Source organism: Rhodococcus sp. WB9 (assembly GCF_007558985.1).
Taxonomy (GTDB): Bacteria; Actinomycetota; Actinomycetes; order Mycobacteriales; family Mycobacteriaceae; genus Rhodococcus_F; species Rhodococcus_F opacus.
Window position 1 is genome coordinate 1 of sequence record NZ_CP041769.1, and the last position, 115,343, is coordinate 115,343.

General features: G+C 67.9%; 98 protein-coding genes and 7 pseudogenes (1 of these 105 running past the window's edge). 53 read left to right on the plus strand and 52 right to left on the minus strand.

Annotated elements, in window-relative coordinates; all coding sequences use genetic code 11:
* The 3 genes from FND50_RS00005 to FND50_RS00015 are packed head-to-tail and all read left to right on the plus strand — an operon-like array spanning window position 1 to window position 3,940.
* Entirely contained in the window at window positions 1-1,458 is a 1,458-nt protein-coding gene (locus tag FND50_RS00005) for an amino acid permease (RefSeq protein ID WP_144284330.1), read from the plus strand.
* Window positions 1,455-2,255 (plus strand): carbon-nitrogen hydrolase family protein, encoded by an 801-nt coding sequence (locus tag FND50_RS00010; RefSeq protein WP_144284331.1) that lies wholly within the window; start codon window positions 1,455-1,457, stop codon window positions 2,253-2,255. The genes FND50_RS00005 and FND50_RS00010 overlap by 4 nt, the downstream gene beginning before the upstream one ends.
* Window positions 2,252-3,940 (plus strand): NAD(P)/FAD-dependent oxidoreductase, encoded by a 1,689-nt coding sequence (locus FND50_RS00015; protein ID WP_144284332.1) that lies wholly within the window; start codon window positions 2,252-2,254, stop codon window positions 3,938-3,940. The genes FND50_RS00010 and FND50_RS00015 overlap by 4 nt, the downstream gene beginning before the upstream one ends.
* A 52-nt stretch (window positions 3,941-3,992) precedes the next feature.
* Here FND50_RS00015 and FND50_RS00020 read toward each other — a convergent pair whose 3' ends face one another.
* The 3 genes from FND50_RS00020 to FND50_RS00030 are packed head-to-tail and all read right to left on the minus strand — an operon-like array spanning window position 3,993 to window position 7,624.
* On the minus strand, window positions 3,993-5,330 hold the full coding sequence (locus FND50_RS00020; protein WP_005249245.1) for an amylo-alpha-1,6-glucosidase: 1,338 nt from the start codon (window positions 5,328-5,330) through the stop codon (window positions 3,993-3,995).
* A 46-nt stretch (window positions 5,331-5,376) separates the two neighbouring features.
* Window positions 5,377-6,204, minus strand: coding sequence for a class I SAM-dependent methyltransferase (locus FND50_RS00025; RefSeq protein WP_144284333.1), 828 nt, complete (start codon window positions 6,202-6,204; stop codon window positions 5,377-5,379).
* Window positions 6,197-7,624, minus strand: a complete 1,428-nt coding sequence (locus tag FND50_RS00030; RefSeq protein ID WP_144284334.1) for an amino acid permease — start codon at window positions 7,622-7,624, stop codon at window positions 6,197-6,199. Before FND50_RS00030 ends, FND50_RS00025 begins: the two co-directional genes overlap by 8 nt.
* Window positions 7,625-7,798: 174 nt before the next feature.
* On the opposite strand from FND50_RS00030, the gene FND50_RS00035 reads away from it, so the two are divergent.
* The 5 genes from FND50_RS00035 to FND50_RS00055 are packed head-to-tail and all read left to right on the plus strand — an operon-like array spanning window position 7,799 to window position 13,642.
* Window positions 7,799-8,011, plus strand: coding sequence for a heavy-metal-associated domain-containing protein (locus FND50_RS00035; protein ID WP_144284335.1), 213 nt, complete (start codon window positions 7,799-7,801; stop codon window positions 8,009-8,011).
* A 29-nt stretch (window positions 8,012-8,040) separates the two neighbouring features.
* On the plus strand, window positions 8,041-8,931 hold the full coding sequence (locus FND50_RS00040) for a hypothetical protein (protein WP_144284336.1): 891 nt from the start codon (window positions 8,041-8,043) through the stop codon (window positions 8,929-8,931).
* Window positions 8,931-11,201 carry a cation-translocating P-type ATPase gene (locus FND50_RS00045; RefSeq protein WP_144284337.1) on the plus strand — a complete coding sequence of 757 codons (2,271 nt, stop codon included), beginning with the start codon at window positions 8,931-8,933 and terminating at the stop codon, window positions 11,199-11,201. The genes FND50_RS00040 and FND50_RS00045 overlap by 1 nt, the downstream gene beginning before the upstream one ends.
* Window positions 11,198-11,518 carry a metal-sensitive transcriptional regulator gene (locus tag FND50_RS00050; RefSeq protein ID WP_005254339.1) on the plus strand — a complete coding sequence of 107 codons (321 nt, stop codon included), beginning with the start codon at window positions 11,198-11,200 and terminating at the stop codon, window positions 11,516-11,518. The genes FND50_RS00045 and FND50_RS00050 overlap by 4 nt, the downstream gene beginning before the upstream one ends.
* A 36-nt stretch (window positions 11,519-11,554) precedes the next feature.
* Entirely contained in the window at window positions 11,555-13,642 is a 2,088-nt protein-coding gene (locus FND50_RS00055; protein WP_144284338.1) for a heavy metal translocating P-type ATPase, read from the plus strand.
* On the opposite strand, the gene FND50_RS00060 is transcribed toward FND50_RS00055, so the two are convergent.
* From FND50_RS00060 to FND50_RS00095, 7 genes are all read right to left on the minus strand, one after another.
* Window positions 13,584-15,248 carry an FAD-dependent monooxygenase gene (locus FND50_RS00060; protein WP_144284339.1) on the minus strand — a complete coding sequence of 555 codons (1,665 nt, stop codon included), beginning with the start codon at window positions 15,246-15,248 and terminating at the stop codon, window positions 13,584-13,586. The two genes, FND50_RS00055 and FND50_RS00060, sit on opposite strands and share 59 nt — an antisense overlap.
* 36 nt (window positions 15,249-15,284) lie before the next feature.
* Window positions 15,285-16,247 (minus strand): MBL fold metallo-hydrolase, encoded by a 963-nt coding sequence (locus FND50_RS00065; protein WP_005249229.1) that lies wholly within the window; start codon window positions 16,245-16,247, stop codon window positions 15,285-15,287.
* Between the two features lie 399 nt (window positions 16,248-16,646).
* A complete protein-coding gene (locus FND50_RS00075; RefSeq protein ID WP_144284340.1) occupies window positions 16,647-17,222 on the minus strand; it encodes a dihydrofolate reductase family protein in 576 nt (191 codons plus the stop codon).
* Between the two features lie 206 nt (window positions 17,223-17,428).
* Complete coding sequence (locus tag FND50_RS00080) at window positions 17,429-17,914, minus strand: SRPBCC domain-containing protein (protein ID WP_144284341.1); 486 nt, start codon at window positions 17,912-17,914, stop codon at window positions 17,429-17,431.
* Window positions 17,915-17,935: 21 nt separating this feature from the next.
* Window positions 17,936-18,259, minus strand: a complete 324-nt coding sequence (locus FND50_RS00085; protein ID WP_186301209.1) for a helix-turn-helix transcriptional regulator — start codon at window positions 18,257-18,259, stop codon at window positions 17,936-17,938.
* 125 nt (window positions 18,260-18,384) lie between these two features.
* Window positions 18,385-18,900, minus strand: a complete 516-nt coding sequence (locus tag FND50_RS00090) for a putative immunity protein (protein ID WP_144284342.1) — start codon at window positions 18,898-18,900, stop codon at window positions 18,385-18,387.
* A gap of 110 nt (window positions 18,901-19,010) precedes the next feature.
* The gene (locus FND50_RS00095; protein ID WP_005254325.1) at window positions 19,011-19,277 is read right to left on the minus strand and encodes a helix-turn-helix domain-containing protein; all 267 of its coding nucleotides are present in this window, start codon (window positions 19,275-19,277) and stop codon (window positions 19,011-19,013) included.
* Window positions 19,278-19,373: 96 nt separating this feature from the next.
* Between FND50_RS00095 and map the strand changes: the two genes are divergently transcribed.
* Window positions 19,374-20,162, plus strand: coding sequence for a type I methionyl aminopeptidase (gene map, locus FND50_RS00100; protein ID WP_007301202.1), 789 nt, complete (start codon window positions 19,374-19,376; stop codon window positions 20,160-20,162).
* Window positions 20,163-20,285: 123 nt separating this feature from the next.
* Here the strand turns inward: map and FND50_RS00105 are convergent, their stop codons facing one another.
* On the minus strand, window positions 20,286-21,338 hold the full coding sequence (locus tag FND50_RS00105) for a YeiH family protein (protein WP_144284343.1): 1,053 nt from the start codon (window positions 21,336-21,338) through the stop codon (window positions 20,286-20,288).
* Between the two features lie 101 nt (window positions 21,339-21,439).
* Here FND50_RS00105 and FND50_RS00110 point away from each other — a divergent pair, with 101 nt between their 5' ends.
* A complete protein-coding gene (locus FND50_RS00110) occupies window positions 21,440-22,345 on the plus strand; it encodes a LysR family transcriptional regulator (protein WP_144284344.1) in 906 nt (301 codons plus the stop codon).
* Between the two features lie 7 nt (window positions 22,346-22,352).
* Here FND50_RS00110 and FND50_RS00115 read toward each other — a convergent pair whose 3' ends face one another.
* From FND50_RS00115 to FND50_RS00125, 3 genes are all read right to left on the minus strand, one after another.
* The gene (locus tag FND50_RS00115) at window positions 22,353-23,084 is read right to left on the minus strand and encodes a sulfite exporter TauE/SafE family protein (RefSeq protein WP_005254322.1); all 732 of its coding nucleotides are present in this window, start codon (window positions 23,082-23,084) and stop codon (window positions 22,353-22,355) included.
* Between the two features lie 49 nt (window positions 23,085-23,133).
* Window positions 23,134-24,162 (minus strand): phosphotransacetylase, encoded by a 1,029-nt coding sequence (locus FND50_RS00120; protein WP_144284345.1) that lies wholly within the window; start codon window positions 24,160-24,162, stop codon window positions 23,134-23,136.
* Between the two features lie 90 nt (window positions 24,163-24,252).
* Window positions 24,253-25,623 (minus strand): aspartate aminotransferase family protein, encoded by a 1,371-nt coding sequence (locus FND50_RS00125; protein ID WP_186301210.1) that lies wholly within the window; start codon window positions 25,621-25,623, stop codon window positions 24,253-24,255.
* 225 nt (window positions 25,624-25,848) lie between these two features.
* Here FND50_RS00125 and ald point away from each other — a divergent pair, with 225 nt between their 5' ends.
* From ald to FND50_RS00145, 3 genes are all read left to right on the plus strand, one after another.
* A complete protein-coding gene (ald, locus tag FND50_RS00135) occupies window positions 25,849-26,970 on the plus strand; it encodes an alanine dehydrogenase (protein WP_005561841.1) in 1,122 nt (373 codons plus the stop codon).
* A gap of 103 nt (window positions 26,971-27,073) precedes the next feature.
* Window positions 27,074-28,543: a PLP-dependent aminotransferase family protein gene (locus FND50_RS00140; RefSeq protein WP_061043647.1), complete on the plus strand. Its 1,470-nt coding sequence runs from the start codon at window positions 27,074-27,076 to the stop codon at window positions 28,541-28,543.
* A gap of 147 nt (window positions 28,544-28,690) precedes the next feature.
* Entirely contained in the window at window positions 28,691-29,083 is a 393-nt protein-coding gene (locus FND50_RS00145) for a hypothetical protein (protein WP_260850856.1), read from the plus strand.
* Between the two features lie 93 nt (window positions 29,084-29,176).
* Here the strand turns inward: FND50_RS00145 and FND50_RS00150 are convergent, their stop codons facing one another.
* Window positions 29,177-30,610: an IS1380 family transposase gene (locus FND50_RS00150; RefSeq protein ID WP_144284347.1), complete on the minus strand. Its 1,434-nt coding sequence runs from the start codon at window positions 30,608-30,610 to the stop codon at window positions 29,177-29,179.
* Window positions 30,611-30,728: 118 nt separating this feature from the next.
* Between FND50_RS00150 and FND50_RS00155 the strand changes: the two are divergent.
* The 6 genes and pseudogenes from FND50_RS00155 to FND50_RS00180 all read left to right on the plus strand — a co-directional run.
* Window positions 30,729-31,499 (plus strand): annotated as a pseudogene (locus FND50_RS00155) (hypothetical protein); the annotation flags it as partial.
* Window positions 31,500-31,603: 104 nt separating this feature from the next.
* A pseudogene (locus FND50_RS00160) lies at window positions 31,604-32,195 on the plus strand (dihydrofolate reductase family protein).
* Between the two features lie 531 nt (window positions 32,196-32,726).
* A complete protein-coding gene (locus FND50_RS00165) occupies window positions 32,727-33,623 on the plus strand; it encodes a universal stress protein (RefSeq protein ID WP_144288938.1) in 897 nt (298 codons plus the stop codon).
* A 224-nt stretch (window positions 33,624-33,847) separates the two neighbouring features.
* On the plus strand, window positions 33,848-35,206 hold the full coding sequence (locus FND50_RS00170) for a hemolysin family protein (protein WP_144284348.1): 1,359 nt from the start codon (window positions 33,848-33,850) through the stop codon (window positions 35,204-35,206).
* Window positions 35,207-35,808: 602 nt separating this feature from the next.
* Window positions 35,809-36,525 (plus strand): universal stress protein, encoded by a 717-nt coding sequence (locus FND50_RS00175; protein WP_144284349.1) that lies wholly within the window; start codon window positions 35,809-35,811, stop codon window positions 36,523-36,525.
* Between the two features lie 101 nt (window positions 36,526-36,626).
* Window positions 36,627-39,329 (plus strand): cation-transporting P-type ATPase, encoded by a 2,703-nt coding sequence (locus FND50_RS00180; RefSeq protein WP_260851086.1) that lies wholly within the window; start codon window positions 36,627-36,629, stop codon window positions 39,327-39,329.
* Window positions 39,330-39,390: 61 nt separating this feature from the next.
* On the opposite strand, the pseudogene FND50_RS37700 reads toward FND50_RS00180, so the two are convergent.
* A pseudogene (locus tag FND50_RS37700) lies at window positions 39,391-40,491 on the minus strand (PQQ-dependent sugar dehydrogenase).
* A gap of 744 nt (window positions 40,492-41,235) precedes the next feature.
* On the opposite strand from FND50_RS37700, the gene FND50_RS00190 reads away from it, so the two are divergent.
* The 3 genes and pseudogenes from FND50_RS00190 to FND50_RS00200 all read left to right on the plus strand — a co-directional run bounded on the left by FND50_RS00190 (window position 41,236) and on the right by FND50_RS00200 (window position 47,344).
* Window positions 41,236-44,292 (plus strand): UPF0182 family protein, encoded by a 3,057-nt coding sequence (locus FND50_RS00190; RefSeq protein ID WP_144284351.1) that lies wholly within the window; start codon window positions 41,236-41,238, stop codon window positions 44,290-44,292.
* 64 nt (window positions 44,293-44,356) lie between these two features.
* Window positions 44,357-46,021, plus strand: a complete 1,665-nt coding sequence (locus tag FND50_RS00195) for a cation:proton antiporter (RefSeq protein WP_144284352.1) — start codon at window positions 44,357-44,359, stop codon at window positions 46,019-46,021.
* A 300-nt stretch (window positions 46,022-46,321) separates the two neighbouring features.
* Window positions 46,322-47,344: pseudogene (locus FND50_RS00200) on the plus strand (calcium:proton antiporter).
* Window positions 47,345-47,579: 235 nt separating this feature from the next.
* Here the strand turns inward: FND50_RS00200 and nhaA are convergent.
* The 5 genes from nhaA to FND50_RS00225 form a co-directional block, all read right to left on the minus strand.
* Window positions 47,580-48,893, minus strand: a complete 1,314-nt coding sequence (gene nhaA / locus FND50_RS00205) for a Na+/H+ antiporter NhaA (protein WP_144284353.1) — start codon at window positions 48,891-48,893, stop codon at window positions 47,580-47,582.
* Entirely contained in the window at window positions 48,890-49,795 is a 906-nt protein-coding gene (locus tag FND50_RS00210; RefSeq protein ID WP_144284354.1) for an alpha/beta fold hydrolase, read from the minus strand. The genes nhaA and FND50_RS00210 overlap by 4 nt, the downstream gene beginning before the upstream one ends.
* Before the next feature lie 184 nt (window positions 49,796-49,979).
* Window positions 49,980-51,998: an acyltransferase family protein gene (locus FND50_RS00215; protein ID WP_260851087.1), complete on the minus strand. Its 2,019-nt coding sequence runs from the start codon at window positions 51,996-51,998 to the stop codon at window positions 49,980-49,982.
* A gap of 260 nt (window positions 51,999-52,258) precedes the next feature.
* Window positions 52,259-53,494 (minus strand): glycosyltransferase family 87 protein, encoded by a 1,236-nt coding sequence (locus tag FND50_RS00220; protein ID WP_144284355.1) that lies wholly within the window; start codon window positions 53,492-53,494, stop codon window positions 52,259-52,261.
* 544 nt (window positions 53,495-54,038) lie between these two features.
* The gene (locus FND50_RS00225; protein ID WP_144284356.1) at window positions 54,039-55,193 is read right to left on the minus strand and encodes a sorbosone dehydrogenase family protein; all 1,155 of its coding nucleotides are present in this window, start codon (window positions 55,191-55,193) and stop codon (window positions 54,039-54,041) included.
* Between the two features lie 810 nt (window positions 55,194-56,003).
* On the opposite strand from FND50_RS00225, the pseudogene FND50_RS00230 reads away from it, so the two are divergent.
* Window positions 56,004-56,994, plus strand: a pseudogene (locus tag FND50_RS00230) (IS3 family transposase); the annotation flags it as partial.
* Window positions 56,995-57,332: 338 nt separating this feature from the next.
* Here the strand turns inward: FND50_RS00230 and FND50_RS00235 are convergent.
* From FND50_RS00235 to FND50_RS00250, 4 genes are all read right to left on the minus strand, one after another.
* Window positions 57,333-57,761, minus strand: a complete 429-nt coding sequence (locus FND50_RS00235) for a hypothetical protein (RefSeq protein WP_260850857.1) — start codon at window positions 57,759-57,761, stop codon at window positions 57,333-57,335.
* A 153-nt stretch (window positions 57,762-57,914) separates the two neighbouring features.
* Window positions 57,915-59,519, minus strand: a complete 1,605-nt coding sequence (locus FND50_RS00240; RefSeq protein WP_144284358.1) for an amidohydrolase — start codon at window positions 59,517-59,519, stop codon at window positions 57,915-57,917.
* Entirely contained in the window at window positions 59,519-61,015 is a 1,497-nt protein-coding gene (locus FND50_RS00245) for a sodium:solute symporter (protein WP_005249208.1), read from the minus strand. Before FND50_RS00245 ends, FND50_RS00240 begins: the two co-directional genes overlap by 1 nt.
* Window positions 61,012-61,269 carry a DUF3311 domain-containing protein gene (locus tag FND50_RS00250; protein WP_144284359.1) on the minus strand — a complete coding sequence of 86 codons (258 nt, stop codon included), beginning with the start codon at window positions 61,267-61,269 and terminating at the stop codon, window positions 61,012-61,014. Before FND50_RS00250 ends, FND50_RS00245 begins: the two co-directional genes overlap by 4 nt.
* Window positions 61,270-61,448: 179 nt before the next feature.
* Here FND50_RS00250 and FND50_RS00255 point away from each other — a divergent pair, with 179 nt between their 5' ends.
* Window positions 61,449-62,675, plus strand: coding sequence for a CdaR family transcriptional regulator (locus FND50_RS00255; RefSeq protein ID WP_144284360.1), 1,227 nt, complete (start codon window positions 61,449-61,451; stop codon window positions 62,673-62,675).
* On the opposite strand, the gene FND50_RS00260 is transcribed toward FND50_RS00255, so the two are convergent.
* Both FND50_RS00260 and xsc read right to left on the minus strand, forming a co-directional pair.
* Window positions 62,625-63,380, minus strand: coding sequence for a sulfite exporter TauE/SafE family protein (locus tag FND50_RS00260; RefSeq protein ID WP_005254313.1), 756 nt, complete (start codon window positions 63,378-63,380; stop codon window positions 62,625-62,627). The two genes, FND50_RS00255 and FND50_RS00260, sit on opposite strands and share 51 nt — an antisense overlap.
* A gap of 162 nt (window positions 63,381-63,542) precedes the next feature.
* The gene (gene xsc, locus FND50_RS00265) at window positions 63,543-65,351 is read right to left on the minus strand and encodes a sulfoacetaldehyde acetyltransferase (protein ID WP_144284361.1); all 1,809 of its coding nucleotides are present in this window, start codon (window positions 65,349-65,351) and stop codon (window positions 63,543-63,545) included.
* Window positions 65,352-65,550: 199 nt separating this feature from the next.
* Between xsc and FND50_RS00270 the strand changes: the two genes are divergently transcribed.
* Genes FND50_RS00270 through FND50_RS00285 form a run of 4 tightly spaced genes read left to right on the plus strand, consistent with a single transcriptional unit; the run spans window position 65,551 to window position 69,806 of the window.
* Complete coding sequence (locus FND50_RS00270) at window positions 65,551-66,384, plus strand: IclR family transcriptional regulator (RefSeq protein WP_005265605.1); 834 nt, start codon at window positions 65,551-65,553, stop codon at window positions 66,382-66,384.
* Window positions 66,385-66,394: 10 nt separating this feature from the next.
* Window positions 66,395-67,363 carry an AAA family ATPase gene (locus FND50_RS00275; protein WP_039951914.1) on the plus strand — a complete coding sequence of 323 codons (969 nt, stop codon included), beginning with the start codon at window positions 66,395-66,397 and terminating at the stop codon, window positions 67,361-67,363.
* A 10-nt stretch (window positions 67,364-67,373) separates the two neighbouring features.
* Window positions 67,374-69,080, plus strand: a complete 1,707-nt coding sequence (locus FND50_RS00280) for a cobaltochelatase CobT-related protein (RefSeq protein WP_144284362.1) — start codon at window positions 67,374-67,376, stop codon at window positions 69,078-69,080.
* A gap of 42 nt (window positions 69,081-69,122) precedes the next feature.
* Window positions 69,123-69,806, plus strand: a complete 684-nt coding sequence (locus FND50_RS00285) for a phosphonatase-like hydrolase (protein WP_144284363.1) — start codon at window positions 69,123-69,125, stop codon at window positions 69,804-69,806.
* Window positions 69,807-69,884: 78 nt separating this feature from the next.
* On the opposite strand, the gene pdxS is transcribed toward FND50_RS00285, so the two are convergent.
* Window positions 69,885-70,733: a pyridoxal 5'-phosphate synthase lyase subunit PdxS gene (gene pdxS, locus FND50_RS00290; protein ID WP_260851088.1), complete on the minus strand. Its 849-nt coding sequence runs from the start codon at window positions 70,731-70,733 to the stop codon at window positions 69,885-69,887.
* A gap of 38 nt (window positions 70,734-70,771) precedes the next feature.
* Entirely contained in the window at window positions 70,772-72,319 is a 1,548-nt protein-coding gene (locus tag FND50_RS00295) for an amino acid permease (protein WP_005564656.1), read from the minus strand.
* 648 nt (window positions 72,320-72,967) lie between these two features.
* Between FND50_RS00295 and FND50_RS00300 the strand changes: the two genes are divergently transcribed.
* The 4 genes from FND50_RS00300 to FND50_RS00315 all read left to right on the plus strand — a co-directional run bounded on the left by FND50_RS00300 (window position 72,968) and on the right by FND50_RS00315 (window position 79,074).
* The gene (locus tag FND50_RS00300; RefSeq protein ID WP_260851089.1) at window positions 72,968-74,371 is read left to right on the plus strand and encodes an amino acid permease; all 1,404 of its coding nucleotides are present in this window, start codon (window positions 72,968-72,970) and stop codon (window positions 74,369-74,371) included.
* Between the two features lie 141 nt (window positions 74,372-74,512).
* Entirely contained in the window at window positions 74,513-75,859 is a 1,347-nt protein-coding gene (locus FND50_RS00305; protein ID WP_144284366.1) for a hypothetical protein, read from the plus strand.
* Complete coding sequence (locus FND50_RS00310; RefSeq protein ID WP_144284367.1) at window positions 75,859-76,869, plus strand: glutamate ABC transporter substrate-binding protein; 1,011 nt, start codon at window positions 75,859-75,861, stop codon at window positions 76,867-76,869. The genes FND50_RS00305 and FND50_RS00310 overlap by 1 nt, the downstream gene beginning before the upstream one ends.
* Before the next feature lie 39 nt (window positions 76,870-76,908).
* On the plus strand, window positions 76,909-79,074 hold the full coding sequence (locus tag FND50_RS00315) for a serine/threonine-protein kinase (RefSeq protein WP_144288940.1): 2,166 nt from the start codon (window positions 76,909-76,911) through the stop codon (window positions 79,072-79,074).
* Window positions 79,075-79,088: 14 nt separating this feature from the next.
* On the opposite strand, the gene FND50_RS00320 is transcribed toward FND50_RS00315, so the two are convergent.
* On the minus strand, window positions 79,089-79,304 hold the full coding sequence (locus FND50_RS00320; protein ID WP_144284368.1) for a hypothetical protein: 216 nt from the start codon (window positions 79,302-79,304) through the stop codon (window positions 79,089-79,091).
* A 212-nt stretch (window positions 79,305-79,516) separates the two neighbouring features.
* Between FND50_RS00320 and FND50_RS00325 the strand changes: the two genes are divergently transcribed.
* Together FND50_RS00325 and FND50_RS00330 are read left to right on the plus strand one after the other, a co-directional pair.
* Window positions 79,517-80,284 carry a thiazole synthase gene (locus tag FND50_RS00325; RefSeq protein WP_005262373.1) on the plus strand — a complete coding sequence of 256 codons (768 nt, stop codon included), beginning with the start codon at window positions 79,517-79,519 and terminating at the stop codon, window positions 80,282-80,284.
* Between the two features lie 41 nt (window positions 80,285-80,325).
* Window positions 80,326-81,135, plus strand: a complete 810-nt coding sequence (locus FND50_RS00330; protein ID WP_144284369.1) for an MBL fold metallo-hydrolase — start codon at window positions 80,326-80,328, stop codon at window positions 81,133-81,135.
* Window positions 81,136-81,191: 56 nt separating this feature from the next.
* Here the strand turns inward: FND50_RS00330 and FND50_RS00335 are convergent, their stop codons facing one another.
* Window positions 81,192-82,190 carry a PHP domain-containing protein gene (locus FND50_RS00335; RefSeq protein ID WP_144288941.1) on the minus strand — a complete coding sequence of 333 codons (999 nt, stop codon included), beginning with the start codon at window positions 82,188-82,190 and terminating at the stop codon, window positions 81,192-81,194.
* A 45-nt stretch (window positions 82,191-82,235) separates the two neighbouring features.
* The gene (locus FND50_RS00340) at window positions 82,236-83,111 is read right to left on the minus strand and encodes a LysR family transcriptional regulator ArgP (RefSeq protein WP_144284370.1); all 876 of its coding nucleotides are present in this window, start codon (window positions 83,109-83,111) and stop codon (window positions 82,236-82,238) included.
* Between the two features lie 73 nt (window positions 83,112-83,184).
* Here FND50_RS00340 and FND50_RS00345 point away from each other — a divergent pair, with 73 nt between their 5' ends.
* The 5 genes from FND50_RS00345 (at window position 83,185) to FND50_RS00365 (ending at window position 86,068) form a co-directional block, all read left to right on the plus strand.
* Window positions 83,185-83,805 carry a LysE/ArgO family amino acid transporter gene (locus tag FND50_RS00345; RefSeq protein ID WP_186301212.1) on the plus strand — a complete coding sequence of 207 codons (621 nt, stop codon included), beginning with the start codon at window positions 83,185-83,187 and terminating at the stop codon, window positions 83,803-83,805.
* A 58-nt stretch (window positions 83,806-83,863) separates the two neighbouring features.
* A complete protein-coding gene (locus FND50_RS00350; RefSeq protein ID WP_064080315.1) occupies window positions 83,864-84,445 on the plus strand; it encodes a hypothetical protein in 582 nt (193 codons plus the stop codon).
* The gene (locus FND50_RS00355; protein ID WP_005262382.1) at window positions 84,445-84,849 is read left to right on the plus strand and encodes a TIGR03668 family PPOX class F420-dependent oxidoreductase; all 405 of its coding nucleotides are present in this window, start codon (window positions 84,445-84,447) and stop codon (window positions 84,847-84,849) included. Before FND50_RS00350 ends, FND50_RS00355 begins: the two co-directional genes overlap by 1 nt.
* A gap of 55 nt (window positions 84,850-84,904) precedes the next feature.
* Entirely contained in the window at window positions 84,905-85,573 is a 669-nt protein-coding gene (locus FND50_RS00360; RefSeq protein WP_144284372.1) for an SDR family oxidoreductase, read from the plus strand.
* Between the two features lie 153 nt (window positions 85,574-85,726).
* Window positions 85,727-86,068: a hypothetical protein gene (locus tag FND50_RS00365; protein ID WP_005249180.1), complete on the plus strand. Its 342-nt coding sequence runs from the start codon at window positions 85,727-85,729 to the stop codon at window positions 86,066-86,068.
* Between the two features lie 3 nt (window positions 86,069-86,071).
* Here the strand turns inward: FND50_RS00365 and FND50_RS00370 are convergent, their stop codons facing one another.
* Entirely contained in the window at window positions 86,072-86,722 is a 651-nt protein-coding gene (locus tag FND50_RS00370; RefSeq protein ID WP_144284373.1) for a maleylpyruvate isomerase family mycothiol-dependent enzyme, read from the minus strand.
* A 251-nt stretch (window positions 86,723-86,973) separates the two neighbouring features.
* Here FND50_RS00370 and FND50_RS00375 point away from each other — a divergent pair.
* From FND50_RS00375 to FND50_RS00385, 3 genes and pseudogenes are all read left to right on the plus strand, one after another.
* Window positions 86,974-87,552 (plus strand): annotated as a pseudogene (locus FND50_RS00375) (TIGR04222 domain-containing membrane protein); the annotation flags it as partial.
* Window positions 87,553-87,760: 208 nt separating this feature from the next.
* A pseudogene (locus FND50_RS00380) lies at window positions 87,761-88,588 on the plus strand (DUF692 domain-containing protein).
* Window positions 88,585-88,914: a hypothetical protein gene (locus FND50_RS00385; protein WP_260850858.1), complete on the plus strand. Its 330-nt coding sequence runs from the start codon at window positions 88,585-88,587 to the stop codon at window positions 88,912-88,914. The pseudogene FND50_RS00380 and the gene FND50_RS00385 overlap by 4 nt, the downstream one beginning before the upstream one ends.
* Here FND50_RS00385 and FND50_RS00390 read toward each other — a convergent pair.
* Window positions 88,832-89,857: an alpha/beta fold hydrolase gene (locus tag FND50_RS00390; RefSeq protein WP_144284375.1), complete on the minus strand. Its 1,026-nt coding sequence runs from the start codon at window positions 89,855-89,857 to the stop codon at window positions 88,832-88,834. The two genes, FND50_RS00385 and FND50_RS00390, sit on opposite strands and share 83 nt — an antisense overlap.
* Before the next feature lie 121 nt (window positions 89,858-89,978).
* Here FND50_RS00390 and FND50_RS00395 point away from each other — a divergent pair, with 121 nt between their 5' ends.
* Window positions 89,979-90,734, plus strand: a complete 756-nt coding sequence (locus FND50_RS00395; protein ID WP_144284376.1) for a GntR family transcriptional regulator — start codon at window positions 89,979-89,981, stop codon at window positions 90,732-90,734.
* A 13-nt stretch (window positions 90,735-90,747) separates the two neighbouring features.
* On the opposite strand, the gene FND50_RS00400 is transcribed toward FND50_RS00395, so the two are convergent.
* Together FND50_RS00400 and FND50_RS00405 are read right to left on the minus strand one after the other, a co-directional pair.
* Window positions 90,748-91,449, minus strand: a complete 702-nt coding sequence (locus FND50_RS00400; protein ID WP_144284377.1) for a phosphonatase-like hydrolase — start codon at window positions 91,447-91,449, stop codon at window positions 90,748-90,750.
* A 41-nt stretch (window positions 91,450-91,490) separates the two neighbouring features.
* Complete coding sequence (locus tag FND50_RS00405; RefSeq protein ID WP_144284378.1) at window positions 91,491-92,636, minus strand: TIGR03364 family FAD-dependent oxidoreductase; 1,146 nt, start codon at window positions 92,634-92,636, stop codon at window positions 91,491-91,493.
* A 186-nt stretch (window positions 92,637-92,822) separates the two neighbouring features.
* Between FND50_RS00405 and FND50_RS00410 the strand changes: the two genes are divergently transcribed.
* Complete coding sequence (locus FND50_RS00410; protein ID WP_144284379.1) at window positions 92,823-93,632, plus strand: CPBP family intramembrane glutamic endopeptidase; 810 nt, start codon at window positions 92,823-92,825, stop codon at window positions 93,630-93,632.
* Window positions 93,633-93,647: 15 nt separating this feature from the next.
* Here the strand turns inward: FND50_RS00410 and FND50_RS00415 are convergent, their stop codons facing one another.
* On the minus strand, window positions 93,648-94,736 hold the full coding sequence (locus FND50_RS00415; RefSeq protein ID WP_144284380.1) for a DUF6777 domain-containing protein: 1,089 nt from the start codon (window positions 94,734-94,736) through the stop codon (window positions 93,648-93,650).
* A gap of 70 nt (window positions 94,737-94,806) precedes the next feature.
* Window positions 94,807-95,181: a nuclear transport factor 2 family protein gene (locus tag FND50_RS00420; RefSeq protein ID WP_144284381.1), complete on the minus strand. Its 375-nt coding sequence runs from the start codon at window positions 95,179-95,181 to the stop codon at window positions 94,807-94,809.
* 263 nt (window positions 95,182-95,444) lie between these two features.
* On the opposite strand from FND50_RS00420, the gene FND50_RS00425 reads away from it, so the two are divergent.
* A complete protein-coding gene (locus FND50_RS00425; protein ID WP_260850859.1) occupies window positions 95,445-95,831 on the plus strand; it encodes a hypothetical protein in 387 nt (128 codons plus the stop codon).
* A gap of 190 nt (window positions 95,832-96,021) precedes the next feature.
* Here the strand turns inward: FND50_RS00425 and FND50_RS00430 are convergent, their stop codons facing one another.
* From FND50_RS00430 to leuS, 4 genes are all read right to left on the minus strand, one after another.
* On the minus strand, window positions 96,022-96,480 hold the full coding sequence (locus tag FND50_RS00430; protein WP_144284382.1) for a DUF5994 family protein: 459 nt from the start codon (window positions 96,478-96,480) through the stop codon (window positions 96,022-96,024).
* A complete protein-coding gene (locus FND50_RS00435; protein WP_222105602.1) occupies window positions 96,477-96,995 on the minus strand; it encodes a DUF5994 family protein in 519 nt (172 codons plus the stop codon). The genes FND50_RS00430 and FND50_RS00435 overlap by 4 nt, the downstream gene beginning before the upstream one ends.
* 124 nt (window positions 96,996-97,119) lie before the next feature.
* Window positions 97,120-97,569 carry a DUF5990 family protein gene (locus FND50_RS00440; RefSeq protein ID WP_186301213.1) on the minus strand — a complete coding sequence of 150 codons (450 nt, stop codon included), beginning with the start codon at window positions 97,567-97,569 and terminating at the stop codon, window positions 97,120-97,122.
* Window positions 97,570-97,634: 65 nt separating this feature from the next.
* Window positions 97,635-100,499, minus strand: a complete 2,865-nt coding sequence (gene leuS, locus FND50_RS00445) for a leucine--tRNA ligase (RefSeq protein WP_144284383.1) — start codon at window positions 100,497-100,499, stop codon at window positions 97,635-97,637.
* A 115-nt stretch (window positions 100,500-100,614) separates the two neighbouring features.
* Between leuS and FND50_RS00450 the strand changes: the two genes are divergently transcribed.
* Together FND50_RS00450 and FND50_RS00455 are read left to right on the plus strand one after the other, a co-directional pair.
* Entirely contained in the window at window positions 100,615-101,016 is a 402-nt protein-coding gene (locus FND50_RS00450; protein WP_005249154.1) for an SdpI family protein, read from the plus strand.
* Window positions 101,017-101,038: 22 nt separating this feature from the next.
* Window positions 101,039-102,010, plus strand: coding sequence for a DUF1648 domain-containing protein (locus FND50_RS00455; RefSeq protein WP_144284384.1), 972 nt, complete (start codon window positions 101,039-101,041; stop codon window positions 102,008-102,010).
* Between the two features lie 32 nt (window positions 102,011-102,042).
* On the opposite strand, the gene FND50_RS00460 is transcribed toward FND50_RS00455, so the two are convergent.
* On the minus strand, window positions 102,043-102,720 hold the full coding sequence (locus FND50_RS00460) for a FadR/GntR family transcriptional regulator (protein WP_005574062.1): 678 nt from the start codon (window positions 102,718-102,720) through the stop codon (window positions 102,043-102,045).
* 68 nt (window positions 102,721-102,788) lie between these two features.
* On the opposite strand from FND50_RS00460, the gene FND50_RS00465 reads away from it, so the two are divergent.
* Genes FND50_RS00465 through FND50_RS00475 form a run of 3 tightly spaced genes read left to right on the plus strand, consistent with a single transcriptional unit; the run spans window position 102,789 to window position 105,856 of the window.
* Window positions 102,789-104,075: an MFS transporter gene (locus FND50_RS00465; protein WP_144284385.1), complete on the plus strand. Its 1,287-nt coding sequence runs from the start codon at window positions 102,789-102,791 to the stop codon at window positions 104,073-104,075.
* Window positions 104,072-105,064 (plus strand): bile acid:sodium symporter family protein, encoded by a 993-nt coding sequence (locus FND50_RS00470; protein ID WP_144284386.1) that lies wholly within the window; start codon window positions 104,072-104,074, stop codon window positions 105,062-105,064. The genes FND50_RS00465 and FND50_RS00470 overlap by 4 nt, the downstream gene beginning before the upstream one ends.
* Before the next feature lie 9 nt (window positions 105,065-105,073).
* Window positions 105,074-105,856, plus strand: a complete 783-nt coding sequence (locus FND50_RS00475; RefSeq protein WP_144284387.1) for a Mut7-C RNAse domain-containing protein — start codon at window positions 105,074-105,076, stop codon at window positions 105,854-105,856.
* On the opposite strand, the gene FND50_RS00480 is transcribed toward FND50_RS00475, so the two are convergent.
* From FND50_RS00480 to FND50_RS00490, 3 genes are all read right to left on the minus strand, one after another.
* Entirely contained in the window at window positions 105,844-106,020 is a 177-nt protein-coding gene (locus FND50_RS00480) for a hypothetical protein (RefSeq protein ID WP_005263530.1), read from the minus strand. The genes FND50_RS00475 and FND50_RS00480 overlap by 13 nt on opposite strands.
* Before the next feature lie 82 nt (window positions 106,021-106,102).
* Window positions 106,103-106,708: a YqgE/AlgH family protein gene (locus FND50_RS00485; protein ID WP_005249144.1), complete on the minus strand. Its 606-nt coding sequence runs from the start codon at window positions 106,706-106,708 to the stop codon at window positions 106,103-106,105.
* Between the two features lie 67 nt (window positions 106,709-106,775).
* Complete coding sequence (locus tag FND50_RS00490; RefSeq protein WP_144284388.1) at window positions 106,776-107,471, minus strand: TetR/AcrR family transcriptional regulator; 696 nt, start codon at window positions 107,469-107,471, stop codon at window positions 106,776-106,778.
* Between the two features lie 143 nt (window positions 107,472-107,614).
* On the opposite strand from FND50_RS00490, the gene FND50_RS00495 reads away from it, so the two are divergent.
* The gene (locus FND50_RS00495) at window positions 107,615-108,556 is read left to right on the plus strand and encodes an NAD-dependent epimerase/dehydratase family protein (protein ID WP_144284389.1); all 942 of its coding nucleotides are present in this window, start codon (window positions 107,615-107,617) and stop codon (window positions 108,554-108,556) included.
* A 10-nt stretch (window positions 108,557-108,566) separates the two neighbouring features.
* Window positions 108,567-109,865 carry an MFS transporter gene (locus FND50_RS00500; protein ID WP_144284390.1) on the plus strand — a complete coding sequence of 433 codons (1,299 nt, stop codon included), beginning with the start codon at window positions 108,567-108,569 and terminating at the stop codon, window positions 109,863-109,865.
* 8 nt (window positions 109,866-109,873) lie between these two features.
* Here the strand turns inward: FND50_RS00500 and FND50_RS00505 are convergent, their stop codons facing one another.
* Window positions 109,874-110,284 carry a PaaI family thioesterase gene (locus tag FND50_RS00505; RefSeq protein ID WP_144284391.1) on the minus strand — a complete coding sequence of 137 codons (411 nt, stop codon included), beginning with the start codon at window positions 110,282-110,284 and terminating at the stop codon, window positions 109,874-109,876.
* Window positions 110,281-110,697 carry a hypothetical protein gene (locus tag FND50_RS37705; RefSeq protein ID WP_005574074.1) on the minus strand — a complete coding sequence of 139 codons (417 nt, stop codon included), beginning with the start codon at window positions 110,695-110,697 and terminating at the stop codon, window positions 110,281-110,283. Before FND50_RS37705 ends, FND50_RS00505 begins: the two co-directional genes overlap by 4 nt.
* Before the next feature lie 214 nt (window positions 110,698-110,911).
* Here FND50_RS37705 and FND50_RS00515 point away from each other — a divergent pair, with 214 nt between their 5' ends.
* Window positions 110,912-112,465 carry a DUF4185 domain-containing protein gene (locus tag FND50_RS00515; protein ID WP_120660052.1) on the plus strand — a complete coding sequence of 518 codons (1,554 nt, stop codon included), beginning with the start codon at window positions 110,912-110,914 and terminating at the stop codon, window positions 112,463-112,465.
* Window positions 112,466-112,486: 21 nt separating this feature from the next.
* On the opposite strand, the gene FND50_RS00520 is transcribed toward FND50_RS00515, so the two are convergent.
* The 4 genes in view from FND50_RS00520 to FND50_RS00535 are tightly spaced (each overlapping or abutting the next) and all read right to left on the minus strand, a layout consistent with a single transcriptional unit that may run on beyond the window.
* Window positions 112,487-113,566, minus strand: coding sequence for a sulfate/molybdate ABC transporter ATP-binding protein (locus FND50_RS00520; protein WP_007301444.1), 1,080 nt, complete (start codon window positions 113,564-113,566; stop codon window positions 112,487-112,489).
* Entirely contained in the window at window positions 113,563-114,369 is an 807-nt protein-coding gene (locus FND50_RS00525) for an ABC transporter permease (protein ID WP_005572812.1), read from the minus strand. Before FND50_RS00525 ends, FND50_RS00520 begins: the two co-directional genes overlap by 4 nt.
* On the minus strand, window positions 114,366-115,175 hold the full coding sequence (modA, locus tag FND50_RS00530; protein ID WP_144284392.1) for a molybdate ABC transporter substrate-binding protein: 810 nt from the start codon (window positions 115,173-115,175) through the stop codon (window positions 114,366-114,368). Before modA ends, FND50_RS00525 begins: the two co-directional genes overlap by 4 nt.
* Window positions 115,172-115,343, minus strand: partial view of a molybdopterin-binding protein gene (locus FND50_RS00535; protein ID WP_144284393.1) — the final stretch only. Its footprint extends 233 nt past the window's final position; 172 of the gene's 405 nt are visible here — the last part of the coding sequence; its start codon lies beyond the right edge, outside the window; it ends in the stop codon at window positions 115,172-115,174. The genes modA and FND50_RS00535 overlap by 4 nt, the downstream gene beginning before the upstream one ends.

Below are 115,343 nucleotides of genomic sequence, written 5' to 3' on the forward strand. Positions count from 1 at the left end.
TTGGACATCACCAAGATTTCTCCGCGCCCGCCGGGACTGGCCGGCGCACTCCGCGCCCGCAAATCGGTCGAGGCGATCGTGGCGCGCAACGACCAGGAACCCGGTCACGGCCTCAAGCGGTCGATGGGCCTGGTGCACCTCACCGCACTGAGCATCGGTGCGTCGCTGGGAACGGGCATCTTCGTCATCCTCGGCGAGGCGACACCCAAGGCCGGCCCCGCCGTCGTCCTCGCCTTCGTGCTCGCGGCGTTCACGGCTCTCTTCTCCGCTCTCTCCTACGCGGAACTGGCAGGCAGCATCCCCGTCTCCGGCAGCTCCTACTCGTACACCTACGCGACGATGGGCGAACTCTTCGCGTGGATCTGCGGCTGGTGCCTGATGCTCGAGTACGGCGTGTCGGTCGCGGCCGTCGCCGTCGGCTGGGGCGAGTACATCAACGAACTACTCCACGGCATGTTCGGCATCGCACTACCCGCCGCGATCAGCGAATCACCGGGCGCGGGCGGCATCGTCAACGTGCCCGCCATCGTCATCGTGCTCGTCGCGGTGGCACTGCTGACCCGGGGAGCGTCCGAGAGCGCCCTGGTGAACACGGTCATGGTCGCACTGAAGATCGTCGTGCTCGTGTTCTTCTGCGCTGTCGCGTTCACCGCGTTCCGCGCCGGAAACTTCACGCCGTTCATCCCCCTCGGCGCGGCAGGCGTGACCGCCGCGGCATCCCAGGTGTTCTTCGCCTACATCGGGTTCGACGCCGCCTCGACCGCAGGCGACGAGGCGAAGAACGCGAAACGCGATCTTCCCCGCGCAATCATCCTCTCGCTCCTGATCGTCACGATCCTCTACTGCCTGGTCGCGATCGCCGCCGTCGGCGCGATGCCCTGGCAGGACATCGCGGGTGAGGGCGCCGCACTCGCGACCATCCTGAATGCCGCGACCACCAGCACCTGGCCCGCCATCCTCCTGTCGGCGGGCGCGGTGATCGCCATCGCCAGCGTCGTCCTCGCGGTGATGTACGGGCAGACCCGGATCCTGTACGCGATGTCGCTCGACGGTCTCGTTCCGCGGGTCTTCTCCCGCGTCAACCCGCGCACCCGGGTACCCGTCGTCAACATCGTCGTCGTCGGCGGTGTCGTCTCCGCGCTCGCGGGATTCGTGCCGCTGGGCGAACTGGCCGACGCGACGAGCATCGGCTCGCTGTTCGCGTTCATGCTCGTCAACATCGCCGTGATCATCCTGCGCCGACGCCATCCCGACCTGCACCGCAGCTTCCGGACCCCGCTCTTCCCGCTGATGCCGGTCCTCGGCGTCGTGTTCTGTGCGCTGCTGCTGTTCGGTCTCGGCGTCTCGACGTGGGTGGCGTTCGCTCTGTGGATGGCAGTCGGGCTCGCGATCTATTTCGCCTACGGAGTCCGCAAGTCCGAACTCCGCAACAGTCCGGAAAGGGTGCCGGCACCATGAGGGCAGCACTGTTCCAAGGTCCCGAACTCTCCTTCGACGTCGCCGCGAACCTCTCCGCTATCGCATCGGCCGCGCAGACGGCGGCGGCGTCCGGGGCATCGATCCTGGTCTGCCCGGAGATGGCGGCCACCGGGTACAACATCGGATCCCTGATCGCGGAGCGGGCCGAACCCGCCGACGGACCGATCGCGGCCCGGATCGCAGAGATCGCACGCGAGTCCGGGATCGCCGTCGTCTACGGATACCCCGAGGCGGACGCAGGCGTCGTCTACAACAGCGTGCAGGTGTTCGACCCGTCCGGGACGTCACTCGCGAACTACCGCAAGACCCACCTCTTCGGCGAGCTCGACCGGTCGCACTTCGCCGCGGGCGACGAACTGGTGGTCCAGTTCGACCACGCCGGAATCCGGTGCGGACTTCTGATCTGCTACGACGTCGAGTTCCCGGAAGCCGTTCGCGCGCATGCCGACCGGGGAACACAGTGGCTCGTCGTCCCCACCGGCCTGATGAGCCCGTACGAATTCATCGCGGAGAGCGTCGTCCCGACCCGTGCGTACGAGAGTCAGCTGTTCGTCACGTACGTCAACCGGTGCGGCACCGAGGGCGACCTCGACTACTGCGGGTCCAGTTGTGCGATCGCGCCCGACGGCACCGAACTCGCCCGCGCAGGCCGCCACGAAGAGCTGGCGATCGTCGACCTCGAACTCGACGCCCTCCACCGATCCCGCCGTGAGAACACCCACCTCGACGACCGACGCGTCGACCTCTACCCCTTCATGCAGGAGAAGACTTCATGACGATCCCCGTCACCCCGGACAGCACCGCCGCGGACACCGATCCCCGGCCGCTCACCATGTTCGGTCCCGACTTCCCGTTCGCCTACGACGACTACATCGCGCACCGCTCGGGTCTCGGCGCGGTGCCCGCCGATCGCCACGGCACCGAGGTGGCGGTCATCGGCGGCGGACTGTCGGGGATGGTCACGGCGTACGAGCTGATGAAACTCGGGCTGAAACCGATTGTCTACGAGGCCGATCAGATCGGTGGCCGGATGCGGTCGCAGCCGTTCGACGGGCACCCCGAGGTGGTCGCCGAGATGGGCGCGATGCGGTTCCCACCGTCGTCGACCACCCTGTTCCACTACCTCGACGCCATGGGACTGCGGACCGAGGCGTTCCCGAACCCGCTCGCCGACAGCACCCCCAGCACGGTCATCGACCTCAAGGGCGAAAGCTACTACGCGCAGCACCTCGACGACCTGCCGCCCGTGTTCCGGGAGGTGTCGGATGCGTGGCAGCGCACGCTCGAGGACCACGCCGAGCTGATTCCGCTCCAGCAAGCGATCCGCGACCGTGACACCGCCGAACTCAAGCGCATCTGGAACGACCTGGTGGTCCGGCTGGACGATCAGACGTTCTACGGCTTCCTCGCCTCGTCCAAGCACTTCGCGTCGTTCCGGCATCGGGAAGTGTTCGGGCAGGTCGGTTTCGGAACGGGCGGCTGGGACACCGACTTCCCCAACTCGATCCTCGAGATCCTGCGCGTCGTCATCACCGCCGCCGACGACCACCACCGCGGCATCGTCGGCGGGTCACAGCAGCTGCCCCTACGGCTGTGGACCGACACCCCGTCGGGGATGGCGCACTGGCCGGACGGCACGTCGGTGCGCGCGCTGAACAGCGGAGCCACCCGTCCCCGGGTCACCGAGGTCCGGAGGACCGCACCGCACCAGGTGACGGTCACCGACTCGGCCGGGGAGATCCGCACGTACCCGGCGGCCGTCTTCACGGCGCAGAGCTGGATGCTGCTCAACAACATTCACTGCGACGACGACCTGTTCCCGATCGACCATTGGACCGCGATCGAACGCACCCACTACATGGGGTCGACGAAGGTGTTCGCCCTCGTGGATCGTCCGTTCTGGAAGGACAAGGATCCGGTCACCGGCCGCGACCTCGTCAGCATGACCCTGACGGACCGGATGAGCCGAGGCACCTACCTCCTCGACCACGGCGACGACAAGCCCGGCCTGATCTGCCTGTCCTACACGTGGTCCGACGATTCGCTCAAGCTGCTGCCGCTCGACGCGACGGAGCGGATGAACCTCATGATCAAGTCCCTCGAGGAGATCTACCCGGGAGTCGACTTCCGCAGTCACATCATCTCGACTCCGGTCACGCTGTCCTGGGAGACCGAACGCGACTTCATGGGTGCGTTCAAGGCGAACCTCCCCGGCCACTACCGCTACCAGGAGCGGCTGTTCAGCCATTTCGTCCAGGACGAACTCGACCCGCGGCACCGCGGCATCTTCCTTGCCGGCGACGACATCTCGTGGACCGCGGGCTGGGCTGAGGGTGCCGTGCAGACCGCGCTCAACGCCGTCTGGGGCGTGATGCACCATCTGGGCGGCGCCACCCCGGCCGACAACCCCGGCCCGGGCGACCGATACGCAGACCTCGGCCCGATCCGGCTCTGCGACTAGCGCCCGTGAGTACTTATTAACGTCCCGCGGTTAATAAGTACTCACGGGGGCGTCAGCCCAACCAGTCGAGGACCGCGGCGGCCGTCCACGACTGCTGCATGCTGCCGAGGGGCTGACCGGTGAATGGTTCGTAGTATTCGGCGAAGCTGCCGTCGCTCGCCTGCCGCAGCCCCTCGGACCGCAGCAGGTGGGCGCGCTCGGCCCACCCGCGCCGGGCGAACGCCCAGGAGAACAGCCACGTCATCACCGGCCACACCGGACCGCGCCAGTACTCGCGCGGGCGGAAGTCGCCCGACACCGGTGACGTCGACGGCGGCACGGCGTATCGGAGGTCGGGGTGGCCGCAGAATTTCGGTCCCTCGAACGTGCGGAGCAGGGCGCGTTCGGCGTCACGGCTCAGGCCGCCGCACAGCAGGGGAGAGAACATCGCGAGGGTTTCGGTGGAAATCCACCGGCCGCTGCGCAGATCGAAATCGCGTGCCGCCCCGGACCGTTGGTCGGTGGTGGTGAGGACGCCCTGCCGGAACCGGGCCGCCCACCCGTGCAGTTCCCGGACGTCGGAGTTCGGCATCGAGTGTTCCTCTCCGATGGTCGCGAGCACCTCGCACGCCATCGAGAACACGGCGCTGACGAACACGTCCTCCACCGCGAAGCTCATGGCGGTGGCCAGTTCCGCGTCGTCGTAGCGGACGGTCTTCATCTCCTCGAGCAGCCACAGGTAGCGGTCGTATTCGCCGTTGGACGGCCGTTGTCCGGTGTCGGCGACGTGGGACAGATCCTCACGCAGATATGTGGGCATCACCCCGGCCACGACGTTGGCGTACGAGTGGTCCCAGCGCGGCGAGTTGTCCATGCCGGACTCCCAGCCGTGGTACAGCGCGATCCGGCCGTTGCCGTCGAGGTCGCGGGCATTGGCCAGCCAGCGGTGCCAGCGCACGAGGTCGGGCCAGCGCCGGTCGAGGAACTCCTCGGCGACGGCGCGGGTGCTGCGACCGTGCCTGCGCGAGTGGTCGAGGATGCGCTGCACCGCGATGGCGTGCACGGGCGGCTGGGTGATCCCCGACGTCTGCGTGCCGCTCGGCGCGTGCGCCGCGAGGGTCCCGCACTCCCAGCGCCCGGGGCCGGGGAAGTACCCGTCGACGCCGTTCGCGAACACGATGTGCGGGATCATCCCGTTCTTCCACTGCGCCGACAGCAGGGTGTCGAGTTCGACGACGGCCCGCTCCACGCTCAGGGGCGCCAGGCCGACCGCGACGAACGCCGCGTCCCAACTCCACATGTGTGGGTACAGGCGCGGCGCGGCACTCGTCATCGTGCCGAGGTCGTTGCCGCGAAGCAGGTACGCGGCACGTGCCGCGAGCTGTGTCGGGGTGAATCCGCGGTCCGCCATTGCACCATTCTGCTGCGGGTCGGCCCACATCGCTCGTCGGACGGGTTCAGCCGGCGAATCCGCAGAGGGTCAGCGTCGGACGCGAGTTGCGCAGCGGCCGCAGTTCCGACACCTTGCGGAGCAGGGTCGACCCCCACAGGCCCCGGCCGAGGGGCAGCGTCACCTCACGGGTGAACGCGAGGTCCGGCACCTGTCCGGGCAGGTCCGCCGCGTCGCCGGCGGAGAGGTGGAACGGCATCGGCGGGACGGTGTAGTCGCCGTGAATTCGCATTCCCTTCTGCGTCTTGCGGCTCAACCATTTCGGTACCGAGTCGAACATCATCCGGCCGCCGGGGAAACGCCGGGCGCAGTCGCCGATCAGGGACAGCGACTCATCGGCGGGCAGATACATCAGCAGGCCCTCCGCCGACACGAACACGGCCCGGCGGGTGTCGACGTCGTCCATCCACGAGCGGTCCAGCGCGGACACCGCGAGTGTGGTGACGTTCGGCTCGTCCGGCAGCAGTTGCCTGCGTAGCGCGACCACCTCGGGCAGGTCGATCGACACCCACCGGACGTCGGGATCACCGATCCGCCAGTAGCTGGTCTGCAATCCTTCACCGAGAGCGACGACCGTTCCGCCGGGGTGGTCGGCGAGGAACGCCCGTATCTCGTCGTCGAAGGCCCGAGCGCGCAGGGCGTGGGATTGGCTCGGTTTCCCGAAGTTCTCGTACGGATAGTCGAGGGTCTCGTAGAGCGTCACGGCGAGCGGGTCGACCAGCGTGCCGTCGGGACGCGACGCCTCGACGGCACGGTTGCGGAGGGTCCACATCATCGTCGCGGGAACACCGGTCAGGGTGGTCGCGTCCACCGGTTTCCGGTTTTCGTCAGCCACGCGGCACCGGCTCTGCCACTTCGAGCTTGGAGTGCTTGCGCGAGTAGACGAAGTACACGATCAGGCCGAGGATCAGCCAGATCCCGAACCGCAGCCAGGTCTCCCACGGCAGCGACAGGATGAGCCAGCCGGAGAACACGACGCCGATGATCGGGATGACCGGCATGAACGGAAGCGTGAACGTGCGGGGGACCTCGGGGCGGGTCCGCCGGAGCACCGCGACCGCGATGCAGACGACGATGAACGCCGACAGGATTCCGATGTTGGTGAGTTCCGCGACGGTGTTGATCGGGAAGAACCCGGCCAGCAGCGCCGAACCGATCCCCACGATCCACGTCACCCGCGTCGGCACCTTGCGGACCGGGTGCGTCTTCGCGAACCATTCCGGGAGCAGGCCGTCCCGACTCATCGCGTACCACACGCGGGTCACACCGAGCATGAAGGTGAGCACGACGGTGATGATGCCGACGATGGCCCCGACCGCGATGATGTTTGCGACCCCGGGCATGCCGACCGACTCGAACGCGGTGGAGAAGCCGCTCTCGGGGCTGATCTCGGTGTACTTCTGCATTCCGGTCAGCACGAGGGTGACCAGGACGTACAGCGTCATCGCGATGCCTAGGGAATACAGGATTGCCTTCGGCAGGTGCTTGGTGGCGTCCTTCGATTCCTCGGCGGCGGTGCTCATCGCGTCGTATCCGAACACCGCGAAGAACACGGTGGCCGCGCCGGTGAAGACGGCGGCGGTGCCGAACGGGAAGTAGGGGGTGTAGTTGGCGCTGTCGATGTGGAAGACGCCCAGCGCGATGATGAGGACGACCAGCGCGACCTTGATCGCCACCGCGATCGTCTCGAATCGACCGACACTGCGGATTCCGCGCGAGAGCACCCAGGCGGTGCCGAGGCAGAACAGGGCCGCGAAGACGTCGAACACGTGCCCGTCACCGGTGCCCAGCGCGCCCATCATCCAGTCGGGCAGGCTTATGCCGACCTGTTCGAGGAGAAACCGGAAGTACCCGGACACACCGATGGCGACGACGGCCGCCACCGCGATGTATTCGAGCAGCAGGTCCCAGCCGATGAACCAGCCGACGATCTCGCCGAGCGCCACGTAACCGTAGGTGTAGGCCGATCCGGCCTTGGGGATCATTCCGGCGAACTCGGCGTAACACAGTGCGGCCGCGGCACTGGCGACACCCGCGATCAGGAAGGAGATCAGCACGGCCGGACCGGTGACGGAATGCGCGACCGAGCCGGCGAGTGAGAAGACGCCTGCGCCGATGATGCCGCCGACGCCGATCGCGGTGAGTTGCCACAGGCCGAGCGATTTGGTCAGACGCTCGTCGGGCGGAGTGTCCTCCTCGACCTCGGTGAGGGGTTTGCGGCGCAGCATTTGGGTGCGCAACTTGTCCATCGACATTGCCGGGCTCCGTTTCCCAGTGGGGTGAGATGCGGTATCTCACTCAATCACCTTCCCGGGCCCGCGTGGGACAGGAACACGGACTCGGTGGTCGCCCTCACCCTTGCGAAAATACGGTAGGGGGGTATGGTAGTTCTCAGACAGGACATCGATACCCCGAAGAGAGGTAGACCCGTGAGCACCTCGAGCGTCACCGTCACCGGCATGACCTGCAACCACTGCGTGTCCTCGGTTACCGAGGAGATCAGCGCACTCCCCGGCGTCACCAACGTGAACGTCGATCTGACCACCGGCAAGGTCGTCATCGACAGCACTACCGACCTCGATCCGAGCGCCGTCGCGGGCGCCGTCGAAGAAGCCGGATATTCAGTCGAACACGCCGGCTGAGCCGGCCACTCCACCACAGGAGCCCCATCATGAACGCAACCGGCAAGTTCGCCGGATTCACCGTCGGCCTCGTCGTGATCTTCGGCGCCGCGCTCGCTCTCGGGTCGGTTGCCGGCCCGGACGTCGCCGAGCCCGCCACACATACGGCCGAGGACGACGGACACGGAGCGGGAGGCCACGACGCCGCCGCCGACCCGACCCCGGGCGGACTGACGCCCACTGCCGACGGCTACACCCTCGAGCTCGCATCCGACCAGGTCACTGCCGGTGCCGCGGTCCCGGTGCAGTTCCGGATCACGAACCCCTCGGGGGTACCCGTGACGGACTACACCGTGGAGCACGAGAAACTGCTGCACCTGATCGTCGTCCGCCGGGACCTCGCCGGGTTCCAGCACGTCCACCCGACGCTCGACGCGACCGGAACGTGGAGCGTCCCCCTCGACCTCGCCCGCGGCGGCGACTACCGCGTGTTCGCGGACTTCACCCCGGCAGGCGGCGAAGGCGTCACCCTGGGCACGGACCTGCGCGTCGCGGGCACCTACGACCCGCAGGAACTGCCCGCTCCCGCAGCGATCGCCACCGTGGACGGGTACACCGTCACGCTCGACGGCGCGCTGCGACCGGGAGAGACGTCGAACGTGACCCTTTCGGTGAGCCGCGACGGTCGGCCCGTCACCGATCTGCAGCCGTACCTCGGCGCATACGGTCACCTGGTGGCGCTGCGCACCACCGACCTCGGATACCTGCACGTGCACCCGGACGGACATCCCGGCGACGGCGTCACCGCGGCGGGCCCCGGGATCGACTTCGCCGTCACCGCGCCCAGCGCGGGCGACTACCGGCTGTTCCTGGACTTCCAGCACGCCGGCGCCGTCCACACCGCGGAATTCACGGCCACCGCCGGACCGGAGGACAAGTGATGACCCCCTCGACCGACCTCGCGGCACCGCCCGATTCCCAGATCGAACTGGCCATCGGCGGAATGACCTGCGCGTCGTGCGCCAACCGCATCGAACGCAAGCTGAACAAACTGGACGGCGTCACCGCGACCGTCAACTATGCGACGGAGAAGGCCCGCGTCCATTACGACGCCGCCGATGTCTCGCCCGAAGACCTCGTCGCCACTGTGGAGCAGGCCGGGTACACGGCGCGACTGCCCGAGGTGAAGCCCCCGGCCCCGGAGGAAGAGGACCCGGCGGCGGAACTGCGGCAGCGGCTTCTCGTGTCGGCGGTGCTGACGGTTCCCGTCATCGCGATGGCGATGGTCCCGGCGCTGCAATTCACGAACTGGCAGTGGCTCTCGCTCACCCTCGCGGCCCCGGTCGTGGTCTGGGGTGCGTGGCCGTTCCACAAGGCTGCCTGGACGAACCTGCGGCACGGCACCGCGACCATGGACACCCTGGTGTCGATGGGCACGCTGGCCGCGTTCGGCTGGTCGCTGTACGCCCTGTTCTGGGGCACCGCCGGCATGCCGGGAATGACGCACCCGTTCGAGCTCACGATCGCGCGGGTCGACGGCACCGGCAACATCTATCTGGAGGCCGCCGCCGGCGTCACCACGTTCATCCTCGCCGGCCGTTTCTTCGAGGCCCGCGCGAAACGCCGGGCGGGAGCGGCACTGCGGGCGCTGCTCGAACTGGGTGCCAAAGAGGTTTCGGTGCTGCGTGACGGCACCGAACAGCTGATCGGCATCGACCAGCTCGAGGTCGGCGACCTGTTCGTGGTCCGTCCGGGCGAGAAGATCGCCACCGACGGCGTCGTCGTCGAAGGTTCGTCGGCGGTGGACGCGTCGATGCTGACCGGTGAATCCGTGCCGGTCGAGGTGTCACCCGACGCCGAGGTGGCCGGTGCGACGGTCAACGTCGGCGGCCGAATCGTGGTTCGCGCCAGCCGGATCGGAGCCGACACGCAGCTCGCGCAGATGGCGTGGATGGTCGAGGACGCGCAGACCGGCAAGGCCGAGGTGCAACGCCTGGCCGACCGGATCTCCGGCATCTTCGTCCCGATCGTCATCGCGTTGTCGGTCGCGACCCTCGGTTTCTGGATCGGCACCGGCGGCGGCATCGCCGCCGCGTTCACCGCCGCGGTCGCCGTCCTGATCATCGCGTGCCCGTGTGCGCTCGGACTCGCCACCCCGACCGCCCTCATGGTGGGCACCGGACGCGGGGCCCAGCTGGGCATCCTGATCAAGGGGCCCGAAGTTCTGGAATCGACGCGGCGGGTCGACACCGTGGTCGTCGACAAGACCGGCACCGTCACCACCGGCACGATGTCGCTGCACGACGTGGTCGCCGCGGACGGCCAGGACGCGGAGCAGGTTCTGCGGTTCGCCGGCGCCCTCGAGGACGCGTCCGAGCATCCCATCGCACGGGCGATCACCCGCGCGGCACGGGACCGGTTGACGACGCTGCCCGACGTCGAACAGTTCACCAACCTCGCCGGACTCGGCGTCCAGGGCATGATCGACGGACACGCGGTGGTCATCGGCCGCGCGAAACTGCTCCGCGACTGGTCGCTGCAGCTCACCACGGAACTCCAGCGCGCCGTCGACGCGGCGGAGTCGGAGGGCAAGACCGCCGTCGCGATCGGCTGGGACGGCCAGGCGCGCGGCGTGCTCGTGGTCGCCGACACCGTGAAGCCGACGTCGCGCGAGGCGCTGGCGCAGTTCCGCGAACTGGGTCTCACCCCGATCATGCTCACCGGCGACAACACATCCGCGGCCCGGGCGATCGCCGCCCAGGTCGGCATCGGCGACGTCGTCGCGGAGGTACTGCCCCAGGACAAGGTCGACGTGATCACGCGTCTGCAGGCCGAGGGCAAGGTGGTCGCGATGGTCGGCGACGGGGTCAACGACGCCGCCGCCCTCGCTCAGGCCGACCTCGGTCTCGCCATGGGAACCGGCACGGACGTGGCGATCGAGGCCAGCGACCTCACGCTGGTACGCGGCGACCTCCGGGCCGCGGCCGACGCGATCCGGTTGTCGCGCAAGACGTTGAGCACGATCAAGGGCAACCTATTCTGGGCCTTCGCCTACAACGTCGCGGCGTTGCCACTGGCGGCGGCGGGCCTGCTCAACCCCATGCTGGCCGGTGCCGCCATGGCATTCTCATCGGTGTTCGTCGTGAGCAACAGCCTGCGACTGCGCCGCTTCCAGCCCCTGACCACTCCCACCCGAGGGGAATCACAATGACCGAGCAACCGACCACCGACCACGACCACGCGGCCGGCCACGGGTACATCAGCGCCAAGGACGACTACCTCAAGCGCCTTCGTCGCATCGAGGGCCAGGCGCGGGGCCTCCAGCGGATGGTCGAGGACGAGAAGTACTGCATCGACATCCTCACCCAGGTCTCCGCGATGACCAAGGCGCTGCAGGCCGTGGCGCTGGGGCTGCTCGAAGACCACATCAGCCACTGCGTCGTCGACGCCGCCGTCGCCGGCGGCACCGAGGCCGACGCGAAGATCAAGGAAGCCACCGACGCCATCGCACGACTGGTGCGTTCCTGAAACCAGACCACGAGAGCAGCTTCCGAGGGAGCAGGCATGTCTCACGATCATCAGCAGCAGGAAGTGGAACAGGTCCGGCACACCGGACACGCCGGGCACGACGCACACGGTGACCACGTGGATCGGCACGCCGGTCACGGGGCGCACGGTGAGGTGTTCCGGCAGAAATTCTGGATCAGCCTCGCGCTGTCGGTGCCGGTGGTGGTGTTCAGCCACATGTTCGCCGACCTCCTCGGCTACGCCGTCCCCGACTTCCCCGGTGCGTCGTGGATTCCGCCGGTGGTCGGCACCGCGATCTTCTTCTACGGCGGCGCACCGTTCCTCACCGGCGCGTGGAGTGAGCTGAAGTCGCGGCGGCCCGGCATGATGCTGCTGATCGGCATGGCGATCACGGTTGCGTTCCTCGCGTCGTGGGTGACGACCCTGCAGATCGGCGGATTCAACCTCGACTTCTGGTGGGAGCTGGCACTTCTCATCGTCATCATGCTGCTCGGACACTGGTTGGAGATGCGGGCGCTGGGGTCGGCGTCCGGTGCCCTCGACGCGCTCGCCGCGCTGCTTCCCGACACCGCCGACAAGGTCACCGACGACGGCGTCACCGAAGTGCCCGTCTCCGAACTCGCCACCGGCGACCTCGTGCTGGTGCGGGCCGGAGGCCGCATCCCCGCCGACGGCATCGTCGAGGACGGCCGTGCGGAGGTCGACGAATCGATGATCACCGGCGAGTCCAACGCCGTCCCACGGTCGGTCGGCGACACCGTCGTCGCCGGCACCGTCGCCACCGACAGCGCGCTGCGCATCCAGGTAGGCGCCGTGGGGGAGGACACCGCCCTCGCCGGCATCCAGCGACTGGTCGCCGACGCGCAGTCGTCCTCGTCCCGGGCCCAGGCCCTCGCCGACCGCGCCGCGGCGTTCCTGTTCTACTTCGCCTCGATCGCAGGGCTTCTCACGTTCGTGGTGTGGTCGCTGCTCGGCAACGTGGACGAGGCCGTGGTGCGGACCGTCACCGTTCTGGTGATCGCCTGCCCGCACGCGCTCGGCCTGGCGATACCCCTCGTGATCGCTATTTCCACCGAACGCGCCGCGAAGGCCGGTGTCCTGGTGAAGGACCGGCTGGCGCTCGAACGCATGCGCAACGTCGACGTCGTCCTGTTCGACAAGACCGGCACCCTGACCCAGGGCAGGCACGCCGTCACCGGGGTGGTCACCACCGCGGGCGTCACCGAGACCGAACTGCTCGCGCTCGCCGCCGCCGTGGAGGCCGACAGCGAGCACCCGGTCGCGCGGGCCATCGTCGCCGAGGCGGCCGCGAACGTGCCCGCGGACGAGCGGCGCACCGCGTCCGACTTCCGGTCACTGCCCGGACGCGGGGTGCGTGCGCACGTCGACGGCGTGGAAGTGGCCGTCGGCGGACCGGCGATGCTCGCCGAACTGAACGTGACGGTTCCCGGTGACGTCGCGGCGCAGACGAAACGGTGGGTCGAGCGCGGCGCCTCCGTCCTCCACCTGGTCCGCGACGGGCGGGTGCTCGGCGCGGTGGCGCTCGAGGACGCCGTCCGCGAGGAGTCGCGGCAGGCGATCGACGCCCTGCACGAGCGGGGCGTGAAGGTCGCGATGATCACCGGAGACGCCCGTCAGGTGGCCGACGCCGTCGCCGCCGATCTCGGCATCGACGAAGCGTTCGCCGACGTGCTCCCGGAGAACAAGGACGCCGAGGTGGCCGCACTCCAGGCGCGCGGTCACCGGGTGGCGATGGTCGGCGACGGCGTCAACGACGCGCCCGCACTCGCCCGCGCGGACGTCGGCGTCGCGATCGGCGCCGGCACCGACGTCGCCATCGAATCGGCCGGTGTCGTACTCGCCGCCGACGACCCCCGTGCCGTCCTCTCGATCATCGACCTGTCGCAGGCGAGCTACCGCAAGATGTGGCAGAACCTGGTGTGGGCCACCGGATACAACGTCATTGCCGTCCCTCTGGCCGCCGGGGTCCTCGCGTTCGCCGGGGTCGCGATCTCACCCGCGGTGGCGGCGATCCTGATGTCCGTCTCCACCATCGTCGTCGCGCTCAACGCGCAGCTGCTGCGGCGGCTCGATCTGGATCCGGAACGGCTGGCGCGGAAGTGATCACGGAGGCGACGGGTTCGGTGATCCGGTGCAGCGCGGACACCAGCCCGTCGACTGTGTGGGTGACCGCCGCGATGTAGGCGTCGGGGCGGATGACCCACACCTCGCCGGGCTTCGCGTCCACCGCCGCGGTGAGGACGCCGGTGCTGTCGATTTCCGACAGCCGGACGAGGCGGATCGGTGTGTGCACCGCTGCGAGGGCCGCGCTGCGGATCTCGTCGACGTCCACACCGTCACCCACGAGGAGCAGGATTCCGTGCCGGGCGATGTCGCGGAGCCGGGTGCCGGCACCACCGCTCAGCGTCACCGGGGTGTCGGGCACGAGGATTCCCGGCGCCGCGGCCGGGGTGCAGCCACGCTCGGGGCGCCCGGCGAACGGCCGGCCCGGATCGATTGTGGTCAAGGGTGATTCGACGTACCAGAACGGCTCGGCGAGGCGACCGCTGTCGACCTGTGCCCGGGCCTGCGGATCGGTGACCGCCGCGGTGAGCACGTCGCACCGGTGCCGGCGCTGGTCCTCGGACTGCGGGACGAGGAAATCCATCGTCGCCGTGGTGACCGCGATGTTCTCGACGGCCGCCGCGTGCCGCTCGGTGTGGTACGTCTCGAGCAGCGACTCGTCGGCCCAGCCGCGCAGGACGAATGCGAGCTTCCACGCCGCGTTCTCGGCGTCGGCGACACCGGAATTCAGGCCGCGTGCCCCGAACGGCGACACGATATGTGCGGCGTCGCCGGCCAGCAGCACCCGGTCGACGCGCATCCGGTTCGCGACCCGGGAGTGGAAGCGGTACACCGATTTCCACACGATCCGGTAGTCGGTGTCGCCGATGATCTTCCGGATCCGTGCGTCCAGTGCACCCGACTTCTCCTCGGCCTCGAGGTCGTACTCGCCGGGCACCTGCCAGTCGATGCGGAACGTCGAGTCCGGGCACGGGTGGATGAGCACCTGCCTGCCCGGGTTCCACTCCGGGTCGAAGTAGAAGCGGCGTTCGTCGGCCCAGCCCGGGATGTCGGCGGCGATGTCGCAGATCAGGAACTTGTCGTCGAACGAGCGACCGTCGAACGTGACACCCAGCTGCCGCCGGATCGCACTGCCCCGCGACCCCACGGCCACCACCGCGTAGTCCGAGGTGACGGTCTCCTCGCCGGAGCCGGTGCGGCAGGTGATGGTCACGCCGGTCTCGTTCTGATCCACCGACGTGGCCTCGTATCCCCACCGGACGTCGATCGACGACGTGGCCGCGATCCGCTCGTCGAGCAGTTCCTCGGTCCGTGCCTGGGAGATGTTGACGAACGGCGGGAACGACGAGATGCCGCGGTCGACGAACGTCTGCGCGAACAGTTCGTGGTCGCGGTGGAACGTGCGGGCACACCCCCACGTCACGCCCTCGTCGGCCAGCTGCCTGCCGACGCCGATCGCGTCCCACACCTCGAGGACGTCCCGCTGCTGGCAGATGGCCTTCGATCCGATCGGGTCGCGTTCGGCCCGTGCGTCGAGCAACGTGACCGGGATGCCCCAGCGTGCCAGCAGCAACGCCGTCGTCTGCCCCACCGGGCCGTTGCCCACGACGGTGACCGTGCCGCCGCGGGTGTGTCGTCTTGCCATGATCCTCGCCTTGTCAGTGTGAAACGGTGACGGACTTCAGCCCTGCAACTGGTCCCAGACCTCGCGGTCACGCTCGGCGGTCCAGATCACGGGCCGTTCGATGCCCGACAGCTCGTCCCACACACGGGAGACGTCGAACGGGAGGCAGTGTTCGAAGATCGGCCAGTGCCCGTACTGCTCGTTCAGTGCGGCGTGGGTGGCTTCGAACGCCTCCTTCAGGGTGCCACCGCGCTGCTGCACCGCCCCGACCTCGGCCAGCATGACCTCGATGAAGTGGCGGGTCTGCTCGATGGCGGCGTCGACGGCCTCCCGCCCGTGGGAGACGGCGCCGCGTCCGCCGATCAGGACCTCCGCGCCGAGCGCCTTGATCCGGTCGAGGGTGCCGGTGGACCAGTCGCGGTGGAAGGCGTCGCCGGTGTAGAGCGCGGCCTGCGCCTCGACGAGGTCGCCGGCGAAGAGGATCTTCTGCTTCGGCAGCCACGCGGTGATGTCGCCTTCGGTGTGTCCGCGGCCGAAGTGCTGGAGCACGAGGTCGCCGCGTCCGCCGCCGAGGTCGATGGTGAGTTTGTCTGCGAACGTCAGGGTGGGCCAGGTCAGCCCGGGCACCGAGTCGGCGGCCTTGGCCAGCCTCGGCATGCGTCCGAATTCGCTTGCCCAGTCTTCCTTTCCACGCTCCTCGATGAGGGCGCGGGTGGTTTCGTGCGACACGATGGTCTCCGCGTCGAACGCGGACGCGCCGAGCACGCGGACTGCGTGGTAGTGCGAGAGCACCAGGTACCGGACCGGCTTGTCGGTGTGCTCGCGAAGCTTGCGCAGCCAGTCCTGGGCGGCCACCGGGGTGGCGAGCGCCTCGAAGCAGACGACGAAGTCCTCGCCCTCGATGGCACCGATGTTGGGATCCCCCTCGGCGGTGAGGGCGTACACGCCGTCGGCGAGGACCTCGAGGGTCTGCTCCTTCTCACCGAGGTCGGCCGACGAAGCGAAGCTTGTGGGGCTCATGCGATCCACCTAACTAATCAAAGGTTTGATTGATGGTGGACACAGTAACCCGGATCACAAAATAATGAAAGCCTTGATCAAAATTTGCCTGGGCACCCTGCGCCCCGGCCGACCGACCGGACGAACGGGACGCTCGTTCGATCCGACGCAACGAGCGTCCCGTTCGTCGCGAGGCATGAGCGTCGCGCCACGACGGAAGGTGAACACACGCATGGAGCGGCACGAGCCCTGTCGATACGCGGACGGGCGAGTGTCCGGATCGTCGACGGGGTGACCGAGGAATACCTGGCCAGCGCCAGGAAGACCATGGACGCCGAGTCGGCGGCCCAGGTGCTGGTCGAGCGGACCGGGGGATGACGGTGTGGCGCGGTTATCCGGCCGCGGGCAGGTGAGTGCAGGTCAATGGAGGGTAGGCCGGTAGATGAGTTCTTGGACGTGACCGTCGAGCGTCCGGTTCTCGAGCAGCTCCAGGTCGAAGTCGCCCCCACCCCGGAAGATCGGGTCCAGCCCGGTCTGCGCGGTGATGACAGGGAAGAGCGTCACCTGCACGCGGTCGACCAGGCCGGCGGCCATCAGCGCCCGATTCATCGACAGGCTGCCGTGCGAGCGCAACGGCACCTCGGACTCCTCCTTGAGCCTGGCGACGACGTCGACGGCGTCACCTCTCACGACGGTCGCGTCCGGCCAGTCGAGGGGTCCTTCCAATGTCGTCGACACCACCGTTGCCGGCAGGCTCCTCATCCGAGTGACCCATGGATCGCGCACGTCGGATTCCTCGGTGCTCGCGGCCAGCATTTGCGCGAACACCCGATACGTGTTGGCCCCGAATACCATCCGCTGCTCCACGCCGTACAGGTCGAGACGACGGTTGAGCAACTCGGGGCCTTGCTTGCCCCAGTAGCCGGTCCAGTCGCCGCCGGCGGCGCCGTAGCCGTCGAGGCTGGAAAAGACGTCGAAGGTGTAGGTCGCGGTCATGTCGTTCTCCTCGAGTGCGGTGTCGATCGGTGTAGGTACAGACTGGGCACCACTGCGAAACTCATCGGCGCCGGATTGACCACAGCGTTGTGCAGGCCTACGACGCGTGGTCGCAACAGAAGTGTCGCGACCTTCGTGCCTGCTCGCCGCCTAGCGCCCGTGGAGGGCGAGGCGGCGAGATGGCCCTGTGCGGTGAACCGACAGGCTCACGCGTTGATGAGGTCGTCAATCTGACCGATCGCCTGCGAGGCACCCTCCACCACGCCCATGTCGAGCACCTGCTGGAGGCCTTCGGCGGTCGCGTAGGTACTGACGTAGGTGGCGACGGTGCTGCCGTCCTTGTCCTGGAAGGAGAACTCGTTGGTGGACACTGGCGTCGATTCGATCGGGGTGAAATCCGCATCGGCGAATCCGTCGGTGAAGGTGAAGCCGGTCGGCTCGTCGACGGAGATGATGTTCCAGTAACCCGCATGCTTGTCGCCCTCGGGCCCGGTCATGTAGTAGGTGACCCGCCCGCCGGGGGCGAACTCATGGTCGACCACTGTCGCCGGGTACGTCGGTGGACCCCAGATCTTTTCGAGCTGACGAGGATCGGCATAGATCTGCCAGATCCGCGCTCGGGGGGCGGCGAACTCGGCAGTGATGGTCAGGGTCAATGCATCGATGTCGTGGCTGACATTGGTGACAGGCATCGTTCATTCCTTCCGGTGGAGTTACGTTGCGATCAATTCGTCGATGCGTGCGATACGCCCACGCCAGACCTGTTCCAGCTCGGCCAGCATGGACGACACTGCGCGAACTGCTTCCACATCGCCCGTGGCGAGTTGTTCACGGCCGCTGCGTCGTTTGACGAGTAGGCCGGACTTCTGGAGGACGGCGACGTGCTTCTGTACCGCAGCGAAACTCATGTCGTACTTCGCTGCCAGTGCCGAGACGGAATGCTCACCGGCCAGCACGCGACGCATGATGTCGCGCCTCGTCCGGTCGGACAACGCGTGGAACAGGGCATCGGCCTGATCCTCATCTATTTCTGACACACTCAGAACATACAACCTATTGGTTGTATATGCAAGGCTGCTTCGACTTTCAGGATGCGAGGGGGCGGCGGATGGCGCCTTCGACGATGCGGACTTGCGGGCGGTGCCGGCGCCGCGACGCGCCCTCAGCAGTCGAACACCGACCAGCAGATGTCGTTCCGCAACCGCTGGTCGTCGAGTACGAGCTCGCGAATCGCCTCAGGAAGCTGGTCACGCTGCCACCGGCACTCACGTCGTCCGGCTGCCTCGCCCGCACCCTCCGGCGCGGCAGCGCGTGCGGCTTTGATCGCGTAGGCGGCAGCACCGAGTTCGTGCGCTGCGACATGCGCGACGGCTCCGGCCTGCCCGGCAGCGTATGCAGCGTGCCGTGCGGCTCCGCGCAGGTCCCTGGCCGCGCCCATCGCATGACCGCCCGCCGCGCGGGCCTGCATCATCTCGACCTCGCCACGCACCCAAGCGCGGGCATGCTCGATCGCCTCACGCGGTCGTGTGTCCTCAGGCCGAGCCGACTCGAACAGGTTGAGGACGTGCTCCGCGCACGATGCCGCCCATAGGGCCAGAAGCTGATGATCCGAGTCGGTGAGCGTCCCACCGCGGCGGATCGTGACGAAGCGAGGGTCTCGGACCTTCGGGAGGATCATGGCTAGAACTTCTATCACTTGCATCCGGCCACAGCACCGAGGGCTGCGCATGCCACCCGCCTCGGATCTGAATCCTGTGTGCGGGCAGCGCTGGTCGAGCTGGAAAATTGTTACCCGGTTTGCCGGAGGCCGGTGTGGGCAAGGCAGATGTCGGCGAGCTCGTCGAGCGACAGGGGAAGCACCCGGGCGAGGGCCGCGACAGTCGTGAATGCGGGTGTCGCCATCCGCCCGGTCTCGATCTTCCGAAGAGTCTCCGGAGAGATCCCCGCCTCCTGCGCAACCTCGGCGAGGGTGCGATCACCCCGCGCCTGCCGTAGCTGATGACCGAGACGCTTACCTGCGGCCAGCTGTTCCGGGGTCAGGGGGAGACGCACCATGCGAGCAGTCTAACCCTGCAGCGGTATGAAAATCCCAGCCCGCGGTCTAGAGTGGTATTTTAATACCGAGTTTGTGCGTACGAAGAGGAGCAGTTGGTGCTGGAACTGAAAACACCCCGCGAGGTCGCCGCGATGGACGTCACCGGCACATTCATCGCCGAGTTGCTCGACGATCTCGAACACCGCGCCGAACCGGGCGTGAATCTGCTCGAGCTCGAAGACCGAGCCCGCCAGTTGATCGCCCAGCGCGGCGCCACGTCGTGCTACTGGGACTATGCGCCGTCATTCGGGCGCGGACCGTTCCGCAACGTCATCTGCCTGTCGGTCAACGACGCGGTACTACACGGCCTACCGCACGACTACGTGCTGCAGGACGGGGACCTGCTGAGCATGGACATCGCAGTGTCCATCGACGGGTGGGTCGCCGATTGTGCCCGCAGCATCATCGTCGGCAATCCACGACCCGAGGACGCGCGCCTCATCGCAGCCACCGAAAAGGCCCTGACAGCCGGAATCGCCGCCGCGTTACCCGGCAACCGGCTGGGCGATGTGTCTGCCGCGATCGGCGCGGTCGCCGCCGAGTACGGGTACCCGGTCAACACCGAGTTCGGTGGCCACGGGCTCGGGCGGACCATGCACGAAGATCCGCACGTATCGAACACAGGACGCGCGGGCCGAGGCCTCACACTGCGCCCGGGACTGACCCTCGCCCTCGAACCGTGGTTCGCCGCCGGCACGGACAAGATCGTCTACGACCCCGACGGGTGGACCATCCGCTCCGCCGATGGATCGCGCACCTCGCACAGTGAACACACCATCGCTATCACCGACGGCGCGCCGCTCGTGCTGACGCGCCGGGAACAGGTCGCTGCAACTGCACTGTGATTGTCAGGCCCCCGGACGACGGCCCCCGCCGAACGAACGGGACGCTCGTTCGATCTGACGCAACGAGCGTCCCGTTCGTCGCGGCGGGGGAGGCGACGGGGGCGAAGGGGGTGGGTAGCGGTATCACCCCGCGAGCAGGACCCCGACCAGGGCGATCGACGCGACCCAGACGGTGGAGATACCTGCGAGCACGAAGGGTCGTGCGCCGACCTTCTTGATCGTGGCGATCTGGACGCCGGCGCCGAGGGCGAACATCGCGGCGGTGAGGAGGGCAGTCTGCACGATCTTGGCCTCGGCGAGCAGGCCCGTGGGCAGCAGGCCGGACGACCGCAGGCCGACGCAGGCGAGGAAGGCGAGGACGAAGAGCGGGACGAGCGGCGGCCGCTTCACGTCGGCGTCGGTGCCGGCGAGCCTGCGCTGGCGCACGCTGAGGACGGCCATGACCGGGGCGAGCATGAGGACGCGGGCGAGTTTGACCACCGCAGCCACGCCCAATGCGGCACCACCGATCGCGCCGCCCGCGGCGACCACCTGGGCGACCTCGTGAATGGATCCGCCCGCCCACAGGCCGGCGTCGGTGTCGGAGAGTCCCAGCGCCCGCGACAGCAGTGGGATCGCGGGGATCATGAGCGTGCCGAAGATGACGACGAGCGCGACCGCGGTGATCACCTCTTCCTCGTCGGCGTCCACGACACCGTCCACCGCCGCCACCGCGGCCGCGCCGCAGATCGAGAATCCGCAGGCGATGAGCAGCCGCTGGGTCCAGCTGAGGCCGAGCAGCTTGCCCGCGAACATCGTTCCCACGATGCCCAGACAGACGATCGACACGACCACGACGATGACGCCCCAGCCCAGTCCGAGAATGTCGCTCAGCATCAACTGGAGTCCGAGGAGGGCGATGCCCACCCGCAACAGCTTCTTGGCAGAGAACTGCAGGCCGGGACGCAGGCGTTCGGGCAGGTGCACGACGTTCGACAGCACGGCGCCGAGCACGATGGCGATGAGCAGCGGGCTCACCGTCGGAAGGAACCGGCCGACACCCATGGCGACGGCGGTGGCGACGGCGCACAGCGCCAGACCCGGCAGGAGAGTGGCCGTGGCGGTCTGCAGTCGCGGCAGCGTTGCCGGGCCCTCGACGCGCTGTTCCTCGGACTTCTCGCTCAGTTGACTACTCATGGATCCACGGTCCGTCACGGCGGCCGTCTCCGGTAGCCGTCATCTCGACATGAACACATATCATTGTGATATGTCTTGCGCCAGGGTCATATACTCGATGCATGTCCCGCAGATGGCCCGAGTTCCCCGTTCTCGAGTTGCTCGTCGGCGTCGACGACCACGGAAGCCTCAGCGCTGCCGCCAGACTCGCCGGAATGGCGCAGCCGAATGCCAGTCGTGCCATCAAGCAACTCGAGCGCCAGTTCGGCATGACGCTGCTGCAGCGCAGCCCGACGGGCTCGATACTGACACCGCAGGGAACCGTGATCGCGCACTGGGCACGCCGGGTGCTCTCCGATACGCGCCGGCTGCTCGACGTGGCCGAGGGACTGCGCGCGGAACGCGCCGCCGAGTTGACGGTGGGTGCCAGCATGACGGTCGCGGAACACCTGATGCCAGGATGGCTGGGGCAGTTTCGCCGCTTGCACTCCGACGTGACCATTCACCTGCAGGTGCACAACTCGACTCAGGTGTTCGAGCGGATCAACAGCAGGATCTGCGACGTCGGGTTCGTCGAATCGCCGACGGTGCCGCGACCGTTGAAGAGTCTCACGGTGGCGCGTGACCGCCTGGTCGTCGTCGTTCACCCCACCCACCCGTGGGCCCGGCGACGGAAGGCGCTGACCGTCGCCGAATTGGCGCTGACACCGCTCCTGGTCCGCGAGCCGGGGTCCGGCACGCGAACCACCCTCGACGTGGCATTACAGGAATACGACAGGGCGGCACCACTTCTCGAGCTGGGCAGTTCCGCCGCGATTCGCACCAGCGTGCTGGCCGGAGTCGGCCCCGCGGTGATGAGTACCCTCGCGGTGGCGGAGCAGGTCGGCGCCGGAGAACTGAAGGTGATCGACGTCGACGGCCTCGAGCTCGACAGGGTGCTGCGCGCCGTGTGGCGGGGCGCGCGTCAGCTCGACGGTCCCGCGGGAGAACTGGTGCGTCTGGTCCGACGGGTCGGTGCCGAGCCCTGAGCGGTTGTCATCCGAGAAGGCAGGTCGCCGCACCGGCCGCGATCACCAGCACGATGACCGCGGAACGAAACACCCCCGGCGGAAGTCGGCGCGCGATCGCCAGTCCGGTGACGTTGCCGATCAGCGCGGCGATGACGAACACCGGGAGGCGCGGCCAGAACATCGACTCCGTGATCTCGTCGTGGAACCACAGGACAGCGAGAGCCATGACGTTCGCGACGATGAAATAACCTGCGAGATCGGCAATGAAAGCCAGCGGTGGCAACCGCGCTCGCATGAGCAACAGGACCGGTGGCGGTCCGTTGAGCGACGTCGTCGTTCCGAGGTAGCCACCCACCGATCCGGTGAGAACGTGCGCGGTCGTGGAGGGCACACGCGTGGCGTCCGCGCGGGTTGGCAGTGCCATCGCGAGCCCGCACAGCATCACCACGGCACCCGCTGCCGGCTTCAGATACTGCTCCGGCATCAGACCGAGAGTGACCGCGCCCAGCCAGGCGCCGGGCAGGCTACCGCCACCGAGCAGTGCCACCCGTCCCCAACTGATGTGTTCCCGCAACTGATATGCCGCGCCGATCCGCGTGATCAGTCCTGCCACCAAATTGACGAATACCACTTCGGGAACGGCGAATCCGACCATCAGCATCACCGGTGTCGCGATCAGTGCCGTCCCGAACCCGGTGGCGCCGCCGATGACGGACGCGATGCCGATGCACAGGGCACCGATGAGGAGCATCGTCATCGCGTCTCCCTTCTCGATCCGGCGGCACGTTCGCGTGCAGGTGTGAAGTTCAGGTGGCCAGGGATTGGACTGCGCTCACCAGAGCCATCAGTTCGATGTCGCTGCCGGTGCATCCTCGGGACAGGTCGTTCCACGGTGCGGCCAAGCCTTGCAGGATGGGACCCAAGGCTATTGCACCCCCGAGCCGCTGGGCAATCTTGTACCCGATGTTGCCTGCGTCGAGATTGGGGAAGACCAGCACATTGGCGCGGCCGGCGACCCGCGAACCGGGCGCCTTGGACGCGCCGATCTCGGCGACCAGCGCGGCATCGAATTGCAGGTCACCGTCCACGTGCAACTGTGGGTCCCGGACGCGCACCAGGTCCGCGGCCTCGCGGACCTTCTCCACTCGCGGGTGGCTGGCGCTGCCCTGGGTGCTGAACGACAGCATCGCCGCGATCGGAGTCTGCTCGGTGAGCTGGAAGTGGGTGGCGCTGGCAGCCAGCGCAATGTCGACCAGTTCCTCGACCGTGGGGTCGGGTACGACGGCGCAGTCGGAGAACGTCAACTGCCTGCCGTCCGACAGCAACATCAGAAACGAGCTCGACAGGATGCTCGAACCCGGCGCGAGCCCGACGATGCGCAGCCCGGCCCGCAGCACGTCGGACGTCGGCCTGCTCGCGCCCGCGACGCAGGCGTCGACCACTCCGGCGCGCAGTGCCGCCGCGGCGAGGCACACCGGGTCGGACAGCGCCGACTCGACCCGGTCGGGGTATTTGGCGAATCCCGATTCGACGGCGTCGCGGATCGCGGGGTCGGCAGCCGCCTCGGCGAGGTCGACGACGAGTTCCTCGGCAAGGGGGATATCCGCGGCCTCGGCGATGCGCCGGATGACGTCCCGCCGCCCGAACAGCCGCGGGGACACGACACATTTGTGGTGCAGATGGTGGGCGGCACGGATCGCGCGTTCGTCTTCTCCGTCCGCGAGACCGACGACGCGATTCTCCCCACGCAACGTGGCGATCCAGTGGTCGATCAGCGACGAATCATTCAGTCGTGCAGCGTCGGTGGGTGGTACAGCGGTGACGCCCGGGGCCATGGCCTCGCTCTCCCATCACTACGAAGAGGGGTGGCGGTCGTCGATCTCGACGACCGCCACCCGGTGGAAAATCGGGGAACGTATCGTTCCCTACGGCTGGATTGCCTTTTCGATGTCGGTGAGCATGCTGTCGATTCCGTGGAGCAGTTCCGAGAGCACCTCGTCGTCGGCGACGAGTGGCGGCGAGATCATCAGCATCGTGGCACCGCGGTCGTCGCCGCGGAGGATCACCTTGGTGCGGGCGAACGCCTCCGGCAGCACCTTGCGCAACACCGTCAGCGACTCCTGCTCGGTGAACTCGCGGCCGCTGTCGCTGTCGGCCATCAATTCGATCGCGTAGAAGAAGCCGGTGCCGCGCACGTCCTTGACGCAGCGGTGCGAGCTCATCAGCGAGTCGAGTGCCGACCGCAACTTCGGTCCGCGCGCGGAGACATTGCCCAGCACGTTCTCGTCGCGCATCGCGGTGACGTTCGCGACCGCCACCGCAGTCGACACCGGGTGTCCGCCCCACGTCGCGCCGTGCGTGAACACGCCGCCCTTGGGCGAGTCGTAGAGCTCGCGAACCAGCTGCTCACGCACGATCAGGCCGCCGAGCGGCGCGTATCCGGACGTGGAGCCCTTCGCGAACGTGATCATGTCGGGAACCACACCGGTCAGCCCGTGCCCGAACCAGTGTCCGAGGCGGCCGAACGAGCAGATCACCTCGTCGGAGACCAGCAGGATCCCGTGCTTGTCGCACAACGCGCGCAGCGCGGCCCAGTATCCGTCCGGCGGGACGAGGGCGCCGCGCCCGTTCTGAACGGGTTCGGCGAACACGGCGGCGATGGTCTCGGCGCCCTCTTCCTCGATGACGGCTTCGATCGCGGCGATGCAGTCGAGCTCGTTCGCCGGTCCGCAGTCGCCGAGGAATCCGAGGGTGTTGGGTACGGAGCGGACCCCGGGCAGCAGCGGTCCGAACGGGTCTTTGATCTTGGGCAGCTGTGTCACCGAGAGGGCGCCGAGAGTGGTTCCGTGATACGCCATCTCACGGCTGATGATCTTGGTGCGCTGCGGGTTGCCCTGGCTGCGGTGGTACTGCCGGGCGAACTTGACGGCCGTCTCCACGGCCTCGGAACCCGAGTTGACGAAGAAGGTCGTCCCGAGATCACCGGGCGCCAGGTCGGCGATGAGCGCGGACGCCTCGATCGCGGGAATGTGGGCGCTGCCCCAGTTGGAGGCGTACGCCAGCGTCCCGATCTGCTCGCTCGCCGCCTTGGCGATGTCGTCGCGGCCGTGACCGATGTTCACGCAGAACAGGCCTGCCAGACCGTCGAGGAAACGGTCCCCCTCGGTGTCGATCAGATAGCTTCCCTCGCCACGAACGAACACCGGGAAGTCGCTTTCCCAGGTGTCCTTACGGGTGAAATGAGGTCCGAGGTGCCGGCGGGCCCGTGCTCGCAATTCGGTGACGTCCACGACCATCTCCTTCGTTGTCGAATGGCTGTGATCCACAACATACCGACGGGGCAGACCGCAGGTCAGGGCCAGAAGAGCGGTATTCGATGGGTCCAGTCTGGTCCCCGTAGACGGCGCTCAACTGGTCCTTCTGGTCCCATGCCAGAGTGATCCAGACTTCGGTATCGAATCGCTCGGGCACCACGACATGTGGTCGGAGCGGCGAACAGCCCCAGCTAACGGAGGTCTCAGATGAGGATCGGTATCCCCAAGGAAGTCAAGAACCACGAGTACCGGGTGGCGGCCACTCCCGCCGGTGTCCACGAAATGGTCGCCCACGGGCACGACGTGTTCGTGGAACGCGGTGCGGGGGAGGGCTCGTCGATCGGTGACGACGCCTACGGTGCCGCCGGCGCGAAGATCCTCGACTCCGCCGACGCGGTGTGGCAGAGCGCGGAACTGCTGCTCAAGGTCAAGGAGCCCATCGCCGAGGAATACCACCGGATGCGTTCGGACCTCACGTTGTTCACCTACCTGCACCTTGCTGCGGGTGAAGAGTGCACCCGGGCACTGCTCGCCGCCGGCACCAATTCCGTTGCGTACGAGACCGTTCAGCTTCCCGACGGTTCGCTGCCCCTGCTGTTCCCGATGAGTGAGGTCGCCGGCCGGCTCGCACCGCTCGTCGGTGCGCAGGCACTCATGCGACCGGAGGGTGGCCGCGGCGTACTGATCGGCGGTGTGTCCGGTGTGTTGCCGGCTCGCGTCGTCGTGATCGGTGCAGGCGTATCGGGGATGAACGCCGTCGCCGTCGCCGCAGGCACGTGGGCCGATGTCGTCCTGTTCGACAAGAACGTCGACAAGCTGCGCGCCGCCGACCGGATGTACCAGGGCCGGATCCGCACCCTCGCCGCGAACTCCTACTCGATCGAGCAGGAGGTCATGCAGGCCGACCTCGTCATCGGTGCCGTCCTCGTCCCGGGCGCCAAGGCACCGAAGATCATCTCGAACTCGCTGGTCTCACGGATGAAGCCGGGCAGCGTCCTCGTCGACATCGCGATCGACCAGGGTGGTTGCTTCGAGGATTCGCGTCCCACCACCCACGCGGAGCCCACGTTCAAGGTTCACGACTCGGTGTTCTACTGCGTGGCGAACATGCCGGGAGCGGTGCCCCACACGTCGACGTACGCACTCACCAACGTGACCTTGCCGTACACCCTGCAGATCGCCGAGAAGGGCCTCGCCCGCGCGGCCAGGGAGAATGCCGCGCTCCGCGCCGGTGTCAGCACCGTCGCCGGGCGCCTGACGAACGATGCCGTCGGTGAGGCGCTCGGGATCGAGTCGGTCAGCGTCGACGACGCGCTCAACCTGGTTTGATTTCGCCGCCGGCCCGGCATACTGAGAAGTGCTCGTTCGAGAACTTCTCGGCGTGCCGGGTCGGCCTACCTCTGGCCACTCTTGGATCCACAGGAGGCGATGCGTGCCGAGAACACTGATCGAGGTCGACCGCAATTCCGCCGAACCGCTCTACCGCCAGGTTCGACGGGCGATCGAGCACGGCATCGCCAACGGGCTGTTCGATCCACGACACCGCCTTCCGAGTTCGCGTGAACTCGCCGTCGATCTCGCGATCTCCCGGAACACGATCAACCTGGCGTATCAGGAACTGATCGCCGAGGGACTCGTTCAAAGCCACCAGCGCTCGGGCATGTTCGTGAATCCCGACATGATCGAGACGCTCGCAACGGACGCCCGCGCGACCATCCCGCGCATCGACTGGTCGTCCCGCATCCGGCGCTACCCCGACGCCGACGTCCCGCACATCGAGAAGAACGTCGACTGGCACAGCTACCCGTACCCGTTCCTGGCCGGGCAGATCGACATCCGCAGCTTCCCCGCCCGGGCGTGGGTGCGCTGTCTCCGCGACGCGCTGTATCAACCCCACGCCTACGCGAGCCTCCAGGACAGCGTCGGTGCGGACGACCCGATGCTGATCGACATGATCCGCCAGCATCTGCTGCCCTCGCGCGGCATCGAGGCGAGCGCGGACGAGGTTCTGGTGACCGTCGGTTCCCAGCAGGGCCTGGATCTCGTCGGCCGGGTGCTGCTCGGACCCGAACATCGGGTTGCCATCGAGAATCCCGGCTATCTCGATGCGCGACACATCTTCCTGCGCACCGGTGCCCAGGTGTACGGCATCGACGTCGACGACCACGGCCTGCGGCCGCCGGAGACGCTGCGCGGCACGGACCTGATGTATCTGACACCGAGCCATCACCATCCGACCAACGCGACGCTCGGCATCGACCGTCGTCAGCGCCTGCTGCAGCTCGCCGCGGAGTCCGGCACCGTGATCGTCGAGGACGACTACGACAGCGAGTTCCGCTACCACGGCAGCCCCAGCCCGGCGCTCAAGGCGCTCGATTCCAGCGGCGACGCCGTGTACCTCGGTACGTTCTCGAAGTTCCTGGCCCCCGGTCTGCGTCTGGGCTACCTCGTCGGACCTGCGGACCTGGTGCGCGAATTGCGGAAGGCCCGACGGTACGTGCTCCGTCATCCCCCGGGTCACCAGCAACGGGCCCTGGCCATGCTCATCGACAGCGGGGAGTACCACCGAGCGCTGCGCCATCACCGCACCCAGATGAAACACAAATGGGAGCGTCTGTGTGCGGCCGTCGACAAATATCTCCCGTGGCCGCAGGAACCCTATCCGCCCGGTGGCGTCAGCTTGTGGATGACCGGCCCGGAGAACCTCGACTGCCGGGTGCTCGTGCGCGAGGCGGAAGCCCGCGGTGTGCTCATCGAACGGGGCGACATCTTCTTCACGCAGCCGGTCCCGCCCCGCAACCACTTCCGCATCGGCTACGGCGCGATCCCACTGCGCTCCATCGAAGAAGGGATCGCCCTTCTCGGCCAGGCGTGCCAGGCAAGTTTCCGCTTTGGCAGGTAGACCCCGACTACACCCGCGCCTGCGCGCATACTGCCGCCCAGACGGCGGCCTGTTCGGCCGGCTTCCTCGCGGCCGCAGTGGCCCACGGCCCGCGGTCAGAACATTTTTGGAGGCGCGTCGGCTCGGGGACTCTAGGGTGGTCAGCACATGACTACCGCAGAATCCTTGTTGGCCGGCCCACGTGGGCGTCGGATGCTCCTCGCCTACGCGAGGGACGCCGAACGAACTCTGCACTCCGACTTCCGCAGTGATTCGTTCGATCACGCCGTGTTTCTGGCGTCGTATCACCTCGAGTCCGGTCGAGAAGGCGCACGCGTGTTGTTCGGGCCCGGCGCTGAAGAGGCTCAGCGGACCGTCCTCACTGCAGACGATGTGGCGCACCGCCTGTCCCAGGTGCCGCTTCCCGAGGTGACGGCGGTTGCGCTCCGTTCGGCCCTCGCCGACGCGGTGGACGCGGCGTGCTACTGGCAGGACCCGGACGGTGAAGCCCAAATTCACCGATCGACTGATGTGCCGGTGCTGAGTTTCGTTGTGCGGTAGCGAGTAGGTTACGGGCGTGGGTGATCGTCCGACCTGTGGGTCGGGTTGTTCCACTGGGTCTTTCGCGTCGAGGCTGGGCAGGTGGGGTGGCTGTTAGGCGATGATCGGCTGCGTGCGACCGAAGGTGTTGTCGAACAGAGTTATCCATGCTGTTTCCCAGGGCCAGTGGGTTGGTAGGTGCAGCGTCAGGCGTCGGGCGGAGGAGGCGATGCGTGCGGGGACCGAGACGAGGGTGCGCCGGATGGTGCCGGTGGTCGCCTTCGTCAGCTTGGGATCGCCGGTGAGGGTGGCGGCGGCGCGGGTGAGGTTGAAGGCCATCACCGCGGCGACGAGCCAGGCGGCGTTCGCCTGAAACGAGTTCGACGGGAGATGCGCGAGGGCGGAGTTCTTCAGGTCCGCGTGGACCTGCTCGATGACGGCATGCCCGCGGTGGGTTTTGTCGGCGGCTACGGTGTCGAGGTCGGTGGGGTCGGTTGTGGTGAAGAAGGCGTGGAACCGCCAGATGTCGAACAACGTGCCCTGGCCCTGGTCCTTGGGTGGTCGCAGGTCGGGGATGCGGCGTACGACCAGCCGCCCGGGGATCTGGTGGGCCTTCTTTTGGGAGGCGAACGCGGTGAACGGTACCTCGGCGACCTCCGCCCGCGAGATCCAGGTATCGGTGTCCTCGTCGTAGACGGCGTCGGTGTACTCGATCGGCGTCCACGCGGACTCGTCCACGTCGATGGAGGCGATCGCCCGTTTGATGGTGGAGGTCAGGCGCACCGTGACCGAGACGTCCGCGCCCGCGCGGATCGCGGCACCGACGGTGGGATGGCCGTAGAACGCCGAATCGCACCGCATCAGGACTTTCGGCGCCCCATCTCCACCCGCCCCGCCGGCCTGGGAACGCAGCCGGTCGACGGTGGTCAGGGCGTCGGCGACCATGCGGGCCGCGCCACGTGCGGAGCCGCAGGCTCCTCGGCGTAGGCGTTGGGTGAGGATCACCGGCGCAGCGGTCTGCGTGGTGACAGTGGCGAGCAGTGCGTTCAGCCCGCGCACCCCGGAGTAGCCGTACCCGGACCCTTGCTTGCCGTGGCCGTGGACCTCGATGATCGTGTCGTCGATATCGACCAGCACTCGCCCGGCGTCGATCCCGGCCACCACCGGTGTCCGGTCGGCAAGGCCGATCAGCACGCGGGATGCCACGGCATCGAGCTGGCGGACGTGCCCGAACGTGAACTCCCTCAGAAACGAGCCCAACGTCGACGGGGCATAGGGGCGGTCGAAGACGGTCCCCATCGCCCCGTGCCGCAGGATGCCCAGGTCGGCGATGCTGTCGGCGCCCGCGACCATCCCGCCGACCAGGGACCCGATCTTGCGGCCGGCGTTGGCGCCTTTGTCGGTCGGCACGCTCAGGTGCTCGTCGGCGAGGGTGAGCAGGCCGCTGGCCTGCGCCAACGCAATCACCGGGACCAGCCCCGCGGTCGCCACGAGATTGGGGTCGTCGAACCTGGCCGCAGCGACGGGTCGGGTGTGAGATAATTCCATCTACGAGATGCCCTTCGGTGTGGCTGAATCTGACCCTAGAGAAGTCTTATTCTTCCACTACGACAGGGTATTTCGACGTTATGACACTCTCAGGCGCTCATTCGAATCGGTGCATCGAGGTGAAGACATCCTCGTCGAGGCCGAGCCTGTGCGCCGTGAGCTTCGACGGGTCGCCGAGCACATCGCACGATCCCCGCATGCGCAGTGGTGGACGACGCCCGCTGCGACCGATCAGTGGTCGGTGGGCTGGAGTGAGGACGATACGGATCCCGTTGACTCGACTACCACAGAACTGTTGCGTGACTACCGTGATCGGACTGCCGCGGAGGAAGTGCGAGCAGAACGCGATCGTCCGGCGGATCCGTCGGCGAACTGGTCCGGCTGGTGGTGGTCGTCTCCACCTACACGGTGTTCGACCCGGCGGCTGTTCGACGGGACCCCGGCCGGCTTGTGGTTCGTCGAGGACAGCATGGGATGGGAGCGCGCCATCACGCGACGAATGAACATCCCCGTCGGCGCTCGCGTGTACGAGGTCGACGGTGCGCAGGCCTGGGCAGAACTCTGCAGACAGTTTCCCGTCGAGGTCACCGCGCAGAAACGACGCGATTGGTACCGCACCACCGGACGATCAGGACGATGGGTCATTCCCGACTGGCCGCGGCTCTTCGAACGGTACGAGGGCGTGCATCTCACCGTGGCGGGATACCTCGCCGCGGCGGGCACCGCGATCGCCGTCGACGCCGACACCGCGAGTGTCATCGCGGGATGGGCGCCCGACGACGCCTACTGGCTCACCGACACCGTCAACCTCGACAGCGACGATTCCCGGACCTGGGTGTGCGACACCAGTGGAAGACATCCTTCCTGGGTCGGCGAAACGCACCGCTGAGGACTGCTGTCCTTGAGCTGCAAGCGGATCCGCGAACGCGATGCCGACGGGAATCGGCACGCGACACGCTAAATTTGGGGCACCCCTATGTAGAGGAGAGCCCCATGGGCAAGGTGGTCATGTACAGCTCGGTGTCGGTGGACGGCTTCATCGCGGACGAGAATGACCGGCCCGGACCGCTGTTCGACTGGTTGTCCGGCGGTGACGTCCCGTTGGACGAGAGCGGCGAGGTGAAGGTGTCGCAGACGTCCTACGACTACACCCGGCCGTACTGGGACCAGATCGGGGCGACACTCGTCGGCCGCCACGTCTTCGACATGACGGACGGCTGGGACGGAAAACCTCCGAGCGGGATCGACCACGTGGTCGTCGTGACGCACCGGCCGGAACCCGAGGGCTGGGACCCCGAGACGCCGTTTCACTTCGTCGACGGCGTCAGAGGCAGCCGTGGCCAAGGCGCAGGAGCTTGCGGGCGACCGCATCGTCGAGGTCGCCGCTGGCGACGTCGGTGGCCAGGTGCTTGCCGCAGACCTGGTCGACGAGGTGCGCATGGACGTCGTACCCGTCGTGTTCGGGTCCGGCAAGCGCTACTTCGGGTCGGTCCACGCGCAGCACCTGTTGGAGGATCCTGACGTGGTGATTCAGAGCAACCGGGTGCTTCACCTGCGCTATCGGGTGCGCCGTCGACCGATCTGAGCGGAGGCGAACGGTGACACAAGGTCGGCCTCAGGCGGCGTTTGCGCATCGCTGCCCCTGGTCGGGCAGCCGACGCCGATCCGCCCCCGCACCTCACCTGCGGCAAGTTCAACTCGATATCACTGGTTGCCGGTTTCCGTCGTATCTTGGCCAACCCCCGCTAGGTTTGTGCGGATCGGGTTCGTCAGACGACCTGACGAATCGGCAGGTTATGGGGAAACTTTCATTGAAGCCGTCAGACGAAGCAGCCATCCGTGCAAGTCAGGCCAGGGGCTCCTGATCAACGCCCAATCAGACTCGACCACGGTACCCAGACAAATCCAACGGTGTCGCCCCTGGGTCAGTCAGGTCCGGATCGCTTTGCACATCAGGCCAACTTCGGGAGTCCGGAGCCTAGCCGGCCGGACGCGGTAACAGCTGACGGAGTGGCTGACGCGGACACAGTCGATGGAACGTGACGGATGTCGTCGGAAGCGTTCAGGGACCTGGACGTCCGAGTGTCCGTCCCAACAAGTCAGCAGAGGAGTTCCCCTGCGCGCCGACGCCCCCATTGTTGTCGGAGTCGACGGCTCGGCGCCGGCCCTCGACGCGGTTCGGTGGGCCGCACGCGAGGCAGCGCTCCGCACCGTCCCGCTGCTGTTGGCGTCCTCGGTCATCGCCCGGCCGGGCACTTTCGGCGACGCGATCAATCTGTCCGCGGGGTCCTTCACGGACCTTGAAGCCATGGGAAAGCAGCGCCTCGATACCGCAGCAGAATTCGCCTCGAAAGTCACCTCCGACATTCCTTTGACGGTCCGCACGACGTTGCTCCAGGGTGCCCCGGCCGCGGTATTGCTCGAGTTGGCGGAGACAGCCCGCATGCTCGTCGTCGGGTCGCGCGGACTCGGCGAGTTCACCGGTGGCCTCATCGGCTCGGTGAGCACGGCAGTGGCCACTCATGCACCGTGTCCGGTCGTGGTGGTCCGGGGGACGCCTCCGATCGACGCCGGTCCTGTCGTCGTGGGAGTCGACGGTTCCCCGCGGAGCGAAGCGGCGATAGGCGCAGCGTTAGAGGAAGCCCGGATACGGCACACGGACCTCGTTGCGGTGCACGTATGGAGCGATTTCGACCTCACCACAGTCTTCACAACCGATCTGAGCGACCACGATCTCGGTTGGGCCGAAATCGCCACCGCGGAGGAGGCGGTGCTGTCCGAGAGCCTGGCCGGATGGCACGAGAGGTACCCCGACGTGGCTGTGCGGAAGGTCGTCGTTCGTGATCGTCCGGTACACCACCTCGTCGAGCTGTCCCATCACGCGCAGCTGGTTGTCACCGGCAGCCGCGGCCGAGGAGGATTCACCGCACTCCTTCTCGGGTCAACCAGCCGAGCTCTGCTCCACGCATCCCACTGCCCGCTGATGGTTGTCCGCGTTGATCCGACCTCCTGAAGAGCGACAAGGACTGTGCTCATCGCGCACGCCCAGCGGCCGGGGCCCGCCACCAGGTGCTTCGAACCCGCAAGAGGGAGGGGGTACGACTGTGCAATGTCCGTTTTGTCCGATTTGTTCGTTTTCGCCTATACTGAGCCCCACTCCGCGATCGACGAACTCTCCAGGAGAAAGGGCATGGGTCACCGTCACAGACCCCGGCCGCCCCGATCTGGGCGGCGGCGATGAACGACACCGTGGTCAATGCCTCACTGGTGCTGATCTTCGTGCTGGTCGGTGGCGTGTTCGCCGCCACCGAGATTGCGCTGGTGTCCTTGCGGGAGGGGCAGATCCGGCACCTGCAGCGTCGTGGGAGCCGCGGCGCCCGCACCGCCGCGCTGGCCCGCAACCCCAACCGGTTCCTCTCCGCGGTGCAGATCGGTGTGACCGTGGCCGGATTCCTCTCCGCCGCCTACGGCGCCTCCACCATCGCCCCCGCCCTGGTGCCCACCCTCGAATCGTGGGGCCTGCCGACCGGGGCCGCCGCCGCGACCGCCCTGATCGGGACCACCCTGATGATCGCGTACCTGTCCCTGATCCTGGGCGAGCTGGTGCCCAAACGTATTGCGCTGCAACGCGCCACCGGCGTCTCCCTGCTGACCGCGCCGACCCTGGACCGGTTCGCCACCGTGATGCGCCCGGTGATCTGGCTGCTCTCGGTCTCCACCGACCTGCTGGTGCGCCTGCTCGGTGGGGACCCGAAGGCGACCAACGAAGCGATCACCCACGAAGAACTCCGCGATCTCGTCCTCGGGCACACCGCGATCGCCGAGAACGAGCGCCGCATCCTCTCGGAGGTCTTCGACGCCGGTCACCGCTCCCTGATCGAGGTGATGCGCCCGCGCACCGACGTCGACTTCCTGCCCGCCGATACCCCCCTCGCCCGGGCCCGGCAGCAGGCCCTGGCGTCCGGGCACAGCCGGTACCCGGTCGTCGGCGACTCGTTCGACGACATCGTCGGATTCGTCCACCTGCGCGATCTGCTGCTCGCCGACGACAACCAGGTGACCACGGCGGCGGCGCTCAGCCGGCCGGTCCTGCAACTGCCCGCCTCCAAACCGGCCCTGGCGGCGCTGGCGGACATGCGCCGCGACAACCAGCAGATCGCCATCGTCGTCGACGAATACGGCGGCACCGCCGGCATCGTCACCCTCGAGGACATCGTGGAGGAGATCGTCGGCGAAATCGGCGACGAGTACGACGATCCCTCCCCGCCGGTGGGTGCCGACGGCGCATCGCGGCGGCCGACCCACCAGAACGTGGCCGGGCTCTTGATCATCGAGGACTTCGACACCGCCACCGGCATCACCCTCCACGATGGCCCGTACGAAACGGTGGCCGGTTTCCTGCTGCACCGACTCCAACGCGTCCCGCAACTCGGTGACAGCATCACCTTCGACGCCGCCACGCTCACCGTCAGCGCCCTCGACGGCCGCCGCATCTCCCGCGTCCGTGTCACCCACCCAGCCCCACACGCTCCGGGCACCGGCACACAACCGAAAGCTATACCTCATCGATCGAACCGGAAGTCCGACCACATATGACCGGCACATATGATCTGTCCTCGGCAGCGACACCGAGAGTCACCACCGTCGTTTGTGCCCACGGTATGCAGCGAGTGCGAACTTCACGGCTTTCTGGAGACGATTCGGATGACAGGATTCGACGGTCCTCGGTCAAGTCCTCGCCGGACCGACCGTGTGAGCGTTCCGCGATGAGGCTGGCCCGACACAGCCTGTGCGCGGTGATGATCCGGTGTGGTGTGCCGGCCCGGATGCTGATCATCGTCCCGTGGACGTCGGGTGGAGGTAATCGACTGGAAGAATCTCGAGACGAGCAGCAGGTGTCATCGGTCGTTCGAGTGGTAGCCGCGGCGTTCGCGCAGTCGGCACCGAACGTGATCAGCCCTGTGCAGCACGGGTGTGGTCGGTCGGTATTCGCCCCCCGTCTGGCGAGGTGGACCGGCGGGAGCCCGTCCGCAGCACTGTATTCCCGATTCGTGCGTGGCCGGTGCGCCTGCCGGGAACTGCCGCGGAATCCAAGTGCTCGGTCCTTTCACCGGGTGTGAGCCCCCCTTTCGAAGGTCATTCGAGAAGGTGCCGTTCGCCACTAGCGGCCTGGGTGGCCTGCCGACGATTGTGAGGAAATGAACTCGATCGTCGTGGTGGTGTTCGTCTTCGGGTGGATCCTCATCGGCCTGGTCACCGGATGGTGGATGGCCCGGCGCGGCCACTCCCCGCTGTGGACGGGCATCGCGGTGGCGTTGGGGCCGTTGTTCGTGCCGATCGCTTTCGAACGGGTCGAGCGCCGCCCGCTGCTGGCTGCCTCGGGTCCGGGCGATACGGGAGCTGCGGAGTCGGCCGATCCGCGTAAGCCGCGGATGCTGATCGGACTGGACGGCTCGGCCGAGGCGGAGCGCGCCCTGAACGCCGCGCTCGCTCTGATGGGTGACCGATGCGGGGCCCTCGTGCTCGCGGAGGTGGTCTCCTACGACGACGCGGTCGACGGCGATGCAACGAGACCGGTCGCGGCGGCGACGGAGCGGTTGGCGAGTGCAGCGTCCCGCATTGTCGGTGTTCGGACCACCTACGAGGTACTGGCCGGGCCCCCTGGTGAGACGTTGCGCCGGTTCGCCGACGAGCAGGACATGGACCTACTGGTCGTCGGCAGGCGCGGTCGTGGCCGCACGCCTCGGCTGTTGGGCAGCGTGTCCGCCGATTTGGTGCAGCACGCCAGGGTGCCGGTACTGGTTGTCGAGCCCTCGCCGGTCGGACCGGTGGGCCCGGGGGCCGATGTTCCCGACGCCGTCCGGCGGGAATCACCCCGTGACTCGGCTCCGGGTGCCGCGGGTGATCGTCGGTGAACCGGGTGTCGACCTCCCGTGGAGGCGAGGACACCGGCGGATCGAGAAGCGCCGACACCGACTCGGCGTGGCGGACGGGCGGGCGCAACACGCACCACAGTATTGCAGCGCACGAGGTGGTGCTGTTGCTCGAAACCGACCCGCACCGCGGTCTGTCCAGCGACGAGGCCGCGCGGCGACTGGAATCGTTCGGCCCGAACACGCTGCCCGCCGTCGCCGGCCCCGGGGTCGTGATGCGGATGCTGACACAGTTCCACAATCCGCTGATCTACGTGCTCCTCGTCGCGGGAGCGATCACCGCTGTGCTGGGTGAGTACGTCGACTCGGCGGTCATCTTCGCGGTGGTCGTGGCCAACGCGGTGATCGGATTCATCCAGGAATCGAAGGCAGAGTCGGCACTCGACAGTCTCCGGTCGATGGTGCACACGACGGCCAGAGTCGTCCGCGACGGCCAGGGACAGACCATTGCGTCCGAGGCGCTCGTGCCGGGCGATCTGGTGAACGTGGAGGCCGGTGACAAGGTCCCGGCCGACCTGCGGTTGATCCGGGTGGCGCAGTTGCGGGCGGACGAATCGCCGCTGACCGGAGAGTCCGCCCCGGTCACCAAGGACGAGGTGATCGTGCCCCGGCCGGCCCCGGTGGCCGACCGGCGGAACATGGCGTACTCGGGCACCTTGATCACCGCCGGTACCGGCACCGGAGTGACGGTGGCGACCGGCGCGGAGACCGAGTTCGGCGAAATCCACCGGCTGGTCGGAGCCGCGGAGTCGCTGGCCACACCACTGACGACGAAACTCACCGAGTTCAGCAAGATTCTGACTGTTGCCATCCTCGCCTTGGCCGCGGCGACCTTCGGTATCGGACTGCTGCGTGGGCAGGACGCGATCGAGACGTTCACCGCCGCCATCGCTTTGGCGGTCGGGGCGATTCCGGAAGGTCTGCCCGCGGCCGTCACCATCACCCTGGCCATCGGGGTGTCCCGGATGGCGCGGCGCGGTGCGGTCGTCCGGCGGCTTCCGGCGGTGGAAACGCTGGGAAGTACCACGGTCATCTGCTCGGACAAGACCGGTACGTTGACCGAAAACCAGATGACCGTCCGCAGGATATGGACCCCGGACGGCCAGTTCGAGGTCACCGGCTCCGGCTACAACCCCGAGGGACAACTGCTCGAGGACGAGGGTGAGGGCACCGCGGCACCGATCGAGTCCCATCCGGCGTTGCGGTGGTGCCTGCTGGCGGGCGCCGCCTGCAACGACGCGCTACTGCGCCACGACAGCGGTCGATGGACGATTCTCGGCGATCCCACCGAGGCAGCCATGATGGTCGCGGCCACCAAGGCGAACCTGAACCTCACCGGTTTCACGGAGACCCATCCACGCGTGGCCACCATCGCCTTCAGCTCCGAGCGCCGGTACATGGCGACCCTGCACCGCAGCCGCGACACCGGAGAGCACGTCGTCCTGGCCAAAGGAGCTGTCGAGCGGGTGATCGAGCTGTGTGACGGGGTGCTGGCCGATGACGGGTCCGTCCGCCCGATCGAGCGCAGACAGGTGCTGCGCGCCGCCGACGGCCTCGCCGGGCAGGGCCTGCGTGTCCTGGCCACCGCCGTCCGCCCGGTCGTCGACCCCGACGAGTTCGGCGACCCAATCCTGCCGGGCACGCTGGTGCTGACCGGGCTGCAGGCCATGCTGGACCCACCCCGCACGGCGGCGGCCGCGTCCGTTCGCGCATGCCGGAAGGCGGGTGTCTCGGTGAAGATGATCACCGGCGATCACGCCGGTACCGCCACAGCGATCGCGCGGCAGGTGGGGCTGCTCGACCCGAACAATGACCGGATCGGTGCGGTCCTGACCGGTACCGATCTCGCCGCACTCCCGGCTGAGGAGTATCCCGAGGCAGTGGACCGGGCGGCAGTGTTCGCCCGGGTGTCGCCCGAACAGAAACTGCGACTCGTCGAGGCGTTGCAGGCGCGCGGCCAGGTGGTCGCCATGACCGGTGATGGAGTCAACGATGCTCCCGCGCTCCGGCAGGCCAACATCGGGGTCGCGATGGGGGAGAGCGGCACCGAGGTGGCCAAGGACGCCGCCGACATCGTGCTCACCGACGACGACTTCTCCACGATCGAGGCGGCCGTGGAAGAGGGGCGCGGGGTGTTCGACAACCTCACCAAGTTCATCACCTGGACGCTGCCGACGAACCTCGGTGAGGGCCTGGTCATCCTCGTCGCCATCGTGCTGGGGACCGCACTGCCGATCCTGCCGACCCAGATCCTGTGGATCAACATGACCACCGCGGTCGCCCTCGGGCTGATGCTCGCCTTCGAACCGAAGGAAGCCGGGATCATGACTCGCCCCCCGCGCCGCCCGGATCAGCCGCTGCTGACCGGTGCCCTGATCGTCAGAATTTTGCTGGTCTCGTCCTTGCTGGTGGCCGGCTCGTGGTGGTTGTTCGAATGGGAGCAAGCGCACGGCGCCAGCCTCGAGCAGGCCCGCACGGCGGCGTTGAACCTCTTCGTCGTCGTCGAGGCCTTCTACCTGTTCAGCTGTCGATCCCTGAGCCGCTCGGCCTGGCGGATCGGCCTGTTCAGCAACCGTTGGATCATCGTCGGTGTCACCGCCCAGGCATTCGGTCAGATCGCCATCACCTATCTGCCCGCCATGAACACGGTCTTCGGCACCGCCCCGATCAACGCCGACGCGTGGATCCGCATCCTCGCGATCGCCGTTGTCACCACAGCCGTGGTCGCCGTCGACAAACAACTTCGACGCCGCACGACCAGCCTCGGAGTTGGAGCCCGCCAGTGATGGTACGGATAGCGCCAACGGGGCCGTTGCGGTCAACCGCCGGCGAGGCGATCGACTTCGCTCATCGCCCGGTTGCGGGGGTTACTGGGAGCACCTTGTCGTCGTCGCCGTTGTCGGTGGTGATGAGCAGCGAGCCGTCGGGCTGGACGGCGACGGTGCGGATGCGGCCGTAGTGACCGGCCAGTTCCGGGGGTGCGGCCTCGGCGAGGACCCCGGTGCCAGCGGGGTCGAGGCGCAGGAACAGCACCTGTTGTCCCTTCAGGACGCCGACCGCAATGGCGTTGTCCCACTCGCCCCACACGGGGCCGGTGACGAAGGCGCCGCTGGCGGTAGCGATCGTCGCGGCACCTGACCTCCACACCGCCGCAACGGCCGAGGGGACGCGGTCGGGGTCGGTCGTTGGGAGGGATTCGTCGTAGAAGCCGTCGCCGGTGTCCGGTTCCATCCGTAGTTGCCGCCGGGTGTCAGTCGGTTGACCTCGTCGTCGCGGTGGGTGCCCTGCTCGACGGCATAGATCTCGCCGGTGTCCGGGCGGATGGCTAGCCCTTGGACGTTGCGGTGTCCGAGCGTGTAGACGGTGTTGTCGGGGAACGGGTTGCCCGCTGCGGGTGCCCCGGTGGCGCCGTCGACCCGCAGTACTTTGCCGCCGAGGGATCGGAGTCTTGTGGCGCCGCCGCGTCGGTGACGTCGCCGGTGCCGATCAGCAGTGTCCCGTCCGGGCGGGGGAGGATGCGGCAGCCGCCGTGTCGGCCGCGGGCGCTCAGGGGCAGGCCGCCGACCAGGACGCCGGTGGGTGTCAGCGCGGTCCACTGCGCGTCCACCGTCCAGGACTGCACCCGAATATCGGTGACCGCACCGGCGGCATGGGTCCGGCACACGTACAGGGTGCGGGTGCGATCGAAGTCGGAGGCGAGGGTGATGCCCATCAGACCGAGCTCACCGTGGACGACGAGGTCGGACAGATCCGCGACCAGCACACCGGTGGAACCGTCCGGCCGTTTGACGACGAACCGGCCGGATCGCTCGCCTGTCAGTAGCGTGCCGTCCGGCGCGGACACCACGTCCCAGGGATGGTCGAGACCGCCCATCTCGGTGACGACGTCCAACGCCAGAACGGCGGTGCACTCTCCGGTGACGACGCACCGCATCCCGTCGCTGCCACTACATAAACCGCGATCAAAGCTGTCCGCGCCGCATGCCGACGCGCTCGTTCCTGCCCTGGACAGTGACCGGGGCGGGGGAGCAGTGAACGCGGTCGGTGCGATCGAGACACTTCGTAGCACTCCTTGGTCATCGCCGCGCGCGCCGCCGGGATCCCGCGGTCTTCGAAAGGGTGCAGCGAGCGAGGACTAGGGACTAGTGCACGCGAGGAAACCCCACCGGTCCGCGCGCCCATGCCGAACCGGTGGGATCCGCAGCCCGTGTTGCGGCGTCCGACGGAAAAACGATTCGACGTCGGCGCGCTACGTGACGGGCAGCCGTCCAATCTCTCGATTGGACGGAACCCCGCCTGCTCATGGGTCAGAGGCGGAGGTTCGCCGCCGTACTTGCAGCTGAGTGGACGGTAACCCGATCTAGAGTAAGGTGCAAGTAGATCAATGTTAAAGTAGAGGTAAAGTCAAGGTTGTTCGATTCGGTTGCGGCAGGAGGCCTCACCGGCGGTGAGGGCCCCGTGGCAACGCCGGAGCCGGAAGCCGCTGCGACAACATTAGGGCGGGCCGCTATGGGTAGTGACCCGGTCGTCACGAAATTGGCCCCAGCGCTGATGACAGGCGGATATCCGCCGCCATACGTATCCATGTGTGCGCCGGCGAGGGCCTCTAGAATGGGATAAATCGGACATCCCGGATTTGCTGGAGGGTCAGCGAGATTCTCTCGCGAACTGGGCGAGCGCCGGGAGGCGAGCATGGCATCCTCCGAGCCGGAGCGGTTGCTGTCGCGGCGGGCGTCGGTGTCGGTGGTGGTGCTGCTGGCCTTCGTGGCGTTACTGGTGATCGGGCCCCGGCTGGTGTCGGTGTATATCGATTGGTTGTGGTTCGGGGAGCTCGGGTACCGGTCGGTGTGGGGGACGGTGCTGGTGACCCGGTTGATCCTGTTCGTCGTGGTGACGCTCGTGGTGGCCGGGTTGATGTTCGCGGTGTTGGTGTGGGCGTACCGGTCGCGCCCGCTGTTCGCGGCCGCGGTGTCGTCGAAGGACCCGATCGAGGAGTACCGGACTGTGGTGATGAGCCGGCCGCGGTGGTTCGGTATCGGTGTTCCGCTGCTGGTTGCGGTCCCGTTCGGGTTGAGCGCACAGGCGAACTGGGCCACGGTGCAGCTGTTCCTCCGCGGCGGCGGGTTCGGGACGGTAGATGCGGAGTTCGGTCACGACATCGGCTTCTACGTGTTCGACCTGCCGTTCTACCGGTTGGTGCTGACCTGGCTGTTCGTGGCGACGTTCCTGGCGTTCGTGCTGAACCTGGCAACGCATTACCTGTTCGGTGGGCTGCGGCTGTCGTTCAAGAGCACGACCACGAACCAGGATCAGGACGGCGGCAACAGCAAGAATCGGGACGAGCCCGGCGGTCGGGATGAGCCCGGGGCGGGGGTGAGTGCGCTGACCCGGGCGGCGCGGATTCAGCTCGCGGTGCTGGCCGGGTCGTTCATCGCGCTCAAGGCGGTCGCCTACTGGCTGGATCGGTATGCGTTGCTGTGGGGGAGCCGGAAGGAACCCACCTTCACCGGTGCCGGTTTCACCGACATCAACGCCGTACTCCCGGCACGGTTGATCCTGTTCGCCATCGCAATCATCTGCGCGATCGCGTTCTTCGCCGCGATCGTGGTGCGGGATCTGCGGATCCCGGCGATGGCCGCCGCCCTGCTGGTGCTGTCCTCGATCCTGGTCGGCGGGATCTTCCCCGCGCTGATGGAACAGTTCTCGGTCCGCCCGAACGCCGCCGACCGGGAAAGCCCCTACATCGAACGCAACATCGCCGCCACCCGGCAGGCGTACGGACTCGGACCCGACCGGGTCGAATACCGGGACTACCCGGGGGTGGGTACCCGGCCGCCGCGAGAGGTCCCGGCCGACGTCACCACCATCGCCAATGCCCGGCTGCTGGACCCGAATGTGCTCTCGCGCACCTTCACCCAGCAGCAGCAGCTGAAGAACTTCTACGGTTTCACCCCCACCCTCGACATCGACCGCTACACCATCGACGGCGAACTCGCCGACTACATCGTCGCCGCCCGCGAACTGGCCCCGAACAGCCTCAGCGGCAACCAGACTCAGTGGATCAACCGGCATCTGGTCTATACCCACGGCAACGGGTTCGTCGCGGCGCCGGCGAACCGGGTCAATGCCGCCGTCCGGGACGCCTCCGGGCAGAGCAGTAGTAGTGACAGCGGTTACCCGATCTACACCGTCAGCGACATCGCCTCCCAGGCCGTCGGAAACCAGATCATCCCGGTCGAACAGCCGCGCATCTACTACGGCGAGGTGATCGCGCAGTCCGAGAGCCCGGACTACGCCATCGTCGGCGCCGGGGCGGGCGCCACCCCGCGCGAGTACGACACCGACACCGCCACCTACACCTACACCGGGACCGGTGGGGTGCCGATCGGGAACTGGGTCAACCGGCTGGCGTTCGCCGCCCAGTACGCCGAGCGAAACATCCTGTTCTCCGGCGCCATCGGGCCGGAGTCGAAGATCATCTTCAACCGCGACCCCACCACCCGGGTCGAACACGTCGCCCCGTGGCTGACCACCGACAACAACCCGTATCCGGCGGTCGTGGACGGGCGGATCACCTGGATTGTCGATGCCTACACCACCGTCGAGCACTACCCGTACTCGCAAGCCGGGGCCCTGAGCGAACCGGTCGTCACCGACCCCGACACCGGACGGACACTGCCCCGGGAGCAAGTCTCCTACGTCCGAAATTCGGTCAAGGCGACCGTCGACGCCTACGACGGCACCGTCACCCTCTACCAGGTTGATCAGGACGATCCGGTCCTGGCCGCGTGGATGAGTGTGTTCCCGGGCACCGTCCGGCCCGACGAGGCGATCTCCGAGGATCTGCGTGCCCATTTCCGCTATCCCGAGGACCTGTTCCGGATCCAGCGTGAACGTCTGGCCAAGTACCACGTCAACGAACCGCGGGAGTTCTTCACCAACAACGCGTTCTGGTCCGTGCCGTCCGATCCGACCTCGGACACCAGCGGCCAGCAACCCCCCTACTACATCCTCGTCGGGGACCAGGCCACCGCTCAGCCGTCGTTCCGGCTTGCCTCCGCCATGGTCGGGTTCAACCGCGAATTCCTCTCCGCCTACCTCTCGGTGCGCTCGGACCCCGAGAACTACGGCAGGATCGAGGTGCTGCAGTTGCCGACCGACACCCTGACCCAGGGGCCGCAGCAGATCCAGAACTCGATGATCTCCGACACCCGAGTGGCGTCCGAGCGCACGTTGCTGGAGCGGTCGAACCGCATCCACTACGGGAACCTACTGACCCTGCCGATCGCCGACGGCGGCGTCCTCTACGTCGAACCCTTGTTCACCGAACGCCTGTCCACCACCGCCGAGGGATCAACATTCCCACAGCTGGCCCGCGTGCTCGTCAGCTACCGCGAACCCGGCACCGGCGGGGTCCGGGTCGGCTACGCCCCCACCCTCGCCGAAGCCCTCGACCAGGTCTTCGGCGCTGGCACCGGACGCGCGGCGACCGCACCCGGCGGCGACGCCGCAACCGCACCCCCGCCCCCTCCACCGGAGACCGCGCCGCCACCATCGGTGGGTACGCCGCCCGCCACACCCCCGGACGTGTCCGAGGAACTGACCGCCGCCGTCCTGGAACTCAACGCAGCCCTGGGCAGTCTGCGCGAGGCCCAGCACACCGGCGACTTCACCTCCTACGGCACCGCCCTCGACCGCCTCCAACGCGCCATCGACGGCTACCTGGCCGCCGGAGGAAGCCTGAATTGAATTCCCAACGGTCAGCGAGCCATGCAGCAACGATGCACAGTGCCGCAACGCGAAGGAGTCACACATGGCGGACTTGCACGACTTCGCCCTGATCGCGGTCATCCTGGCCATCGCGGCGGTGGCCGGGTTGCTGGCCACCCGGCTGCGGCAGCCGATGATCGTCGCGTTCATCGGGGTCGGCATCCTGGTCGGGCCGGCGGGCACCGGCTGGGTGGCCGCCGACAGCACGATCGAGCTCCTGGCCCGCCTCGGCATCGCCATCCTGCTGTTCCTCGTCGGCCTGAAACTCGACCTGCATCTGATCCGCAGCACCGGTCCCGTCGCCCTCGCGACCGGTCTCGGCCAGGTGCTGTTCACCTCGGTAGTCGGATACCTGATAGCGATCGCGCTGGGCATGGACGCGGTGACCGCGGTGTATGTCGCGGTCGCCCTGACGTTCTCCTCGACCATCATCATCGTGAAGCTGTTGTCCGACAAACGCGAGCTCGAGCAACTTCACGGGCGGATCGCGGTCGGATTCCTGATCGTCCAGGACATCGTCGTCGTGCTGGTGATGATCGCGCTCAACGTCTTCGGACGGCAGAACGGGGACAGTCTGGCCGTGAACATCGCGATGGTCGTCGTCAAGGGTGTCGGCCTGCTCGCCGCCGTCGCCGTCCTGATGAGGTACGTGCTGCCCTGGCTGCTGCACCACATTGCCCGATCCCAGGAACTGCTGGTGCTGTTCGGGGTGGCCTATGCGGTCTCGATCGCCGCGGTGAGCGACGCCCTGGGCTTCAGCTCCGAGGTCGGGGCCTTCCTCGCCGGGGTGTCGTTGGCGTCCACTCCGTACCGTGACGCGCTCGGAGCACGGCTGGTGAGCCTGCGCGACTTCCTGCTGCTGTTCTTCTTCCTGGATCTGGGTTCCCGGCTCGAATTCACCCACGCCGCCGACCAGATTCCGGAGGCGGTGATCTTCTCGCTGTTCGTGCTCATCGGAAACCCGCTGATCGTCGTGCTAATCATGGCCGCGATGCGCTACCCGGTGCGGGTCGGGTTCCTGGCCGGTCTGACCGTCGCCCAGATCTCCGAGTTCTCCCTCATCCTGGCCGCGTTGGGCCTGAGCCTCGGCCATATCACAAACGCCACCGTCAGCCTGATCACCGTCGTCGGGCTCGCCACGATCGGTGGCTCGACCTACCTGATCCTGTACTCGCACCAGATCTACGCCCGACTCCAGCGGTGGCTGCGGGTGTTCGAGTGGACCGGCAGCCGCGCATCCGAGGTCACCCAGGCCGAATCCGACGTGTACGCCATCCTCTACGGACTCGGACGGTTCGGCCGGCACGTCGCCGACCACCTCAGCCGGGCCGGACACCGGGTGTTGGCCGTCGACTTCGACCCCCAGCGGGTCGGAGCGAACACCCGCGACGGCGTCACCGCCATCTACGGCAGCGCCGAGGACGTGCACTTCCTCGACACGCTGCCGCTGAACCAGGCCCGGTTCGTGATCAGCACCATCCCGTTGCTCGAGACCAACCGGGCGCTCCTGCACGCCCTGAACCACCATGAGTACCGTGGTCACATCGCTCTCACAGCGCACACCGTCCACGACGCCGAGCAACTGCGAGCAGCCGGCGCCGAGGTGGTCCTCGAACCCTTCTCCCTCGCCGCCGACGCCACCACGGAGCTACTCGACCACCTGATCGAGGAAGACGCCCGCGGCGACGATCACAACGGACACCCCTGACGGGTTGTACCCAGACGGTCACCGCGCCGCCGAACCAGGGCGGGACCAGTCGCCCTGGGTCCCAGCCATAGTCAGGAACGCCTTCAGTAAGCCCGGAGTTCCGGGGCGAGGCATTTCCTATGGCGAGCGTCGTACTCTCGTCGGTCGCAGTCAGGCTTGCGGATCGAGTAGGGCGTCGATCGCGCGGGGACTGCCTTCGGGTGTTGGGTGATGCAATCCCGCGCGCACGCCGGCGGACCTGGCACAGTGCTCTTCATAACCCGCGTCGCTCATGCTGCAGTCGAATTGTGGCCGTTGCTGATGCTGATCGCGGCGGCGCTGGTGCTGGTGTGGTCTTGGGGGCGAGATGTGGGGCCGCCGGCGGGCGTGCTCGGGGTAGCGGTGGTTCTGGTCGGCACGGTGCTGGCAGCGCTACGTCAGGCGGAGGCGGTCGCGCACAAGGTCGGGGATCGCGGTCACCGTGATCGAGGTGGCGTAGATCGTGACGTTGATGGTCCCCGGCGGCCCCGAGGCGGCGGGGCTGGCCACAGACACCGTGGTGGCCGCGGTGATGATCACCCTCAACGGCATCGTGGGGGTGTCGCTGCTGATTGGTGCTCTGCGAGTCGGGTGGTGCTGTTCGACGCGGACGGAACCGTGGCCGCCCTGACCACGGTGGCCTCCGTGGTCTTCCTGACACTGGTGGTACCGACATTCGACACGAGCCGGCCGGGCTTCGAGTTCTCTTCCGGGCAGTTGATTTTCGCCGCGGCGGTGTCGCTGCTGTTGTACGGGATGTTCGTGCGCACCCAGACCGGGCGCCATCGGGAGCCACTCCTGCCGGTGCCACTCTCCGACACCCCGGGCGAAGACGCACCGACCGCCGCGGTGACGAGCCGCAGTGCGTGGGTGAGCCTGGGGCTTTTGTTGGTGGCGTTGGTCACGGTGGTGGGGTTGGCGACGGTGACCTCCCCGGCGGCCGCGGTGGCCGGCGCCGGATCGCCCTACGCCGTGGTGGGGATGGTGATCGCGCTGTTGGTGCTGCTGCCGGGAGCGCTCGCTGCGGTCCGTGCAGCGGGGCGCAATCGGATTCAGATCAGCCTGAGACTTGCTTTCGGATCGGCGATGGCCAGCATCGGGTTGACCATTCCCGCTATCGCGGTGGCCGCGATCTGGCTCGACGGCCCGGTATTGCTCGGCCTCGAATCCCCCCAGTTAGTGTTGCTGGCGGCGACCGTTGTCGTCAGCATGCTCACCATCGTTCCGCGCCGCGTCACCGCACTCCAGGCAGGAGTGCACCTGGTGCTGCTCGCCACGTACGTGTGGGTGTCCGTCAATCTCTGAGCACCGCTTGGTGGGGCGCGTCGACCAGGATCAGCCGATCACCCCGCCCGGCCGGTGTGTCGGAAAGCGCTTGGTGTCGTAGGGTTTCGGGCCCCCCGGGAACGATCACTGCTCGGCGGACCAGGGCTGCCTCGTCGGCGCTGGGCTGCATTAGGCGCGATACGCGACCGACGGACGCGACAGAACACCCGCGACTGCTGCGCAAATGTTGTCCTCGAGGCCCGGTCGCGGAACTTCACTCGCGGTGGCTGTCCTGGTAGACGTCGGGGATTCCGTCGCCATCGGCGTCGACGGTTTCCTGTTCGGCGATGAGCCGATACGCCCGGTTCCGCAGCCGCAGCACGCCGGCCGCGGTGACCGCGGCGACCACCGAACCGCAGAGCACACCGATCTTGACGTGATCCTCGGCCGCGCTGGCCTGCCCGTAGGCGAGTTCCCCGATCAGCAGGGACACGGTGAACCCGATGCCGGCGAGCATCGCGACCCCGAGGACGTCGATCCAGCGCAGCCCGGCATCGAGGGTGGCCCGGGTGAACCGGGACAGCAGGTAGGTGGTGCCGAAGATCCCGACCGTTTTGCCGACGATCAGGCCGGCGATGATGCCGACCGCGATCGGATCGGACAGGGCGTCGGTCAGGCCGGTCAGCCCGCCGATGGTGACGCCGGCGGCGAAGAACGCGAACACCGGGACCGCGAATCCGGCCGAGATCGGGCGGATCCGGTGCTCGAAGTGCTCGGCCAACCCCGGTCCGGCGTCCGGGCCGCCGGCGGCCCGGCTGCGCAGGACCGGGACGGCGAAGCCGAGCAGCACCCCGGCGACGGTGGCGTGCACCCCGGAGGCATGCACCAACGCCCAGGTCAGCGCGGCGAGGGGAAGCAGCAGCCACCACGACCGGATCCGCCGCTGCACGGCCACGGTGAACGCTGCCAATGGGATCAACGCCGCCAGCAGCGGCAACACCGACAACTTGTCGGTATAGAAGACCGCGATGATGGTGATCGCCAGCAGGTCGTCGACGACCGCGAGGGTCAGCAGGAAGGTGCGCAGCGTCGACGGCAGGTGGGTGCTGATCACCGCCAACACCGCGAGGGCGAAGGCGATGTCGGTGGCCGTGGGGATCGCCCACCCCTGCAGGGCGTCACCGCCGGTGCGGGCGTTGACGGCGACGAACACTACTGCGGGTGCGGCCATGCCGCCGACCGCGGCGGCGATCGGCAGCGCCGCCCGCCGCGGGTCACGCAGGTCCCCGGCGACGAACTCGCGTTTGAGTTCGAGGCCGACGACGAAGAAGAAGATCGCCAGCAACCCGTCCGCTGCCCAGGTTCCGATCGACAGATTCAGGTGCAGCGCTTCGGGACCGACCGTGAAGTCGCGCAGCGCATCGTAGCCGCTCGACCAGGGCGAATTGGCCCACACCATCGCAGCGACGGTCGCCACGAGTAGCAGGGCACCGCCGACGGTTTCCTTACGGAGGATCTCGGTGATGCGGGAGGCTTCGGCCCACGATCCACGCGGGAACAGGGGGGTGGCGGTCGGGCGGGTATTCACACGGCTTCCTTCTGATTGTTCGGAGCGGGGGTGATCAGCTCGGCGACCGTGCCGGGTGCCTCGCGCAACGCCAGATGCCCGCACCGGGGAAGGGTGTGGATGTCGACACCGAGCAGCGATCGCACCCGGGGGCGCAGCGACTGCGCGGTCACCAGTCGGTCGTGTTCCCCGGTCGCGACGACGACCGGGACACCGGACCAGCGGCGTACCAGCCGGGCGGGCAGACGCCGGGGCAGCCGACCAGGGAAACAGTGCTCGGCGACCATGCTGTACCAGGAGACCAGGCTCATGTCGGGGGTGAACCGCGGCGACATCAGATACGACAGCAGTTGTTCGCTGTTGCCGAGGGTGGCGTCGAGCCGCCACTTCGTGCGCAACCAGGTCAGCTCCCGGGTGCGCCGCATCGCGACGAGGCCCGCCGGGCTGACCAGGACCAGTTTTGCGACACGATCGGACGGTGTGGAGGCGAGGGCGATTCCGGCGCCGAGGGAATGCCCGACCAGGATCACCGGCTCACTGCACAGTTGCGGGAGCAACTCGTCGAGCCAGTGCCCATAGACCGGAAGCAGATGCCGGTACCGGTGCGGGCGCCGCGACGAGCTCAGACCCGGTTCGCCGGGAATGTCCGGGACCAGGACGCGGTGCTGTCCCCGCAGGGCGCACACGGTGGCCAGGGTTGTGGCCGCGTTCAGATCGGCCCCGGGCAGCAGCACCACCGGCGGACGCCCGGTGGTGCTCGTTCCGGCCGACAGCACGGTGGTCACTCCCAGGGAGGTGTCGAACCGCTGCAGTGCGTGGGGGACGTGCCAGTGCTCGAGGCGGTCCCGGCAGGCCCGGCGCACCGGGACGCTGTCTGCGGAATCGTGGTAAATGCCGTGCGTGGCAAGGGGAACGTATTTCATCGCGGCCACCTACCCACGGTCCACGCCGCTTCGAGGGTGCGGCGGCTGACGGGCAGGAGTGAGGGTGGGATGCACATGATGCGGTCCTCGTCCGGTCGGAGAGTTGCGAAAACATTTGCCGACCAGACTTCCCGGCGCACCATCTTCACCCTATCGCGGCGGCGCCCGGATTCCCCAACTTGGGCTACCACCAGGCCGTGGTGGCGCCGATCTGCCGGTCCAGCTCCGGAATCAGGCTGCGCACGTAGGTCGCCGACAGGTGATGGGAGTCGTGGTAGAGCAGGATGTTGCCCTCGACGACCCGGCAGATCGTCACATCGCAGACCGCGTCGGACAGATCGAGCAGATGCACGAGCGGAAACAGGGCGGCGGCCGCGGCGGCGGGGTTGCTCGCCGCCAGCACTGCATCCCGCGGCATGCCACACGAGTCGGCGTCACCGCCGTCGGCCAGGCAGTCGATCGCCCGGTAGGGCACCCCGTCCCGATGCAACCAGGGGGTGTCGCGGATCCCCAGGAACAGCAACCCGAAGTCCGCGTACCGGGCCCACACCTGGGTGTAGTCGTCGGGGGTGATGTCGCCGGGCCCGTCGGGGCTGGGACGGGTGGCGGTGGAGAACACCGCATCGGGGCGGTCATCGCGCAGCCGGTCGAGTACCTCGGCGGACCAGTCTCGGCAATCCGGATAGGGTTGATCACCGAGCATCGGCTCGCCCAGATTCAGCGGGCATCCCATTTTCAGATATGACACGATCCGCACTCCGCGGTTCTTGCCGATGGCGTCGAGCGCGGTCAGCCAGTGCTCGGCGTGCGAGCTGCCCACCACCGCCAGTGTCCGGGTGGCAGCGAGGTCACCGTAGCGGCAGGAGATCACTTCTCGGGTGCTGAGGTCCGAGATACATCCATCGAAGCTCGACGGTGGCAGATCCCCGGGGGCCTCGAGCAGACTCGGCCGCATCTTTGCGTGCGGGGTGAACACCCCGTCGGTCAGTGTCGCAGCCCCGGGGTAGATCTTCGGGTCGAGCCCGCCGACGCGGGCGGCGGTTTCCGGATTCTGCGCCAGATACCCTTTCCACCCGCCGGCCACCGCCACCACGGCGAGAGCCGCCGCGACCACGATCGAGGTGACGACGCGGGGGCGGGTGACGGCGCGGAGCGGCGACGCCGGCTGCGGTCGGCGGCCGCTGCGCAGGGGAGTTTCCACCCATGTGTAGGTGAGCCAGGCCAGCAGCAGCGAGACCGCGAGGACGATCAGTCCGCCGGTCAGCCCGACGGCTGGGCGTTCGCGCCAGCTGAGGTAGAAGATCAGCACCGGCCAGTGCCACAGGTACAGGGCGTAGGCGATCCGCCCGAGCTCGACGAAGGGGCGGGAGGCGAGCAGCCGCACCACCATCGGTGCATCCGGTGTACCGGTGGTTCCGGCGCCGGCGAGGATGAGCGCACAGGTCGCCCCAACCGGGACCAGCGCCGCCGCCCCGGGAAACTGGGTCGCCCCGTCGAAGATCAGCCCGCAGGTGAGAATGACGGCCAGAGCGGCGCCGGCGAGGACGGACCGGCCGCACCGCGGCACCACCGCCCGGCCGATCGCCAGGGCCAGCAGGGCGCCGGCCACTAGCTCCCACAGCCGGGCAGCGGTGTCGTAGTAGGCCCACGACTGCTGCGTCCGCGAGGCGGCGATCGCGTAGCAGAACGACCCGGTCCCGGCGGCGGCGAGGACCACCGCGGTGACCGGGCGCACCGCACCCGGCCACCGGCCGCGGCGGCACACCCCGACGATGGCTGTGAGAACCGCCAGGGCGAGCAGATAGAACTGGCCCTGCACCGACATCGACCACAAGTGCTGCATCGGACTGACCGAGGCGTCGGCGGCCTGATACTCGGCCGCAGTCCGCGCCAACTCCCAGTTCTGCAGGTAGAACACCGACGCCAGCAGCTGATCCGCGGTCGCATCCCACTGTGTGAACGGCCGGGTGATCACGGTGACCAGCGCGGTGGCCGCCAGCACCACCACCAGCGCCGGCAGCAGCCGCCGCGCGGTACGGGTCAGGATCTGCCGTACCGGAAGCCGAACGTGCGCGTCGCTGCGCCGCAGCAACATTCCGGTGAAGAAGAATCCGGACAGCACGAGGAACACATCGACCCCGCCGGACACCCGCCCGACCCACAGGTGGAACAGCACCACCATGGCGATGGCGAGCCCGCGCAGGCCGTCGAGGTCGTGCCGATAGTCCTGGGCCGCCCGGTGGGAGGATGCCTCGCCGCCGGGTACGAAGGGAACGTGCCCGCGGTGCCGCGCCGCAGCGGCTGCGGCACGGGCGTCGTGGCTGCTTCTCGGCGGGCACGGGGTGTGCTGATGGGTGTTCACCGACTCATCTCGGCAGTGGTCTCTCGGCACCGATCGCCGCGAACTTTCCGCGCCGTGCGCCGACACGGGTTCCGTGCGGGCCCGGTGCGCGCCGCCGCCCTTCACGCGATGACCGGATCCGGCTGCACCGCGGGCGGTGTCCGGCGCGTGTGCAGGTGCCGGTACCCGAGCACCCCGGAAATAACGATCAGCAGCAGACTCCACCCGAAGGTGGTCTTCATGTATTCCGCGGCCCGCCCGGCCTCGGGGAAGGGACCGGACAGCCAACTGTCGTAGCTGAAAAACCCGTACACCGCCAACCAGGCCGGCCAGTTCCGCATCACCGAGTTCGGCAACACCACCGACAGCAGCAGCGGCAGCAGCATCATCGAGTAATACATCTGCCCCAGCGAGCCGAGCAGGAACGACCCCGCCAGCAGCACCCCGGAGGTGGTCGTGACGAAGAACAGCTCGTCCCCGCGGTGGTAGCGGCACAGCAGCCACAGTGACACCGCGACCAGGGCGGCGAACAGGGTCCGCAGACCCGCGATCAGCAACGGCGGCAGTCCGTAGTAGGCGCCGTTGCCGACGATCGTGCTATTGAAATAGTCCCGCGACTCCATCAGGTACGGGGCGGTATGGGTGAGGAATGCGGCCGGGTCCGCGGCCAGCGGCCACGCCACCGCGGTCAGCACCAGCGGGACCCCGACCGCGGTGACGAACACCTTCCACTGCCCGCGCACCAGCGGCAGCAGCAGCAGCGGCGCGAGGATCGGTTTGACCGCGAAGGTCACACCGATCGCCGCCCCGGACCAGTAGTCCCGTCGCCGCAGCAGCAGAACCAGGAACGCCATCTCACCGAGCAGCACCAGCCCGTTGATGTTGGTGAACACCAACGTGTTCGTCACGGCCTCCGACGCAAACGCCCCCAACAGCAACAGCGGGGCGGCCACCGACCGCACACTCAGGTTGAACATCCGCAGCAGGAGATACAGTGCCACGACGATCGCGATGGTGTTGGCGAGGATGAACAGCCACCGGGACAGCTCCGGAGGCACCACGGCGATCGGGGCGATCAGCAGGGTTCCGCTCGGCGGGTACAGGTAGTGCGGATCGACCGAGGAGAAGTTCGCCGTGTAGACGGCGCGGCCGTTCCAGAACGCGAGGGCGGCGTTGTAGACCGGGGTGAAATCGTCGGTGATGTATCCGTTCACCGCCTTGACCAGGACGCGATGCGCCATCGTCATCACGGCGACCGGCCACAGCGCCAGCGCGAACAGGTGCGCGGCGGTCCGCGGACCCTGTCGGCGACGCCTTCGATCGTCGGCTCCGGGGTGAGGACGCAACGGGCGGGTCATGCGCCCACACCTGTAACGGGAGTCGATATCGGAGCGCGCCGAGGCGCCGGGAAGCGTGAGTGCACCGGAGAAACAGTCCTTGCGTCGGGTTCGCCAAATTCTCGCCGACCAGACTTCCCGGCACACCGCCGCTCACTCTAACGCGTCTCGGATCCCACCCCCACCCATCAGGGCGCTGTCCGCCGCGATCGCCGGTCGATCACCTCCGCCTACGCGGAATGCGGGAGGCGTCTTTCGAACCAGGCCAAGGCCCGGGCACCGACCACGCTGTGCCGCGGCCACGCCCGGCCGGTGGGCGTGGCCGAGCCGGGCACCGATCCACCGCCCACGACATGCCCTCGGTGCGCCTCGGACACCGCAGGCCAGGAGTGCATCTCGCTGTCGCCCACTGACAAGGGACTGGCATCCTCGGGTCGCGCACCCCGCGGTTGGCATTGATCGACCCGGCCTGACTGCTGTGGTGTCGGGTGGTGACAGATCGGTCCTCGGGAGCGAAGCCGGAGGCGCTTGACCGCCGCGCGGTGTGACCCGCGTTGGTGGGGACTCATCGTCCGGTCGCGGGTCTCACGCGGAGCACCTTGTCGTCACCGCCGTTGTCGGTGGTGACGAGCAGTGACCCGTCGGGCTGCGCGGCGACTGTGCGGATGCGGCCGTAGTCGTCGGCAAGTTCGGGTGGTGTGGTGTCGGTGACGGTACGGATACCGGTGGGATCGAGTCGTAGGAACCGCACCTGGCGGCCCTTCAGGACGCCGAGGGCCAGGGCACCGTCCCAGTCGCCCCAGCCCCGCCCGGTGACAAACGTGCCGCTGGCGGTGGCGATGGTGGAGGGGCCCGAACTCCACACCGCCGGCTGTGCCCCGGGCACGCGATCGGGATCGGTCATCGGCACGGATTCGTCGTAAAAATCGTCGCCGGTGTCCGGTTTCCATCCATAGTTGCCGCCCGGGATCAGGCGGTTCACCTCGTCGTCGCGGTGGGTGCCCTGCTCGACGGAGTAGATGTCCCCGGTGCCGGGGCGGATCGTGAGTCCTTGGACGTTGCGGTGTCCGAGCGTGTAGACCGCGCTGTCGGGGAACGGGTTGCCCACGGCGGGCGCCCCCGTCGCGGCGTCCACGCGTAACACCTTGCCGCCGAGAGAATTCACATCCTGCGGCGCCGTAGCCTGCGTGGCGTCGCCGGTGCCGATCAGCAGTGTCCCGTCCGGATGGGGAAGGAGGCGGCAACCACCGTGCCGGCCACGGGGGCTCAGCGGCAGCCCGGTCACCAGGACACCAGTGGGCGTCAGTGCGGTCCACTGCGCATCCGCGGTCCAGGTCTGCACCCGGATGTCGCTGACCTCGCCCGCCGCATGGGTCTGGCACGTGTACAGAGTGCGGGTGACCTCGAAATCGGAGGCGAGGGCAATACCCATCAGACCGAGTTCGCTATGGACGATGAGGTCGGACAGATCTGCGGTCATCACGCTGGTGGAGCCGTCCGGACGCTTGACAATGAAGCGACCGGACCGCTCCCCAGTCAGCAAGGTGCCGTCCGGCGCGGCCACCACGTCCCAAGGATGATCGAGATCACCGATTTCGGTGACAACGTCCAGCGCGGGAAAGGACGCCGCACCGCCGGGCGACGATGCAACGCATGCCGTCGCCGCCACCCCGTGGACCGCGATCACCGCCGCCCACGCCAGATATCCGCGCGGTCGCATCCGCCGCCGAAGGGGATGGGCTCGGCAGAGCGGCACACGTGATCGGTGCGATCGAAGCACCCGTCAATCATCGCAGCACGCAAGTTCGAGCGTCCATAGTCGACGGAACCGCACGGTGGGCATGACAAATAGGGATGGCGAGAGGAGGAAAGCACACTCCGACAGCGGATTTCCGGCGGAGCACGGTCGACCATCCGACACCTCCACCATCTGCTCCGGCGGCGGACGGAGGTGTCGCAGGTGAAACTCCTCAGACCCGCCGGTTGAGCACTCACGCTTTACCCTCGGAACGGGACCAAGTAAGCCAACGATCGAAGGTTCATGGTTGTTGAAGCGCACCTGCCAGGGCTGGTAGCGAATCACTCCGACGGTCTTGTTGCGAGCATCGCACTATGTCGGGGATCGGGCGAGCATGTGCAGAGCACTTCTGACCGCCAGACTATCGGAACACCACTGCACTTACTGAGAAACTGCCACCACGCCGTGCAGTCCACTGCTGAAACTGACAGTAGGTTCGCCGTGGAGCGCCATTCTCCGGTGTACCGGTAGTCCAGGCCAAAACGGACCCTGGTGACCGCAGAACGGGACTCAGCCCGTTTTGCCTCCTCGGCCGACTTCGGTAACAGCGGACGAAGCGCGGTTACCGGTCAGCTGCTGTGTGCTCTAGGAGTCGTATCGACAAGACGTGCGGGCGTCCGTCGAAAAGGTTAGGTCGTTGAGCAGTTGCTGGTCGCAGGTTTGCTAGTGAGGCTGCCCCCTTGGAGTGGACACCCTGACAATGGTTCTAGTAGAGCCAGGAGGGATGTCGAAGTGGGACGCCAGTCTCTATACCCGGAGGAATTCCGGAAGGATGCGATCGCACTGTACAGCGCGGCCGACGGCCAGCACGTGCGCGGCGGTCGCCGCGGACCTGGGTATCAGTGGCGAGACGCTGCGGACGTGGGTCCGTAAGGACACCGTCCGCAATGGACGCCCGGAGGCCGGCAGCACCGCCGGTGGGGAAACCCAAGCGGACGAGCTCGCGCGGCTGCGGGCAGAGAACGCTCGGCTGCGCGGTGCCGAGAAGGAATGGCAGCTCGAACGTGAGATCCTGCGCCGGGCAGCCGCCTATTTCGCAAAGGAGGTGAAGTGAAGACCCGCCGCTGGGACTTCATCTCCGCTCATCGCGCCGAGTTCTTCCGTGCAGCGGCTGTGCCGGGTGCTCGGGACCTCCCGGTCCGGGTACTACCGGCACCTCGCCACCGAGGATGCTCGCGCCGAGCGCGAGGCCGAGGAAGCAACGACGGTCGCCGAGATCCGTGCCATCCATGCCGAGCACCGCAGCGCCTACGGCGCCCCTCGGGTGCATGCCGAACTCCGGTCCCGTGGGCGCAGGATCAACCGCAAGCGAGTGGCCCGGCTGATGCGGATCCACCACGTGGTGGTCCGGCACCTGCGCCGCCGCAAGCGCACCACGATCGCGGACAAGTCGGCCCCACCGGTCCCGGATCTGGTGATGCGGAACTTCACTGCTACGGCTGTCGATTCGAAGTGGTGTGGGGACACTACCAAAATTCCAGTGGGATCCTCGTGGTTGTATTTGGCCACGGTGATCGACATCTGTTCACGCCGGGTGGTGGGTTGGTCGATCACCGACCATATGCGCACCGATCTCGTTACGGACGCGATCGAGATGGCGGTGCGCACCCGCGGTGGTGACGTCGGTGGCGTGGTATTTCACAGCGACCGCGGATCTCAGTACACCGCAGCAGCTTTCGCCGATGTATGCCGCCGTCATGGAGTCGTCCACCACCGCGCACGTGAGCACGGTTGGCTCGAACGACCAGCCTCGATCGCAATGGCTTCACCATCACCTACCGGCTCTTCTATTCGCGCAGTTAAATTTAGTTCTACAACGATCCAGGCTTGTGGCGCGCCGGAATATCACCCGCTCCGCCGCTGTTGAACACCCTGATGGTGGCGCTCATACCCCGGGTACCACACCAGAAAAGTCGCGGGGAGCGACCACTTGCCGAGAGGCGATATGGCGTCACTGTCACCCCCCGAGCCGGGTAAGACCTACATTGCGTAGCGTTCCCGACGTAGGGGATGAGGAGCCGCTGACGCCGGGGAAGGTGTCGGCGGCTTTCCTCTGGCCGGTTACAGGTCCTCCACACGAACCGATTGAAAATCGACGTCGAAGCGCCGGCCTTTCAGAGAGGGGTGCCGAAGCCCACCCTGACCAGACGCCCTGCAGGCCATGTCCACGACCAACCGAGGATTCAGCCTGTCCACTCTTTCCCAGTGCGGCAAGGCCTGCACGGGCACGCCGGGCCCGTGCAGCTCGTGACCGAGGTCGGAGAGAGCAGCACGGCGCTCCAGATACGGCGCCGCCATCAAATCGCCACCGTCGGCAGAGAGAACGTCGAACGAAAGGTAAGTGACCGGCACCTGCCGCCGCAGGGCCGTGGTCGGACGCAGAGTATTCGTCCGCTTCTGCAACCGCGCGAACGACGGCCACCCCTGGGCACGGACCGCGACCTCGCCGTCGAGCACGATGCGACCGCGACCGCCGAACACGTCGCTCAAAGCCGCGGTCACCTCCGGGTGCGAGGAGGTGACCCACGTTGAGTTGCGGGTCCACAACACCGGCCCCTGACCGCCGGAGTTTCCGCCGGTAGCGGGAACCCGCCTTCGCCTGATCGGCGGAGACGGGTTCCGGTTCCGTTTCAGCTGTTCGGGCTACCGCATGTCCGCCGCTTCTCCGTCGATCATGACCACTGCGGGACGGGGGATTTCGGTGGTGCCGTCCGCGAGATCCCCGAGGCTGCCGTCGAGCGCCACCAGGTCCGCACGACGGCCGGCCGTCAAGGTACCGACACGGGTCTCATCGTGTACCAGGTACGCGCTGTCGATGGTCATGGCCCGGATCGCGCGATCCACCCCGATCCGCTGGTTTCCGCCGAGCACCGTGCCGCCCCTCGTCATCCTGGTGACCGCGGTCCTGATGGTCGCCAGCGGATCCATCGGGGTGATCGGGCAGTCCGAATGCAGTCCGAATCGCAGCCCCAGTTCGTCGGCGCAGGCGAGGGGATCCATCTCGGCGGCGCGCTCGGCACCGAGGAACCGGTCGCGGTGGCGGTCGCCCCAGTAGAAGACGTGGTTGACGAAGAAACTCACCCCGAGTTCGGCTTCCCGGATCGCGGCCAGGTCGCTGGGCGCGCTCACCTGGCAGTGTTCGATGCGGTGCCGTCCCACCCGGCCGTCGGTGGCTTGCGCCCTCCGCAGCGAGGTGATCGCGGCACCGACCGCCGCGTCGCCGTTGGCGTGCACGGCGACCTGACCGCCCGCACGATGCACCCGCAGGATCATCTCGTCGAGTTGCGCCTGCGGGTAGAGCAGGTCGCCGTGATGGCTGGGGTCGCACGCGTACGGCGTGCGGAGGGCGGCGGACAGCCCCTGGATCGACCCGTCGGCCCAGAACTTCGCGCCGGCCAGCCGGAAGCGTGCGCCGGCCCCGGGTGTGCGCTCAAACGTGACTCCCCGGTCGTCCAGGGCCTCGAGCGCCATGTCACCGCGCAGGAACCCGACGACGTGCACCGGTAGCTCACCCGAGGCGTCGAGCGAGCGGTAGGCGGTCAGCTCCTGCTCGCCCGCCGAGAGACCCACCCCGAGATCGTGGATCGTGGTGATACCCCGCGACCGCGCCGACAGCAGGCTGCGAAGCAAGGCGCCGTTGACCTCCTGCTCGGTCAACGCGGGAACCGCCGCGGTGAGCCTCGCCACCGCATCGATTTCCCACGCCATCCCGGTCAGTCGACCGTCGGCGCCGCGAGGGAAGAGCGGGTCGTCGACCGGCACCGTGGATTCGTCGATGCCTGCGGCCGCGAGTGCGGCGGTGTTGGCGACGGCGAAGTGCCCGCAGATGTGCAGGACGATGACCGGACGATCGGTGCTGACGGCGTCGAGATCCGTCCGGGTCGGATGCCGCCCCTCGGCGATCTGGGTGTCGTCGTAACCCCACCCCCTGATCCATCCGCTGCCGGCGGCCGCGGCACGCAACGCCTGCTGGATGTCGGCGATCGATCGGCACGGTGGTGTCCGGCAGTCCGCCCAGCCGTCGGTGAGGCCGGCGTAGGTGGGGTGGATGTGCGATTCGATGAGACCCGGGATCACCGTGGCCCCGGGCAGGTCGAGGCGGCGGGCGCCGACTCCGGCGCGATCCGCCATGTCCTTCCTGGTGCCGGTGGCGATCACGTCGGCTCCGTCGATGACCAGCGCCTCGACCGTCGGCGACGACGGGTCCTGGGTGTGGATCGAATCGGCGGTGAGCAGTGTCCGGGACATCAGGCACCCACTTCGCTGCGTGCGGCCACGGATCCCGCGGCGGTGCCGGATGTTCGGCCGTCGGCGCGTAGGCCGCGGACGGGATCGGTGGGTGGCCAGAACACCCGCGTCGACACCACGAAGAGGATGTTGAGCACCAGGGCGGCCGCGCCGAGATTGACACCGTGCTCGGCGAGCCACACGGACACCGGGCCGTGCTTGTCGAGATACAGCCACAGCACCACGACGTCGCCGAGCACCACGCCCATGGCGAGGGCAGCGGGGCGCAGTTTCCATCCGAAGACCATCGTCGCGAAGACCACCGCGGCCTGGGTGACGCCGTAGTACGCCGTGTTGACCAGGGTGAGCAGGAGCTGAGGTGTCGCGAGGGTGAGCAGGAGCGAGATCCCGAGGTACGCCACGACGACTCCACGCACCCAGACCCGTTGGCGGGATTCCGGGATCCCGGGAATAATGTTGCGCGACACGATCGCGCCGATTCCGAGGGCCGCCCCGCACAGGACCACGATCGCGCAGAGGGCCGCGCCGCCTGCGACGACGCCGGTCAGCCAGTCGGGCAACAGTTGTCGCGACAACTGCAGGAGCACCTGGTCGGATTCCGTGCCCTCGAGCTTCGTGGGCAGCAGCGTGATCGCCCCGAAGGCGGCGGCGACGAGGAACGGGTACATGAGCATGTACAGCGGGTTGAACTTGGCGACCCGCTTGATCGTCGCCTCGGACTTCGCCGCGAGCACGGCCTGCACGATGATCGGGAAGATGAAGAACCCGACCGATTGGAACACGATCGTCGTCAGGACGAAGGTCAGTGACGACCCGGTGACCGTGGAGTGTGAGGCCGAGCCGCCACCACTGGCTGCCGCCGCGGCGAACAGCTTCTCGGTGCCACCGGTCTCGATCACTGCCGCGAGACCGATCAGGACGGCGCCGAGCAACAGGGCGGTGTCCTTGACGTACGACACGAATGCGGGGGCGCGCACCCCGGACAACATGAGGAACAGCAGCGCGAGGGCCGCGCCTGCGAAGACCGCGACGGTGGGGTCGATGGAGATACCCAGACCGGTCAGCGCGATCTGCAGTCCGGCGAGCTGAAGCTGGCCCCACGGGATGAGGAATACGACCGAAGCGATGGCGATGGTCAATTCCAGCCCACGCGACCGGAAGTGGCGTCCGGCCACATCGGGCAGGGTCATGGCGCCGTATCTCTTACCCGCGCGCCAGAGGTAGGGCGCGAAGAAGTATCCGATCGGGTAGGCCAGCAGGATGTACCCGATGAACCAGACGCCGTAGCTCGCCCCGTGCGCGTACACGCCGCCGGGGAACCCGATCAGGGTGCCGATGCTGTACGCCTCGCCCGCTCCCAGGATGAAGACCAGCAGCGGACCGAACGACCGGCCACCCACCAGGTAGTCGGAGATCTCCTTCTTGCTGCCGCGCCGCGACAGCACGCCTGCCCCGAGGGCGAGGACGAGGACGAGGGTGAAGAAGGCCGCGGTCATGACTGGTCTCCCGTCCCAGCGCTCGCAGCGGCCGATTCGGCGCGCTCGGCAGCTTCGAAGTCTTTGCGGTCGAATAGCTTCCAGGCGAGATGGAGGCACAGCGAGGTGAGCGGCATCCACAGGAACAACCACGCGAACAGGATGGGGACTCCGAAGACCGTGGCCGTGGATCCGGACAGGGCGACGATCCCGCCCAGGACCCCGGCGAACGGGACACCTATCGCGAGTAAGGCGCTTTTTGCCTCGTTGGACATGATTGTTTTGTCTCCTATTCCGACTGTGTCCACCGGCGTCGCGGGTTGGGTCCGGTGCCGGTCGACGTGCACTCTGGCACTAGTGTGGGCTGAATCACTCCCCTCGGGCCATGGGCGAATCCCGGAAAACGTCGCGGCGGTTCGTGAATTTCACGGGAGTGCGGAATGCGAGGGAGAGGGTGCCCGAGTCCGTGGGTGAAGACACGATCCAACGGCTGTGCCGGCAGGTCTCGGAGGAGATCGAATCGGTAACCGACCGAGCGGTGGGTCAGATCCGCGCCGAATTGCAGTCGTACGCCGCCGTACCGATCGACGAGCAGCGCGGATACATCAGTCGGCAGCTCGCGGCGACGTTGCGCGCCCTCGCGGAGAGCGAACCTCTCGCCGACGACGTCCTCGAGCGTTCGCGTCAGCTCGGCCGGCGCCGGGCAATGCAGGGATTGCCACTGTCCGACGTCATCGAGACGTACCACATCGCGTCCCGCGAATTGTGGAACACGATGGTGGCCACCGCCGCCGAGCCGACAACCGACCTGCTGCGCGCAGGCGGCATGATGTGGGACCTCGTCCACACCGCCACCAGCGCGGTCGCCGTCGGACACACCGACGCGACCCGGAGCGAACAGGCCATCCGCGCGGGGGTGCGATACCGGTTCTTCGAGGCCCTCGCGAGGTCGGTCGACGGCGACCACCGCGATGTGCGCGAGCTGGCTGAGGCGCTGGGTTTCACACCGCAGCACGAGTTCCAAGCGGTGTGCGTCGCCGCGGAGGAGTGGTCGGAAGCGCAGCTCGAACGGTTGCAACGCACCCTGGACACGATCCCGGGCACCACTCAATGCAGCGGGCACGGCACCGTCATCATCGCCCTGAGCCAGCGCGCACCGGTCGACGACATCATCCGCGAGGTCCGGCTCGGTCACCCGGGGACCACGGTCGGAGTCGGATTGGGCCGCCCCGGCCTGGCCGGCGCGGCGATGAGCATCACGGACGCGCGCCGCGTCCTGCATCTGGCCTCGCCGACCGGCGAGGTGGTCCGTTTCGCCGACGAATGGGTGGCCGCCACCCTGGCGGATCATCGCGACGAGCTCGCCACGCTGCTGGAGCCGGGTGTCGCCGTCGCCGCGGACCATCCGCACCTCGTCGAGGCGGTATTGGCGTTCGCCCGCAACGAGTTCTCCATCAGCGCGGCCGGGCGGGACATCCACCTGCACGCGAACTCGATCACCTACCGGCTCGACCGCTGGCAACAGCTGACCGGCTGGGATCCCCGGACTCTCGACGGCCTGCAGCGGTCGGTGTCGAGTCTGAGTCTGTTCCAGCGCGATTCGGGGGATTCGAGTTCCCGGGAAACGCGGTCAGCGCAACGCCACCTGCACGAGGACGGCGGCGCCGAGGAAGCCGAGTAGCCACAGCACCCGTTGACGGACCTGCTGGGCGGTGGTGCGGTCGAACAGCCATTTCCCCGCGGCGGCGCCGAACATGCATAGCGGCGTGAACAGGGCGATCTGTGCGAGGACGGGCACGGTGAGCAGACCACCGGCAGCCGACCCCGCGGCGCCGAACGCGTCGATGACGAGGAAGAACACGACGAGCGAGGCGCGTCCGGCCGCCACGTGGGTGGACGCGGAGAAGTACATCAGGACGGCGGGCGGGCCACCGAGCGCGAAGCCGCCGTTGAGGAGACCGGATGCCACTCCCGTCACCGTGGTCACCCCGGGGCCGGGCAGCGACTGCCGGTCGGGGACGGCGGCCATGGCGACAGCGGAGCCGATGATCGCGACTCCCAGCAGCACGCGCACCAGGTCACCGGACAGCTGCGTGAGCGCCCACATCCCCAGCGGCATACCGATCAGGGTGCCGGCGAACAACCAGCGCAACGACTTCCAGTGCACCTGCCGCCACACCTGGGGCAGCATCGCGGCGCTCGCGACGACCTCGAGAACGAACACGGTCGGGATCACCGACGTCGGCGGGAGCAGGACGACGAGTCCCGCGACCCACACCATCGCGCCACCGAACCCACCGAAACCGCGGACGACACCGCCGGCCACCACCACGCCGAGCGCGAAGAGGAGGGCAGGCAACGACAGATCCCACACCGTTGCCGCCATACCTTGTTGCACCGCTTTCGTTCGCCGTTGTCTCCGTCAGAAGTGTGGGGGTCGTGGCGGCGAAGCGACAGGTCCAGACGACGTCGAATCGTCGGTACCAGGACGGCACGGGACGTGGCCCCCGGCGTCTGCGCCGGGGGCCACGTGCTCGCAGGGAGCGGACTACACGTAGTCCTTGTACTTGTCGAGCAGGCGAACCGGCTTCGACAGCGCGTCGCGGCGGAAGGGGTCGCCGAGTTCGCGGGTGCACATGATCTCGATGACCGTCGTCTTGCCCTCGTTCATCTGTGCGGCGACCGCGCGCTGCAGTGCGGGACCGACCTCCTCGAGCTTGTCCACGACGATGCCCTCGGCGCCCATCGCCTGTGCGATCCCGGCGAAGGACTCGCTCTCGAGCTCACCGGCGACGAAGCGGCGGTTGTAGAAGTCGACCTGGTTCTTCTTCTCCGCACCCCACTGCCGGTTGTGGAAGACCACGGCGGTGACCGGGATGTCGTGCCGGACAGCCGTCATGATCTCGCCCAGGCTCATGCCCCAGGCTCCGTCGCCTGCGTAGGCGATGGCGGGCCGTTCCGGTGCCGCCGCCTTCGCGCCGATGACGGTCGGCAGGGCGTAACCGCAGTTGCCGAAGCTCATCGGGGCGAGGAAGCTGCGCGGCTTCTCGAAACGCAGGTAGCTGTTGGCGACGGAGTTGATGTTGCCGATGTCCGTGGACACCATCACGTCTTCCGGCATCGCCTTCTCCAGCTCGCGCAGCACCTGACGCGGGTGTAGCCAGTTGCCGTCCTCGCCTTCCTGTTCGGCGATCATGTCGAGGCTGAACGCGTCGCGCTCGTGCGTCCATTCGTCGAGTTCCTTCTCCCACGCGGCCTTCTCGGCGTCGATCTTCTCGCCGCGTGCCGCACGGTTGCCGTCGCAGACGAGGGCCTTGCCCTCGAGCCGCTCGGTGAGCGCGACGGCAGCGGCCTTCGCGTCACCGCAGATTCCGACGGAGACCTTCTTGACCAGGCCGAGCATCTTGTGGTCGGCGTCGATCTGGATGATCTTGGCATTCTTCGGCCAGTAGTCCATGCCGTGCTGCGGGAGCGTCCCGAAGGGGCCGAGGCGGGTGCCGAGGGCGAGCACCACGTCGGCCTGACTGATCAGCTTCATCGCGGCCTTGGACCCCTGGTAGCCGAGCGGTCCGGTCCACAGCGGGTGGCTGGCGGGGAACGAGTCGTTGTGCAGGTAGCTGTTGACGACCGGGGCGCCGAGACGTTCGGCGAGTGCCTTGCACTCCTCGACACCGTCGGCCATCACCACGCCGCCGCCGGACACGATGACCGGGAACTCGGCCTGCGCCAGCAGTTCCGCCGCCTCGTTCAGGCTCGTCTCCCCGCCGGGGCCGCGGTCGAGGCGGGTGGGCTGCGGGATCTCCGTCTCGATCTCACCGTAGAAGTAGTCGCGCGGAATGTTGAGCTGCGTCGGGCCCATCTCGGACATCGCGCGGTCGAAGCAGCGGCCCGTGAACTCGGCCATGCGCTTCGGGTTGTTGACGTGCCCCTGGTACTTCGTGAATTCCTGGAACATCGGCAGCTGGTTGGCTTCCTGGAAGCCGCCCAGGCCAGTTCCCATGGTGCCGGCCTCGGGAGTGACGATGACGACGGGGCTGTGCGCCCAGAACGCGGCGGCGATCGCGGTGACACAGTTGCTGATACCCGGACCGTTCTGCCCGATCACCATGCCGTGCCGCCCGCTGACCCGGGCATACCCGTCGGCCATGTGTCCCGCGCCCTGCTCGTGCACGACCGGGACGAGTCGAATCCCGGCGGGAGCGAAGATGTCCATCGCATCCATGAAGGCGGATCCCATGATGCCGAACATGTCGGTGACGCCGTTGGCGACCATCGTCTCGACGAACGCCTCCGACGGTGTCATCTTCTGTACACCGGAGACAGCGGTGCGATCGGCACCGTTCTTCTTCTTGCTCATGTGTGATCCTCCTTCAGGGGCGCGCCGGAACCGGCAGAGAATGTCAAAAATCGGAACGTTTCGTTCGTGATTTTGTGATCTGCAACGACAGTAGGCCACGTCACACACTTCGTCAATGAATGTTCCTAAAACTGGAACGAGATGTATGATTTTTCGATACACGATGCGAATGCGTCGCCGTTTCGGCCAAGGAGGAACCGTGGGTGAGATTCACCGGATCGACGAGTCGAACGGACACCCGACTACGGAGCTGCCCGGAGACACACCGACGCTCCGCCTGTTCGCACTGCTCGAGATGATCGCGTCCAAGGACCAGCTGTTCACGTTGCAGGGGCTCGTCGAAGAGACGGGCATGGCCAAGCCGACCCTGCACCGCATGCTCCAGCAACTCGAGGGTGCCGGACTCCTCACCCGGCAGAACAACGGCAGGCATTACGGCACCGGCGTGCGCCTGCGACGCTTCGCCGAGAACCTGCTGCTCAACGACACCCACCACGGCGCACGACACGCCATCCTCCGGAACCTCGTCGCGGAACTCGGCGAGAGTTGCAACGTGACCACCCTGTCGGGTAGCGAAGTGGTGTATCTCGACCGCGTGGAAACCTCCGAGCCCCTTCGTTTTACACTCCATGCGGGATCGCGGGTGCCCGCGCACTGCTCGGCCAGCGGCAAGATGATCCTGTCGCAGCTCAGCCCTGCCCAGCGACGGCGCCTTCTCGCGCGGATGCCGCTCGAGAGGTACACCACCAAGACGGTCACCGACGTCGAGCTGATCGAGACCGAACTCAAGCAGGTCCGCCGTGACGGTTACGCCATCGACGACGAAGAGTTCCTTCCCGGCCTCGTGTGCGCTGCGGTGCTCGTCCCCTGCGCCACCGGCAATTCCAATCTCTGCATCGCAGTCCAGGCTCCGGTCATGCGACTCACCCCCGACAAGGCGCTCAAGCTTCTGCCCGCGTTGCGGCGGGCAGCCGACGCCATCGGTGAGATCGAGAACGAGGTCACGGACGACGGTTCGCCAGACCTGAACTGAAGGAGGGCGTATGCCCGAAATGACCACTGCGGCACCCAGCCACGTGCTGTCCGCACGCGAGCTGTTCGGAATCGACACCGACCTGACGGTGCGCGCCTTCCGCGAACCCGTCGACCACGTCCCCGACATCGACCCCGCGTACCGGTTCGATCACGCGGTGACGACGGCCCTGCTCGCCGGGTTCGGCCGCAACCGCCGGGTGATGGTGCAGGGTCTGCACGGCACTGGCAAGTCCACGCACATCGAGCAGGTCGCGGCGCGGCTCAACTGGCCGTGTGTGCGGGTCAACCTCGACGGGCATCTCAGCCGGCTGGACCTGATAGGCCGGGACGCGGTGGTCCTGCGAGACGGTAAGCAGGTCACCGAATTCCAGGAAGGCATCCTGCCCTGGGCACTGCAGCGACCCGTTGCCCTCATCCTCGACGAATACGACGCCGGCCGCCCCGATGTCATGTTCGTGATCCAGCGTCTCCTCGAACGCGACGGGAAACTCACCCTGCTCGACCAGAACAGGGTCCTGACTCCGCATCCGGCCTTCCGGTTGTTCGCCACGGCCAACACCGTCGGCCTGGGCAATCTCAACGGGTTGTATCACGGCGTGCAGCGGCTCAATCACGCGCAGATCGATCGCTGGAACATCGTCGCGACGCTCGATCACCTTCCCGCGGAACAGGAAATCGAGATCGTGTCCGCGCGGGTGCCGTCACTGAGCCGGGACCTGATCGGGTCGATGGTGGCCGTGGCCAACCTGACCCGGAGCGGTTTTCGAGTCGGCGACCTGTCGACGCTGATGTCGCCGCGCACGGTGATCACCTGGGCCGAGAACATCGAGATCTTCCACGACCCGGCACTGGCATTCCGGTTGTCGTTCGTCAACAAGTGCGACGAGGCCGAGCGGCCCGTCGTCGCCGAGTACTTCCAGCGATGCTTCGACTCGGAACTGGAGCGGTCGGCGATGCTCGCGACGAGCACGGCCTGAGCGGGCAGTCATGACAGAACTGCCCGTGCGCCCCGCGTCGGTCCGCCGTCAGCAGGAGGTTCACGAACTCTGTGCCGGCACGATCCGTGCTCTCGCGGGGCAGAGTGAGTTGCACTTTCGCGGACCGGAACTCCACCGCGGACATCGGCGCGTGCCGATGCCCTCCCCACATCTGCACCCGTCCTTCGACGGCGCCGACTTCGCGTCCTTCCGCGGCGCGGCGGACGGCATGGCGTCGCGTCTCCTCCACACCGACCCCGTCCTGCACCGCAGCCTGTGCCCGGACGGCACCGCGGATCGGCTGATCTTCGAGATCCTGGAACAGTTCCGCGTCGAATCGCTGACCGCCGACGCGTGGGGTGGCGTGCGCGCCAACCTCTCCCACCGCTTCACGCAGTGGTCACAGGATTACGTGGCGTCCGGGCTGACCGAGACCGTGCACGGAATGCTGCTGTTCACGGTGACGCAGATGTGCCGGGCCCGGATCACCGCCGAGCCGATACCCGAGGCCACCGAGGACCTGATCGAATCGACCCGGTTCGCTCTCGCCTCCGTTCTCGGCAGCCACCTCCCGTGGCTGCGTCGAACCCGTCTCTCGCAAAACGACTTCGGGGTCCACGCACAGACAGTCGCCGAGCTGATCGGCCGACACCTGGAGTCACCGGTCGACACGGACGTCTCGGCCGACGACCGGAGCGCCGGCCGGGCGGCGTTCTCCCTCCTGTTCGACTTCGAACCCGACGACGACGAGGCCTTCCGGACCGCGGAGTCGGGGCGCAGTCGAGCCCTGGGGGAGGACGGAGACGGGTACCGCGTGTTCACCCGCGCCTACGACGAGACACGACAGATCGCGTCCCTCGTCCGGCCCGAACTGCTGCAGGAGTACCGCCGGCGACTCGACCTCGGCATCGACCTGCAGCACCTCAACGTCCGGAAACTCGGACGGCAGCTGAGGGGCCTGCTCTCGAAACCGGTCACCGACGGATGGGAAGGCGGTCGGGAAGAGGGATACCTCGACGGTCGCCGGCTCGCCCGGCTGGTCACCTCGCCCACCGATCGCAGACTCTTCCGGGCCGAACGCGCCGAGCCGCAGACCGACACGACCGTGACCTTCCTCATCGACTGCTCCGGTTCGATGAAGGAGTTCAGCGAACCGGTTGCGATCCTGGTCGACGTGTTCGCCCGGGCACTCGAACTGGCCGACGCCCGCTGCGAGATCCTGGGTTTCACGACCGCCGCATGGAACGGGGGACGAGCCCGCCGAGACTGGCTCCGGTCCGGCCGTCCGCGCAACCCGGGACGCCTCAACGAGGTCCGGCAGCTGGTGTTCAAGGACGCCGAAACTACCTGGCGCCGAGCCCGTCCCGCGATCGCGGGATTGCTGAAGGACGACCTGTTCAAAGAGGGCGTCGACGGTGAGGCCGTCGACTGGGCGTGCTCCCGGATGCGGGGCACCCAGGGCCGGAGGCTCCTGTTCGTGATCTCGGACGGAAGCCCCCTGGACGGCGCCACCGCGCTGGCCAACGACGAGTTCTACCTGGACCACCACCTGCAGGACGTGGTCGAGCGACACGAAGACGAGCGGGCCGTCGAGGTGTACGGACTGGGAGTCGGGCTGGATCTGAGCCCGTACTACGACCGCTGCCGGACGCTCGATCTGTCGTGCGGTACCAACAGCGACGTCATTGCCGACGTGCTGTCGATGATCGCCCACTGACAGCATCACCTGCCAGTGGCTCAACAGTGAGGAGTCACGCCCATGACCGAACACGGAGTTTCCCTGGTCACCTTGGACATTGCCGGAACGAGCGTCGACGAAGGCGGCGCCGTGTACGTCGCGTTACGCGACACCGTCGAGAAGCACTTCGGCGAGCCGATTCCGGACGATCGGTTCGACCGGTGGAAGGGCACGGGCAAGCGGCAGGCCATCGAGGGACTGCTGCGGGAGAGCGGCGTGCCGGTCGAGAAGAATGTTTTGGACGCCGTCGAATCCGATTTCACCGCAATGCTTCTGGCTGCGTACCGCAAGACGCCGCCCACCGCACTGCCCGGGGTTCACGGCGCCTTCGGTGCGTTGCGGCAGCGCGGCATCAAGATCGCTCTCCAGACCGGCTATTCACGCCAGATCGCGGAACCGCTGCTGGAGCAGGTCGGGTGGGAGATCGGACGGGACATCGACGGTGTGATCACGAGCGACCAGGTGCGGATGAGCAGGCCGTCGCCCTATCTCATCTTCCGCGCCATGGAACTCGCCGGAGTGCAGAGCGTCGAGGAGGTGCTGGTGGGTGGTGACACCCCGAACGATCTCCGGGCCGGGACGAGCGCCGGGGCGCGCTACGTGGTGGGTGTTCTGACCGGCGCCCACGACTCGGCGGCGCTGCGTCCGGAGCCCCACACGCACATCCTGGAGAGCGCGGCGAAGCTTCCCGAACTGCTGGGCTGAACGACGACTGTGGGCCGGTTCCGCTGCACGACAGCAGAACCGGCCCACATTGGTTTCGGAAGAGCGGGATTACCTACGTCACCAGCCGCGTTCGGCGAGCCGGTGCGGGACCGGGATGTCGTCGACGTTGATGCCGACCATCGCCTCACCCAGCCCGCGGGAGACCTTCGCCAGCACGTCCGGGTCGTCGAAGAACGTGGTCGCCTTCACGATCGCCGCGGCCCGCTCCGCCGGGTTACCGGACTTGAAGATGCCCGACCCGACGAACACACCCTCCGCACCGAGCTGCATCATCATCGCCGCATCCGCCGGGGTGGCGATACCACCGGCGGTGAACATCGTGACCGGCAACTTCCCGGCCCTGGCCACCTCGACGACCAGGTCGTACGGCGCCTGCAGCTCCTTCGCCGCCACATACAGCTCGTCCTCGCTCAGCGAGGTCAACCGGCGGATCTCCCCACCGATCGTCCGCATGTGCGTGGTCGCGTTCGACACGTCACCGGTCCCGGCCTCACCCTTGGACCGGATCATCGCCGCACCCTCGGTGATCCGCCGCAGCGCCTCACCCAGATTGGTGGCACCACACACGAACGGGACGGTGAACTGCCACTTGTCGATATGGTTCGCGTAGTCGGCCGGGGTCAGCACCTCGGACTCGTCGACATAGTCGACCCCGAGGGACTGCAGGATCTGCGCCTCCACGAAGTGCCCGATCCGGGCCTTGGCCATCACCGGGATGGACACCGCGGAGATGATGCCGTCGATCATGTCCGGATCACTCATCCGGGACACCCCACCCTGCGCCCGGATGTCCGCGGGCACCCGCTCGAGCGCCATCACCGCCACCGCACCGGCGTCCTCGGCGATCTTCGCCTGATCGGGGGTGACGACGTCCATGATGACCCCGCCCTTCAACATCTCGGCCATGCCGCGCTTGACGCGCGCCGTACCGACGGCGGAACTGTTCACGACTGTCTCCTCTGGTGACGATGGGTGTGCGGCTTCTGTTGTGCAGCCGCCAGCAGTTCGATGTCCGAGCCGCCGAGCGTCTCCACGGACTCGATGCGCTTCTCGGCCTCCGCGACCGACTCGTCCGCGGAACCGATCGGGGGAGCACCGGACAGTGATTCGTCGTCGTGACCGCCCTTGCCGAGCAACTTCCGTACCTGGTAGCTGATCAGGATGACGATCAACGTCAGACCGCTCATGAGGAACTGGGAGCGGGTGGACGGCAGGAACGCCATCGCGAGGATGACGGTGGCCATCAGGGCGATGGTGGCGTAGCTCAACCACGGGAACAGCCACATCCGGAGTTGCAGTGCCTCAGGGTCTTCGCGCTCGAGTCGACGCCGGAGCACCACCTGGGAGATGGCGATCAGGAGGTACACGAACAGCGCGACGGCGCCGTACGAGTTGACGAGGAAGCCGAAGACGACGTCGCCCCACACGTAGGTGCAGGCGACGGACACGTATCCGACGGTGGTGCCGAGCAGGATCGCACGACGCGGCACGCCGTTGCGGGACAGCGTCGTGAAGAACTTCGGGGCGTCGCCGTTGCGGGTGAGTGCGAACAGCATTCGGGACGTGGTGTACAGCGCCGAGTTCAGGCAGGAGAGGACCGCGGTGAGGACGATGAAGTTCATGATCGTCGCGACACCGGGAATTCCCAGGACCTCGAGCACCGCGGCGTACGGGCTCACACCGACACTCTCGGTATTCCACGGCTGGATCGTGACGACCACGAGAATCGAACCGACGTAGAACGTCACGATCCGCACCACGATCGACCGCATGGCATGGGCGACAGCACGCTTCGGCTCCTCCGACTCGGCAGCGGCGATCGTCACGATCTCGGCTCCCGTGTAGAAGGCGACGCAGGGGACGACCGCGGCGAGCACCGCACCCCAGCCGAGCGGGGTGAAGCCGCCGTGGTTCACGAGGTTGCCGAGCCCGGGCGTCGAGTCGGGCCACAGTCCGGTGATCCAGAGGGCGCCCATCCCGAGAAACAGAACGATCGCCACGACCTTGATCGACGAGAACCAGTACTCGAACTCGCCGTAGGAGCGGGCGGACACCATGTTGGTGGCCGTCAGGAGGAGCATCAGCCCCAGGCTCAGGAGCCACAGTGGGATCATCGGCAGCCAGAGCTGCAGGATCCGGCCGCCGGCGATGGCCTCGACCGCGACGACGATGACGAAGAAATACCAGTACATCCAGCCCGTCGCGAACCCGGCGCGACGCCCCAGGGCTTGGCGAGCGTAGACGTAGAACGATCCGACCACGGGCCGGGCCACCGCCATCTCCGCCAGCATCCGCATGATCAGCAACGTGATGATGCCTGCGATGAGGAAGGAGATGATGGCGCCTGGACCGGCACCGCCGATGACGACACCGCTGCCCACGAAGAGACCGGCGCCGATCACCCCGCCCAGGGCGATGAGGTTCATGTGCCTGCGCTTCAGGCCCTTGCCGAGACCTGAACTGTCGGTGTGTCCGGGAACGGTACTGTCCACATTTTCCTCCAGAAGGCGCTGCCGTGGCCCTCGCCTGACCCGACCTCGTCGGTCGTACGTCGATGCGGGCACCCACCGGTTCAGCGACCCAATCGTATGTGTGATCCACATCACTTATTTCAGTGTTCACCTCACACTACGACTGGCGCCAGAACTCGCCCAGAGCCAGTTGCCGCGCAAGCGATGGGACCAGTTCGACCGCGGAACCGCCGACCGGGAAAGCTCCTGAACTGGGAGGACAGCGATCGTCACCGGAAGGAGCGCGTTCGCATGGCCTGGCCCCACGGTTTCGCGGCACATCTGGATCCCCCGGCGCCGGTACGCACCCTCGAGGCCGTGCGAACACCCCTACCCTGTGAACAGTGGTAACGAACTGGTCCTCAGACGTGCCGTGGAACTGGCACTGTGCTGCCCACCGGACCCTCCATACAGTGTTGTGCATCACATCAACAGTTCAGTTCGCGGTGGATCGTCTCCCGTATCTCCGCCGGCACTGTTCTCCGTTCCAACCGCCGACGATCCGACCCCGGATCGCGATGGCGACCTGACGATTCCGGTCAGCGCACAGTGGAGGAAAACGTGACTTCAACACCACCCCCGGTCCAATCCCAGGACTCCGGCCTCGGAAAGGGCCTGAAGAAACGGCACATGAACCTCATCGCCCTGGGCGGCGTGATCGGTGCCGGATTGTTCGTCGGCAGCGGCGTCGTCATCGAGAGCGCAGGCCCGGCGGCGATCGTGTCGTTTCTCATCGCGGGGGTCATCACACTCCTGATCATGCGGATGCTGGCGGAGATGGCGGTGGCCCGGCCCGTGGTCGGATCGTTCTACGTGTACGCCAGGGAAGCGCTCGGCAATCGCGCCGGCTTCTCGGTCGGCTGGATGTACTGGTACTTCTTCGTCATCGTCGTCGCGGTCGAGGCCATCGCCGGCGGCCGAATACTCCAGCTCTACCTCCCGTCCGCGCCGCTGTGGATTCTCAGCCTCGGCCTTCTCGTGATCCTGACCTGCACCAATCTCGTATCAGCGCGTTCGTTCGGCGAATTCGAGTACTGGTTCTCGTCGATCAAGGTGATCGCGATCGTCCTCTTCCTCGGGTTGGGCGCACTGTGGATCACCGGACTGTGGCCGGATTCGACCCCCGGCGTGGCGAACCTCGTCAGCCACGGCGGATTCGCTCCGCTCGGCTGGGGCGCGGTGCTCGCCGCGGTCGTCCCCTGCGTGGCCTTCTTCACCGGTGCCGAGATCGTGACCATCGCGGCCGCCGAGTCCGCAGAACCCAAGAAGGCGGTCGCCCGGGCGATGCGCTCCATCGTGGTCCGGATCATCACCTTCTACGTCGGTTCCATCTTCGTGGTCGTCGCGGTGGTGCCGTGGAGCACGGAGGCTGTCGGAGTCAGCCCCTACGCGGCAGCGCTCTCCGCCCTGCACATTCCCGGTGTCGCCACGATCATGAACGTCGTCATCCTCACCGCGGTGCTGTCCTGCCTGAACTCGGCGCTGTACACCTCCTCGCGGATGCTCTTCGCCCTCACCCGCAACGGCGACGCCCCGCACATGTTCACCCGCCTGTCCGGCGGTGGCGTGCCGAGGCGCGCGATCCTCGCCGGAACGGTGATCGGCTACGCGTCGGTGATCGCGGCGTTCGTCTCCCCGGACCTCGTGTTCTCGTTCCTGGTCAACTCGTACGGCGCCGTGGCGCTCTTCGTCTACCTCATGATCGCGATCTCCCAGGTCGCGCTCCGCAGGAAACTGGAGGCTCGAGATCCCGAGGCCCTGAGTCTGAAGATGTGGCTGTTCCCGTGGCTCAGTTACGCGACCATCGCCCTGATGGGGGCCGTGATCGCCGCGATGGCCGTGCTCCCCACCACCCGTTCGCAGTTCTGGCTGAGTGTGGTGACTCTCGCCTTCATCCTGATCGGGTACGAGTTTCGCCGGCGCAGTCGCACCAGCGCCGAACGCCTCGACACCGTCACGCCGCCCGCGGAATCGCCTGCCGACGGTGCCGACGCGGAACAGCTCGTCGGAGTCGTCACCCACAAGCAACCCTGACGCACCCGCCGTACCGAAGGACAGGGACCGCACCAGCGGTCCCTGTCCTTCTCTGTGCGTCCGATGCGACATCGGCTTTTCCGGCACGACCCGCCGGCAATCGGGGCACACTTGCAGAAGACCTCGGCGGAGGAGGACACCGTGTTCCACCGCGGAGACGACGCCGTCACCGAAGAACACTCGCTGGACGAGTCCCTGCTCGTCGAGCCCGAATCCCCGCGCCGGCCGTGGCGGGAATTCCTCGTCTCGACCCCGGGACGACTGTCCGTGCTGGGGATCGCCCTCGTGACCGCCGCGCTCATGACCGGGGCGATCACGTCGGCGGCGATCGGTGCCCGGCAACAGCGCATCGAGACCCTGCGGACGCACACCGAACCCCTCACCTACGCGGCCGAACGGCTCTACAGTTCCCTGTCCATCGCCGACGCCGCGGCCGCCACGTCCTTCATCTCGGGCGGTGTCGAGCCGATCGCCGTCCGCAATCGGTACAACCAGGCGATAGGGGACGCGTCGAACGCGCTGGTCACCGCGTCGAACGGCGTCGCCTCCACAGACGCCGCGGCCCTCGCGCTGCTGTCCGAGGTGTCGCGGAACCTCGCCGACTACACCAGCCTGATCGCCACCGCCAGGGCCAACAATCGGTCGGGCAACCCGGTTGGCGTCGCCTATCTCAGCGACGCCTCCACGATGATGCAGGACACGATCCTGCCCTCAGCCGAGAGTCTCTACTCGGAGCAGTCGAGGTCCGTCGCCGACACCCAGGTCCTTACCGGGAGGCTCCCCAGAGCCGCGTTCGCCGTCGCCGTCGCCCTGCTCGTCGCGCTCGTCGTCGCTCAGGTGTATCTGGCGCGCAAGAGCAAACGCCGCGTCAATCCCGGACTCGTCCTCGCGTCCTTCCTCGCCGCCTCCCTCCTGATCTGGCTGGCCGCCGCCACCCTGGTCTCCACCGCGGCCACGGACCGGGCCAGAACCGAAGGGGCGCAACCACTCGGCACCATCACCCAGGCACGGATCCTCGCCCAGCAGGCCCGGGCGGACGAGACCCTCGCGCTGCTGCAGCGCGGCTCCGACGAACAGTCCGAGATCGACTACGCCCGGCGGTCGGCCGAACTCGCCGACATCCTCGGAGGGCTGCAGGACGGCGATCACGGTCCGGCGACGACACCGCCGATCGACGCCGCCGTGACCGCACTCGCCGACTGGCGGCGCGCACACACCATGCTGCAGGAGAAGCTCGACATGGGGGACTACCCGGGGGCGAAGGCCATCGCGATCGGCCCCGCGGACTCGGCGTCCCCCGCCACGTTCACGGCCCTCGACGAGTCGTTGCAGGACGGCATCGACCGATTCCGCAGCGAGGAACTCCACGGGATGGCCGACGCATATCGCTCGTTGTCGCTGCTCGCGGTGGGTAGCATGGTGATCGGCGTCCTCTGCGGGTTCGCCGTCGGTGGGGGGATCTGGCCCAGACTGAACGAGTACCACTGATGACGCGGGTGAGTCGACCGAGACGGCGGCCGCGGCCGCGCGCCCTCCTACTCTCCGCTGCCGTGGTCGCCGTCCTCGCGGCCGGATGCGCAACCCCGCAGCCCCTCACTCCGACTGTCCAGGGCGACTACTCCGAAGTGCCGCTGACGAGTGGGTCGCAGATCCTTCTTCCGACCGGCGACGTGCCCGAGGAGCCACCCGCACCCGACTCCTGCGGCGCGCTCGCGAGTCTCCGCCCCGCCGCCGCACCGGACGTCCGGGCGCCGGGAAGCTCGCTGGCCGAGATCACCGCCCGCGGCCGGCTGATCGTCGGAATCGATCAGAACACCAACCTCTTCAGTTTCCGGGATCCGACCACCGGCATGCTGATGGGATTCGACGTCGACGTCGCGGGAGAGATGGCGCGGGACCTGTTCGACGACCCCTCCAGGGTCGAATTCCGCCTGCTCACGTCCGGCGGCCGTTTCGACGCCCTCGAGAACGAGGACGTGGATCTCGTGGTCAAGAGCACGTCGATCACGTGTGAACGGTCCGAGCGGGTCGCCTTCTCCACCGTGTACTTCCAGGCCTATCAACGTCTGCTGGTGCCGAAAGGCTCCGGCATCTCCGGCCCGGAGGACCTGGCCGGGAAACGCGTCTGTTCCGTCGGCGACACCACCTCACTGGACACGGTTCGCCGAGTGCAGCCCGAGGCCACGATCGTGGCGGTACCCGACTGGGACGACTGCCTGGTGGTCCTGCAACAGCGGCAGGCCGACGCCGCGAGCACCGACGACTCCATCCTCGCCGGGCTCGCCGCCCAGGACCCGAACCTGGAGATCGTCGGCCCGCCGCTCGAGTCGGAGCCGTACGGCATCGGGGTCAACAAGAGCAACGACGATCTGGTGCGCTTCGTGAACGGCACGCTGGATCGGATGCGTGTGGATGGAACCTGGACGAGGCTCTACGACAAGTGGCTGACGGTTCTCGGTCCTTCCGCCGGACCACCCGCCCCCACCTACCGGGACTGAGGTGACACCGACGTGAGCGACGAAACCAGGCGAACACCGATGGACGAGCCGGAATCCACCCGGGGTGTGCGGTTCGATCCGTTCGCGGACGAGGATGAGGACGTCCCCTCGTCACGCACGGTGCCGGACGCCGTCCACACCTCCGACCTGTCGATGCTCCTGACCAATCCCGTTCTGGCGGAGCACAAACGCTACTGCGACCGATGCAAGCGCCCTGTCGGACGTTCCACCGCCGCGCGGCCGGGCGACACGGAGGGGGTGTGCACCCACTGCGGCACCGTCTTCTCGTTCGCGCCGCAACTCGAGGCGGGCGAACTGGTCGCGGGTCAGTACGAGGTCCTGGGGTGCCTCGCCCACGGGGGAGTCGGCTGGATCTACCTCGCGCTCGACCACAACGTCAGCGACCGCTGGGTGGTCCTCAAGGGGCTGTTGCACTCGGGCGACCCCGTGGCCCAGGAGGTGGCACTCGCCGAGCGCCGGTTCCTCGCCGAGGTGACGCATCCGAGCATCGTCAAAATCTACAACTTCGTCGAACACCCCGGGATGGACGGCAATCCCATCGGCTACATCGTGATGGAGTACGTCCGGGGCAGAACCCTGCGCGACGTGCTCACCGAACTGAAGGAGGACGCCGGACCCGACGACCCGAAGCCGATGCTCCCGGTGGAGCACGCCATCCGTTACCTCCTCGAGGTCACGCCCGCGCTCGGATACCTGCACTCGATCGGGTTGGTGTACAACGACCTCAAACCCGAGAACATCATGATCGGCGACGACTACGACCAGCTCAAGCTCATCGACATGGGCGCGGTCGCCAGGATAGGCGATCACGGATACATCTACGGCACACAGGGTTACCAAGCTCCCGAGATCGCCACCACCGGTCCCACCGTCGCCTCCGACATCTACACCGTCGGGCGCACGCTGGCCGTGCTGACCCTCGACATGCCGACCGCCGGGGGCTGTTACGTCGACGGCCTGCCGACACCCGAGGAGGCGCCGCTGCTGGCGGAGTACGAGTTCTACCACCGACTGCTGCTCCGGGCCATCCACCCCGATCCGGCCCGGCGCTTCGCGTCGGCCGAGGAGATGTCGACGCAACTCGAGGGTGTTCTGCGCGAGGTGCGGGCCCAGCAGACCGGCCACCCGCATCCGGGACTGTCCCACCGGTTCAGCCCGCAGCGCACGACGTTCGGGACCGACCTCACGATCAGCCGCACCGACGTCTACGTCGACGGGCATCGCCGGGACGAGCGGATCAGCGCGATGAGTATCGTTCGGGCGCTGCCGATTCCGTTGGTGGACCCGGACGATCCGGCGGCCCCGCTGCTCTCCGTCGTCCACAGCCGGCCGAGGGAACTCCTCGATTCACTGCACCGGGCGAAGGAGGCAGCGGACGACGGCGTGGCGTCCACGAGCATCGAGATCCCGCTCGCCGAAGTGCGCGCACACCTCGATCTCGGGCAGCCCCGTGATGCCGCCACCATTCTCGAATCCCTCGACCACCAACGCGAGGACACGTGGCGCGTCGACTGGCACACCGGACTGTGTGCTCTCGTGGGCGGCGACTTCGAGGCGGCGTTCACCCGATTCGACTCCGTCCTGACCGCGCTACCGGGCGAGGAGGCTCCGAAGCTCGCACTCGCCGCGACGGCCGAGATGTGGTGCGAATACCGCTCCGGCGAAGACATCGAGCGGTGGCGCCGGACCGCCGAAAAGTACTACTGCACAGTGTGGCGCACGGATCACGGCGCGGTCAGTGCGGCGTTCGGACTGTCGCGGCAACTCGAGCACCGCGACGACCGGGCGGCCGCGGTGGAGGCGCTCGACGAGGTGCCGCCGACATCACGGCACTATGCCGAGGCCCGGTTGACGAGTGTGCTGATGCTCGTCCACGATCGGCCCCTCGCCGAGGTGAGTGAACGGGATCTGCAGGAGGCCGCCCGGCGCGTCGAACTGCTCGCCCACGACGAGCGTCGGGCACTCCAGACCCGGGTGCTCGTCCTCGGCGTGGCCGTGGACTGGTTGCACGCCGGCGGCATCCCCGAGACGACGAGGATCCTCAGCGTGCCGTTCACCGAACGCGGTCTGCGCACCGGGGCGGAGTCGGCGCTCCGGGCCCTCGCCCGCAAGGCACCCGAGCGCCGGCACCGGTACACGCTGGTGGATCTCGCCAATCTGATCCGCCCGACCACGTGGCTGTGACACCCGAACTCGGGTCACCGCACCCCGAATCCGTTGTGCTCGCGCCCCCACCGGGCGTTCCATGCCATCACCTGCATGCGGTCGCTCATAGCGTCACGGCTGCGGACCGTTTCGGCCAACTGGCCCATGAGTTCGATGATGCGGCGCCGAGCGTCCTCCAGTTCCGTTGCCAGGCGCTCCTCCTCCCTCGACCTCGCGGTGCGGTTCCTGCTCGCGACCATGGTGTTCATCTCTACTCCGATCGTGACGCCGTGGCGTTGTCCACGGGGCTCATCGCACTGACAACTCTGGGGCATCTGGTACGGGTCCAGAAGGTCCAGAAAGACGGTGGGACAGGGGTCCAATCTGGACCTATGACGTAGCGCACAAGTGGTTCTGACGTCGGAGACGATTCGATCGTAGGGTTCGAGTGCTCGCTGAAATCTCGACCGGAGAGGTACCCATGAGCATTGACACCGACGCACTCACGATCGCGGGCCGGGACTTCTCGTCCCGCCTCGTCATGGGCACAGGCGGCGCGGCCAACCTCTCGGTGCTGGAAGACGCACTCGTCGCCTCCGGCACCGAACTGACGACGGTGGCGATGCGCCGAGTGGACGCCGCAGGGAGGACCGGGCTGCTCGAACTGCTGGATCGACTGGGTATCGCGTTGTTGCCGAACACAGCCGGCTGCCGGGGCGCCACGGAGGCCGTGCTGACCGCGCGCCTGGCCCGCGAGGCCCTGGGCACCAACTGGGTCAAGCTCGAAGTGATCGCCGACGAGCGCACGCTCCTGCCCGACGGGATCGAACTCGTCGCGGCGGCCGAACAACTCGTGGACGACGGCTTCGTCGTGCTGCCGTACACCAACGACGACCCCGTGCTCGCGCAGCGCCTGGTCGATGCCGGGTGCGCCGCCGTGATGCCACTCGGGTCGCCGATCGGCACCGGGCTCGGCATCTCGAACCCCCGCAACATCGAGATGATCGTCGCGCGCACCGACGTCCCGGTCATTCTCGACGCCGGGATCGGCACCGCGAGCGACGCAGCACTGGCGATGGAACTCGGCTGCGACGCCGTACTGCTCGCCACGGCGGTGACGAGAGCCGCGGACCCTCCGCTGATGGCCGCGGCGATGGCCGGAGCAGTCACGGCCGGGCGCCGCGCCCGCAATGCCGGACGAATACCGAAACGGTTCTGGGCACAGGCGTCGTCACCGGTCGCGGTGTAATCGGCGCCCCGCGAACCCCGACTCGGCTAGCGTGAGCCCCCATGCGGGTACACCACCTCAATTGCGGCTCGTTCTCCTCGGCGCTCATCGGGCGGTTGGTGTGCCATGTGCTGGCGTGTGAAACCGACGCGGGCATCGTGCTGGTCGACTCCGGCTTCGGGCTGGCGGACGTCGCCGATCCCACCGGACGCGTCGGCCGGTACGCGAACCTGATGGGCGCCCGGTTCCGGGAGTCGGAGACGGCGGTCCGCCGGCTCGAGAAGCTGGGTCTGAATCCTGCGGACGTGACCCACATCGTCGCGACCCATCTCGACTTCGACCACATCGGCGGCGTCGCCGACTTCCCGAACGCCACCCTGCACACCACCGCCGCGGAACGGGCGGCGTCGGAAGGACGTTCGTCGTTCCGGGAGAAGGTCCGGTACCGTCCCGCCCAGCTCACCCCCGAACCCACGCTGCACACCTATTCGGGGCCGGGCGAATCCGTGCTCGGGTTCTGCGACACCTACCCGATCGCCGGTGTCGGCGACCGCATCGTGCTCGTCCCGATGCCCGGCCACACCCGCGGTCACGCGGCGGTGGCCGTCGACACCGGCGAGAAGGGCTGGCTGCTGCACGCGGGCGACGCGTTCTACCACCGCAGCACCGTCGCCGCCCCCGGACAGGAGTCGCCGGGAACCGAGGGTCGCGCCCTGCGGGTGATGGAAGAGCTGATCGCGGTGGATCGTTCGAAGATCCGCGGCAATCATCGCCGGCTCCGGGAACTGAACAATCAGGTGGCGCCGCGGGTGCGCGTCTTCTCCGCCCACGACCCGACACTGTTCGAGGAACTGGCAGGAGAGCGGGGCTAGGCCTTCGGCCCGTGCTTGGTTGGCGAGTCCCTGCACTCGTCAGCGACGCACGGGCGTTACTTGGCCCATTCCAGCAGGTCGTCGGCGGACCACGTGTTCACGACGCGTTCGGCCTCGACACCGCACCGCATTGCCCGCTCGCATCCGTATCCCTGCCAGGCGAGTTGCCCGGGGGCGTGCGCGTCGGTGTCGATCGAGAACAGGCACCCCACGTCGATGGCCAGATCGATGAGACGGCTCGGCGGGTCGCGGCGTTCGGGACGGCTGTTGATCTCGACGGCGGTGCCGTTGTCGCGGCAGGCGGTGAACACCTGCTCCGCGTCGAACGTCGACTCAGGCCGGGTCCCGCGTCCGCCTTCGACGAGGCGGCCGGTGCAGTGCCCCAGCACGTCCACCAGCGGATTCTCCACCGCACGGACCATCCGGCGGGTCATCGCCCCGCGCTCCGCCCGCAACTTGGAGTGCACGCTGGCGACGACGATGTCGAGTTCGTCGAGCAGATCCGGATCCTGGTCGAGTGAACCGTCGTCGAGGATGTCGACCTCGATGCCGGTGAGGATGCGGAACGGTGCCAGTTCCTCGTTCAGTTCGGCGATCACCTCCAGCTGAGAACGCAACCGCTCCGCCGACAGTCCGTTCGCGACCGTCAGACGTGGCGAATGGTCGGTCAGAGCACAGTATTCGTGACCCAGAGCGGCCGCGCTGCGCATCATCTCGTCGATGGGGCTGCCGCCGTCCGACCAGTCCGAATGCGTGTGCAGGTCGCCTTTCAGCGCCTCCCGCAGCGCACCGCCGCCGATCGGCTCCGCGTTCTCCCGTAATTCCGCGAGATAGACGGGCACGCCGTCGAGCGCCTCCCGGATCACGGTGGCCGTCTTGGGTCCGATGCCCGGCAGGTCCTTCCAGCTGTCGGTGCGCTGACGGACGTCCCGCTGCTCCTCGGACAGTTCGGCCACCACGTCGGCCGCGCGGCGGTACGCCTTCACACGGTGTGTCTCCGCACGCGACCGCTCGAGCCAGAACGCTGTCTCTCGCAAGGCCTGCACCGGGTCCATCGGGCTGTCGGCGTCCATGGCTCCAGTGTTGCGCCCACCCGGACGTCACCGCAACGCTTCGCGCGCCCCGTCCCGGACCGCGGTGGTGAGCGCCGCGAGGATCGGCGAATCCAGTTTCCACCGCTGCCAGTACAGCGGGACGTCGATCGGGCGGGACGGGTCGAGTTCGACGAGCCCGTGGTCGTCGCCGGTGTGTAATTCCGGCAGCAGTCCCCAGCCCAGTCCGTGACGGACGGCGTCGGAGAACGCCGAAGACCCGGGAACGAAATGTCGCGGCGGCTGCAGTCGGCGCCGTGTGAATCCGCGCAGGAACCGGGCCTGCAGTTCGTCCTTGCGGTCGAAGTCGAGCATCGGTGCCACCGCGAGGGCATCCGGTGTCGGGCCGTCGGGGAGCCAGCGTTCGGCGTAGTCGCGGCTGCAGAGCGCCCGGTACCGCATCGACCCCAGCTTCTCCACGGTGCAGCCCTGTACCGCCTCCGGGACGGACGTCACCGCGGCCATCACCGTGCCCTCCTTCAGCAGGGTGGTCGAGTGGAATTCGTCTTCCCGATGCAGGTCGAACAGTGCCCGATGCTCCGGCGCCAGGCGGGCGAGGGCCGGAATCATCCACGTGGACAGCGAATCCGCGTTGACGACCAGCGACAGCGTGCTCGTCGTCGCCTCGTCGGGATTGAGGGATGACATGGCCTCGCGCTCGAGGTGGGCCATCCGGCGGGCGAGCGTGAGCACGACGTGACCGGACTCGGTGGCCCGGACCGGCTTGGCCCGCTGCACCAGGACGCGTCCCACCTGCTGCTCGAGTGCCTTGATCCGCTGGCTCACGGCGGACGGCGTGATGTGCAGTACCCGGGCCGCGGCGTCGAAGGTGCCTTCGTCGATCACGGCGGCGAACGTGCGGAGCGAAGCCAGGGCGAGGTCCATAATGAAGCGATGCTAATGGCAATGAAGGATAATTAGCTGGATTGATGGCCTCGGGCTTCGTAGCGTGGTTCTCATGGATCTCACCCCTGCCTTGCTCACGGCGGCGGCCGGCTTCGGTACCGGCCTGTCGCTGATCGTCGCGATCGGCGCGCAGAACGCGTTCGTCCTGCGACAGGGGATCGCGCGCAAGCACGTCCTGCCGGTGGTCGTGCTGTGCGCGGTATCGGACGCCGTGCTCATTGCCGTCGGGATCAGCGGGATCGGCGCCGTTCTCGCGCACGCTCCGGCCGCCATCACCGTGATCCGGTGGGCGGGTGCGGCATTCCTCGTCTCCTACGCGGTGCTCGCCGCTCGCCGCGCCCTGCGCCCCGGAACGCTCGATGCCACGCAGGAAATCGGATCGGCTACCCTCGCGACGTCGATCCTCACCTGCCTGGCACTCACGTGGCTCAACCCGCACGTGTACCTCGACACGGTGCTGATGCTCGGCTCGGTGGCCAACAACCAGGGCGATTCGGGCCGGTGGCTGTTCGGCCTCGGTGCCGCCACCTCGAGCGTCGTCTGGTTCCTCGCGCTCGGGTACGGTGCCCAGTTCCTGCACCGCGTGTTCGCCCGACCCGGCGCGTGGCGCGTGCTCGACGCCGGGATCGCCGCATTGATGCTCACCCTCGGCATCACCCTCGTCGCCAGCTAGACACCACCTAGTCAACATTTGGTTGACAACGCGACTCGTGTCAACCAATACTTGACACATGCCGGATGCCGCGCTCACCCAACTGCTGTCGGACGCGATCGCCAAGGCGGACCCCGAGATCGACCCGGGGCTGGACCACGACCCCGCCGCCTACCTGGCGCTCGTCCGGCTCACCTCGCAGGCACGGGAGTCGGTCGACGAACTGCTGGTCTCCGCGATCGCCGCCGCGCGCTCCGCCGGGCACAGCTGGGACACGGTCGGCGCCGCACTCGGCATGTCGCGGCAGGCGGCGCAACAACGCTTCGGCAAGCGGATCGGCGACGCCCCCGACACCGACCCGGACGGCCGGACCCGCCGGCTCACCCCGCTCACCGCGTTCAACGAGATGCGCATCCTCAACCACGCCGGCTCGTACGGCTGGCACTCCGTCGGGTTCGGCACCCTGTTCCACACCGTCCGCAAGTCCGAGGAGCAGTGGGAGCACACCCGCGTGTCGGCGCCGGCGAGCCGTCAGAAACTCGAGGCCGACGGCTGGCAGAAGGTCGGGACGCTGTGGTTCCCGTGGGCATACTTCAAGCGCCCGTTGGGCATTCCCGCACTCCCGGAACCGGTGAGCGGCGACTACCTGATGGAACCGTGATGGACGCCGTCGCGCGATTCGCGGCCGCCCGCATCGCGCGGCTCGCCACGGTCGGGGCGGACGGGGTGCCGCACCTCGTCCCGCTCGTCTTCGCGCTCGACTCCGACACGATCTATTCCTGCGTCGACCACAAGCCGAAGCGCAGCAAGGCATTACGGCGCCTGACGAACATCGCGGCCAACCCCGCCGTCACCCTGCTCGTGGACCACTACGACGAGAACTGGGACCACCTGTGGTGGGTGCGGGTAGACGGTCGGGCCGAAGTCCTCACCGCCGACTCCCCGGAGGGCGGCGCCGCGATCGACGTCCTCGCCGCGAAGTACCCGCAGTACGTCGACCGCCGCCCGGACGGACCGGTGATCGCGATCCACGACCTGGCGTGGCACCACTGGTCCGCCCTGTGAGTACTTGTTAACCGCCCGCGGTTGACAAGTACTCACGGGCGCTAGCCTCGACAGCATGCCCACAGCCCTGATCACCGGCGCGAGCCGCGGCCTCGGAGCCGCCATCGCCCGCGAACTCGCACCGACCCACGACCTCCTGCTCGGCGCCCGGTCGCCGGAGTCGCTGACCGGCATCCTCGACGAACTGCCGGGCGCCACGCCCTGGCCGGTCGAGCTGACCGATTACGACGCGCTGGCGGCTGCGTGCGCCCCGATCGAAAGGCTCGACGTGCTCGTCCACAACGCCGGCGTCGCCGATCTCGCGACCGTGGGGGAGTCGACCGTCGAACAGTGGCGGCACACGCTCGAGGCGAACGTCATCGCGGTGGCCGAACTGACCCGACTGCTGCTGCCCGCCCTCCGCGCCGCGGGTGGGCACGTCGTCCTGATCAACTCGGGCGCCGGGCTCCGTGCGAACGCCGGCTGGGCGTCGTATGCGGCGAGCAAATTCGCCCTGCGGGCGTTCGGTGACGCACTGCGGCTCGAGGAACCGTTACTGCGCGTCACGTCAATTCACCCCGGGCGGATCGACACCGATATGCAGCGCGCCATCGTAGCCGGCGAGGGCGACGAATACCGGCCGGAGAAGTATCTGCAGCCGTCGACGGTCGCAAAAGCCGTGCGCAACGCAGTGGAGACACCTGGTGACGCGCACCCCACAGAAGTCGTGCTGAGGGTGCGCTGACAGCGAAGAAACCTGCGTGAGATAGATCACAGATTGATCTCACAGAAAGGCTTTAAGCTGCTCACAATTAGTCGCCCTACAGTTCTTCTCATCAGCAGAGGCCGCAAACGTGAGTCAGGATGAACGAGCTGACTCCCAGGAGGTATCCCCACGATGAACACCGACCAGCGTATGCACAGCGACACCGTCGTCGCCGTCGACGGCGACGTCTTCGCGACGATGTTCACTCTCGATCTCGGTGACGGCGAGGTCGATCGCGAAGCAGTCGAGCGGATTTACGCCGGCGACTTCGACGAGTGGATCGAGGCGGCAGCGCGGTCGGGTCTCTTCACGCCCCAGGCGGTCGCAAGCCTGGTTCAGACGTGGCAGGACAACCCGAAGACCTTGTTCGACGCTCTGCTCGTCGATGCCGACGAGATGACCCACAAGCGCTACGCGATCATCTGGGACGCGCTCGACGACGCCGACACGTTCGAGAACGTCGAGTACGCCTGACAATCAGAACGGCCACGCGGGCACGGGCGGCAGCCCCTCCCGCGTGGGGCGCCCGATAACCCACGCCAGCAGTTCGGTGCGCGGAAGTTCCGGCACCCCGACGTCCGGATACCGGGCCGCCAGCGCGGGCAGCTCCGATTCCAGCGTGTGCTCCACGAAGGTCCCCGGCCAGTCGGCCGCCGAGTAGTCGAGCCCCAGGTCGACGTGGTGGATCTCGAGCTCGCGCCACCGCAGCACCGGCACCTGCCGCGCAGGCACCCGCTGACGCCAGTTCACCGGCGTCTCGTACAGATCCTCGGTGATCCGGAGTAGCGACTCGATCACCCGCCGTCCCGCGAAGCGGAAGTCGGCCACCAGCAGTTCGGCCGGACGTCCGGCCCCCTCCTCGATCGCCGCGGCCCGCGCGTCCGGACCTCCCGGGTACATCTCGGGTGCGGCCTCGCCGGTGATCACTCCGACGGCGAACCGGTTGAGCGCGTCCGCGTTCCTCGCGAGGTGTGTGACGACGTGCCCCCGGCTCCACCCCGGCAGCAGCGACGGCCCCCGCGCCTGCTCATCGGTCAACCCCTCCAGCGTCGCCTCCACCGTCCGGTGCGATTCGGCAACCGCATCGAGCAGTTCGGCATACGACAGTGCGGCACGCGGCGATGTCATGCAGACGATGCTAGGCGATGCCGCCCACAGCCCACCCCACGACGAATCCCCAGGATCCCGATAGCGGAACGGTGACGATAGGTACCCGGCGGGTGCAGAGCGGCCATTCGTACCGATACTGAGATCGACTGTCGGACAACGTGGTTGAAAGGTGGTGTGTGATGTACAACGAATCCGCTACATGGGGGATACCGAGCGAGACCTTTCTGGTGATCTACGTCACCGCCGCTGTGCTCGCGGTCGGGCTGGCGATGTTCCTCCGCTCCCACGGCACCACGCCCGCCCCGACCCCCGGTGTTCGTCTCGATCCGGTGCAGGCCGGGATGCTGACCAGCGACGATCGGGCCATCGCCGCCTCGCTGACGCTGCTGCGGGGAGCTGACGTCATCTCCACCGACGGGACGATCCTGCGGGGGTGGGGAGTCGCGGACAACGGCCTCGGATCGTTCACGCGGGCCGTCTACGACGAACTCGCCTCCGGCCGCAGCGCCCTCGGCAACGTTCGGCTCCCGGGCCGGTTGCAGGCCCCGCTCGACCAGCTGCGGGCCACCCTGATCGCGCAGGGGCTGCTCACCGGACCCGAACAGAAGGCCTGGAATCGCCGCGCGACCCTCCCGATCCTCGTCGTCGTGGCCATCGGCATCGCACGCCTCGTCGCCGGGTTCGCCTGCGGCAAGCCGATCGGCTTCCTGCTGGTCGCGGTGGTTCTGCTCTCGGCCTCGCGGGAGCTCGTTCGCCGGACCGGCCGCAGGACGCCCCAGGGCACTGCGGAACTGCAGCGCCTGCGCCGCACACATTCGTACCTGGCGCCGCGGATGCGCCCGTCGCTCACCGCGTATGGACCGACGCCGATCGCGCTGTCGACGGCACTGTTCGGGATGGGAACCGTCGGCCTGTTCTCCCCCGGTTTCGCGAGCGCGGCCGGTATCTCCGACAGCGGCAGCAGTGACGGTGGCAGCAGCGGCGGCGACAGCTCTTGCGGCGGCGGTGGAGGCTGCGGCGGCGGTGAGGGTGCGGCGGCGGTGGGGGGTGCGGGGGATGACCGCCCTGATCGAGCCCGGCGTCGGCATCGGCTGGCGGCCGGAGATCTGCGGGATCATCGACCGGCTCGACGGGCTGCGGTTCTGCGAGGTGATCGCCGAATCGCTGCCCGTCCGCCGGCGCGGAGTCGGCGTTCCGGACGAACTGCGATCGCTGGGGGTTCCCGTCGTCCCGCACGGCATCTCGCTGTCGCTGGGTGGCCCGGGCGGCGTCGAGCAGCACCGGATCGACCATCTCGCTCGGTGCGCCGCTCGTCAGCGAGCACGTCGCGTTCGTGCGGGCGGGCGGTCTCGACGCCGGGCACCTGCTGCCGGTGCCGCGCTCGACGGAAGCCCTGAACGTGCTGGTGCGCAACGTCCGGCGCACGCAGGAGTGCCTGCCGGTGCCGCTGGCCGTGGAGAACATCGCGGCCCTGTTCGACTGGCCGGACGACGAATACTCCGAGGGTGAGTTCCTGGCCTAACTCGTCGAACGCACCGGCGTCTACCTGCTGCTGGACATCGCCAACGTTTACGCGAACGCCCGCAACCGCGGCCGCCACGCCGGTGAGGAACTCCGGCGGCTTCCCCTCGAACGCGTGGCGTACTGCCACGTCGCCGGGGGATCCGAACGAGGCGGCACGTATCACGACACCCACACCGACCAGGTGCCCGGCGAGGTGCTGGATCTGGTCCGGCAGTGGGCATCCGGGGCCCTCCCGCGATGATGTTCGAGCGCGACGGGAACTACCCGCCCGCCCGGGAGTTGTTCGCCGAGTTGGATGCGATCGCGGATGCGGCCGGGTTCGGCCGGGTCACCGGCGGCGCTGTGTGGAGTCCGCCGTGACCGGGCTGGCGGGGCGGCAGGCGGCATTGGTCCGGGCTCTCGTCGCAGAGGGAGAGCCGCCGGAGGGATTCGACCGCGACGCGATCGACACCGCATCGAAGGCCCTGCTCCGCAAGCGGTCCGGGGAAGTGGGCGCTCACCTTCCCCACGTCCGCGCAGCCCTCGGCGACCGATTCTTCGCGCTGTTCGCCGACTGGGCCGAGGGCAGGCCGAAGGGGAGCACTCACGCGGACGCGGAGGCGTTCATCGCGCACCTCGAGTCGATCGGTCACCTGCCCGAGCCGAGTCGCCGTCGTCGTCGCCTGTTCGGCCCGCGACGAACGTGAGCAGCAGCTCGTTCACCTCTTCCGGTCTTTCCTGCTGGACGAAGTGCCCGGCGCCCTCGACGAGATGGAGTCCGCGCAAGTCGGGGACGGTGTCGCGCATCCGGTCGAGGGCCTGCGCACCACTCATCGTGAGGACGGGATCGTGCGCACCGGCCACGAACAGCGTCGGCACCTCGATGTCGGCTCCGGCGAGATTCCTGGAGCGTTCCCAATTGGCGTCGTACGCCCGGTACCAGTTCAGTCCGCCGGTGAATCCCGTCCGGGTGAAGACCTCCACATAATGGTCGAACTCGTCCTCCGTCAGCCACGACCACGGCAGGGGTGGGGCTTCGGGCAACACGTCCAGGTAGCCGTTGCCGTCCGAGGGGTGCTGCCAGATGTCCAGATAGCGGTAGGCGCCCGACAACGCGTAGAACAGCCGGTGCAGGAATCCGCGGGGATCGGCGTCGAGTTCGCGGTCGGCGACACCCGGTTCCTGGAAGTAGTGGATGTGCAGGAAGTGCTTGCGCGCCATCGACGCATAGAGCTCCGACGGTCGCAGCGGGAACCGGTCGGGCGCGTAGGGGACGGCCAGTAGCACCAGCCCGGACACGCGTGCGCGGTGACGCAGTGCGACGGTCCATGCGACCGGCGCGCCGAAGTCGTGGCCGACGAACACGGCACGCTCGTGACCGAGACTGTCGAGCAGACCGATCAGCGCGTCCGACACCCGCTCGTTCGTGTAGTCGTCGATGTCGCGGGGCACGTCGGTGCCGCCGTAGCCGGGCATGTCCGGGGCTATCGCGCGGTACCCGGACGCCGCGAGGGCCCGCATCTGATGTCGGTAACTGTAGCCGAGGCCCGGGAATCCGTGGCACAGGACGACGGGTGGGCCGTCACCCAGTTCGGTAATCTGCCAACGGAATCCGTCGACCGTGACGATCCGCTCCGTCGACGACGCCATTCTCCGAATCCCTCCACCGGCTGGAACGTGTTCTCGCAATGTAGCGTAGCGACGACGCCATTAGAATGCACCTGACTCGCAGTGGCGATCGTCGACCGACCGGGAAGTGGAGTGATGCGCAATGGTGGAGGCACGCTCCCGCCATGAGTTCGTCGCACTCCAGCTCCGGCAGCGCATCATGCAGCGGCAGTACGCGGTGGGTGAGTCGCTGCCCAGCGAGAGCATGCTGTGCGCGGAGTTCGAGGTGTCCCGCGGTCCCGTGCGCCAAGCGCTGGCGACATTGAAGAACGAGGGGCTGATCCTGCTGTCCCAGGGGAAGCCGGCCGTGGTGCGAAGCCACGACATCACGCAGACCCTGGACACGTTCACACCGTTCTCCCAATGGGCGCGTCGCACCGGCCGCGCCGCGGGGAGCCGCACGCTCGAGATCTCACGTCGCCGCGTGTCCGAACCTGCCGCCGGCGCATTGGGATTGACCACGGACGACTTCGTCGTCGAGGTGCTCCGCGTCCGGCTGCTGGACGGCGAACCGGCGATGATCGAGCGGAGCACGTTCACCGAGCGCGTCGGCTCCCTGCTGTTCGAGTTCGACATCGACACCGGATCGATCACCGACTACCTCACCTCGCGCGGCGTCCGCTTCGAATCGATGGAGCACGTGCTCGACGCCGTCGCCGCGACCGGGGTCGACGCCGAGAATCTCGGGATCGACCCCGGCAGCCCGTTGCTTCGGGAACGTCGGACGTCGCGGGATCAGAACGGCGACACGTTCGAGTACGCGGACGATCGGTACCGTCCCGACCTCGTCGCCTTCAGCATCGTGAACGCCCGCACCATCGACCCCCGCCTTCCGTCGGACGACGGCAACGGAAGTTAGCCGGCCGCCGGCATCAGGCGTTGCGCAGTTCGGCGAGCAGACCGGGCAGGTCCGCGACACTGTCGAGCACGTGGGTGGCCCCGGCCTCGGCCAGCTGGGTGGCGTCGTGGGCGCCGGTGAGCACGCCCACGGAGGCGAGTGCTCCGGCGCGGAGGCCGGTGGTGACGTCGGACGTGGTGTCGCCGAGCACCACCATGGACTGCACGGACGGGGCGCCGGTGCGCATCAACGCGGTCAGCGCCAGGTCCGGGAAGGGGCGTCCGCGGACGCCGTCTCCGGGGCACAACACGGCGTCGGCGACGTCCTCCCAGCCGAGCGCGCGGATGATCGACATCTGCGTTTCGCGCGCGAACCCGGTGGTGAGCGCCGTCTTGATGCCCTGCTCACGCAGCGAACCGAAGAGTTCCTCGGCGCCGGGGACGGCGCTGCACCGGCCGTCGTCGACGAGTTGCGAGTAGCAGCGTTCGAATTCCTTGTTCGCGGCCTGCGCCTGCTCCTCGTTTCCGCCGCTGAGATGGCGGAAGACGACGATCTTGGACTGGCCCATGGTGTCGGAGACATAGTCGAGCATCCGCCGGCGATCCTCCTCCGTCTTCGACAGTCCGGCATGAGCGTCCGCGGCGAGGAAGGACTGCTGGACCAGCCCGCTGTCCTCCACAGTGGTGCCTGCCATGTCGAAGACGACGAGGCTGATGTCCCGGTGATGTGTTCCCATTGTCGGGTTCCTCTCGGAGTTCGGTGAGTGTGGTTGTGCTGCTAGGCCATTACCGGCAGGGTTTCGCGGCCGAGAACGTGGTCGACGCGGTCCTTCGCCAGGCCCATGCCGGTGGTCATGCCGATCCCGGTGGTCACGGTGACGATGTGCACGCCGTCGATCGGCTCCTCGATCAGGAATTCCGAATCGGGGGCCGAGCTGTACACGCCCTGCCAGCGTTCGGTGACCGTGACGTCCGAGACGCCGAAGAGGGCGGCGGCTTCACGGATCAGCACCTCGAACCCCTTCTCCGACTGGAACGGCTCGGCCGAGATCTCGCGGATGTGGGTGTCGCCCAGCAGGATCGATCCATCGGGCTGTGGTGTGTACATCTGGTGGAGGCCGAGGTCGACGTAGTCGGGGCACTCGTCGCGGAGCCGTGCCGCGAGCGCCGCGGTCGCGGGAAGATTCTCGAAACCGCTGTACCGCACGAGCGACCAGCCCGTGAACAGTGGCGCGGGCAACGGTGCGGACAGCGACATCCGTGCGCGCATCATGTGGAGCCGGCACCGCAGAAGCCCGCCGCGCTCGGCCGGCTCCGGGAACAGGCGGTCGATGTCGTAATTGACGGTGACGAACACCGTCCCCGCGCGCAGATCGCCCCGCGAGGTGTGAAGGATTCCGGTCTCGAAACCGGTTGCGGCGGTTCGCCAGAAGAAGTCGACACCCGACGCTTCGAGCCACTGCGCGATGGCGGGGGCCGCTTCCCGCGGGTTCACCTGAAGGTCGTCGGCCATGTACATGCCCCCGACGACGCGGTCGCCGACGATGGGTACCGCGCCGAGGATCCGGTCGCGGGACAGCAGTTCCACTTCGGCCGGTCCGCGTACGTCCGCGAACTCGGTCATGACGGCCAGCTCGTCGTCATGCCTTGCCACGCAGTATGTTCCGGATTCGGAGGACCAGAACCCGGCCTTGCGTGCAAGGTCGAGCCAGTGCTCCCGGCCCGCTCGGGCGTAGTCGCGGGCGACGCCCGACTGGGCGGTGATGCAGGCGTGGCCGAAGTTCTGGACGGACGCGCCCGCCACTCGGTCGGCATGATCGATCACCGCCACGGACAGGCCTCGATTGCGCGCGTGATACGCATGCGCGAGGCCGACGATTCCGGCACCGACGACCACCACGTCGTGGCGACGTTGATTTGTCATGAATCCCACTGTGACCCCACCCCCTCAACATGTCAATACAAGTTCTTGAAATTCACCACAGGTAAATATAAGTTTCCTTTCGTTAACCGCCCGTTGAGCCGCCCGGCGGGCGCGTCAGGTGGTCGCGGTCGGAGGTTGCTGCGACGATTGCCTCCTGAGTCCACCCACCTGCAGAGGGGCCGATCGATGAGTGGTGTTTCCGGTCCGAGTGCCGTTCCCGTCCACGAACCGGCGTCGTCGAACGACCGCTTCGGTCCCCTGATCGAGCGCCGTGACGACGCCGACTTCCCCTTCTACAACGGGACGCCGACCGCGCTGTCGGTGCGGCAGTGGATGCTGGTGTGGGCGTCCGTCGCCGTCGGCTTCGCCCCCCTGATCCTCATCCCTCAGCCGAACAACTTCGTGGCGCTGATTCCGCGAATCCTGTTCGTCGCCATCCCGCTCGGAGTGCTGGCGCGGGTGACGCGCGAGCACTGGAAAGCGCTGTTTCGCAGAGTGAGCGGCCGCGACGTCCTCACGATGATCGGTTTCGCGCTGCTCAACCTGGCCGTCTCGGCCGGGCTGGCGTTGATCGTGCAATCCCTGTTCGGGGTGGTGTCCAACAAGGCCGTCGACGGTGCGGGCGAGGGTGGTGCGCTCGACACCGCCGCGTTCTACGTCGGAACCGGTATCCAATTGGTCGGCGAAGAAGTGTTCACCATGATCCCGTTTCTCGCGGTCATGTACTTCCTGTTCGCCAAGGCGAAGCTGTCCCGTAAGACGGCGATCGTCGTGGCCTGGCTGCTCAGTGCCGTGTGGTTCGGCGCTGCCCACCTGCAAACCTACGACTGGAACTTCGCTCAGGCATTCATAGTGATCGGCGGGGCCCGACTGGTTCTCACGCTCGCCTACATCCGCACCAAGAACCTGTGGGTCTCGACGGGCGCGCACATCATCAACGACTGGACGCTGTTCACCCAGGCGATTGTCCTCAACGCAGCCCTTTTCGCCCTCTAGCCGAGAGCCCGACCGTCAGTTGGGAATGGGGATGACGATGGGTGGCAGACCCGGTATCTGCACCTGAATCTGCTGCGGCGGTGCGGGCGCCGGCGCGGGGGGAGGCGGGTAATTCACCGGCGGTTCGGGTGCGGGCGGCGGGGGAGGTGGCGGGGGCGGGGGCGGAGCCGGAGCGGGCGGAGGCGCAGGTTCCGGGGAGGGAGCCGGCGCGGGACGGGGAGCGGCTTGCTGCACCACCGCAGGCGGCGAATCCGCCACCGGCGCCTGGGCTTCCACGGGTGCGACCGGATTCGGGCGCTCCGCCGGCTGCTGCGGGCCGGAACCGATCGGCACCGACGACAGTCCACCGGTCATCAGATCCACCACGGTCACTTCGGTCATCGCCAGGTTGGAGGGCTGCACGACGTACAACCTGTCCTGCTGGAAACCCGGCCACGGATCACCCTGCACGTCCGCGTTCTCGTTCACCACCGGGGACAGCAGTGGGCTTCCGCGCACACATCGGACGCGGGGAACGCCGTGGTCGTCGATCAGCACGATGGTCCCCGCCTCGAGGACGGACTGGAACGCGCTCGCATGCCCGTCGTCGAAGCCGTGATTGGTGACACGGGTGTCCGCACGGAGCAGCACCGGTGTCAGGGTGCGGACGTAATTCCGCACGTCGTCGACCTGGAACACACTCGACCAGGCCTGCAGCCTCGCCGGATCCTGCTCGAGGTCGTCGACGAGACGCTGCCGGTCGCAGAGCACTCGGTCGGGGCTTCCGCCGTAGAGGCCGGCACGGTCGCCGATCACCCGGATCCCGGCAGGGCGGGGCTCGCTCGGCAGGTCGGTGCCCGGCGGACCGAACGGAACCGTCGTCGGCGTCTGCGGCGGAAGCAGCACTTCCGTCCACGGAAGCTGCCCGTTGTCGGTGGCCCGGTCCAGGTCGACCGGATCGGGGTTGGACCCGGAACCCGAGGAACACGCCACGAGCACCGTGACGGTCAGGGCCCCGGCGACCGCCAGCCAGCTACGCGGTGCGCGCCCGGGGCGCGTACCGGCTCGAACGACTCGTCTGCGTCGGGCACGCCGTGAGGCCTGCCCGGCGACGTCGGTGGCCACCCCGCCATGGTAAGCACAGTCGCTGATCAGCCGGGCCGTATTGCGGTGTGGTTGCCGGCCCGGCAATCGGTCAGCTGGTGATCATGTCCTCCTGCGACCAGAACGCCCGCATCGACGTGATCTTGCCGTCGTCGTCGAAGGTCATGACGTCGATCGGCGCGATTTCGAGCTTCTGCTCACCCAGGTCGGTGACGAGGGAGAAGTGGAACGCCGCCGAGTTGCCGGCGATCTTCAGGGTCAGGAGCTCGCCGGTCTGCTTCAGCGGTTCGATCACCCCGTAGAACTCTCGCAGCGACTCCACCGTGGTCCTGGGCTCGGTGCCCGCCGGATCCTCCACGGTGGCGCCCTCGGCATACAGCGCGACGACATCGTCGACGGTCCCGGTGGCCACCGCCTCGATGTACCTCTCGACGGTCTTGCGGATGTCTTCTGCAGACGGTGCCATGATGCGAACTCCTCAGTCGGATAGAACGTGTTCTAGTGGTGAGAGTAACGCAGCACCGGCGCAGTGGGGAGCCCCTTCTCCCAGGCAGCGGGACATGTGCGCACAGGGGAACGATTCGTCAGGTTCGGGGCGCAGAGGCCTCCTCCAACTTCTCCAGCCGGGGAGGAGATGACGCGTACGCGCAGAAGGCGGAGACGATGAACCAGAGAGGCTGCTCACCGGATACTCCAGCGACGTCCTGACGGCGGCCCGCGATCGGCTACGTGTGCTTCGTCTGCGGCCCACTGTTCGGAATCCAGCTTCTGTGTTTCTTTGCGGCAGTGCGGGTTACCGGTGCCCAGATCGGAGTCGTGATCGTCCACATCTACCCGGTGTTCGTGACGGCGCTCGTCTGGGTGCTCACCCGGAACAGGATCCACCGAGGTCAGCTGGTGCCGGCCCTCGCGATGTCCGGCGGCATCGCGCTCGTCGCAGGCGCGGGCAGCTCCACCGTCGCCCTGAACGGAGCGATACTCGCCCTCCTCAGCGCGGCCGGGTACGCCCTGTATCTGGTGGTCGGGGAACGATGGGTACACCAGGTCAGCCAGCCCCGCCGGCGGACTGGCGTCACTCGGCGCCGGAATCGCCACCGGCATGATCGCCGTCGTTGACGGACAGCCGTGGACGTTCGCACCCAGAAAATGGGGGTCCATCCTGTTCCAGGCGCTCCTGCTGATGCCCCCCGGGATCGGCTGCTCCTTCATCGCGGTGCGCGCGATCGGTTCCGCCTCGGTCAGGCTCCTTCCGACTGCTCGAACCGGTGGTCGGGTTGCTGGCCGCACAGAAGCCGATAGCGGTTACCTACTGGTCGGTGGCGAGACCTACAGCCCGCCGCATCGCCTCGAAAGCGTTGTCGGCGTCGGTACTGGGCCCGACGATCAAGATGTCGAGCCGACGTCCGTCGGTACCGAAGACGTACATGATGTCGGGCGGCTGGTCCGGATCCGGGCCGGACACCTCGATTCCGTCCTGCCGGTCGATGCCGCGTTGCGAGATGCTCAACGAGTTCCAGTCGAAGGTGACGCGTTCGGTCGTTCCCACGCGATCCGTCAGTGCGCTGATCAGGTCGTGCAATTCGGTGGTCAGGTTGGTGGTTCGGGGCCACCACGCCCCGTCGACACCCTCCGAGACCTCGCCGCGAGCGCGCAGCAGCAGTCTCGGGGTCCGGGTGGGTGCGTCGAAAGGCTGCCCACCCCCGGCCGTCGGCCGAGAGAGTCCCAGCCCACGACCGGACTGCGTGATGTTGTCGTCGTGCGTCATCGTTCACGTCCCTTCGCGCTCGAGGTGCGGTCGAAGCCGTCCCTGATGCCCTTGATGCCCGACATCAGCAGCTCGTCGGCGGTCAGGGCACTGTTGGGGTTGGCCGCCGTGTGCATCGTCGAGTCGGCGTAGCGGGCATCGGCCTCGGGGGGCACCACCAGAAGCGTCAGCCTCGTCCGCTTCACACCGCTCACGTACAGGGTGTTGAGCGGCTGGTACTCGTAGCCGTCGAGATGCACCGATCGCCCCGCCACCATGAACCGGCGCGGAGCAGGAAGCCAGGCCTTGATGTCGTACACGATCCGATCGACGACACCCACTCGAATCGCCACCAGCGCAACCAGATCCGGAATCTCGACGGCGAGGTCGCGGGACCGGGGCCACCAGGCGCCGTCCACGGTGCCCGCACTGGGCGCTTCGGGCTTCAACCGCAGACGCGGCGACTGCGCCGGACCGCCACGAGTATGGGCACCGTGAAGACGACCCGGAAAGTTGCGATCCTGTTGTAGCGTCATGACGACGCTCCCGCCTCGGCCGCGAGGCAGCCGATATCTCTGTCGGCGGCGACGCGATCTTGGGCGTTCGCATGCGAAGTGCCTCCGATACCCTCACCCTACGCGCAGGGGATACGGCGATCGGCTACGCCGACCACTCGATCAACGGCGGACGGACCGCAGCGCACAGCGGATTTCCCCGGGCGTCGGTGAGTCCGAGCCGCGCCGTGATGCGACCGGCTGCCGACGCGGCCTCCGCAGTCGCCGGATCCACCGCGTCCCACATCAACTTCGCCCGGCGGAACATGTCGAATCCGCCGTCGGCGTCGACCGTTCCCCACGACAGGTAGACGAACCGCGCGCCCGGCCGGCCCTGCAGGTACGGTCCGGCGATGTCGAGACCCGTCGGCGTCGGGGTCGCCGTGCAGTCGAGAACCCAGCGCGCGGTGGTCGCGTCTCCCGGATGCAGACCGAGCAGGCCGGCGTGGGCCCCGCGGCGTTGCACCGCCACGTGGATGTTGTCGTAGCCGGGGAAATTGACTCCCGGCGGGCACGACGATCCGGGAAGGCCGGTTGCCTCGATCACGAGTTGCACCTATGTATCAAACCACCTGTGAGTACTTGTCAACCGCCCGTGGTTAACAAGTACTCACGGGCGCGTCAGCGCACTATGTTGACCATCTTGCCGGGGACGACGATCACCTTGCGGGGATCCTGGCCGTCGAGGAGCGCCACGATCTTGTCGTCGGCCAGCGCGATCTTCTCGATCTCCTCGCGCGGGGCGTCGGCGGCGACGGTCACGCGGCTGCGGACCTTGCCGTTGACCTGGATCGGGTACTCGACGGTGTCTTCCACCAGCCACTTCTCCTCGGCCACCGGGAAGGGGCCGTGGGCCAGGGACTTCTCGTGCCCGAGCCGCGACCACAGTTCCTCCGCGAGGTGCGGGGCCAGCGGTGCCAGCATCAGCACCAGCGGCTCCACCACCGAGCGGGGGGCACCGCCGGGGTACGCCTTGGTGAGGTGGTTGGTGTACTCGATCAGCTTGGCCGCCGCCGTGTTGTCCCGCAGGGCCGTGTAGTCCTCGCTGACACCGGCGATCGCCTTGTTCAGCGCGCGCAGCGTGTCCTCCGTCGGGGCGTCGTCGGTGACGCGCAGTGCACCGGACTCCTCGTCGACCACCACACGCCAGGCGCGCTGCAGGAAGCGCTGCGCACCCACGACGTCCTTGGTCGCCCACGGACGGGACGTGTCCAGCGGGCCCATCGACATCTCGTACACGCGGAGCGTGTCGGCGCCGTACTCCTCGCAGATCTCGTCCGGCGACACGGAATTCTTGAGGCTCTTGCCCATCTTCCCGTACTCGCGGTTGACCTCGACGCCCTGGTGGAAGAACTTGCCGTCCTTCTCCTCCACCTCGTCGGCGGGCACGTACACGCCGCGCGCGTCGGTGTACGCGTACGCCTGGATGTAGCCCTGGTTGTACAGCCGGCGGTACGGCTCGCTCGAGCTGACATAGCCTAGGTCGAACAGCACCTTGTGCCAGAACCGGGAGTACAGCAGGTGCAGCACCGCGTGCTCGACACCGCCGACGTACAGGTCGACGCCGCCGGGATCGTTCGGTCCGTGGATCTCCGGCCGCGGACCCGTCCAGTACCGTTCGTTCTCCTTGTCGCAGAACACGTCCGGGTTGGTGGGGTCGATGTACCGCAGCTGGTACCACGAGCTGCCCGCCCACTGCGGCATCACGTTGGTGTCGCGGCGGTACGTCTGCAGTCCGTCACCGAGGTCGAGTTCGACGTCGACCCAGTCGACGGCCTTGGCCAGCGGGGGAGAGGGCTCCGAGGACGCGTCGTCGGGATCGAACGACACGGGTGCGTAGTCCTCGACCTCCGGGAGCTCCACCGGCAGAGACGATTCCGGCAGGGCGTGCGCGTTGCCCTCGGCGTCGTACACGATCGGGAACGGCTCGCCCCAGTACCGCTGACGCGCGAACAGCCAGTCGCGCAGCTTGTACTGGATGGTGCCCTTGCCGGTGCCGTCCGCTTCCAGGCGGTCGGTGATCGCCTTCTTGGCGTCGGCGACGCTCATCCCGTTCAGGAAATCGGAGTTCACGATGGTGCCGTCGCCGGTGTACGCGTCCTTGGTGAGGTCGCCGCCGGAGATCACCTCGACGATGTCGAGGCCGAACTCGGTCGCGAACTCGTAGTCGCGGTGGTCGTGACCCGGGACGGCCATGATGGCGCCCGTGCCGTAGCCGGTGAGGACGTAGTCGGCGATGAACACCGGCAGGTTGTGCCCGTTCACCGGGTTCACGGCGTAGGTGCCGAGGAAGACACCCGTCTTCTCCTTGTACTCCTGACGCTCGAGATCCGACTTCGACGCGATCGACTTCCGGTACGCCGCAACCGCTTCAGCGGGAGTCGCGGCACCACCGGTCCAGCGCGAATCGACACCCTCGGGCCACTCGGCCGCGACGATGTCGTCCACCAGTTCGTGCTCCGGGGCCAGCGTCACGTACGTCGCGCCGAACAGCGTGTCCGGACGCGTCGTGAACACCTCGACGTCGTGGACCGTGGATTCACCCTCGCTCCGCTCGACCGCCACGGCGAACTTCACCTGCGCACCGTGTGAGCGCCCGATCCAGTTGCGCTGCATGGTCTTGACCTTCTCGGGCCAGTCCAGGTACTCCAGGTCGTCCACCAGACGGTCCGAGTACGCGGTGATGCGCATCATCCACTGCTGCAGGTGCTTACGGAACACGGGGAAGTTGCCGCGGTCGCTGCGACCGTCCGCGGTGACCTCTTCGTTCGCCAGCACCGTGCCCAGACCGGGACACCAGTTGACCATCGAATCGGAGTGGTAGACGAGGCGGTAGGAGTCGAGGACCGCCTCCTTCTCGGACACGGACAGCGACGCCCAGTCCCGTCCGTCCTCCAGCGACCGCGCACCCGACACGAACTCGGCCTCGAGCTCCGAGATGCGCCGGGCCTTGCCCGCCTCCTTGTCGAACCACGCGTCGTGGATCTGCAGGAAGATCCACTGCGTCCAGTGGTAGAAGTCGGTGTCGGTGGTCGCGAACGTGCGGCGTTCGTCGTGGCCGAGCCCGAGGCGGCGCAGCTGCCGCTTCATGTTGCCGATGTTGGCCTCGGTGGTGGTCCGCGGGTGCGTGCCCGTCTGCACCGCGTACTGCTCGGCAGGCAGACCGAACGCGTCGTAGCCGAGGGTGTGCAGCACGTTGTGGCCCTGCATGCGGTGATAGCGGGCGAACACGTCGGTGGCGATGTAGCCGAGCGGGTGGCCCACGTGCAGACCCGTCCCCGACGGGTACGGGAACATGTCCTGCACGAACAACTTGTCCGCGGGAACGTCGCCGGCGAGGGGACCGACCGGGTTGGGCGCGTTGAACGTGCCCTCGTCGCTCCACCGGTCCTGCCAGCGCTGCTCGATCTGGCCGGCGAGTTCCGCGGTGTAGCGGTGCTGCGGGGTCGCGTCGGACGGGTTGGCGGGCTGCACGTGCTCGGTCACTGTGGTCGCTATCTACTTGGCTGACATTCTGAATTAGGGGGATACCGTCAACCAGGGTAGAGCCTCACCCCACCCGGGCTCACCTGCGCGTCCGGGTCCGCCGTATCCTGGTCACGTGTTGATTGCCTCCGTCGTGCTGTTCGTGCTCGCCGTCGCTGTCTCCGGTGTCGCCGTTGCAGGCCTCGCCGAGCGCCTCCCGCGCAACCGGTGGGCGGGTGTCCGCACCCCCGAGACGATGCGCGACGATCAGACGTTCGCGCTGGCCAACAAGGTCGCAGGGCCCACCCTGCTTGCCGCTGCCGGGCTCCTCGTCATCGGCGGAATCGCCGGAATCCTGATCGGCGGAGTCTTCGGAATCGGCGCCGTCCTCGTCAGCGTCGTGGCCGCCGCTCTCACCGCGGCGACGGGCGGATCGCTCGGTGCCCGGGCCGCCGCGGCGGTGCCCGCCGCCGACACCGGCGGGTGCGGCAGTTCCTGCGGCGCGTGCTCGCTGAAGGGCGCCTGCCAGCCGTCCTGACCGGCTGGCGACGGCCCGTCCGGTGAAGTCCTCGCGCGTCGTCGACCCCGCAGGCGCAGTCTTCGGTCTCCTGCTGCCGGTGGTCGCCGCCCTGTGCGGGGTGATCCTCACGAAGTTCTGGGAACCGCGGCTTCCGGCGGAGATCGCCACCCACTGGACCACCACCTCGCCCGACGGCTTCGCCACCCCGATGTCCAGCGCCTGGACGTTTGCCCTGGTGACGGTGTTGTTCGGTGGCGGATGCGCCGCGATCGCCGCCCTGGCCCAGGCGATGCTGATGATGCGTCGCACGATGCTCGTCGTCGGATTGTCCGTGGTCGGTCTGATCCTGACGGTGCAAGTGGTGCTGCTCTACGTCCAACTCGACGTCACAGACGTCTCGAATACCGAACTTCCGTTGTGGTCGCTCGGCGTCGGCGTCGTGATCGGCGCGGTTGTCGGCCTGCTCGGCGCCGCCCTGCTGCGCGACTACCGGCCCCGGGTGTCCGCCACGAGTCCACCCGACCCCCGGTTGCCGCGCGCCGACGAGCCGGCGACGGTCGCGGACACGGTCGGTTTCGGCACCGTCGGCTCGCTGGTGTTGCTCCTGCTGCTCGGTGTCGCGCCCGCTGTCGCCGTCTGCCTGCTCGTCGACGGGTGGTGGCCCCTCGCGGTGTTCGTGCCGGTCGGGCTGCTGATCGTGAGCCTGCTTCGCTTCCGGGTGATCGTCGATCCGTCCGGTATCCGGGTGGTGAACATGGGCATGACCGCCCTGCAGTACGGCGTCGACGAGATCGAGGGCGCCCGCGTCGACGTGATCAAGCCGTTCGACGACTTCGGCGGCTGGGGACTCAAGGTGAAGGGCCGACGGAACTACGGCGTCGTGACGAGGACCGGTCCCGCCGTGATCGTCACGACCGCATGCGGCGACCGGCTGACCGTCACCAGCGCACGGGCCGAGGACATGGCCGGGGCGCTCAACACGTTCGCCGACAGGCGGCTCCGCCGCCCGTGAGTGGCCCGGGAGTGCAGGGACTCGTCAACCACTCACGGGCGGGAGGCCTGGTGCACCGCGTCGAGCACGCGGTCGAGGTAGCCGAGGGCGGCCCGGACCGCTGCGTCCTCGTCGCGGGCGGCGATCGCGTCGACGACGGCACGGTGGTCGTCGGTGGTCAGCGACGGGGGGTGGACGCCCTCGGTGAAGTCGTACGTGGCGCGGGTGGGTTCGAGGATGCCGGCGAACAGGTCGGACAGCACCGGATTGTGCGCGGCCTCCACGACCCCGAGGTGGAACGCGAGGTCGGCGTCCGCGAACCGGGACGGCTGATCCGTCGTTCGCTGCCGCTCGTCGAGTAGCGCGGACAGGGACCGCAGATCGTCGTCCGTGCGGCGACCGCATGCCAGGCGGACGGCCTCGGTCTCGAGCGCTCGCCGGACTTCGAAGACGTTCAGCATCTCGGCGACCGCGACCTGCCGCCCGAGCAGCCCGCCGATGTCGGTGCGGGCCCGCACGAACGTCCCGGACCCGCGCCGGATCTCGAGAATGCCCGTCGACGTGAGGGTCTTGATGGCCTCGCGCACGGTGTTGCGCCCGACCCCGAGCAGCGTCATCAGCTCGGGTTCCGTCGGAATCCGCTCGCCCACCGTCCAGTCGCCCTGGGCGATCCGGCCACGCATCCAGTCCAGGGACTGCTGATACGCGGACTCGCGCCGAACCACTGCCATGTACTCATCCTCACACCTCGCCGGCTCGCGACTGACGACCGGCCCGCCTAAACTACGTAGGACGTCCCATGTATTCGGACAGCCTGAGGAGGCGACCCCACACGTCCACGTCAACCGCTCACGCCGACACCACCGTCCCGACCGTCACCGCCCGCACCACCAGCCGCCACTTCCACGGCCTGAACTACCTCCTCGTCGTGCTGCTCCTCGGCGCCAACATCCCCACGGCGCTGTACTCGCTCTACCGCCACGAGTTCGGATTCACCCCGCTGGTCCAGACGCTGATCTTCGCCGTCTACGTCGCCGGACTGCTTCCCTCGCTGCTGTTCTTCGGCCCGCTGTCCGACGCACTGGGACGCCGCTTCGTGTTACTGGCCGCCATCTCCTTCAGCGCGCTGGGCGCCGTGGTCCTCGCGTTCGCCGACTCGACCATCTGGCTGTTCTTCGGCCGAATCGCCCAGGGCATCGCCGTCGGCGCGTGCTCGGCCGCCGGGTCCGCCGCCCTCATCGAGCACGAACCGGCCCGGAACCTGCGCCGTGCGGGTCTCGCCGCCACCCTCACCACCGCGCTCGGTGCGTCGCTGGGCCCGCTGTTCAGCGGGGCCGTCGCGCAGTACCTGCCGCACGCCCTGGTCCTGCCGTACGTGCTGTTCGCGCTGGCACTCCTGCCCGCGCTGATCATGGTGCTGCTGCTCCCCGCACCCACCGGCGGGCAGTCACGACCCACCCAGGTGTTCCAGGTCCCGCACGTCCCCGCACCCATCCGTCAGGTGTTCTGGCTGTCCGCCCTCGGCGTCGCGCTGGCGTGGGGCGCCGTCGGCCTGTTCCAGTCGGTGGTCCCGACGTGGATCATCGGCCTGCTCGGCGTGAGCAACCTCGTGGTCGCCGGCGGTGCCGCCGCACTGGTCATGATCTGCTCGGTGACAGCGCAACTCGTGGCCAATCGGCTCGGAACCGTACTCTGCCGAACCCTGGGCATCGGCGCCGTCGGCGCAGGCATGATCGGGTTGCTCGTCGTCGACTTCGTGCCGTCCCTCGCCCTGCTGTGCGTCGTGACCGTCATCGTCGGTGTGGGACACGGTCTCTCGTTCGCCGGAGCGATGCGGGCCGTGGGTGCCGCCGCCGCGGAGCACGCCCCCGACGCCCAGGGCGGGACGCTCGCCGCGTTCTTCACCGTCGGCTACGTCGGTCTCGCCGTGCCGTCCATCTGCGCGGGCATCGCCATCACCGTCCAGGGCATGCACGTGGCCATCATCGAACTCGCGATCATCGGCGCCGTCCTGTGCGGCGTCCTCGCGGTGCTGAGCGTCCGCACGAAGGGTCGTGACGACGCCGCTCTACCCTTGGCGCAGTGAAATTTCTCAGCCGGTTCCACCTCGACGGGTTCGTCCTCGGCATCGTCGCCGTGGCGATCCTGGGGAGCGTGTTCCCGGTGTCGGGGAGCGGTCAGACGGTGCTCGACTGGGCCACCCGGATCGCGATCGGCATCCTGTTCCTGCTGTACGGCGCGCGGCTGTCGCCGCAGGAGGCGCTGAAGGGGCTGAAACACTGGCGGCTGCATTCGGTCGTGTTCGCCGCGACGTTCGTGCTCTTCCCGCTGATCGGGCTCGCGCTGCGCATCCTCGTGCCGGGGGTGCTCAGCGAGGACCTGTACACCGGCATGCTGTACCTGTGCCTGGTTCCGTCGACGGTCCAGTCGTCGATCGCGTTCACGTCCATCGCCAAGGGCAACGTGGCCGGGGCGATCGTGAGCGCGTCGTTCTCCAATCTCATCGGTGTGTTCGTGACACCGGCGCTGGTGATCCTGCTGATGAACACCACCGGCGACGCCCGCGTCGATTTCTCGTCGATCCTCGACATCGTGCTGCAGCTTCTCCTGCCGTTCTTCGTCGGCCAGCTGATCCGGCCGTTCGTCATCGACTGGTTGCAGAAGCACTCCGAGCCCACCCGGATCGTGGATCGCGGCTCGATCTTCCTCGTGGTCTTCTCGGCGTTCAGCGCGAGCATGAACGAGGGAGTCTGGCACACCGTGACGGTCTGGCAGGTGATCGGTGTCGTACTGGTGTGCTGCGTCGTCCTCGCGGTCGTGCTCGCCGTCACGGCCCTGGCCGGCCGGAAGCTGGGATTCTCCGTTCCCGACCGGATCGTCATCGTCTTCTGCGGATCGAAGAAGAGTCTCGCGACGGGTCTGCCGATGGCCTCGGTCCTGTTCGTGGGACAGCCGGTGGGGCTGATCGTGCTGCCGCTGATGATCTTCCACCAGATCCAGCTGATCGTCTGCGCCGCGCTCGCGCAGCAGTATTCGAAGCGCAGCCGCGAGGAGTCGGCCAGTACTGTGGCATGAGGACGTGAAATGCCGATGCCCGAGCCACTTCGTCACTGCGAATTCCGCTTCTACGAGGAGCTGAACGACTTTCTGCCGCCGGTGCGGCGCAAGCACACTTTCGAGCACGAGTTCGACGGCACCCCGTCGGTGAAGGACCGGATCGAGGCGCTGGGCGTCCCGCACACCGAGGTGGATCTGATCCTCGTCGACGAGGTGTCGGTCGATTTCGCCCACCTGCTGCGCGGCGGCGAACGCGTCGCGGTGTACCCGATGTTCGAGCGACTCGATCTGACCGGAGTCACGAAACTGCGTCCCCGACCGCTGCGGGACCCGACGTTCGTGCTCGACGTGCATCTCGGCCGCCTCGCCCGCTACCTCCGCCTGCTGGGCTTCGACACCCGTTACCGCAACGACTTCGCCGACCCGGAACTGGTGGACATCTCCCTGTCCGAGCATCGCATCGTCCTGACCCGGGACACCGGCCTACTCAAGAGGTCGGCGCTCACCCACGGCGCGTTCCTGCACGAAACGGACCCACGCCGGCAGTTGCGGGAAGTTCTGGACCGCTTCGACCTTCGGTCGCGGATCTCGCCGTTCACCCGGTGCGCGCGCTGCAACGGGCTTCTCGCGCCGGTTACCCGTGCCGAGGCGCTCGCCGAGGCACCACCGGGCGTCGCGGGCAACGAACACGAGTTCAGCCGGTGCCGGGACTGCGCGCAGCTGTACTGGCCGGGCAGCCATCTTCCGAAGCTGCGCCGACGCCTGTCGGAGGTCGGGGTGATGCTCGAGGTGGGTTCTCAGGATGCGTGACGCAGCTGCTCGGCGAACTCCGCCGAGCACACGCAGTCGCCGAATTCGTCGCAGTCGATGATCAGTGCGTGCCGGGCCTCGGACAACTCGACGCACGACTCGTCCGTGCATTCTGCTCCGTAGAGCGTGTGCACGATCAATGTTCCGTGACAGGTGTCGATCACGTGTGCTGTCCTCCTCACTTCGTTCCCCACCTCTGTTGATACCACCCGTCCCCGACAGTCCAGGGACGTGCGCGGGGTGTGTCTAGTTGCGCTCGACGTCGATCGGGTGAGTGGCGAGCAGGGCGAGGGGGAGCGGCTGCCGGCGCAGCACCTGCGCCCACACGTCGACCCGGGCGGGAGCGACCACGTCCGACGCGAGGGCCGAGATGACGATCCAGTCGTCGCGCTGGAGTTCCGAGTCGAGCTGACCGTACGTCCATCCCGAGTAGCCGGCGAAGATCCGGACACCCTCCACCAGCGGGGCGATGACCTCGGGGTCGGAGTCGAGATCCACCATCACCACGCGGCCGTGGACCCGGCGCAGACCCGCGACACCGTCGGGCTGGGCGCCGGTGCGCAGTGTCGCCAGGCACAGTGCGGCGTCCCGTTTGACGGGGCCACCGACGTACAACGCGGACGGGCGCGCGGCGAGCGGCGCCCACTGTGGCAGCACGTCGTGCACCGCGGTTTCGCTGGGACGGTTGATGACCACGCCGAGGCTGCCGGCGTCGTTGTGCTCGATGACATAGATCACGGTGCGACGGAATGCGGGTTCGACGAGATCTGTGGACGAGACCAACAGGCTGCCGGGCCGGACCACCGGTTCCGTCGACGCCGTTCGATCTTCGGGTTCTTCTGCGTGCGCCACCTGAACATCATCCCACCGCGGCGGACGCGATGTGACGGAGGACGCGACCCGCGTCCGGTTCGCCGCTTTACGCCGCCGTCAGCCCCGCCGTCTCGGCCAGGACCGCGAGGTGGTGCTCGAACAGTGCCCCCGGTGTGGTGAACGTGTCGGCGCCGTACTGCCCGAACACCTCGAAGTTCACCGCCCCGAACAGCGCCGACCAGACCAGCACGCCGCGGGCGAGCAGATGGTCGGGGGTGGTGAGTCCGAGTTCGGCGCGGATGCGGTCGAGGTCTGCCGCGAGCTCGTCGTCGATGGGCGCCGCCGCGGCCGCCTCGAGCTTGCCCGCCCGGAACGCGTTGTCGAAGATCCCGACGAGTGCGTAGATCACCCGTGTCCCCGGAGTCGTGGTCTGCGCGCCGGGCGCGTGGTAGCCGGGAACCGGGCTGCCGAACAGCAATCCGTAGCGGGCGGGCTCGCGCAGCGCCCACTCGCGCACCGCACGGCCGAGCGCCAGGAACTGTTCCCGCGGTTCGGCTGTGGAGGCCACGGCCGCCTCCGCGGCGTCGCCGAGTTCGTTGTATCCGTCGACGACGAGCAGCGTCAGCAGTTCGTCGCGGCTCTTGACGTACCGGTAGACGGCGGACGACACGACGCCGAGGTCCCGTGCGACGGCCCGCAGCGACAGGGCAGCGGCGCCGACCGCGGCCAGCTGTTCGCGTCCGATCCTCGTGATGTCCTGCAGCGTCTGCTCGCGGGCGCGTTCTCGTGGTGTTCCTGGCATGGGGTTCAGCGTGGCAATTTCCGAGAGCGGTGTCAACAAACAAGAGCACTGCTCTTGACAATGCGGTCGAACGGGAGCATTCTCGAATCAGACAGAGAGCAGTGCTCTCGAATCGCCGAAATCGACTCACATCAGGAGCGGACATGTCGAACATCGAAATCGTCACCGGAGCGGGACCCGTCGGCTGGACCGTCGCCCTGCAGCTCGCCGAACAGGGACGGCAGGTGCGAGTCCTCACCCGCTCGGGCAGCGGCCCGGACCATCCCCTGATCGAGCGGCGGAAGGTCGACGTCTCCGACGCCCACGCGCTGCGTGAGGCATTCGACGGAGCAGTCGCCGTCTACCACTGCATCCACGCCGCCTACAGCGCCGACGCGTGGGAGCGCGAACTCCCCGCCGCCGAGCAGACCGTGCTCGCGGCCGCCGGCCACGTGGGCGCCGTCGTCGTGTTCCCCGAGAGCCTCTACTCGTACGACACGTCGCAGCAGCCGATGACCGAGCACACCCCGCGGTCGGCCGACTCCGGTAAGCGCGGCGTCCGGACCCGGTTGCTGAAGGCCCGCGCCGAGTCCTCGACCCCCACTGTGAGCGTCGTCGCGTCCGACTTCTTCGGACCGCAGGTGCTGAACGCGCACGCCGGCGAGCGCATGGTGCCCGTCGTCCTCGCGGGCAAGACGATGCGCGTCCTCGGTTCCGCCGACCTGCCCCACTCGTTCACGTACGTTCCCGACTTCGCGGCCACGATGATCGTCGCCGCCCACGACCGTGCGCTGTGGAACTCGGTGCTGCACGCACCGACCGTCCCGGCCGTCACCCAGCGGCAGATGGTCGAGGCCTACGCGAAGGCCGCCGGGGTTCCGATCCCGAAGGTGGGCACCCTGCCCGGCTGGGTGATCCGCGGCGGCGGGCTCGTGCACCAGGGCAGCCGCGAGCTGGCCGAGATGCTGTACCAGTTCGAGGAGCCGTTCGTGATGGACTCGTCCGAGAGCGAGGCCCGGCTCGGACTGACCCCGACGCCACTGGACCGGGCCGCCGAGGAGACCGTCCGGTGGTGGCAGGACAGGTCGGTCGCGGCCGCCGGATAGGCTCCTGTGAATGGCGAAACAGCTCGGCGACCGGCGTGAGGCGTGGCGCAGAACGGCGTACACCCTCCGGCGGTCGCCCGGGCTGGCCCGTCTCGCGACGGTGCGATTCGCCAGTCAGCTGGGCGACGGCATGTTCCAGACGGCGCTCGGCGGCGCGATTCTGTTCAACCCGGAGCGCGCAACGGATCCCGTCACGATCGCCGCCGGTTTCGCGGTACTGCTGCTCCCGTACTCGGTGATCGGACCGTACGCGGGCGCGCTCCTCGACCGCTGGGATCGCCGCGCCGTGCTGCTGTGGGCGAATGTTCTGCGCGGACTGCTGATTCTGGTGACGGCCGTATTGCTGGAGACCGGGACCGGTGAGTCCGCGCTCCTCCTCCTCGCCCTCGCCGCCATCGGTGTGAGCCGGTTCGTTCTCGCGGGAGTTTCGGCGGCGCTGCCGCGAGTGGTGCACCGGTCCTGGCTCGTGGCCACCAATTCGGTGCTCGCCACCACGGGCTCCGTCCTCGCCGCACTCGGAGCCGCGACATCGGTCGCCATCATCTCCCTCGTGGGCGCCGGCGACCGCGGCTCGGGAATCGCCGTCGCGGCAGCCGCCTGCGGTTCCGCGGTGGCCGCGTTCGCGGCGTCGCGCTTCCACCATCGGCTCCTCGGTCCGCACGCCGACGAGAAGCCCGCATATGGGGCGGTCCGCGCCGTCGCCGCCGGACTGCGCACCGGAGCGGTCGCGGTGTGGCAGTCACCGGGCGTCACGACCGCAATGATCGGAATAGGCACGCACCGGATCGTTTTCGGTGTCAACACGCTGATCATGGTTCTGGTGCTCCGCGACACCGCCACCGTCAGCGCCCTGCCCGGCGGTCTGGCCGGGTTCGGTGTCGCGGTCGGCGCCACCGCCGCGGGCATGCTGCTGGCGGCGATCTCGACACCGTTCCTGATCCCGCGCGTCGGACGGTCCCGCACCATCGTCGGCGGCCTGATTCTCGCCCTCCTCGTGCAGTGCACGCTCGTCGCGTTCCTCACGCAGGCGTCGCTGCTGTGCGGCGCGCTCCTCCTCGGATTCGCCGGGCAGTCCATCAAACTCACCGGGGACGCGGCGATGCAGATCGAGATCGAGGACGACCGCCGGGGACAGGTGTTCGCGCTGCAGGACACGGTGTTCAACGTGGCCTTCATCGCGTCGATCGCCGCGGCCTCCCTCGTGATCGCCCCCGACGGCCGATCACTTGGACTGGTACTCGCGGGTGGTGCGGCCTACGGCCTCGGACTGCTCGGCATCCTGCTCAACTCCCGGCGCGAACCTGCCTGAGAACCGGGCTATTTCGACCCCGGCATGGGCACGTTCTGCAATCGGACCTGACCGCGAGCCACCTCCTTCCCGGTGTCGGTCGCGGTGATCACCACCGACCACAACTGCTGCACCCGGCCCTGCTGGACGGGCACCGCGACCACGTCGACCCGCCCCTCGGTGCGGGCCCGCAGGAAGTCGGTGCCGTTGTGCACGCCCACCGCGAACTCACCACGGTCGGCGACCGCGGTACTCGCGCCGATGCTCGCGGCCGATTCGACCGCCGTCGTGTAGACGCCGCCGTGCACCACGCCCCAGGGTGTGTGGTGGTCGGTGGACAGGTCGATGTGGCCGACGACCTTCGTCCCGGACACCTCGTCGAGTTCCAGGCCGGCAGCGGCGACGAAGGCGCTCGCCGCCTCCCGCGTGAGATCGGTCATGGTGTGTTCCCCTCATCGGACACTCGGTTAGTTTGAAATCCCAACCCACCTTGCCCGGCGTCGGCCCTGACGTCAATGGTCCCGGCGGCGCCGATCATCGGATCGGGGCGCCACGTGTGTACCGCCGCGATCACCGGTGGCTCGGCCATCGTCATCTCGACATTCCACGTCCCGTTACCGGACGGGTCGGTGAAGTAGCGGGCCTCGTCGTCGGCGTCGTAGTCGAGCACCGACCGATCGGCCACGCCGTCGCCGTCCGAATCCCACATCGCGTCGTCGAGAAGGCCGTCACCGTCGAAATCCAAGCGCACGGCGTCGACACCGCCGGACGACCCCAGGTCGAGATCGGCGGGTGACGTCCACGCCGTCGGGGCGTCGGCACCGGTTCCGAACGAATACTCGAGAGGATCCATATAAAGGTATGACGCAGCGGAATCGGATCCGGTTCCACCCGCACCCGAAGAAATTTCCCTCGCGACAGTGAGACCGCACTGTGACCGGACGGGCCGGGCTCGTGCGCTGAGGATGCCGTCGCCGGGTGTTATCTTCAACCCGAACGTGCAGGTCGGTCCGCCATTACTCCGACCACCGATCTGGAGGGGTCCCGTGGTCGAGAAGTCATGGTCTGTGGCCGGAGTGCCGCTGTGCGTCGCCGCCGTCGTGGCCGCGACGATCGGCTTCACCGCTGCCCCCGCCGCGGCCGAAACCACTCCGTGGCTGCCCGTGAACGCGTGCGGCGAGACCGGATTCAACCCGGCGAAGGAACCGCCGAGTCCGGGCGGCGGCCCACTGCTTCCGCCCATTCCCCCGGCCGTGAGCATCCCGATCCCGTACCCCGACTTCGTGCCCGTGCCGGTCCCCGGACCGACCGCCGACCAGACGCGTGTCGCCCAGGACCTTCCCGCCGACCCGTGCGCGGACCCGTGCCCCGACCTCACCGATCCTGTCGACGAACCGGAGACCGATCCCGGGTCCTCCGGTTCGGCAGGCTCTTCCGGTTCCGCAGGCTCTTCCGGCTCCGCGGGGTCGTCGGGTTCGTCCGGCTCGAGTGCGCTGCCCATACCGAAGATCTCCATCGATCCGCGTCCCGAAACCATTCCCATCCCCGTTCCCGGCGGCCCCGGACCCGAACCGCAGCCGGCGCCGCCCGTCCAGATCAACCCGGCCGAACGGGGTTTCCTCACCGCACCCGTGGCGAAGCCGGAGGTCGGCGATGTCCGGCTGGTGTCGCAACTGACGGGCCGCGGTTCGGAAAACCGCACGGACAAGCGCTGGCAGGTCGACGGCACCGACCTCGGCATCACCTGGGAGACGAAGCCGGGCGAGGTCGCGGTCGCGTTCGGCGACACGTTCGGCAAGGACTGGGCTCCGCCCGGCGCGTTCGGCGAGGACTGGCGGAGCAACGTTCTCGGCCACAGCACCGACACCGACCTGTCGGACGGCATGACCATCGACAGCATGGTCCAGGACAGCCGGTGCCATGCCGCCGAGATCATCGACAGCAGGCACATCAACAACTTCGAGACCACCACCATCCCCACGTCGGGGTTCGCGATCGGTGACCGTCAGTACCTCAGCTACATGTCGGTGAAGCGCTGGAGCATGGTCCCCGGCATGTGGTACACGAACTACGGCGGCATCGCCTACTCCGACGACAACGGGCAGACCTGGACCAAGGACCAGCACGCCAAGTGGGACAACATCTTCGGCGCCCGATTCCAGGTGTCCGCTATGGTGCCGCAGGGCGACTACGTGTACATGTTCGGCACCCCCAACGGGCGGATCGGCACCATCGGCCTGGCCCGGGTGCCGGTCGATCAGGTCCTCAACACCACGTCGTACCAGTACTGGTCGGACGGCACGTGGACCCCGGTGTCCCAGCACCTCGCGACCCCCATCGTCGGTGGGGTGGCCAGCGAACTGTCCGTCCGCTACGACGCGACCGCGGGCACCTGGCTGATGAGCTACCTCGAACCCGTCGGCGGCTCGATCATCCTGCGGCGGTCGTCGAGCCCGCAGGGTGCGTGGTCGGCCGGCGCGACGCTCGTCGACACGGCCGACTACCCGATGGCCTACGGCGGCTTCATGCATCCGTGGTCGACGGACAAGGATCTGTATTTCACGATCTCCGAGTGGGACAGCTACAACGTCTACCTGATGCACGCGTCCCTGCACCCGTGAGTACTTGTTAACTGCCCGCGGTTAACAAGTACGCACGGCATGGAGGGCGACCTCGGTGGCCTTGACGACGAAGAACACGTCCAGGCCCGGCACCAGATCGAGTTCCGCGACGGACGCCGCCGTCACGTCGGCGCTGAGTTCGAACCGGCTTCCGGCTTCGGCGGCCCGCACCCGGACCGTCGGCCCACGCACCTCGATCTCCGAGATGGACACCCGGAAGACGTTGCGCGGACTTCCTTCCGGAGAGCGTCGGTGGACGGCCACCGAATGGGGAGCGAACACCGCGACCGCCGGCGCGCCCGGCACGAAATCCGCGTCGGGCAGACCGTGCAGCCGAACACCGGTCTCGGTCTCGAAGCCGTCCTGCGCCCCGAACACCGGAACCAGGTTGAGCCCGGCGATTCGCGCGGCGAACGCGCTGCGGGGCCGCGTCAGCACGTCTCGCACGGAGCCGAATTCGACCACCTGACCGCCCTCGACGACGATCACCCGGTCGGCCAGCGCCAGCGCGTCGAGGATATCGTGGGTGACCACGACCGCGGTCCGGTTCCCTTCCCGCAGCACCCGCCGGAGCAGTACGCGCAGGGCGGGCGCCGCGGCCACGTCGAGCGCCGCCATGGGTTCGTCGAGCAGGAGGGCCTGGGGCTCGGCCGCGAGCGCTCGGGCCACCGCGACCCGCTGAGCCTGCCCCCCGGACAGCTCGTGCGGGCGGCGGTCGGCGAACTGCGTCGCATCCACTGCGTCCAGCCATTTCTCGGCGATCGCGCGCGCCTCCCGACGTCCCCGGCCGGCACTGCGCGGGGCGAACGCCACGTTGGCGGCCACCGTCAGATGCGGGAACAACAGCGCCTGCTGTGCGAGCAGCGCGACCCCGCGCCGGTGTGGGGGCACTGCGACGCCCCGGGTGGTGTCGGTGAGCACGCGACCGTTCAGTTCGACGCGTCCGACGTCGGGGCGCACCAGGCCGGCGACCACCGAGAGCGCCGTCGATTTCCCGGCACCGTTCGGTCCGAGCACCGCCAGCACCTCACCCTCGCCGAGGTCGAACCCCACGTCGACGCCACGCGCATCCACCCGCGCCTCGACGCTCAGGCCGGTCACAGCGCGGCCCTCGACGCCCAGCCCCGCGAACCCACCACGATGAGCACCGCGACCACGACCAGCACCAGCGACAACGCCACGGCCGCATCGGCGTCGGTCTCCCGCTGCAGGTAGATCTCGAGCGGCAGCGTTCGCGTGACACCCTGCAGGCTGCCCGCGAACGTCAGCGTGGCCCCGAACTCGCCGAGCGCCCGCGCGAACGACAACACCGCCCCCGACACCAGCCCGGGCAGCACCAGCGGCAGTGTCACCCGCCGGAAGACGGTGGTGGGGCTCGCGCCGAGTGTCGCGGCGGCGTGCTCGTACCGGCTGCCTGCGGTCCGGAGTGAACCCTCGAGGCTCACCACGAGGAACGGCAGCGCGACGAACGTCTGCGCGAGCACGACGGCCGTGGTGGTGAACGCGATGTGGATGCCCGCGACCTCGAGGTGCTGCCCGATCAGACCCTTGCGGCCGAACGTGTACAGCAGGGCGATACCCCCGACCACCGGTGGAAGCACCAGCGGCAGGAGCACCAGTGACCGCAGCACGTGCAGTCCGCGAAAACTGCTGCGCGACAGCACTGCCGCCATCGGAACCCCCAGCAGGACGCACAGCACGGTGCTCAGGGCTGCGGTCCGCAGGCTCAGTTCCAGCGCCGCGAGCGAGGATTCCGACGTAACCAGCTGGAAGAACCGCGACCAGTCGACGCTCGCCAGCATCGCGAACAGCGGCAGGACGACGAACAGTCCGCCCAGTGCCGCCGGGACGAAGATCCAGCCCGGAAGCCCGGACGGGACTCTGACGCGCGCGCCCCGGATCACGGCTGGGCGAATCCGGCCTTCGCGAGCACTGCCTGACCGTCGGGTCCCGTGACGAGGTCGACGAAGCCCTGCGCCGCGTCCGGTGCCTTCGAAGCGGACAGCGTCGCAATGGGATAGGTGTTCACTGCCTGCGCGGCCTCGGGGAATGCCACAGCTGTCACCTTGTCGCCGGCGCTCGCCGCGTCCGTGACGTACACGACGCCGGCGTCGGCCTGACCGGCTGTCACCTTGTTCAGCACGTCGGTCACCGACGACTCCTCGCTGACCGGGCTGAGGTCGACACCCGACGCGGTCTCGACCTTCTGCGTCGCGGAACCGCACGGAACTTGCGGGGCACACGTGACCACCAGCGTCCCCTCACGGTTCAGATCCGCGAAGGACGTGATGCCCTTGGGGTTTCCGGGTGCCGTCACGATGATAAGCGTGTTGGTGGCGAAGTCGACGGGACTGCCCTCGACGAGCCCGGCGTCGACCACCTTCGTCATGTTGGTGGTATCGGCGGACGCGAACACGTCGGCCGAGGCGCCCTGGTCGAGTTGAGCGGCGAGGTCGGAGGAACCCGCGAAGCTGAACTCCACGTGGGATCCGGGGTTCGCGGTCTCGTACATCTGGCCGAGTTCCGTGAACGTACTCTTCAGCGACGCCGCGGCGAACACCGTGATGTCGCCACCCGCTGCGGACGCGGACGTCGCCTCGGCGGAACCCGAGGCGCCGCCGTCGTCGTTCGAACCGCAGCCGGTGAGAAGGCCGAGACCGAGTGCGGCCGCAGCAACCCCCGTCGTGGCCCGCCGCCAGGACGACTTCATGAAACGTCTCCAGGTGTTTCGACGATCACCGTGGTCGACTTGACGACGGCTACCGCGACCTTGCCGGGCTCGAGCCCGAGGTCGCGCACGGCTTCACTGCTCATCAGGGAGACGACGCGGAAAGGCCCGCACTGCATCTCGACCTGGGCCATCACCGTGTCCATCACC

Coding starts and splice junctions, on each gene's coding strand:
- FND50_RS00010 (WP_144284331.1), top strand. CDS start 1,455: ATGAGGGCAGCACTGTTCCAAGGTCCCGAACTCTCCTTCGACGTCGCC.
- FND50_RS00015 (WP_144284332.1), top strand. CDS start 2,252: ATGACGATCCCCGTCACCCCGGACAGCACCGCCGCGGACACCGATCCC.
- FND50_RS00020 (WP_005249245.1), bottom strand. CDS start 5,330: ATGGCGGACCGCGGATTCACCCCGACACAGCTCGCGGCACGTGCCGCG.
- FND50_RS00030 (WP_144284334.1), bottom strand. CDS start 7,624: ATGTCGATGGACAAGTTGCGCACCCAAATGCTGCGCCGCAAACCCCTC.
- FND50_RS00040 (WP_144284336.1), top strand. CDS start 8,041: ATGAACGCAACCGGCAAGTTCGCCGGATTCACCGTCGGCCTCGTCGTG.
- FND50_RS00045 (WP_144284337.1), top strand. CDS start 8,931: ATGACCCCCTCGACCGACCTCGCGGCACCGCCCGATTCCCAGATCGAA.
- FND50_RS00050 (WP_005254339.1), top strand. CDS start 11,198: ATGACCGAGCAACCGACCACCGACCACGACCACGCGGCCGGCCACGGG.
- FND50_RS00055 (WP_144284338.1), top strand. CDS start 11,555: ATGTCTCACGATCATCAGCAGCAGGAAGTGGAACAGGTCCGGCACACC.
- FND50_RS00060 (WP_144284339.1), bottom strand. CDS start 15,248: ATGGCAAGACGACACACCCGCGGCGGCACGGTCACCGTCGTGGGCAAC.
- FND50_RS00065 (WP_005249229.1), bottom strand. CDS start 16,247: ATGAGCCCCACAAGCTTCGCTTCGTCGGCCGACCTCGGTGAGAAGGAG.
- FND50_RS00075 (WP_144284340.1), bottom strand. CDS start 17,222: ATGACCGCGACCTACACCTTCGACGTCTTTTCCAGCCTCGACGGCTAC.
- FND50_RS00080 (WP_144284341.1), bottom strand. CDS start 17,914: ATGCCTGTCACCAATGTCAGCCACGACATCGATGCATTGACCCTGACC.
- FND50_RS00090 (WP_144284342.1), bottom strand. CDS start 18,900: ATGATCCTCCCGAAGGTCCGAGACCCTCGCTTCGTCACGATCCGCCGC.
- FND50_RS00095 (WP_005254325.1), bottom strand. CDS start 19,277: ATGGTGCGTCTCCCCCTGACCCCGGAACAGCTGGCCGCAGGTAAGCGT.
- FND50_RS00105 (WP_144284343.1), bottom strand. CDS start 21,338: ATGAGTAGTCAACTGAGCGAGAAGTCCGAGGAACAGCGCGTCGAGGGC.
- FND50_RS00110 (WP_144284344.1), top strand. CDS start 21,440: ATGTCCCGCAGATGGCCCGAGTTCCCCGTTCTCGAGTTGCTCGTCGGC.
- FND50_RS00115 (WP_005254322.1), bottom strand. CDS start 23,084: ATGACGATGCTCCTCATCGGTGCCCTGTGCATCGGCATCGCGTCCGTC.
- FND50_RS00120 (WP_144284345.1), bottom strand. CDS start 24,162: ATGGCCCCGGGCGTCACCGCTGTACCACCCACCGACGCTGCACGACTG.
- FND50_RS00125 (WP_186301210.1), bottom strand. CDS start 25,623: ATGGTCGTGGACGTCACCGAATTGCGAGCACGGGCCCGCCGGCACCTC.
- ald (WP_005561841.1), top strand. CDS start 25,849: ATGAGGATCGGTATCCCCAAGGAAGTCAAGAACCACGAGTACCGGGTG.
- FND50_RS00145 (WP_260850856.1), top strand. CDS start 28,691: ATGACTACCGCAGAATCCTTGTTGGCCGGCCCACGTGGGCGTCGGATG.
- FND50_RS00150 (WP_144284347.1), bottom strand. CDS start 30,610: ATGGAATTATCTCACACCCGACCCGTCGCTGCGGCCAGGTTCGACGAC.
- FND50_RS00170 (WP_144284348.1), top strand. CDS start 33,848: ATGAACGACACCGTGGTCAATGCCTCACTGGTGCTGATCTTCGTGCTG.
- FND50_RS00175 (WP_144284349.1), top strand. CDS start 35,809: ATGAACTCGATCGTCGTGGTGGTGTTCGTCTTCGGGTGGATCCTCATC.
- FND50_RS00190 (WP_144284351.1), top strand. CDS start 41,236: ATGGCATCCTCCGAGCCGGAGCGGTTGCTGTCGCGGCGGGCGTCGGTG.
- FND50_RS00195 (WP_144284352.1), top strand. CDS start 44,357: ATGGCGGACTTGCACGACTTCGCCCTGATCGCGGTCATCCTGGCCATC.
- FND50_RS00210 (WP_144284354.1), bottom strand. CDS start 49,795: ATGAAATACGTTCCCCTTGCCACGCACGGCATTTACCACGATTCCGCA.
- FND50_RS00220 (WP_144284355.1), bottom strand. CDS start 53,494: ATGACCCGCCCGTTGCGTCCTCACCCCGGAGCCGACGATCGAAGGCGT.
- FND50_RS00225 (WP_144284356.1), bottom strand. CDS start 55,193: ATGCGACCGCGCGGATATCTGGCGTGGGCGGCGGTGATCGCGGTCCAC.
- FND50_RS00240 (WP_144284358.1), bottom strand. CDS start 59,519: ATGTCCCGGACACTGCTCACCGCCGATTCGATCCACACCCAGGACCCG.
- FND50_RS00245 (WP_005249208.1), bottom strand. CDS start 61,015: ATGACCGCGGCCTTCTTCACCCTCGTCCTCGTCCTCGCCCTCGGGGCA.
- FND50_RS00250 (WP_144284359.1), bottom strand. CDS start 61,269: ATGTCCAACGAGGCAAAAAGCGCCTTACTCGCGATAGGTGTCCCGTTC.
- FND50_RS00260 (WP_005254313.1), bottom strand. CDS start 63,380: ATGGCGGCAACGGTGTGGGATCTGTCGTTGCCTGCCCTCCTCTTCGCG.
- xsc (WP_144284361.1), bottom strand. CDS start 65,351: ATGAGCAAGAAGAAGAACGGTGCCGATCGCACCGCTGTCTCCGGTGTA.
- FND50_RS00275 (WP_039951914.1), top strand. CDS start 66,395: ATGCCCGAAATGACCACTGCGGCACCCAGCCACGTGCTGTCCGCACGC.
- FND50_RS00280 (WP_144284362.1), top strand. CDS start 67,374: ATGACAGAACTGCCCGTGCGCCCCGCGTCGGTCCGCCGTCAGCAGGAG.
- FND50_RS00285 (WP_144284363.1), top strand. CDS start 69,123: ATGACCGAACACGGAGTTTCCCTGGTCACCTTGGACATTGCCGGAACG.
- pdxS (WP_260851088.1), bottom strand. CDS start 70,733: ATGGCCGAGATGTTGAAGGGCGGGGTCATCATGGACGTCGTCACCCCC.
- FND50_RS00300 (WP_260851089.1), top strand. CDS start 72,968: ATGAACCTCATCGCCCTGGGCGGCGTGATCGGTGCCGGATTGTTCGTC.
- FND50_RS00310 (WP_144284367.1), top strand. CDS start 75,859: ATGACGCGGGTGAGTCGACCGAGACGGCGGCCGCGGCCGCGCGCCCTC.
- FND50_RS00315 (WP_144288940.1), top strand. CDS start 76,909: ATGGACGAGCCGGAATCCACCCGGGGTGTGCGGTTCGATCCGTTCGCG.
- FND50_RS00320 (WP_144284368.1), bottom strand. CDS start 79,304: ATGAACACCATGGTCGCGAGCAGGAACCGCACCGCGAGGTCGAGGGAG.
- FND50_RS00325 (WP_005262373.1), top strand. CDS start 79,517: ATGAGCATTGACACCGACGCACTCACGATCGCGGGCCGGGACTTCTCG.
- FND50_RS00330 (WP_144284369.1), top strand. CDS start 80,326: ATGCGGGTACACCACCTCAATTGCGGCTCGTTCTCCTCGGCGCTCATC.
- FND50_RS00335 (WP_144288941.1), bottom strand. CDS start 82,190: ATGGACCCGGTGCAGGCCTTGCGAGAGACAGCGTTCTGGCTCGAGCGG.
- FND50_RS00340 (WP_144284370.1), bottom strand. CDS start 83,111: ATGGACCTCGCCCTGGCTTCGCTCCGCACGTTCGCCGCCGTGATCGAC.
- FND50_RS00345 (WP_186301212.1), top strand. CDS start 83,185: ATGGATCTCACCCCTGCCTTGCTCACGGCGGCGGCCGGCTTCGGTACC.
- FND50_RS00350 (WP_064080315.1), top strand. CDS start 83,864: ATGCCGGATGCCGCGCTCACCCAACTGCTGTCGGACGCGATCGCCAAG.
- FND50_RS00355 (WP_005262382.1), top strand. CDS start 84,445: ATGGACGCCGTCGCGCGATTCGCGGCCGCCCGCATCGCGCGGCTCGCC.
- FND50_RS00360 (WP_144284372.1), top strand. CDS start 84,905: ATGCCCACAGCCCTGATCACCGGCGCGAGCCGCGGCCTCGGAGCCGCC.
- FND50_RS00365 (WP_005249180.1), top strand. CDS start 85,727: ATGAACACCGACCAGCGTATGCACAGCGACACCGTCGTCGCCGTCGAC.
- FND50_RS00370 (WP_144284373.1), bottom strand. CDS start 86,722: ATGACATCGCCGCGTGCCGCACTGTCGTATGCCGAACTGCTCGATGCG.
- FND50_RS00390 (WP_144284375.1), bottom strand. CDS start 89,857: ATGGCGTCGTCGACGGAGCGGATCGTCACGGTCGACGGATTCCGTTGG.
- FND50_RS00395 (WP_144284376.1), top strand. CDS start 89,979: ATGGTGGAGGCACGCTCCCGCCATGAGTTCGTCGCACTCCAGCTCCGG.
- FND50_RS00400 (WP_144284377.1), bottom strand. CDS start 91,449: ATGGGAACACATCACCGGGACATCAGCCTCGTCGTCTTCGACATGGCA.
- FND50_RS00405 (WP_144284378.1), bottom strand. CDS start 92,636: ATGACAAATCAACGTCGCCACGACGTGGTGGTCGTCGGTGCCGGAATC.
- FND50_RS00410 (WP_144284379.1), top strand. CDS start 92,823: ATGAGTGGTGTTTCCGGTCCGAGTGCCGTTCCCGTCCACGAACCGGCG.
- FND50_RS00420 (WP_144284381.1), bottom strand. CDS start 95,181: ATGGCACCGTCTGCAGAAGACATCCGCAAGACCGTCGAGAGGTACATC.
- FND50_RS00430 (WP_144284382.1), bottom strand. CDS start 96,480: ATGACGCACGACGACAACATCACGCAGTCCGGTCGTGGGCTGGGACTC.
- FND50_RS00435 (WP_222105602.1), bottom strand. CDS start 96,995: ATGACGCTACAACAGGATCGCAACTTTCCGGGTCGTCTTCACGGTGCC.
- FND50_RS00460 (WP_005574062.1), bottom strand. CDS start 102,720: ATGGCAGTGGTTCGGCGCGAGTCCGCGTATCAGCAGTCCCTGGACTGG.
- FND50_RS00465 (WP_144284385.1), top strand. CDS start 102,789: ATGTATTCGGACAGCCTGAGGAGGCGACCCCACACGTCCACGTCAACC.
- FND50_RS00475 (WP_144284387.1), top strand. CDS start 105,074: ATGCCGATGCCCGAGCCACTTCGTCACTGCGAATTCCGCTTCTACGAG.
- FND50_RS00490 (WP_144284388.1), bottom strand. CDS start 107,471: ATGCCAGGAACACCACGAGAACGCGCCCGCGAGCAGACGCTGCAGGAC.
- FND50_RS00495 (WP_144284389.1), top strand. CDS start 107,615: ATGTCGAACATCGAAATCGTCACCGGAGCGGGACCCGTCGGCTGGACC.
- FND50_RS00500 (WP_144284390.1), top strand. CDS start 108,567: ATGGCGAAACAGCTCGGCGACCGGCGTGAGGCGTGGCGCAGAACGGCG.
- FND50_RS00505 (WP_144284391.1), bottom strand. CDS start 110,284: ATGACCGATCTCACGCGGGAGGCGGCGAGCGCCTTCGTCGCCGCTGCC.
- FND50_RS37705 (WP_005574074.1), bottom strand. CDS start 110,697: ATGGATCCTCTCGAGTATTCGTTCGGAACCGGTGCCGACGCCCCGACG.
- modA (WP_144284392.1), bottom strand. CDS start 115,175: ATGAAGTCGTCCTGGCGGCGGGCCACGACGGGGGTTGCTGCGGCCGCA.